Raw genomic sequence first — 115343 nt, forward strand, 5'->3', positions numbered from 1 at the left:
TGGGCGATGCCCGCCGTCACCGGCACCTACGTGTGGGTGTGGATCTTCGACGCCGACCGCGGCATCGTGAACCAGCTGCTGATGCAGCAGGTGTCAGCGCGTGACGCCGCGGCGGCGCGTGACGGCCACGTAGATGCCGAGGACGATGATCGCGCCGATGATCGAGCCGATGATGCCCGACGGCTGCAGGAAGCCGCCGTTGGGGTCGGCGCCGAAGATCAGGAAGCCGAGGAAGCCGCCGACGAACGAGCCGACGATGCCGAGCACGATCGTCATGAGGATCCCGATGCTCTGCTTGCCGGGGATGACGGCGCGAGCGATGAGACCGGCGATGAGGCCGATGAGGATGAGTCCGAGGATTGTCCAGAGCATTTGATCTCTCTCCTTTTCTCGTGGACGCTGCGGGGGGTTGCGGCGTCTCGTGTGAGATGACGAAGACGCTACAGCGACTGTCGACCCTCCTGTGAGAATGCGGATGCCCCTACCCATCCGCGTCCGCGAACGCTACAATCGTCGGCCGCCGAATCCGGGGGAAGCGTTTTCCGTCATCCTGCGCCACAATGGAGGACGTGCCCGATTTCCTCCTCCGCCGCGATGAAACCTCCCTGACCGTCACTGCCGCAGGCGTGGACATCGCCCGCTATGCGTTCGACCCGGGCGGACCCGTGGCCGAAGGCCCGAAGCCCTTCTTCCACCCCGTGCGCGCGCTGGACGGCGCACCGCTGACCGCGTACCGGCCGTGGGACCACCGCTGGCACAAGGGGCTGCAGTTCACGTGGACGCACGTTTCGGGGCAGAACTTCTGGGGCGGCAACACGTACCGACCGGAGCACGGCGACTACGTCCTTCTCGACAACGTCGGCCGCATCCGCCACGACGGCTTCACGTCGGTACGCGATGCCGGATCCGAGGCGTCCTTCAGCGAGGACCTGACCTGGATCACGCAGGCCGGCGACGAGTGGCTCAGCGAGGTGCGCACGCATCGCTTCCACAGCCTCGACGAGGGTCGGGGCATCTGGGCGCTCGACTTCGCCACGACGCTGCGCAACGTCGCCGACCAGGACCTCGAGTTCGGCAGCCCGACGACGCAGGGCCGGCCGAACGCCGGCTACACCGGCTATGCGATCCGGATGCCGCGCGCCTGGACGGGCGCCCGGGTGCTGGCGGCGGGCCTCGCCGACGACGCCGGAGCCGACGCCGTGATGGGCCGCGTGGCCGAATGGGTCGCCTTCTCGGGCGAGCACGACGAGGTCGACGGCGGCGGCACGGTGCTCGCGTTCGCCGGCACGTCCACGGGCGGCCCCGCCATCCGCTGGTTCGTGCGCAGCGAGCCGTTCCCGATCGTCGCACCGTCGCCCTCGTTCGACGAGCACGTCGTGCTCGCGCCGGGCGAGGAGCTGGCCCTGCGCCATCGGCACGTGTTCGGCGCCCGGATCTGGACCCCCGAGCAGACGCGTGCCCTCGCGGAGGAGTTCGCGCTCTGACGATCGCCGGGCGACCTCGCACGCGCCCGGCGAGCGGCCCACCGCTCGGGTGGCTCAGAGGGCGATGGGGACGCGGCTGGTGAGCAGTCCGGCGTCGGCGAGGAATCGCTCGAGCGCGGTGGTGGCGACGCCCGTCGCGACCGAGTTGCGGCTGATGGTCGAGACCTCCAGCTCGAGCTCGCGCGCCGACCACCCCGGGGACTGCTCGCGCAGGTGCATCCCCGTCGCGGGGAGGAGCTTGTCGGCCAGCGCCCAGACCGTCCAGCCGGTGAGCACGACGGCTTCGGGGTTGACGATCGCGACGAGATCGGCGATCGCCGAGCCGAGGTAGTACGCGGTGCGCTCGATCGTCTCGGTCACGGCGGGATCCGGATCGGCACTGTCGGCCGCGCGCGCGAGGGCGGCGATGAAGTCGCTCTGGTCGAGCCCCACCAGGGCGTGGTCGGGCGCGAGCTCCCGGAGCGTCTGCTGGATGCCGGGCACACCGAGGTAGGCCTCCACGCAGCCGTGACGCCCGCAGCGGCACCGGCGGCCGTCGAGCACCAGCAGCGAATGCCCCCACTCCCCCGCAGAGTTCGTCGCGCCGCGCAGGATGCGCCGCTCGAGCACGATGCCCGCGCCGACGCCGGTGCCGAGGTTGATCGTCACGAGGCTCGAGCTGTAGCGGCCGCGACCGAGCCACAGCTCGGCCGTCGTCATCGCCTTCAGCGGGTTGTCGATCACCAGCGGCAGTCCCACGCGCTCGCGGAGCCGGTCGAACTCCAGCTGATGCCACGACCATTTCGGCACCACGACCGACACCGACGTGGGACCCTGCACGAGGCCGGGCAGCGACACGCCGACGCCCAGCACGTCGGAGCGCGCGATGCCGGCCTCGGCGATGACGCGCTCCAGCGCCGTGCCGATCCCCTCGACCACCGAATCCGGGTCGAGCACGTGCTCGTCGCGCACCACCTGCGCGTGGGCGATCTCGACGAGCGCGGCGTCGAACAGGACAGCGCGGATGTACGTCTCGGCCACGTCGATGCCGATGACGCGACCGCGCGCGCCGTTCATCGCGAGGGTCGCGGTGGGGCGGCCGATGCGGCCGGCGGTTGTCTTCGTCTCGACGACGAACCCCCCGGCCATCAGCTCGCCCACGACCGTGGCGATCGTGGCGGCGCTGAGCCCCGTCAGCTGGGCGAGCTCGTTGCGCGTCGTCTCACCGGCCGACAGCACCGCGTGGAGGACGTCGAGGCGCGAATCGCTCCGGATGTCGCGCGACGTCCGTCGAAGCACCCCCATGCTCACCTCTGCACCCTGGCGGCCGCCGACGCCGGAACGCCCGGATCGGATGGGCTGCGACTCGGATCTGGCCAGTATGTCACGCCCCCTGCACCACCAGGGCGCCGTCGAGGCCCGGGCTGCTGAGCCGGACCGAAGCACCCTCGGAGGCACGCACGAACACCACCAGCCGGCCGTCCAGCGTGCGCCGCGCGGCGCTGTCGTAGGGGGTGTCGTCAGCGAGGTCGCCGTTCTCGATGCCCAGGAGCTCCCCACCTTCGACCGCCACCTCGATGACCCTGTCATCGCAGGCGACGCCGTCGTTGGCGTCGCGGAGCACGCATTCGATCTGGACGATGCCCTCCAGCGCGATTCCGGCGCGCCGGCACGCGTCGGCGACGTCGGCGGGAGGCTCCCAGACCGCGGCGGCGATCGCCACGGCCTCGCCGCGCGCGCGCAGCTCGTCCCGCGCGACGACGCGACCGTCGCGCCACGACTCCAGCACGAGCGGCTCGTCCCGGGGATCGGTCACCGCCGCCCACCAGCCGTGCTCGTCGTCGCGCTCGAGCGGTATCCGCTCGCCGCCGCTCGAGAGCGAGAGCTCGTCGCCGTTCGCGAACGCGAGCACCTCGAGCTCGCCTGGGACCGCGGCATCCCACGTCCGGGAGACCGGGTGGGTCCAGAACGAGCGCTCCTCGTCGCCGGTGTGAGGGCGGGTGACGAGGTAGGCAACCGGGTCGTCCGCCCACCAGCTGCGCCGCAGGTGCCACGTGTGCTTCTCGTGGCCGGCCAGCGTCAGCAGCCCCGCACCGGAGCCGCGCACGGGCCAGCCGCGGGCCTCGCCGAGGTAGTCGATCCCGGTCCAGAGGAACTGGCCCGCGACGAAGTCGTGACGCGTCACCGGCACCCACTGCGCATAGCCGTGCCCGTTCTCGCTGCCCAGCAGCGGCTTGTCAGGGAACCGCGCGTGATCGGCCTCGTAGAGGTGCTCCTTGTAGTTGTAGCCGACGACGTCCAGGTCGTCGAGGAGGCCCGTGCGGCTCGACAGCTCGGGGAACGCGGCGGCGAGCGTCACCGGACGCGACGGGTCCGCGCGCCGCACGATGCCGGCCAGCCGCCGCGCGATCGTGGTGAGCCGCCGCACATCGGGCCGGCTGGCGTCGTACAGGCGCTCGGCGGCGGGCTTGTTCGCGTCGTTGTTGCCGGTCATCTCGGCGAACAGCGGGCTCGCGTAGGGGTCGTTCGGGTAGTCGACCTCGTTGCCGATGCTCCACGCGATGACCGACGGGTGGTGGCGGTGCGCCTCGATCATCGCGACGAGGTCGCGCTCATGCCACTCGAGGAAGTCCTTCGCGTAGCCCTCGTGGCGCGGCGGATAGACGTTGTGGCCCTGCCACCACTTGTTCTTCGAGTTCTCCCACTCGTCGAACGCCTCGTCGACGACGTAGAAGCCCAGCAGGTCGCACAGCGCGTACAGCTCGGGCGCGTGCGGGTTGTGGGCCATGCGCACCGCGTTGCAGCCCATCCGCTTGAGCGACAGCAGCCGGCGCACCCAGACCGCGGCGGGCACGGCGGTGCCGAGGCATCCGGCGTCCTCGTGGAGGCAGACCCCTCGCAGCACCCGCGGCTGCCCGTTGACGGAGAACCCGCGGTCGGCGTCGAAGGCGAAGGTGCGGATGCCGGTGACGAGGTCGTACGACGCACGGCGCTCCGCGCCGTCCGACCGCCACTCCAGCGTCGTCGTCAGCCGGTGCAGCGCAGGGTCGTCGTCGGACCACAGCTCGGGGTCGGGGACGACGGCCTCGAGGGCGATCTCGGCGGAGTCGCCGGCGGGCACCTGCGCCTCGGCTCCGAAGCGGTGGACGCGATCCGTCGTCAGTGAGCGCAGCTCGTGGAGCACGCGCACGGCCACGGCCTCGTCGCCGTCGTTGCACACCGTCTGGCCGATTCGCAGCGTCGCGGTCGCGGCATCCGCCGACACCGTCGTCACCGACGTGCCGTGCTCGCGCAGCCGCACCCGCTCGTGCACCTGCAGCTCGACGCCTCGGGTGATGCCCGAGCCGTTGTACCAGCGGGAGTCCGAGATGTCGGTGTGGTCGACGCGCACGCTCACCACGAGGTCGTCGTCGGGCGCGTAGGAGAGGATCTCGGTCAGGTCGAAGGAGAACGGCGCGTAGCCCGAGGGTCGACCGCCCACGTGGTAGCCGTTGACCCAGACGTCGGCGTTCTTGTACACGCCGTGGAACGCCAGCCGCACATGCTGGTCGGCCTGGGCGGCGAGCTCGCGCAGCGAGACATGGGCGCGGTACCAGCCGACACCGCCGGGCAGGTAGCCGGTGCCGCTGGAGTGCGCTGCCGAGAACGGCTGCTCGACGCTCCAGTCGTGGGGGACGCGCACGGCACGCCACCCCGAGTCGTCGTAGCGCTTGGCACGGGCGCCGGGGTCGTCGGCGAGCGCGAACGACCAGCGTTCGAGCGGGAGGGTGCGCATGGTGGGTCAGTCCTGTTCCGGGGAGAGGGCGGCGGGCATCGGGGCGTAGCGCGCGAAGACGCGCGCGAAGAGCAGGGCCCCCAGGTAGGCGAGGCCGGCGAAGCCGATGAGCAGCCACAGCAGCCCGTAGCCGGTCGCCTGGGGCGAGAAGATCGTGACGACAGCGGCGAGGAAGGTCAGCACGAGGACCGCGAGCGGGGCGAGCGGATGCCGCAGCGACAGCAGCCGCGCATTGCGCAGGACCTCGCCCAGCGTGCCCTCGAAGCTCGCCAGGTAGGGGAAGACGTACAGCGCGGCCATGGCGGCGAGGAAGGCGAGCGCGTACCAGACCGCCAGCAGCGCGAACTGCGCGACGGGCGCGGTGACCAGCTCGGTCGCCACGAGATACCAGGCGGCGAGCGCGGCGGCGAACGCCGCGACGACGAGTCCGGCGAGCGTCGCCTGCCGGAAGTTCTGCCGGAACGACCGAAGGTAGTCCCCCACGATCGTCCGGTCGGTGTCGGAGGCGATGCGCAGCGTGACGAAGTTGAGCGCCGTCAGCGACGCCCCGAGGGTCACGATCGGCAGCGACGTCACGATGAAGAGGACGTTGAGGATCATCAGATCGGCGATCCGCGTGAGGAACCGCATCAGCGCCGAGTCGGGCGCGAAGTTGCTGCTCATGTGTTCTGCCTTCCTCGCAGAGCGATCGTGTGGGAGGCCGGGCGGGCCCGCGTGCGCGCGGGCCCGCCCGGACGGGGGACGAGGACGATCAGTCGAGGCCGCCCGCGTCGGCCCATTCCTGGACCTGGCGCTCCAGTTCGGCGCGCGCGTCCTCGAACCCGACGTCGGCGAGCTTCTGCCGCATCTCGGCGACCGCGGCGGCCGGGTCCTCGAACTTGCCGTACTGCAGCTGCGGGATGTACTCCGACAGCACTCCGCTGACGGCTGCGAGCGTCGAGTCCAGCGGCGTCTTGTCGACCACGAAGGTCGAGTACGGGTAGTCCTTGGCCACCGCCGAGAGCTCGTCGTAGATCTCCTGCTTGTTCGGCGCGTCGGTCACCTTGTCCGGCTCGAACTCGTCCATGCGTCCGGCCCAGAAGTTGGAGCCGAGCGAATCGGTCGACGGGTCGTAGCCCTCCGGGTACCCGAGCTTGCCGTCCTCGGTCATGACGTAGTCGGTGCCCTCGATGCCGAAGTTGAGCAGGCCGTAGTTCTCCTCGTCGTTGCGGAGCAGGTCGTAGACCTCGAGAGCCTTCTCGGGGTTCTTCGAGTTCGCGCTGACCGCCATCGCCCCGTGCGTCTTGATGTCCTTGAAGAAGTTGCCGTTCTCCTGGCCCCACGAGAACATCCGCGGGTCGGAGCCGGGCTGCTTCTCGTTCATGTTGTAGACGATCTGCGTCACGAACGTCTGCGTGTGGTGCTGGTCGGCGCCCGTCAACCCGGCGTAGAGCGACTCGCGCGTGTCCCCGTCGTAGTTGAGCGCGTCCTCCCGCCACACGCCGATGTCGTTCCACTCCTTCGCGAGCTCCGCGGCCTCGATCAGATCGTCGCCCTCGGTGTACCAGGAGGTCACGCTCGTGGGGTCGGACTCCGACGTCTGGAACGGGAAGTAGTTGCCCGCGGTCACCTGCTGGATGGTCTGCAGGTCGGTGTGGCCCTGGAGGTAGCCGGTCAGCGCCGACTCGTTCGCGCCGACCACGTCCCAGGGGTAGACATCGGGCTTGTTGTCCTTGATCCACTGGAAGTAGGTGGTGAAGTCCTCGAACTGCGTGATCTCGCCGTCCGCGAAGCCGGCCTCGGTGGCCCAGTCGCCCCGGTAGAAGAAGCCGTGGTTCGTGTACTGGGTGTAGTTGTCCTCGGGGATGAAGTAGATGCTGCCGTCGAGCTTGGTCAGCTCCCAGTCGCCGTCGGCGTCGACCTGCTCCCATGTCTTGGGCGCGTGCTCCTTGAGCATCTCCTCGGTGAGCGGCAGGAAGGCGCCCTTCTCGGCGTTCTCCCACGCGAAGAGCCAGTCGGTCGCAGTGGTGATGAGGTCGACGTTGTCGTCGCCCGAGAGCAGCTGCAGGTTGTACTGCGTCTGCCAGTCGGCCCATTCGACGTAGAAGAGGTCGAGCGTGGCGTTCGCCTGCTCGACGAGGTTCTCGTTGAGCTTCTCGAGCATCGCCTCGAGCCGCCCGTTGGTGGGCTTGTTGCCCAGCACGAGCATGGTGATCTCCGTGGGCTTGTCGGGGTCGTCCTGGCTGTCGGCTGTGCAGCCGGCGAGCGCGGCCGTGGCGAGGCCGAGGGCGGCGAGTCCCGCCGCGCCCTTGATCAGGCGGTGTGTCATGTGAGGCTCCTTCGACTCATTTCTTGGAGGGGGTGCGGGATGCCGCGCCGGTGGGCGGCATCCCTCGTCGCGGTCCGCACGGGGGCGAACCGCTGATCGTCAGCGGGGAGTTCAGCCCTTCACGGCGCCGACGGTGATGCCGCTGACGAAGTACCGCTGGACGTAGGGGTAGGCGAGCAGGATCGGGCCCGTCGCGATGACCGCGCTCGCCATCTTGAGGGTGTTGCTGGGCAGTTCGGCGATGCTGACGTTCGCGCCCGCGACGGAGGTGCGCAGAGCGTTGGCCGTGTTGATCACGTTGTAGAGGTAGTACTGCAGCGGTTTGAACTCGACGGTGCTGCCGAGATAGAGCGAGGAGAGATACCACTCGTTCCAGTAGCCGAGGGCGAGGAACAGTCCGACCGTCGCGAGCGCGGGCTTCATCATCGGCAGCGACAGCTGCCAGAAGATCCGGAAGTCGCCCGCCCCGTCGACCTTGCCCGACTCGACGATCTCGTACGGGACGGTGCGCATGAAGTTCTTCATCAGGATGATGAGCCACGGCGTCATCAGCAGCGGCAGCCAGACGGCGAGGTAGCTGCCGCGCAGGCCGAGCGTGCGGCTGATCCAGAGGAACGTGGGTGCGAGTCCTGCCGAGAACAGGGTCGTGAAGTAGATGAAGAACGTGATCTGGTTGCGGAAGCGGAAATCCTGCCGGTAGAGCGCGTACCCCGTCATCGCGATGATGAGGAGGCCGACCGCGGTACCGGTCACCGTCATCGTGACGGTGACGGTGTACGAGCCGATCACCTGTTGCGGGGCGGCGAAGATGTACTCGTACGCCGTGAAGGTGAACCCCTTCGGCAGCAGCCCGAACCCGGTCTTCATGATCTCGTCCTCGCTCGAGAGCGACGCCGACAGGATCAGCACGAAGGGCAGCAGGCAGAACAGCGAGAACAGCGAGATGAAGACGTACGAGATGCCGCGAAGCACGTAGTCGCTGCGCGAGAGGCGGACCGGCCGGGCGCGGTTGGATGCCGTCCACCAGCGCCGTTTGCCGGGGGCCGTCGTGAGCGTCTCGGTCACCGAGGGCAGCAGCAGATCAGAAGAGGGCATAGTCCTTGTTCATCTTTCGGACGATCCAGTTCGCCAGCAGGACGATGGCGAAGCCGAACAGGGATTGATACAGGCCGACGGCGGTGGACGTGGTGAAGTTGTTCTGCGACATGACCATCCGGTAGACGGAGGTCTCGATGATGTCGGTGGTCTGGAAGAGGGCGGCGTTGTTGCCCACGAGGTTCCAGAACAGCCCGAAGTTGCCGTGCATGATCCCGCCGAGCGAGAACAGCAGGAGGATGATGAAGGTCGGCTTCAGGCTCGGCAGAATCACGTAGCGGATGCGCTGCCACGCCGACGCGCCGTCGATCGCCGCCGCCTCGAAGAGCCCCTTGTCGATGCCCATGATCGCCGCGAAGTAGACGATCGATCCGTAGCCGGTGCTCTGCCACAGGAAGACGATGATGATGATGAGCGGCCAGGCGCCGGCCATGCTGTAGATCTTGATCGGGTCGCCGCCGGTCTGCTCGATGAGCGTGTTGAGCGCACCGGTGTCGTAGTTGAGCAGGTTGAAGGCGATGACGCCGACCAGGACCACCGAGATGAAGTACGGCAGGAACATCACGCCCTGCGTGATCTTCTTGAAGAACTTCAGGCGCACCTCGTTGAACATGATCGCGATGGCGATCTGGAGCACGTTGCCCACCACGATGAACGCGAGGTTGTACAGGATCGTGTTGCGGGTGAGCACCCACAGCTGGCCGGACTTGATGAGGAACTCGAAGTTCTGGAACCCCACGAACGGGCTGCCGAAGACGCCGTCGGTGTAGTTGAAGTTCGTGAACGCGATCCACACGCCGGGCAGCGGGCCGTAGCTGAACACGAGGAAGAACAGCACCGCCGGCACGCACATGAGCAGGAGCATCCTGCTGTCCTTGACGTGCCGCCAGAACGATCGGCGACGGCGCGGCGGCGTGTCGTCGGGCCACGCCGGGGCGGGCGGCGCGCTCTCTTGCCGTGCTTCCAGTACAGACATCCTCCGCCTCTCTGCGGTGGGCCGGGCATCGACGCCGACACCAGGAACGAGGATAAAACTAACCCTCGAAGAAACTTCGGCCAGCGTATGGTGAGGGGCATTCCGAGCGCAAGCCCCAATTTGTCCGGACATGGAAAAGCCCCGGACCGGCGGTGTTTCCGCGGTCCGGGGCGAGGACTGCCCGAGCTCTAGCCGCCGTCGGCGATCTCGAGTGAGGCATCTGTCCGGAGATCCCACGCCGAGGGTCCGGCGGCGATCGTGTACGAGCCCGGCTGCACCCGAAGGGCACCCTGATGGAGCCAGTCGTCGACGGCGCCGGGCAGGCGCACGGCGTCGTCCCATACGGCCAGGCGCCCGGGCGAGAACGAGAGCTCGACCTCCCGCACCTCACCCGCGGAGAGGACGACGCGCCGGTAGGCGACGAGGAGCCGGCGCGGCGCCGCCAGGGCGAGGTCATCGGCCGGGAGCGCGTAGAGCTGCACGAGTTCCTCCGCAGCCCGCTCACCCGCGTTGCGCACCCGCACGACGGCGCGGACGGCGGCCTCGCCGGGCCGCGGCTCGAAGGACGGATGCCGGTGGGTCGGCGGCGGCGCCGCGGTCGCGGCATCCGACAGCTCGACGCGCTCGTAGACCACCTCGGTGTAGGTGAGGCCGTGACCGAAGGCGAACGTCGGCTCCTCGGCCTGATGCCGGTACGTGGCCCCCTGCCGGAGCGTGTCGTAGTCGAACAGGTCACCGGCCTGCGCCTCGGTCGCGGGCCAGGTCTGCGACAGCCGGCCCGACGGCTCGCGGTCGCCCGAGAGCACGTCGATCACCCCGTGCCCGAGCTCCTGCCCGCCGTGGCTCGACCACACGACGGTCTCGGCATCGACGCCGGCAAGGACGTACGGGTAGCTCGAGACGATCGTGAGCACCGCGCGGGGGTTCGCCTCGCGGGCGACGCGCCACAGCTCTGCCCACGCCTCCGGCAGTCGCAGGTGGGGGCGGTCCTCGGTCTCGCGCCCGTTGAGGTGCGGGTCGTTGCCGACGGCGACGATGACGGCGTCCGCCGCCGCAGCCGCCTCGGCCACCGCCTCCGCGCCGGACCGGATGACGCGCACGCCGAACCGCTCCGCCTGCGCGAGCGTGACCGCCTCGGCGGCGAGCAGGCCCGAGTCGCGGAACACCCGCACCCAGCGACCCGATCCGAGGTGCAGCAGCGACCACGTCCCGTCGGCGTGGACGTGCCGGCGGAAGCTCTCCTGCACGACCCACTCGCCCACCCGTGCCCCGTCGGCCCGCATCGGCCACTTCCCGCCGGTGAGGAGCAGACCGCTCGCGTGGGAGCGGAGGGTCAGGATGCCGTCGCCCCAGTCGGTCACGTCGAACAGCGCGTCCGCGCCGGCGGCGGCGCCTGCCGCCTCGACGACCGATCCCTCTGCGTCCGTCACGACGTAGCGGCCGGTCGAGACCGCGCGGAGCGCGACCGTGTCGGCTCCCGTGACGACCTCGGCCTCGCTGAAGCGCTCGGTCGCCGCCGCACCGATCCCGACCGCGTACGGCGGCGTGCCGGCGTACCAGTCGGTGAGCACCAGGTCGGCGAGGTTGCCGACCACCGCGACCCGTGAGGCCCGGGAGAGCGGCAGGACGCCGGCGTCGTTCCGCAGCACGACGACCGAGCGCACCACCGCCTCCCGGGCCAGCTCGCGCGCACCCGGCGCGTCGATCGCGTCGGCGCCGATGCCCCCATAGGGGTCGGCGTCGCCGTCGAACTCGCCGGTGCGGATCCTCAGCTCCAGCAGGCGCAGCGCCGCCTGGTCGATGTCGTCCGTCGAGAGCAGGCCCTGGGCGAGGGCGTCGCGCAGGTAACCGATCGTCGGCGCCGCGTCCGCGTCGTTGTCGGTGAACGAGTCCAGCCCGGAGCGCACGAGGGCGGCCGCGGCATGGACGTGGTCGGGCTGCGCGCGCTGCGTGGTGACGAGGAAGGTCGGGGCCCCGGCATCCGACACCACCGCGATCGACTCGTCCGCCCAGGACCGCGCCTCGGCGACCAGCTCGGGCTGCGTGTGCGCGGGGACGCCGTTCACCCGGTTGTAGGCGAGCATCATGCCGCCCGCAGCGCCCGCCTCGATCGCGCCGCGGAAGGCGGGCAGCTCCTCCTCGTGGAGGGTGCGCAGCGACATCTCGGACGACGTCGTCGAGCGGTCCGTCTCGTTGCTGTAGCCGAGGAAGTGCTTGAGCGCCGGGACGGTGCGCCACACGCGCGGATGGTTCCCGCGCAGGCCCCGGGAGTACGCCGTGCCGAAGACAGCGGTCACGTGCGGGTCCTCGGAGTAGCCCTCCTCGTTGCGCCCCCACCCCGGGTGGCGCAGCGTGTTGACGACGGGCGCCCACACGTTGAGGCTCACCAGCGGGTTCTCGGCGCGCTTCGCGCGCACCTCGACCGCCGCCACCTCCCCCACCCGCTCGACCAGGTCGGTGTCCCATGTCGCGGCGAGTCCGACCGACTGGGGGAACACCGTCGCCCGGCCGAGCCACGCGGCGCCGTGGAGCGCTTCGCAGCCCGTGCGCCACTCGGCCACGCCGAGCCGCTCGATCGCGGGGGCCGCCTGATGCAGCATCGCGAGGCGCTCGTCCGGCGTCAGCCGATCCAGGAGGTCGCGCGCCCGCGCCGCCAGGGGCTGGTCGACCTGCCGGAACAGCGGCTGTCCGCCGGCCGCGTTCGCCGCAGGCCGCGGGGCCGCGGCCGCCGGATCGAGTGGGCGCTCTGCGCCCGTATCGAGATCATCCGTCATCGTCTCGGTCATCGCTGGTCCTCCTCGATCTCGATCCGGAGCTCGCCGGATGCCTCGGTCCGGGCGACCCGGTCGCCCGTCTGCAGCGCCCACGGCGCGCGCGCGTCGTCCGACGACGCGATGATCGCCGCGCCCTCGCGACGGACCCGGAAGGTCGTCGCCGGTGCTCCATCGTGCCCGGGCACGGTCGTGACGGCGTCGTAGCCGTCGGGGAGCCGGAAGCAGCGCAGCGTCACGCCGTCCGCCCAGTCGTAGTCGGGGCGGTCCTCGACGGCGCCGATCGGCAGCACCGTCCCCGGCCGCACCCGCAGCGGCACCGAGTCGTAGCCGTGCGACTCGGTCACCCACCGGCGTCCGTCGGCGACCGAGCCGTCGAGCAGCGACGTCCACTCCCCGTCGGGCAGGTAGTACTCCACTGATCCGTCGGCGGTGAGCACCGGCGCCACCAGCAGCGCGTCGCCCAGCATGTACTGGCAGTCGGCGTCGAAGCCGGTGCGGTCGCCGGGGAACTCCAGCACCATCGGGCGCATCATCGGCGTGCCGTCGGTGTGCGCCTCGTCCGCGACGCGGGCGAGATAGGGCATGAGACTCATCTTCAGGCGGGTGAACTCCCGCGCGACGTCGACGGCCTCGTCGTCGAAGGCCCACGGCACCCGGACCGACGACGAGCCGTGCAGGCGGGAGTGCGACGACAGCAGGCCGAACGCGAGCCACCGCTTGAACAGCCCGGGGTCGGGCGTCCCCTCGAAGCCGCCGATGTCGTGGCTCCAGTATCCGAAGCCCGACATCGCCAGCGACAGCCCGCCGCGCAGCGACTCGGCCATCGAGAGGAAGGTGGAGTCGTTGTCGCCGCCCCAGTGCACCGGGAACTGCTGCGAGCCCGCGGTCGCCGAGCGGGCGAACACGACCGCGTCGCCGACGCCGCGGTGCTGCTCGAGGGCGCGGAACACCACCTCGTTGTACAGCTTCGCGTAGTAGTTGTGCATGCGGTGCGGGTCCGACCCGTCGTGCCACGCGACGCCCTCGACGGGGATCCGCTCGCCGAAGTCGGTCTTGAACGCGTCGACGCCCTGGTCGAGCAGGCCCTGGAGCTTGCCGACGTACCACTGGGCGGCATCGGGGTTCGTGAAGTCGACGAGCGCCATGCCCGCCTGCCACATGTCCCACTGCCAGACGCTGCCGTCGGTGCGCTTGAGGAGGTAGCCCCGGTCGGCCGCCTCGCGGAACAGCGCCGAGCGCTGCGCGATGTACGGGTTGATCCACACCGACACGTGGACGCCCCGCTCGTGCATGCGGGCGATCTGGCCGACGGGATCGTGGAAGGCGCGGGAGTCCCACTCGAAGTCGGTCCACTGGTACTCGCGCATCCAGAAGCAGTCGTAGTGGAACACCGACAGCGGGATGTCGCGCTCGGCCATGCCGTCGACGAAGGCGCTGACGGTGTCCTCGTCGTAGCTGGCGGTGAACGACGTCGTCAGCCACAGCCCGAACGACCACGCGGGCACGCGGGCGGGACGCCCGGTGAGGGCGGTGTAGCGGCGCAGCACGTCCTTCGGCTCGGGGCCGGCGATCACGTAGTACTCCAGCGACTCGCCCTCGACCGAGAACTGCACGCGCGAGTTGACCTCGCTGGCGACCTCGAAGGAGACATTGGCGGGGTTGTCGACGAACACGCCGTAGCCGCGGCTCGTGAGGTAGAGCGGCACGTTCTTGTACGACTGCTCGCTGGAGGTGCCGCCGTCGGCGTTCCAGGTGTCGACGACCTGGCCGTTCTTGACGAAGGCGCCGAACCGCTCGCCGAGCCCGTAGACGCGCTCGCCGGGCTCGATGGTCAGCTGCTGGTGCACCCACGTGGGCTGGGTTCCCCCGGCGGCCGTGCCCGCCGTCCCCGCGGTGCCGGCCGTGCCCGGGGTGCAGTACGTGCCCGTCGTGTCGGTGAAGTGGCCGATGGAACGCGGCAGCGAGCTGGTGAGCACGCGGCCGTCGCTCTCGAAGTCGACCCGCCACTGCCCCGCCGACTTCACCACGCGCACCCGCAGCGGGCCGGAGTCGAGGATGCCGCCCTCGCCGTCGATCGAGACCTCGGGGCGGAAGCCGTCTTGCCCTGTCACCTCGAAGTCCGGACCCCGGCGCACCGCGCCGGCGTGCCGCTCGAGCCGCACCTTGACCACGCCCGGGGCCGGGGCCGAGAACGTGACCGTGAGCATCGGCCGGTTCAGCGTGTCGCCGCGGTCGCGGATGACGGCCGTCGGCGCGTAGACGGTCATGGTCCCCGCCGCCTCGTCGTGGCGGATGTCGTCGACCTCGACCGCGTAGAGCGGGGCGAGCCCGGGCCTGGTGAGCCAATAGCCATCGGTGAACTTCACTCTGCGTGCCTTTCGATGAGCACCATGGCGGCGCCGGGGGCCAGTGCGACCCGCCCCTCGACGTCCGCGTCGGTCAGGAGATCCCGGCGCCGGCCGGGCACGGTGACGTGCTGCGCCTGGTCGCCGTGGTTGAGGAGGAAGAGAGCCGCCCCGCGGCGGACGGCTTCGACGCCGTCCGGCAGCACACGCTCGGGAAGCACGCCGGTCACGTCGGCGGCGTCGAGCGCGTCGTCGAGCACGGCGGAGAGCGTGTCGTCCGCGACGAGGGCGCCGAGATACCATGCGATGCCGGCGCCGACGCGATGCCGCGTGACGGCGGGCGCCCCCGTGAGGTGGCCGGAGGCGAAGCGCGCCAGGACGTCGGCACCCTCGGCGCGGAGCCGCTCGCCCAGCACGCCGGCCTCCGGCGTCGCGGGTGCGGAGTCCCAGTGGGGCTCCGCGGTGAGCGGGGTGGGGTCGTCCGGCAGGCCGACCCACTCCTCGCCGCTCACGCCGACGAGGTCGCGCAGGAGCACGGGCGACCGCCCGGTGAGCACCCCCGCGTTCGCATCGGCGACGCCGGAGAAGGGGCCGACGACGAGGCCCGCGCCCGCCTCGACCGCCCGGCGCAGGGCGGTGGCGGCATCCGTCTCGACGATGTAGGAGTGCGGCACCAGCACGACGCGGTAGGCCGACAGGTCCGCACCCGGGCGCACCAGGTCGACCGCGATCCCGCGGCGCCACAGCGCCCGGTGCCAGCGCTGCACCTGCTCAAGCGTGCGCAGGCGCTCGGTGGGACGTGCCGGCTCCTCCGCCGCCCACCACGAAGGCCAGTCGAACAGGACGGCGACGGATGCCTCCACCCGCTCGCCCACGACGGGCCGGAGCCTGCGCAGGTCGGCGCCGAGCGCGATCGCGCCCCGGAAGACGTCGGTGTCGGCGCCGGCGTGCGGCACGAGGGCGGAGTGGAAGCGCTCGGCGCCGGTGCGCGCCTGCCGCCACTGGAAGAAGCAGATCGCGTCGGCCCCGCGCGCGACGGCCTGCAGCGAGTCCAGGCGGGCGCGCTGCGCCGTCTTGGGGAGGTTGTGCGCACGCCAGGACGTCGCGCTCACCGACTGCTCCATCAGCACCCAGGGGCTTCCGGCGCCGAGGGAGCGCATGAGGTCCTGCACGAGGGCGATGTCGGAGGAGGCTGTGGCCGAACCGTGGTCGGGGTACTGGTCGTCGGCGACGACGTCGACCTCGTCCGCCCACTCCCACAGGTCGGTGAGCGGCTCGAAGCCCATGAAGTTCGTGGTGATGGGCTGCTCGGCACCGGTGGCCCGGATGGCGTCGCGCTGCTCGGCGTACACGCGCTGCAGCGCCCACGACGTGTAGCGCCGGAAGTCGAGCGACTGCGCGGGGTTGACGAGGTACGGCATGCGCCGCGGCGGCAGGATCTCGTCGAAGTCGCGATAGCGCTGCGCCCACACCAGCGTGCCCCACGCGTCGTTGAGCGCGTCGATGGTGCCGTACCGCTCGCGCAGCCAGAGCCGGAACTCGCGGGCCGCCTCATCTCCGAAGTCGATCTGGCCGAACTCGTTCCCGACGTGCCACATGCGCACCGCCGGGTGCGCGACGTAGCGCTCGGCCAGCGCGGTCGCGATGGACCGGGCGTGCTCGCGGTAGACGCGCGAGGCGGGGGTGAACTGGTTGCGGGAGCCCGCGACGAGCCGCACCCCGTCGGGGTTCACCGGCAGCGTTTCGGGGTGGAGCACGCCCAGCCATGGCGGCGGCGACGCCGTCGGGGTCGCCAGGTCCACCGCGATGCCGTGCGCGTGGAGGATGTCGAGCACCTCGTCGAGCCAGGCGAAGTCCCGCTCCCCCGGCGACGGCTCCAGGCGGGCCCAGCTGAAGACGCCCACGGTGACGAGATTCACCCCGGCGCGCACCATCAGCTCGGCGTCCTCGCGCCACACCTCGCGCGGCCACTGCTCCGGGTTGTAGTCGCCGCCGAAGCAGATGCCGAGATCGCCGGTGAGCTGCGACAGGGCGTCGGCGCGGCGCGGGAGCGGGGTGCGGGCCATGGCGGGGAGAACCTCTTCGCTGAGTTTCGGTCGGAGCGGCGGTCTGATGTCTGAGCGCCACGACTCTGCCATCGGCTTTCGAAGCGCTTCAACACCGAGACCATATACTAGGGACTGTGACGATGTCCACGCGCCGCGATGATGCGACCGACCAGCCCGCCGCCGAAGCGCTCCACGTGCTGCGCGCCTCTGCCCCCGCCTCCCGCTGGCTCGAGGCCTACCCCGTCGGCAACGGCGTGCGCGGCGCGATGTGCGCAGGGCTCGCGGGCGGCGATCGCCTCTGGCTGAACGACATCACGGCGTGGTCCGGCCACGCCGACCGCGACCCGCTCGAGGGTACGACCGCCCGCGGCGCCGACGCGCTGGGCGCCGTCCGCGCGGCGATCGACCACGGTGACCTCGACGCCGCCGAAGGCCTGCTGCAGCGGATGCAGACCCCGTGGGTGCAGGCGTACCTTCCGCTCGGCTGGATCGACATCCAGGTGCTGGATGTGGATGCCGCACCCCCGGCGGGCGCGTTAACGCGCCGGCTCGACCTCCCGACCGGCATCGCGGCGCACGAGTACCGGATCGGCGACGCCGCCGTGCGCCACCGCACGTGGGCCGATCTCGTGACCGGCGCCCTCATGCACGAGATCACCGCCGACGCCCCCGTGCGCGCACGACTCACGGTGGGATCGCTGCTGCGGAGCCGCTCCGCCGCAGCGGACCGCGACGGCGACCTCGCCACCGACTGGTGGTTCCCGGTCGACGTCGCACCCGGCCACGAGGATCCCGCCGAGCCGATCCGGTACGACGATGCGGCAGGGCGCCACGGCGCCGTCGTCGTGCGCGCCCTGGGTCCGTCCGCGGTCGCCGAGGGCGCGCTGGTCACCGAGCCGGGGACCACGCTGCTGTTCGCGGTGGCCACGGCGACGGCCCCGTCGCTGCCCGGCGATCCGGACGTCGCCGGCGACGCGCTCGAGAGGGCCGCCGCGCTGCTGCACGGCATCCCGGCCCTGTCCGATGTCGCCGCCACCGCAGCGGACCGCGCGCAGACGCACGCCGCCGCCCACCGCGCGCTCTACGAGCGCTGCCTGCTCGAACTCCCCGACCCCGCGGACGGCGAGGCGATCGACACGGTGGAGCGCGTCCGCCGCGCCCAGGAGCGCGACGATCCGGCCCTCGCGGCGCTGACCTTCCACTACGGGCGCTACCTGCTGATCGCGTCGTCGCAGCCCGGCGGCCTCCCCGTGACGCTGCAGGGGCTCTGGAACGCCGAGCTGCCCGGCCCGTGGTCGAGCGCCTACACCCTCAACATCAACACGCAGATGGCGTACTGGCCGGCCGAGACGACGGGGCTCGCGCAGTGCCACGAGCCGCTGCTGCGCTTCGTCCGGCGGCTCTCCGAGACGACGGGCCCGGTCGTCGCCCGCGAGCTCTACGGCGCCGACGGCTGGGTGGCGCACCACAATTCGGATGCCTGGGCGCACGCCGCGCCGGTCGGCGCCGGGCACGGCGACCCGGCGTGGGCGAACTGGTCGCTCGGGGGCGTGTGGCTCGCGCTGCACCTGTGGGAGCACTACGCGTTCGGGGGCGACCGCGCGTACCTGCGCGACGAGGCGTGGCCCGTGCTGGCCTCCGCCGCGGCCTTCGCGCTGTCGTGGATCCAGGGCGACGACGAGCGCGCGTGGACGAGCCCCTCGACCTCGCCCGAGAACCATTACGTCGACGACGACGGCCGCGAGCGCGGCGTCGCGACGACCGCGACGATGGACGTCGCGCTGCTGCGGGAGCTGGCCGCGGTGTGCCGGGCCGCCGCGAACGCCCTCGGCCTCTCCGAGCCCTGGGTGGAGGAGCTCACGGCCCGCACCGGCGCGCTGCCGGACCCGCAGGTGTCGGCGCGCGGCGAGCTGCTCGAATGGGACCGCGACCGCGTCGAGGCCGAGCCGCTGCACCGGCACCTCTCCCACCTCGTCGGGCTGTTCCCGTATGCGCAGATCACGCCGGAGGCGACGCCTGAGCTCGCGCGCGCGGCGGCCGAGTCGATCCGCCTGCGCGGCCCCGAGTCGACCGGCTGGGCGCTCGCCTGGCGGGCCGGCATGCAGGCCAGGCTCGGCGACGGCGAGGCCGTCCACGCGCAGCTGCGCCTGGCGCTGCGACCGGCCGACGAAGACTCGCACGAGCACCGCGGCGGCGTGTACCCGAACCTCCTCAGCGCCCACCCGCCGTATCAGATCGACGGCAACCTGGGGGTGACCGCGGCCATCGCGGAGGCGCTGGTGCAGTCCTTCCACGAGCCGGTCGCCGCGGGCGATCCCGGCCCCGGGGTGGCGCAGGACGCGCCGGCGCCCGCTCATGTGCGGGTGAAGCTGCTCCCCGCGCTCCCGTCGGCGTGGCCGGACGGGGCGGTGCGCGGCATCCGCTCGCGTGGCGATGTGGCGGTCGACCTGGAGTGGGCGGGCGGACGCCTCGTGCGCGCCCGGTTCGAGGCGGGGTCGCGAACGACGACAATGAGTGTGAGCGGACCCGACGGTCCGATCGACACGTTCGAACTCGCCCCCGGAACCTCGAGGGTGATCGACGCGAGAGAGCTGGGTACCTCATGGTGACGATCGCGGACGTCGCACAGGCGGCGGGTGTGTCGATCTCGACCGTCTCCTACGTGATGAGCGGCAAGCGCGCCATCTCGCAGGAGACGCGCGTGCGCGTCGAGAAGGCGATCGACAGCCTCGGCTTCAGCCCGCACGCGGGTGCCCGGTCGCTCGCGTCGCGGTCGACCAACGTCATCGGCCTGCAGGCCCCGCTGCGCACCGGCGTCGACGTGCACGTGGTGATGCAGATCGTGACCGGCGTCGTGACGCAGGCGCGCAAGCACGGGTACGACATCCTGCTGCTGGCCAGCGACGACGCGAAGGCGCTGCAGCGGGCGGCGAAGGGATCGATGGTCGACGCCCTGCTGGTGATGGATGTCGAGTCCGACGACCCGCGCATCGAGACGCTGTCGGGGCTGGGGCATCCGAGCGTCCTCATCGGCCTTCCCGAGGGCCGCCGCGCGATCCCCTGCGTCGACTTCGACTTCGAGGCCGCCGGATGGCTCGCCGTCGACCGGCTCGTCGATCTGGGGCACCGGCGCATCGCGCTGATCGGCTCGCCGCCCGAGGTCATGTCGCGGCACACCTCCTATGCCGACCGGCTCGTGCGCGGCTTCCTGGCCGCGTGCGAGGCGAACGGCGTGACCGGGACCGTCCATGCCTGCCCGAGCACGGCCGAGGCGGCGGCCACGGTCGACGCGGTGATGGACGAGAACCCCGATATCACCGGCTTCTTCGTGCACAACGAGGGCGCGCTCCCCCACGTCGCCGCCACGATCGCGCAGCACGGCCGCAGGCGCAGCGACGAGCTCTCGGTGGTGGCCCTCTGCCCCGAGGACGTCGCCCGTTCCGTGGCGGGACTCGCCGACAGCATCGCCGTGCCGGCCGAGGACATCGGGGCCGCCGCGACCGACATGATCTGCGAGATCCTCGCGAACGGCGCGAAGCCGGCCGTGCGCCTGCTGCCGCCGGCGCTGACCGGAAGCACGCCGGCCCTGTGAGGGCGAGACGAGCCGCCCGCCCGCGCGGCGGCAGGTGACCACGGATGCGCATCGACCCCGACAGCCGCGCCCTGAACGGCTTCTCGACCTTCCTCACGTTCGTCGCGCTGAACCTGCTCTACATCGTGCTGTGCCTGCCGGTCGTGACGATCGGGGCCGCCACGAGCGCCCTGTTCGAGGTCACGATCCGGTACTCCGACGACGAGAGCGGCCGGCCGCTCAAGGACTACCTCCCGGCATTCCGGGCGAACTTCGGGCGGGCGAGCGTCCTCATGCTGTGCCTGCTCGCGCCGGCCGCACTGCTGGGATTCTCGAGCGTGTTCTGGTTCGCCCATCCCGCGCTGTTCGCAGGGGTGGCGGGCGTGCTCGCGATCATCGGCGCGGTGTACCTGTTCGCGGCGTTCCTGTACGCCATGGCCCAGGTCGCGTACTTCCGCAACACCGTGCGCCAGACCCTCCGCAACGCGCTGCTCCTCCCCGCCGCCGAGCCGGTGCGCACCCTGGGGCTGCTCATCATCCCGGTGACCGCCGTCGCCCTCACGATCCTCTTCCCGCCGGTGGGCTTCCTCGTGCTCACGATCGGCTTCTCCGTCGGCGCGTACGCGACGGCGTTCCTCTTCCGCAGCGTCTTCGCCCGCCACGAGGCCTGATCGCCGCGGCGTCCGCGTCGACGGATGCCTCGGCCCCACGGCATCCGTCCCCCCTCCTCTCGCCTGCCCGGCTCGGCGACGCACGCCTCGTCGTCCCCGCGGTCGGACGCCGGGTCCCGAGTATGTGGGCAAACACCGCAGATGCGACGACACACCAGCGCGCGGCGTCGTGTCTCGTCGCGAACGCGGCGTATCGGCCGCCTCAGGGCGACGGAACGCGGGGGGACGACGGGACGCGGTCGACGCCCCGGCGCGGGGTGGGACGGCAGAAGGGCCCGGGATGCCGCAGCATCCCGAGCCCCTCGCCTGCCGGCCTGTGTCAGCCGGCGAACTCCTCCGTCACGGCGACGCGGGCGTCGTCCTGCGCCTTGGCGTTCTCCATGTCGAACTCGAGCACCTTCTCGTAGCCGAGACCGTTCGCGGTCTCGATCAGCTCGTCGCGCAGCGACTCGAACTTCGCCTCGCTGTCGGCGAAGACCATCTGCCACGAGAACTGCTTGACGATCTCCTTGACCTGATTGCGCAGCGTCTCGATCTCGGAGCTGTCCGCCGGCGGCGCGTAGCTGGCGCCGGGGGCCACGAGCACCTGGTCGTTGGTCTGCAGGTACTCCATCGTCGAGGTCGCGCCGCCCATCTTGGCCGACCAGTCCTCGGTCAGCGGGTTCGCGATCGCCGCCTGATAGGTGGGCCAGAAGGTGTAGCTGTACGGGAAGCCCGTCTCGGTGTCGACCTCGATCGGCAGCACGGCGCTGATGTTGAGGGCCGAGACGCCGTCGGCGTAGTCGCCGCCGCCCCACTCCTCGGGGACGGTCCCGCCGCCCTCGAGGAAGACCTGCTTGCCGAAGTCGGTGAGCTCCGGCTCGCCGGCGTCGTTGACGTCCCACGTGAGACCCTGCGGCCCCGCCGAGGCGCCCGTCTGCGCGTTGTTGGCGTAGGCGCCCTCGGCCGAGTACAGCCAGTCGATGAACGCGGCGATCCGCTCCGGGTCCTCGGCCTTGGAGCCGATCGCGAAGATCGGCTTGCCGCCGTACGCCTCGGCGCCGTAGGAGAAGATCTCCTGGTCCTCCATGGGCACCATCTGGAAGCCCTTGCCCGCGGCCATGTTCTCCTCGGTGTTGAACGCCGACTGGCCGAGCCACGGCCACCACGAGAAGAGCACCTGGCCGTTCTGGAACTTCGAGAACAGGGTGTCGTAGTTCTGCGTCGTCGACTCCGGGTCGACGAGTCCGAGCTGGTTGGCGTCGAAGTAGAGCTTCAGGCTGCGCATGTACTCGCCGTCCGGATCCAGGATGCCCTGGTAGTCCGAGCCGTCGGCCTTGGCCAGCACGAAGCCGATCTCGTCGTAGCCGTAGAAGCAGGCGGGCTGCTTCGCGGTGACCATCATGTTGCCGTCCCAGTCCTTGAACAGCGAGAAGCCGTAGACGGGCTGGCCGTTGTCGGTGGTCGGGTGCGCGGCCTGCATGTCGGCGAGCACCGGCAGCAGGTCCTCGAGCGTGCCGACGTCGGGGTAGCCGAGCTCCTTGTAGTAGTCCCACCGCACGAAGGGGCCGAACGTCGGGTTGAGACCCTCCGACGGCTCGGTCGGCTTCAGCGACGACACCGACGACGGGAAGGCGAAGACGCCGTCCTTGCCGTCGTTGAGGTGCTCGACGGCCTTGTCGAACTTCGACACGCTCTCCATCGCCGGGTAGTAGTCGGCGGCGTCGAGCACCAGGCCGCCCTGCACGAGCTCGTCGAGCTGCTCGCCCTTGTTGACGATGATGAGGTCGCCCAGCTCGCCCGCGGCGACGCGGGTGTTGTAGAGCGTGTCACCGCCGCCGGCCACGTTGGGGGCGATGACGTTCAGCTTCATGTTGAACTTGTCTTCGACGATCTTGGCGAACCAGCCCTGCTGCACGCCCATGTAGTTGGCGAGGCCGTCGAAGACGTCGATCGTGATCTGCTCGTCCCACTTCTCGGGGAACTCGTCGATCGCGCCCTGTTCGTCACCTCCCCCCGCGCTGCACGATGCCAGCGATCCCGCGGCGAGCAGCGCCACGAGTGCGAGGGACACCTTCTTCCTCAGCTTCATTGCTTTCCTTTCTCGGTGGTGCGTGGCCGCCGTCAACCCTTGACGGCGCCCAGCATGATGCCCTTCACGAAGAAGCGCTGGAACAGGGGGTAGATGAAGATGATGGGCAGCACGACGAGCACGGAGACCGTCATGCGGATCGACGTCGGCGTCTGCGTCGTCGCCGCGCCCGCGATCTGCCCGAGATTGCCGCCGGCGTCCTGCGCCGCCTGCGCCAGGCTCGACGCCTGGTTGATGAACATGTAGAGCAGGTACTGCAGCGTGTACAGGCTCTGGTCGGTGATGTAGATGAGGGTGTCCTGGAAGCTGTTCCACTGCATCACGGCGCTGAAGATCGCGATCGTCGCGAGGATCGGCGTCATGTTGGGCAGGTACACGCGGAAGAACACCTGGAGGATGTTGGCGCCGTCGACCTCCGCCGCCTCCTGGAGCTCCTTCGGCATCGACTCGACGTACGTCTTGGCGAGGATCACGTTGAACGGCTGGACGACGAACGGCAGGACGTAGACCCAGAAGTTGTTCGTGAGCCCGAGCGACTTCATGATGATGAACACCGGGATCAGGCCCGCGCTGAAGTACATCGTGATGATGAGGAAGCGGTACCAGAACTTGCGGCCCCACATGCGCGTCTGCGTGAACATGAAGCCCAGGAACGCCGATGCGAGGACGGTCAGGACCGTCCCGATCACCGTGCGGCCGATGGAGACGACCGTCGCCATCGGCAGGCCGGGCAGCTGGAACACCTGCCCGTAGTTCGACAGGTGGAAGTCGACCGGCCACAGTCGCACATCGCCGAGCGCCGAGACGTCGTTGGCGCTGACGGAGTTGATGATCAGGTAGTAGAACGGGTACGCGCAGATCAGGGCGAACACCGCGAACAGCACGTAGTTCAGGAACCGGAACAGGATGTCTCCGGCCGACGGCCGGTACCGGGCCGAGCTGTCGCCCCGGTGGGCGGTCGTGAGCGTCTTGGTCATCGTCGTGGTCATGGCCCGGCCCTCAGACGATCGATTCGCCGCGGACGCGCTTGGAGACCGTGTTGACGGTGAGCAGCAGCGCGACCGAGATGAGGCTCTTCAGCATGCCGATCGCGGTGGCCAGCGACAGGCTGTTGCCCGTCATGCCGATGTTGTAGACGTACAGGTCGAGCACCTGGATCCACTCCTTGTTGAACGCGTTCTGGAACACGTAGTACTGCTCCATGCCGTTGTTGAGGATGTTCGCGATCGACAGCAGCAGCAGCACCAGGTACGTCGGCATCAGCTGCGGGATGGTGATGTGGCGCATCAGCTGGAAGCGCCCGGCACCGTCGATGCGCGCCGACTCGTACAGCGACTGGTCGATGCCGGCGATCGCGGCGAGGTAGATGATCGCGCCCCAGCCCAGCCCCTTCCAGATGCTCCAGAGCGTCATGGTGAGCCAGACGTTCTCGTCGGTGTCGAGGAACTTGACCGGGGCCGTGACGAGCCCCGCGTCGATCAGCACGTCGTTGACGAGACCCGAGCTCGAGAACAGCGAGAACGCGATCATGTACACGAGCACCCACGAGATGAAGTTGGGGAGCGCCGTGAGCGTCTGCACCGAGTTGCGGAACCACGGCGCCTTCACCTCGTTGAGGAGGATCGCGAAGAAGAGCGGGAGGACGGATGTCGCGATCCCCAGGAAGCTGATCGCGAGGGTGTTCATCAGCACCTGCCCGATCTGCGCCATCTGGGTCGGCGAGCTGACGAGCATCTGGAACCATTGCAGGCCGACGAACTCGCTGCCCTCGAGGCCGAGCGCGGGCTTGTAGTCGTAGAGCGAGTAGATCCAGCCGTACAGCGGGAGGTAGGAGAACAGGAACGCCAGCACCAGGAACGGCACGATGCAGAGGAAGAGCTTGAACGACGTCCTGCTGCCGGCCGGGCGGATCCGCGGGCCGCGGCGCTTGCGGGTGTTCTTCTCGAGGTTGTGGACGGCCGCCTCCTGGAAGACCGTCTGCGCCTGAGCCTGCGTGGTCATCGGACCGTGACTCGGAGACGGGCGTCCGGGTCGGATGCCGTCGGGTGAGCATGCCGCGCTTCCATGTCACTCCTTCGTGTACGTGGGTGCCCCGGGCGGGGGGCGGGATCCGTGGTGGACAGTCGAACCGCTTCGATTTCGAACCGCTTCGATTGAAGAGTAGGCGGGACGTGTTCGGTTCGTCAAATGTCTTCTCGTAACGCGGGGGTAACGATCGTCGCCGTGGGCGCAGCGGCGGCGTGCGTCGGAAAGCGCCTACCATAGTCGGACCGAGCGCGCGGGCGGCATCCACGCCCGCGACAGGGAGCAGAACGGGACGACCGAGATGAAGCGAGTGGGCATCCGCGATGTCGCGGAGCGCGCCGGCGTCTCGATCAGCACGGTCTCCAACGCGCTCAACCGGCCGCACATGGTGAGCGAGCGGCTCGTCGCCCGCGTCCGGTCCGCGGCCGATCAGCTGGGTTACGTTCCGCTGCAGGCGGCGCAGGCGCTGCGCGCCGGACGCTCCGGCCTGCTCGGCATGACGGTGATCAACATCGCCAATCCCTTCTTCGCCGACATGGTCGCCGGCGCCGAGGACGCGGCATCCGCCGCAGGCCTCCGCGTCCTCGTCGGCAACAGCTCCGACGACATCGCGAAGGAGCGGGACCACCTCGAGCTGTTCGAGCGCGTCCAGGTCGAGGGTGCGCTGGTGAGCCCGTTCGGCCCGCTCGCACCGTGGCTCGACCGGCTGCGCGGGCGCGGCATCCCCGTCGTCCTCGTCGACGCCGTCGACGACGCCGGCGAGCTCCCGTCGGTCTCTTTCGACGATGTCGCCGGCGGTCGGCTCGCCGCAGAGCACCTCCTCGCGACGGGACGACGCCGGCTCGCCTTCGTCGGCGCCCGTCAGGCCGTGCGGCAGGTGCGCGAGCGGCTCGATGGCGCGCGGCAGGCCGTGGCGGCCTGCCCGGGGGCGACCATCGAGCCGATCTGGACCGAGCGCACGACGTCCGCGCGAGGGCTCGCCTTCGGCGAGCAGCTGGCCGCCCGCCCCCCGGCCGAACGGCCCGACGGCCTGGTCGCCTCCAACGACCACCTCGCGATCGGACTGGTCCACGGTCTCATCGCGGGAGGCGTGCGCGTGCCCGAGGACGTCGCCGTCGTCGGCTACGACGACATCGAGTTCGCGGCCATCGCGGCGGTGCCGCTCACGTCGGTGCGCCAGCCGGCGCGCGAGATGGGCCGGACCGCCGCCGAGATGCTGCTCGCGCGGATCTCGGGAACCGCCGGTCTCGACCTCACCGATGTCGTGTACCAGCCGGAGCTGATCGTGCGGGCGTCCACCGCGCGGTAGCGGCACCGCTCAGCTGACGAGCTGCGAACCCCGGGCGGGCACGTCGCCGTCGCGCCTCTCGATCGCGCGGAGCGAGCGTGCGGCGAAGGCCGCGATGCGCCGTGCGCCCCGCTCTTCGTCCTCTCCGGACCCGCGGGGACGGCATCCGTCTACCATGTCATCATGGCGCAGAAAGCGTTTACCGGGCCCATCCGCGTCATCGCGATCGCCCAGCATCCCAAGCCCGGCCGCTCCGTCCTGCGCCTGCTCGCCCGTCGGCCCGGGCGGATGACGCTCGCCATCCTCGCCTTCGCGTGCAAAGAGATCCCGCTGTGGTTCCTCCCGGTGGTGACGGCGCGGATCATCGACCTCGTGGCGACCGGCGGCGACGTGTCGACGGTGCTCATCTGGTTCGTGGTGGCGGCGGTGCTGCTGATCCAGAACTACCCGATGCACATCGCGTACACGCGCAACTTCATGACCGTCGTGCGCGACACCGGGGCCGACCTGCGCAACGCCCTCGCCGCGCGACTGCAGAGCCTCTCGATCGGCTACCACACGCGCGTGAGCTCCTCGATCGTGCAGACCAAGGTCGTGCGCGACGTCGAGAACGTCGAGCTCATGCTGCAGCAGGTCACCCACCCGCTGCTGTCGGCGACCATGGTGCTGATCGGCGCGGTCGCCATGACCGCGATCGCTGTGCCGCAGTTCCTGCCCGTCTACGCGCTCGCGGTCCCCATCGCGCTCGGCCTGCGGTGGGCGCTCAGCCGCCGTTCCCGCGCCCGCAACGAGGTGTTCCGGCGCGAGGTCGAGGGCTTCGCCGCCCGCGTCGGAGAGATGGCATCCCTCATCCCGGTGACGCGGGCGCACGGGCTCGAGCGCACCGCCGTCTCGCGCGTCCAGGCGGGCGCGGACGGGGTGCGCCGCGCGGGGCTGCACCTCGACATGCTCAACGGCCACGTGGCCTCGATCTCGTGGGTCGCGATGCAGCTGCTCGGACTCGGATGCCTCGTCGCCGCCGCCATCTTCGCCCTCACCGGGATCCTCCCCATCACGCCCGGCGAGGTCGTGCTGCTGTCGACCTACTTCACGCTGCTGACCCAGGGCCTCACGTCGCTGCTGATGCTGATCCCCGTCGGCGCGCGCGGCATGGAGTCCATGCGCTCGATCTCGGAGGTGCTCCAGGAGCCGGACCTCGAGCAGAACGAGGGCAAGCGCCCGGTCGCGACGGTGGACGGGCACCTCGAGCTGCAGCACGTCTCGCACCGCTACGACGGCGCCGACCGGGATGCCGTCCACGACGTGTCGCTCGACATCCGGCCCGGTGAGACGGTGGCCTTCGTCGGCTCGTCCGGCTCGGGCAAGTCCACGATGCTCAACCTCGTCCTCGGTTTCGTGCGCCCGACCTCCGGGCGCCTCCTGCTGGACGGCGACGACATGCAGGACCTCGACCTGCGCACCGTCCGGCGCGCGGTGTCGGTGGTGCCGCAGGAGTCGGTGCTCTTCGAGGGCAGCATCCGCGAGAACATCGCCTACGGCCTCGACGACGTTTCGGACGAGCGGCTGCGCGCGGCGCTGCGCGACGCCAACGCCGCCGAGTTCGTCGACGCCCTGCCCGACGGCTGGGACACCGTCGTGGGCGAGCGCGGCGCCCGCCTCTCAGGAGGACAGCGGCAGCGGCTCGCCATCGCCAGGGCGCTCGTGCGCGATCCGCGGATCCTGCTCCTCGACGAGGCGACGTCGGCGCTCGACCCCGAGTCCGAGGAGCTCGTCAAGGAGGCGCTCAACCGTCTCATGCGGGGGCGCACGACGCTCGTCGTCGCGCACCGCCTGTCGACGATCCGCCAGGCCGACCGCATCGTCGTGCTCGAGCACGGCGAGGTGGTCGAGATCGGCAGCCACGACGACCTCGTCGCCGCCGGGGGCCGCTACGCTCACCTGCACGCGACCCAGGCCGGCCTCCAGCGCTGAGCTGGCGCGGCGTGTCCCCTCCGGCGGGCGCGATCCGGAATTCGGAGATCGGGCGCCTTTCCGGAGCGACGCGCCGGCGGCGGTCCGGAAAACGTGCGGAAGTCCGGATTCCGGATCGGCGCCAGGGCGGCGGCGCAGAGGGCGGCGGCGCGGGAATGGGATAGCGCTTTCCGCTGCGAACGCCTACCCTGGAGGGGACGGGATGCCGGCGGCTGCGGCATCCGCTCGATCCCGAGGAGCCACCGTGACCGACACCCTTCGCTGCGCCATCGTGGGCACCGGAGCCATCGCGCACTCGCACATCCGAGCGATCGCGGCCTACCCGAACGCCGAGCTCGTCGCCGTCACCGACCTCTCGCGGGCGTCGGCCGAGGCGTTCGCGCAGCAGTACGGCGGGCCCGCGGTCTACGACGACCTCGACGAGCTCCTCGCGGACGCGAAGCCCGACGTCGTCCACATCTGCACGCCCCCGGTCGCGCACACGTCGCAGGCGATCGCCGCCTTCGCCGCCGGCGCGCACGTCGTCGTGGAGAAGCCCCCGGCGCCGTCGCTGGACGAGCTGGAACAGATGACGGATGCCGCCTCCGCCGCCGGTCGCGAGCTCGCGGTCGTCTTCCAGCAGCGCACCGGCACAGCCGCCGCTCACGTGAAGCGGCTCCTCGACTCCGGCGCGCTCGGGCGTCCGCTGCTCGCCCAGTGCCAGACCCTCTGGTACCGGGACGCCGCCTACTTCGCGGTGCCGTGGCGCGGGAAGTGGGAGACCGAGGGCGGCGGCACGACCCTGGGGCACGGTATCCACCAGCTCGATCTGCTGTCGTACCTGCTCGGGGACTGGGAGCGGGTCGAGGGCCGCATGTGGCGGCTGGACCGCGAGACGCAGACCGAGGACGTCTCGACGGCGACCGTCGTCTTCCAGGGCGGCGTCGTCGCGCAGGTCGTCTCGAGCACGCTCTCGCCCCGCGAGGTCAGCTCGATCCGCATCGATACCGAGAAGGCCACGATCACCGTCGATCACCTGTACGGCCACGGCCACGAGAACTGGCGGATCACGCCGGCGGCGCACATCGACCCCGCCGAGGCTGCGGCGTGGGAGCTCACCGGACCCGAGGAGCGCAGCGACCACGAGTTCCTGCTGCGCGACGTGTTCGACGCGCTGCGGTCCGGCGCACCGCTGCCCTCGACGGCCGACGCGCCCGCGCGGACGTTCGAGCTGGTGGCGGCGATGTACGCGTCGGCGGACGCCGACGGCGCGGTCATCACTCCGGCGGACCTCGCGGCCCACCCGACGCACCGCCGCAGCTTCGCGAGCACCGTGATCGACCTGCGCCCGGAGCGATGACGACCACGGCCCCGTCGATCGACCCCGGAGCGCCCGCGCCCCGCGAGCTGTACCGGGATCCGGTGTACGACGGCGCCACCGACCCGACCGTCGTCCGCGACGGCGACGGCCAGTGGTGACTGTTCTACACGCAGCGGCGCGCGACGCATCATGACCCCGGACCCGGGGTGGCGTGGGTGCACGGCAGCCGGATCGGCGTCGCCCACAGCGACGACGGCCTTCGCTGGCGCTACGCCGGCACGCTCGAGCCGAGCGAGGACGCGCTTGCCCTCCGGGCCGGCACGCCTCCGCTCGTGGTCTCCGAGACGCACTGGGCACCCGAGGTTGTGCACGACGGCACGCGGTGGCGCATGTACCTGACCCGGATCGACGGCATCCCGACGCGGTGGGAGGGCCACGAGCGCCACATCGTCGAATACGTCTCGGACGACCTGCGCACGTGGACCGGGCGCAACGTCGTGCCCCTCGCGAGCGACCGGGTCATCGACGCCGCCGTCGCCCGCTGCCCGGACGGACGGTGGCGGCTCTGGTGCAAGGACGAGGCCGCCGACTCGACGACGGCCGTCGCGGTCTCGGACGACCTCGAGACGTGGCATCCCGCCGGCACCGCGATCGGCGGGCGCCCGCACGAAGGCCCGTACGTCTTCGAGCTCGGCGACTGGTGGTGGATGCTCACCGACGAGTGGCGCGGCATGGCGGTCTACCGCAGCGACGACGCCGTGTCGTGGACGCGACAGGGTGGGGCGGATGCCGTCATCCTCGGCGAGAGCGGCGCTCCGGCCGACGGCGTGCAGATCGGGCGCCACGGGTCTGTCGTGGTCACGGACGGTGAGGCGCGACTGTACTTCTTCACCCACCCGCGGTGGGACGGCAGCGAGCTCGCCGACGCCGACGAGCGCACGCATCGCCGCAGCGCGATCCACGTCGCCCGCCTCCGCGTGGTGGACGGCGAGCTGATCGCCGAGCGCTGACGGGAGCCGGGCCGGCATACCCGCCGCCGTCCGCAACCCGGACTGTGACCGGGCACAGTTCCGGTGCGCGGAGAACGGCACGCCGTTACTGAATCGTTTAAATTTCTCGCGTTCATGTCTTGCGAAACGTTTTTGGCTCGGGTACCGTAGCGGGCAAGCGCTTTCCAGCACCGCATTTTCCGCACCGAGGGACGCGCCACACCGCACACCAGACGACGAACGTCTCGCGGCGAACACGAACGCAGACGTTCAAGAGAGGACAAGGATGTTCAGCAAGAAGCGGGCATTCGCCGTCACCGCGATCGCGGCCGGCGCAGCCCTGGTGCTCGCCGGCTGCGCCGGCGGCAGCGAGGACAGCCCCGAAGCCGACCCCACCTTCGACCCGAACGAAGAGGTCACGCTCGACCTCGCCTTCTGGGGCAACGACGTTCGCGCCGGGCTCTACAACGAGGCGATCGAGGCGTTCAACGAGGAGTACCCGAACATCACGGTGAACTCGACGTTCCTGGGCTTCCCGGAGTTCTGGGAGAAGCGTCAGACCGAGGCTGCGGGCGGCAACCTGCCCGACGTCATGCAGTTCGACTACTCGTACCTGCGCCAGTACTCCGAGAACGGGCTGCTGCTCGACCTCGAGCCGTACCTCGGCAACATCATCGAGACCGATCCGATCCCCCAGAACATCCTCGACATCGGCGTCGTGAACGACACGACCTACGGCATCGCCACCTCCACCAACGCGTGGGGCCTGTTCACCAACCCGGTCCTGCTCGAGCAGGCCGGCGTCGACCAGTTCGAGGGCGGCACGTGGGAGGACTACACCGAGTGGATGGGTGAGGTCACCGACGCTTCGGGCGGTGCGTTCTGGGGTGGCAGCGACTTCACCGGCCGCATCCAGAACTTCGAGGTGCAGCTGCGCGCAGAGGGCGAGAACCTCTTCAACGAGGACGGCACGCCCGGCTTCGACGAGGAGCGCCTCGCCGAGTTCTGGGAGTCCGGACAGGACATCCGCGACGGCATCGGCATCCCGCAGCAGCGCGTGGCGGAGGTCGCCCCGAAGGGCGCCTTCGACAGCGCGCTGACGGCGAGCGAGCTCACGTGGGACAACTTCGGCGCCGGCTACCTCGCGGGCCTCGGCGAGTCCTACACCGAGCTCGGCCTCATCGCTCCCCCGGTCACGGAGGAGGGCGCCAAGGACCTGTACCTCAAGCCCTCGATGCTCCACACGATCTCGGCCAACACCGAGCACCCGGAGGCTGCGGCGACGCTCGTGAACTTCCTGGTCAACTCGCCGCAGTCGGGTGAGATCTTCGGCACCAACCGCGGCCTGCCGGCCTCGGAGACCGCGCTGGAGGCTGCCGAGCTCGACCCGCTGAGCCAGCAGGTCAAGGACTACGAGGCCTCGATCGCCGACCGCCTCGGCGACGCCCCGCCGGTGCCGATCGTCGGCTACGGCACCCTCGAGGAGAAGTTCCGCCAGCTCGGGGAGGAGCTGAACTACGGCACGATCACGGTCGATGACGCGGTCTCGCAGTTCTTCGCCGAGATGGACGTCGTCCTCAACCAGTGACAGCTTCCGGGTCCGGGCGTACGATGCGCCCGGGCCCGGAACACCACCCGAATCCGTATCGGAGAGTCCACGTGAGCACCACAGCGACCAGAGTCATCGTGACCGGTGAGAAGCCTTCGCGCCGGTCCCTGTTCCGCCGGAGCAGGCCCGAGCATGTCAACCGTCCGGGCATGCGACAGCGTGCCGTGAAGGAGACGGTCGCCGGCTACGGCTTCCTGGTCCCGTGGCTGGTGGGCTTCTTCGGCCTCACGCTCATCCCGATGGCGTACTCGCTGTACCTGTCGTTCACGGCGTACAACATCTTCTCCCCGCCGCGCTGGATCGGCTTGGACAACTACGTCCGGATGTTCACGTCCGACCCGGCGTTCGTGCAGTCCGCGCAGATCACCCTCATCTACGTGCTCGTGGGCACCCCGATCACCCTGGCCGCGGCGCTGGGCGTGGCGATGCTCCTCAACTACCGCGACAGGGGCGCCGGCTTCTTCCGCTCGGCGTTCTACGCCCCCTCGCTGATCGGCGGATCGGTCTCGGTCGCCATCGTGTGGCGGGCGATGTTCGCCTCCGACGGCCCGGTCGACAACGGCCTGTCGGCCATCGGCATCGACCTGGGCGGCTGGATCGGCAATCCCGCGCTCGTGCTGCCCGCGATGATCCTCCTCGCGGTGTGGCAGTTCGGCGCGACCATGGTGATCTTCCTCGCCGGTCTCAAGCAGATCCCCAAGGAGCTGTACGAGGCGGCCGAGATGGACGGCGCCGGCGCCTGGCACCGGTTCCGCGCGGTCACCCTGCCGATGCTGTCGCCGGTCATCTTCTTCAACCTGCTGCTCGGGCTGATCGGCGCGTTCCAGGTCTTCGCGTCGGCCTACATCATCTCCAACGGCACCGGCGGCCCCGCCGGCATGACGAACTTCATCACGCTGTACCTGTACAAGCGCGGCTTCTCCGACGGCCAGATGGGCTACGCCGCCGCCATCGCGTGGGTGCTGCTGATCGTCGTCGCCATCATCGCCTTCATCCTCTTCCGCACTCAGCGCAGCTGGGTCCACTACGCCGGAGACAACCGATGACCACCACATCCTCGTTCGGCGAGAACGCGCTCCTGCTCACCGAGAACCAGGTCGACCCCGACCAGAAGTCCAGCCCCGCCCCGCGTCGCAAGATCAAGACCAAGACCTGGCAGACGGTGATCTGGTTCGTCGTGCTCCTCGTCGTCACCGCGGTCGTGCTCTACCCGCTGGTGTGGCTGCTGTTCTCCACCTTCAAGCCCAACAGCGAGTTCGGCTCGAACATGGGCCTCATCCCGAACAACCCGACCATCGACAACTACGTCAAGGTGCTCGAGGGCATCGCGGGCGTTCCGATGTGGCGGTTCTACCTGAACTCCCTCATCATCGCCGTCGGCTCGGTCATCGGCGTGCTGCTCTCGTCGTCGCTGGCCGCCTACGCGTTCGCCCGCATCCAGTTCAAGGGCCTCGGCATCCTGTTCGCGGCGATGATCGGCACGCTCCTGCTGCCGTTCCACGTCGTGATCATCCCGCAGTACATCATCTTCAACCGGCTCGACATGATCGACACCTTCTGGCCGCTGCTGCTGCCGAAGTTCCTCGCCACCGAGGCGTTCTTCGTGTTCCTGCTGGTGCAGTTCATCCGCCAGATGCCGCGCGACATGGACGAAGCGGCCCGCATCGACGGCGCCGGCCACGTCCGCATCTTCTGGTCGATCATCCTGCCGCTGATCAAGCCCGCCCTGATCACCTGCTCGATCTTCGCGTTCATCTGGTCGTGGAACGACTTCCTCGGACCGCTGCTGTACCTGACCAGCCCCGAGAACTACCCGCTGCCGATCGCACTGCGCCTCTACAACGACCAGACGTCCGTCAGCGACTACGGTGCCACCGTCACCGCGTCGTTCATCGCGCTGATCCCCGTGCTCCTCTTCTTCCTGGTGTTCCAGCGCTTCCTCGTGGACGGCGTCGCCACCCAGGGCCTCAAGGGATAGGGCACCCCTCATGGACCGCCGAGAACTCCGCGCCGCGCGTCGCGCCGATGCGACGGGAAGCGGGCCGACGCTCGAAGAGCGCGAGCCCGCCCGCTTCCCCGGCGCGAAGGGGGCGTTCGCCCTCTTCGGCGAGGTGCTGCTGACGGGCCTGCTCGTCACCGCCGGCGGGCTGCTCGTGATCACGCTGCCGGCCGCCCTGGCCGCCGGCATCCGTCACCTCCGCCGGTACGTGAACGCCGAGCAGTCGCACGTGCGGACGTTCTGGCAGGACTGGCGCGCCGCTCTCCCGGGCGGGGTCGTGGTCGGCGTGATCGGAGCGCTCCTCGCCGTCGTGCTGACGCTCGACATCGATCTCGCGAACTCCGGTGCGCTGCCCGGCGGCCCGGCTGTCGCGGTCGTCGGCTGGGCGGGTCTCGTCGTCGGCGCGACTGCCCTCCTCGTCGCGGCCGGTGCGTGGACGCCCGAGCGGGGCTGGCGCGGCGCCGTCCGCGGCATCCCCTCGGCCGTCACCGGTGACCCCGTCGCCACCGTCTACCTCGCGGCCGCGGCCGTCCTCGTCGCGGTCGTCACGTGGATGCTCGCTCCCCTCATCATCGCCGGGCTCGGCTGCGCCGCGTTCGCCGTGGTCGCCGTCCCCGCGCGCCGCGGCCGCCGCGGCTGATCCCGACCCCTCCCCCACCGCAACCTTCGAACAAGGAGCTGCTCGACGTGCTCTACGGCGCCGACTACAACCCCGACCAGTGGCCCGAGGAGGTGTGGGACGAGGACGTCCGCCTCATGCAGGAGGCCGGCGTCAACATCGTCAGCCTCGGCATCTTCGCGTGGTCGCGCATCCAGCCCGCCGAGGACGTCTGGGACTTCGAGTGGCTCGACACCGTCATCGACAAGCTCCACGCCGGCGGCATCCAGGTCAACCTCGCCACCGCGACCGCGTCCCCGCCGCCGTGGGTGAGCGCGACCTACCCCGAGACGCTCCCCGCCGACGAGTCGGGCGCCTCGTACTGGCCGGGCAGCCGCCAGCACTTCGCGCCGTCCTCGCCGACGTACCGCCGTCTCGCCGGCGAGCTGGTGCGCCGCCTGGCGGAGCGCTACGTCGATCACCCGGCGGTCGTCATGTGGCACGTCGGCAACGAGTTCGGCTGCCACCTCTGGATGGACTTCTCGGATGCCGCGCGCGACGCGTACCGCGCCTGGCTCGCGAAGCGGTACTCCACGATCGAGGCGCTCAACGAGGCATGGGGCACGAGCTTCTGGTCGCAGCGCTACGGCTCGTTCGACGAGGTGTTCCCGCCCCGGCTGGCGCCGTACAGCCACAACCCGTCGTCGATGCTCGACTGGCGCCGCTTCACGAGCGACATGCTGCTGGAGTGCTACCTCATGGAGCGCGAGATCCTGCTCGCCGCGGGCGCGACGCAGCCGATCACGACGAACTTCATGGGGCCGTTCAAGCCCGCCGACTACCGCAAGTGGGCGCCGCACATGGACGTCATCGCCGACGACTGCTACCCCGATCCGGCGAACCCGCATCGCGTGCGCGACGCCGCATTCCAGCGCGACCTCATCCGTTCGCTGAAGCCGGGCGTGCCGTGGCTGCTGTGGGAGCAGGCGACGGATGCCGTGAACTGGCGTCCCGCCAATCCCGGCAAGCGTCGCGGCGCCCTGGTCGCCGAGTCGGCCCAGTCCATCGCGCGCGGCGCGGACGGCATCATGTTCTTCCAGTGGCGGCAGTCCCGCGCGGGCAGCGAGAAGTTCCACTCGGCGATGCTCCCGCACGCCGGCACCGGGACCCGCACGTGGGACGCGGTCACGGCGCTGGGTGCGCGCCTGGCCGCACTGCCTGAGCTTCCCGCCCCCGTCCGCGACGCCCAGGTGGCGCTCGTCTTCGACTGGGAGAACTGGTGGGCGGTCGAGGAGCGCGACCACCCGACCGAGATCGACTACCTCGCGCTGACCCTCGAGTGGTACGGCGCCTTCCACTCCCGCGGCATCCAGGTCGACATCGTCGGGCCCGAAGAGGTGGACCGCTCCTACGACCTCGTCGTCGCACCGGCGCTCTACCTCCTGCGCGACGAGGGCGCCGAGGCGATCACCCGCTTCGTCGAGGACGGCGGCACCCTGCTCACGGGACCGTTCAGCGACATCGTCGACGCGCACGATCAGTTCCGCGACGGCGGCTTCCTCACCCAGCTCGGCCCGGTGCTCGGCCTGCGCTTCGAGGATTTCGGCGCGCTCGCCGGTGCCGCCGCGAGCGCCAACGGCGTCGGCGCCCTGAACGTCGAGGCGCTCCACGCCGCACGCTCGGCTGCCGCCGGCGGAGCCGTGTCGTTCACGCTCGGCGGCTCGTCGCAGACGGGGCGCCTGGTGGCGGAGGCCGTGCACGCCACGGGCGCCTCCGTGGTCGGCACCTTCGCATCCGGCCTGCAGGCCGGCTCCCCCGCGCTGACCCGTCACCGCCTCGGCGCGGGCGAGGCGTGGTACGTCGCGACGCAGCCCGACCCCGACGGCATCGACGCCGTCGTCGCGGCCGTGGTCGAGGCATCCGGTGTCCGCCCCGTCGTCGACGGGCTCCCCGCGGACGTCGAGGCGGCCCGCCGTGGCGACCTCGTCACGCTCATCAACCACGGGGAGACCGCCGTGACGGTCGACGTGGCGGGAACGGATGCCGAGACCGGAGCGGCCGTCCACCGCGTCGTCCTCGATGCGCAGGGTGTCGCCTTCCTCCTCGTGCCCGCCTCGCCCGGCGCGCCGGCGTCCGCCCCCGCCGCAGAACTGTCCGCCGCCCGCTGAGCGGCGGCCCCCCGACCCTCGCCCAACCGCACCGACTGGAGACATACCCATGCCCGCACCTCGCCTCCTCGCAGCAGCCGCCCTCACGGCGACCGCGGCGCTCGTCCTCGCCGGATGCTCCGGCGACACCTCCGATGACGCGGCGGCGTTCGACCCCGACGAGAAGGTCACCATCGACTTCGCGTTCTGGGGCAACGACGACCGCGCGACCCGCTACAACGACCTGATCGCGGCGTTCAACGAGGAGTACCCGAACATCACGATCAACACCTCGTTCACCGACTTCCCCAGCTTCTGGGAGAAGCGGCAGACCGAGGCCGCCGGCGGCGGACTGCCCGACGTGTTCCAGTTCTCCGACAGCTACCTGCGCCAGTACGCCGAGTCGGGCAACCTGCTCGACCTCGGCGAGGTGGCGGACTACGTCGACACGACCACGTTCGACGAGTCGCTGCTCGGCACCGGCGCCCTCGACGGAACGCAGTACTCGCTGCCGACGGGCTACAGCCTGTGGGCGAACTTCGTCAACGACGACCTCGTCGCGCAGGCGGGCGTCGAGGCGCCCGAGGCCGGCGGCAGCTTCGCCGACTTCGACGAGTGGATGGCCTCGGTCACCGACGCGACCGGCGGCGCCGTGTACGGCGGCACCGACTACACGCAGCGCATCCAGGTCTTCGAACTCGTGCTCCGCGCCGACGGCGGCAACCTCTACACCGAGGACGGCGAGCTCGGCTTCACCGAGGACGAGCTGCGCGACTTCTGGGAGTCGGGCGACGACATCCGCGACGGCGTCACCGTGCCGCAGCAGACGCTCGAGGAGCTGTCCCCCAAGTCCGGATTCGGCGCGGCCGTCACCGCGAGCGAGATGAGCTGGAGCAACTTCCTCGGCGGGTACCTCGCCGACTCGGGCGCCTCGTCGATCTCGATCGTCGCCCCGCCGACCGCGGAGGAGGGCTCGAAGGACCTGTACCGTCAGGCGGGCCTCCAGGTCGCGATCGCGCAGAACACCGAGCACCCCGAAGCCGCCGCGCTGTTCCTCGACTTCGTCGTGAACAGCCCCGAGGCCGGCGAGATCTTCGGCACGACGCTCGGCTTCCCCGCCTCGTCGTCGAAGCTCGAGGGCACGACCCTCGAGGGCGCCGACAAGCAGGTCGCCGACTACATCGAGTCCGCCGCCGACCGCATCGGCGACGCCCCGCCGGTCCCGGTCGTCGGCTACGGCTCGCTGGAGCAGACCTTCTGGGACCTCGGCAAGTCCATCGGCCTGGGCGCCCTCTCGGTCGACGACGCGGTGACCCAGTTCTTCGCAGAGGCCGACGCGATCCTCGGCTGACCGACAGCACGACGACGGATGCCGCGGCTCATCGAGCCGCGGCATCCGTCTGTTCGTCTGTGGGAGGGCCTGATCAGGCCAGGCTGACCTCGACGGCGACCCGCTCGGTCGCCGAGCGCTGCGCGGCGTCGGCGAGGATCAGCGCAGCGCGTCCGTCCTCGAAGGTCGGGCTCGACGCGGTCTCGCCGCGGGCGAGGCGGACGAACTCCCCCAGCTCGGCGGCGTAGGCCTCGGCGTAGCGCTGGAGGAAGAAGTCCTCGTACGGTGCCCGGGTCTCCACGCCGACGCCGGTGGAGAGGCTCACGAGGCTCGTCGAGCGGTTCGCGACCTGCAGGGTCCCGTTCCCGCCGAACGCCTCGAGGCGCTGGTCGTAGCCGACGGCGCTGTGCCGCGAGTTGACGATCGTGACGAGCGCCCCCGACGCCGCGCGCAGCGTCACCACCGCCGTGTCGAAGTCGCCGTGCTCGCTCGCGCCGTCGTCGAACGTGCGCGAGCCGACCGCGCTGACCTCGACGATGTCGGGCAGGAAGCTGCGCGCCATGTCGAAGTCGTGGATCGTCATGTCGCGGAAGATGCCACCCGAGACGGCGATGTAGTCCGCCGGCGGCGCGGACGGGTCGCGACTGATGATGGTGAGCTGCTCCAGGCCGCCGATCTCGCCGGCGGCGACTCGCGCGCGGACCTCCGCGAACGCGGGGTCGAAGCGCCGGTTGAAGCCGAGAGCCACGGGGATGCCGGCCGCCGCGACCTTCGGGCGCAGCCTGTCGACGCGCGCGATGTCGAGATCGATCGGCTTCTCGCACAGCACCGGGATGCCGGCATCCACCGCCCTCTCGATGAGGTCGACGTGCGTCGGAGTGGGCGAGGCGATGAGGACGGCGTCCACGTCGCCCGCGGTGAAGACCTCGTCCGTGTCGGCCGTCGCCCGTCCCCCGAAACGGTCGGCGACGCGACGCGCCCCGTCGACGAACGGGTCGGCGACCCAGGCGAGGGCGGTGTCCGGGTTCGCGGCGATGTTCTCGGCGTGCACCTGGCCGATGCGGCCGGTGCCGATGAGACCGAAGCGGAGAGGGGCGTGGGGCACGGCGGATTCCTTGTCTGTGTCGGAGAAGAGGCGATGGCGTGGGTCAGACCCAGCGCGTGAGCGCAGCGCGGTTCACCCGCTGGTCGTCGCCGCGCGCCACACGGAAGGTGTCGATTGCGACATCGGGGGCGTTCAGCACGTCCTGTTCGACGACCACCCAGCCGTCGAAGCCGCGTTCGTCCATGGCATCCATCACGCGCGCGAGATCGAGATCGCCGCGGCCGAACGCGGTGAACGCCCCCGACGACCAGACCTCGGCCATGCCGCCGCCGGCCGCCAGCACCCGCCGCAGCTCGGCGCGGTCGACGTCCTTCAGATGCAGGTGGTTGATGCGATCGCCCCAGCGCGAGACGGCCTCCGCCGGGTCGCCGTCGGCGATGAGCAGATGACCGGTGTCAAGGGTGAGGTCGACGTCGACGTTCGCGAGGAACCGGTCGATCTCATCGGGCGACTCCACGAAGGTGCCGGCGTGGTGATGGAAGGTCGGCTCGAAGCCGGCGGCGCGCACGAGCGCCGCCGCGCGCTCGGTGTTCGCGAAGAGGCGATCCCAGGCCTCGGGAGCGAGCGGGTCCGCGGCCGCTCCGCGGCCGGGGTGGGCGCGGCGCGCCACGGAGCCGTCGTCAGCGAGCGTCGGCAGCGGCAGCCTCCCGGGGCCCGCCTGCGCCGCGTCGGAGAAGACGCGAAGCGCGTCGGTCAGAACGGGGAGGGATGCCTCGAAGGCCTCGTCATCCGAGAACGGCAGCTGCACCCATCCGCCCGCCAGCTCCAGCTCGAAGCGGGCGAGCCGTGCGCGAAGCTCCGCGCCGCGGCCGAGGTACCCCACGGGGCCCAGGTCGACGCCGCGGTACCCGGCGTCGGCCAGCACCTCGAGCAGGTCGTCGGCGGACACGGTGGCCGCGCCGTCCGGCGTCATCTCGAAGACGCCGAAGCTCACCGGGGCGCCGGCGACCTCCGCCTTCATCGGGTCTCCTCGAACGTGCGCATGGGTTCTCCTCGGTCAGAGATCGGTGTGGACCAGGCGGGCGGCCGCGTCGACGGCGGCGGCCACATCGCCGTCCGGCGGGTAGAGCAGGGCCCGGCCGGCGGTGAGCCCGCGGACGCCGGGAAGCGCGAGAGCATCCTCCCATGATGAGAAGGTCTCGTCCGGATCGCTGCCCGAGTCGCCCCCGAGCAGCAGCGTCGGCAGGGTCGTCGCCTCCATCACCCGTTCCATGTCGGGCACGACGGGCAGCTTCATCCATGTGTAGGCGCTGCTGACCCCGAGGCCGGCGGCGATCGCGAGGGACAGCACGACGGCGTCCGCGGTGAGGTCGTTGCCGATGCGACCGTCGACCCAGCGGCTCATGAAGGGCTCGAGCATGATCGGCATCCGGGCCTCCGCCGCGGCGCTCACCGCGTGCGCGGCGGACTCGAGCGTCGACGCGGTGGCCGGGTCGGCGAGGTTCACGCGCAACAGCACCTTGGCGAAGTCGACGCCCGAGCGCACCATCGCGGGCACGTCGTACCCCGTGAAGCGGTCGTCCATCTCGAAGGCCGACCCGCGCAGCCCGCCGCGGTTCATCGAGCCGACCACGACCTTGTCGTCGAGCAGGCCCAGGACGGCGAGATCGTCGATGATGTCGGGCGTGCCCAGCACACCGTCCACACCCGGGTGGCTGAGGGCCACAGCGAGCCGCTGGAGCAGCAGATACCGGCTCGCCATCGCGTGGTCGCGGTCGCCCACCGACAGCGCCCCGCGTGCGGGGTGGTCGGCCGCGACGATGAAGAGACGCCCGTCCCCGCGCACGATGTCGCGGCGGCGGCGCGTCGCGAGCGCCTCCTGGACGGCGTGCGGCCGTTCGGCGCGCAGCGCGCGGAGGGTGTCGAACTCGAGCGCGTCCACGGTCACCGCACTCATCGGACGGCTCGCTCGGCGCGGAGGCTGAACACGAGGCGTGCGGGTGATCGTCCGGTGAGATACAGGCGCGAGCCGGCAGCGGCGTCGGTCGCGCCGAGGAACGCGTAGTCCTCGCCCGGGTGGTACGTGCCTGGGCCGGCCGAGCGGTACGCGTCCCCCGCCTCGACGGCGATCGCCTCCTCGCCGACCCGGTAGACGCAGGCGCCGTGCGTGAGCAGGTGGCTCCCGTTCTCCTGCGGCGTCGCGCCCTCGCCCTCGAACCGCCCGCCCTCACGGAAGGCGAGCTCGAGCGCCCAGGGACTGTCGGGTCCGTCGACGGAGAGGGTGAGGATCGCGCCGTCATCCGTCGGCTGCACGTCGACCGAGGTCCGCAGCGCCACCTCGTCACGGCCGCGCTGCGCGAACGCCATCGAGCCGTAGAACCTGCCGTCGTCGGTCAGCTCGTACTCGCCGGACGGCGAGCGGAGGTCGGCGGGCATGGGCTGGTAGTAGTGCGCCGCGACGGTCTCCGTCAGCCGGTGGCTCAGTCCGCCGTCGTCGCGATCGGTCGCGAGACCGTCGGCGCGGAACGGACCGAGTCCGAAGAAGTCGCGCGAGAGTCGCACGGAGTCCAGGACCGCTTCGCCGGCGAACAGGCGGAGGAACGTGGGGTTCGTCGACAGGCCCGAGCGGACGCGCCGGAAGCGCGGGTAGTCCGACCCGCCGAACACCACGAGGCGGCGCTGCGCGTTGTCGTCGACCACGAGGCGGGATTGCGCCCAGGAGGCCTGCGTGGATGGCGCGGTCGCCTCGGGCAGCTCGTCGCCGAGGGCGGGCTCGAGCAGGAGGTCGGCCAGCGTGGACGGCGCGTGGACGACGCCGTCGCGCAGGGCGCGCTCCGCGGCCCACGCGAAGTCACCGCGTCCCAGCTGGACGGCGTACCGCCGGTAGGCGACCAGATAAGGTCCGAGCGGGAACCGGGTGAGCTGGTCCTGACGACGCGAGTGCACGGTCTCGACCGTGTCGTCCGGATGGATGAGCCCGAGCGTGCTCTCGAGGTTGTGCACGACGGCAGCGTGCGCATCCTTCCGGCCGAACACCTCGGCGATGGCCGTGAGCGACGGGTTGGACACCCACGCGGCATAGTTCGCGCTCCGCTCGGAGTAGACGCCGTCGGCCGTGATGTCGACGCCCTCAGCGAGCCATTCCTCTGCACGGCGGCGCAGCGCCTCCGAGGGACGGCGGCGGTGCAGCCGCGCCAGGGCCGCCGAGATCTCCCACCGGTGGTTGGGCGTGTGGACGCCGCCGGCGATGAGCGCCGGTTCGACGGCGTCGGCGACGGCGTCCAGCTCGGCGGCGAGCGCGGCCAGGCGGCCGTCTCCCGCTGCGGCGTCGACGGTGCGGATGACCTGCAGGGTGTCGCAGAGGTCGTTGACCGTGAAGGACGAGTCCGGAGGGGAGTCGACGTTGTCGCCGCCGATGAACAGGCCGCCGGGTCCCTGGAGCCCCCGCAGTGCGCGGACGTTCGCCTCGGCGCCGGCGAGCAGCGCCGGGTCGCCCCGATCGTCCGACTCGGGCCACAGATAGGCGCAGACCAGGAGCTTGGCGCGCTCCATCAGCCGGCGGTGCCTGTCCGCGGGGCTCGCGCCCTCGGCGAGCGCCCGCCGCACGTCTTCGGCGACGGCGTTCCGGAGCGCGCCGAGGAACGGGGATCTGTCGGGCATCTCAGTCCTTCAGACCGGAGTTCACATCGGCGTTCATGATCTGCCGCTGGAAGATGGCGAAGAGGACCACCATCGGGACCAGCGAGATCACCGAGGCCGACAGGAGCACCGACCAGTCGATGTTGTCGGCGCCGACGATGGATCGCAGCGCGACCTGGAGCGTGTAGCGGTCCGGGTCCCTCAGCACGATCAGCGGCCAGATGTAGTCGTTCCACCGCCACTGGAACGAGAAGATCGCGAGCACCACGGCGATCGGCTTCGCGAGGGGGAGCATGATGCGCCAGAACGCGCCGAACTCCGACACACCGTCGATGCGGGCGGCCTCGAGCAGCTCGTCGGGGATCGTCTTGAAGTACTGACGGAACATGAAGATGCCCGTCGCGGTGATGATCGACGGCACGATGATGCCGGCGAGCGTGTTGTACAGGCCCAGGTCGCGCACCACGGCGAACGAGCTCGGCATGATGACCTCGGTCGGCAGCATGGTGGTCGCGAGGACGCAGATGAAGAAGAACTTCAGCCACCAGGCCTTGTACTTCGCGAACGCGTAGCCGGTCATGGCGCTCACCAGCACGGTCAGCACCGTGGTGACGACCGCCACGATCGAGGTGTTGAGGAAGTACTGGGCGAAGTTGAACCGGTTCCACGCGGTGGTGTAGCCGCTGATCGTCCAGTCTTCGGGGAACAGCCGGAGCGGGAGGCTGAAGAGCTCCGAGCCGGGCTTGAACGAGCTGAGGATGAACCAGGCGACGGGGATGATGAAGCCCAGCGCGAGCAGCCACAGCAGCAGCGTGCTCGGCAGCGAGCGGAGCCCGCGGCGGCGCGGTCGCGCCTCTTGTCGGAGAGTCATGCGAGGTCGTTCCTCTTGTCGAAGCGCATCTGGATGACCGCGATGACGATGAGGATCACCATGAGGACCATCGATGCGGCACTGGCGTAGCCCACATCGGCACGCTCGAAGCCGGTGCGGTAGATGTACTGGACCATGAACATGTTCGAGGTGCCCGGTCCACCGCCGTTGAGCGCCTGGACCATCGCGAACTCCTTCATCGACCCGATGGTCGTCAGGAGGATCACCATGAACGAGGTCGGGCGCAGCAGCGGCAGGGTGATGCGGTAGAAGCGCTGCCAGCTGTTGGCGCCGTCCAGCTGCGCGGCCTCCAGGTACGACTGCGGGACGTTGCGGATCGCGGCGATGAACAGCAGCATGTTGAACGCCGTGCCGCCCCACGTGCTCACGATGAGGATGAGCACGAGCGCGAGCGTCGGGTCGGTCTCCCATCGCAGGCCCTGGCCGCCGAGCGTCTCGATCAGATAGTTCACGAGACCGAAGTTCTCGCCGAAGAGCCACTTCCAGATGACACCGGCGACGATCGGCGAGATGAGCCACGGCAGGAAGAAGATGATGCGGGCCGTCGACTTGCCCTTGGCCATGCTGTTGGTGAGGAGGACCGCGATCCCGAGCGCCGCGACGTAGTGCAGCGGGACCGACAGCAGGGTGTACAGGAAGGTGCGGCCGAGCACGCTGTAGAACACCGGGTCCTGGGCGAGGTCGACGTAGTTCTCGACGCCGATGAACTCGGGGGTTCCGACACCGGTGTAGTCGGTGAGCGAGTACCAGAGCCCGAGCGCTCCCGGCCACAGGAAGAACAGGGCGAACAGCACCACCGAGACGGCGATGAAGGTGAGCGGCGCCAGGACGAATGTCGTCGAGCTGCGCCGCCGCGGGCGGCGGACGCGCTGCGTCCGCCGCCCCACGGTGATGAGCGCAGAGGTTTCGGCGCTGCGCCCATCGACGGTCTTGGTGGTGGACACGGTCACTCCAGAGCGCCCAGCTGGTCGGTGAACAGGGCGTTGATGTTCTCGATCGTGGTGTCGACGTCCTGCTCGCCGTTGAGGTACTTGACGGTCTCGTCGCGCACCGGGTCGCCGTCGGTCGTCACGCCCTGCGCGCCGTACTGCAGCTCCATCGCCTTGATCTCGCCCACGATGTCGGGAGAGGCCGCGATGTCCTGGTTGTAGATGTCGAAGGCGTCCGCGTGCGCCGCGTACTCGATGTCCAGGCCGCCGATGGCGGGGATGAACGACGACGTCTCCGACAGCTCGGTGTAGTTCTCGGGCTCGTACAGCCACTCGATGAAGTCGTGCGCGGCCTCCTGCTGAGGGCCCTCGAAGACGACGATCGATGCGGCGTTGCCGAAGTTGGTCGCGCGCTCCTCCTCCTGCGGCATGTAGACCGACGCCCACTCGAAGTCGGCGATGTTCACGGCGAAGTCCGCGATCTGCCACGAGCCGGAGAGGTACGACACGACGTCGCCGCTCTTGAACAGCGCGTTCGGGTCGGCATCCGACAGCCACACCGAGCGCGGCATGAAGGAGTCGTCGTTCAGCGAGCCGAAGAACTCCAGCGCGTCCTTCGTGTTGTCGTTCGTGCTGAAGACACCCTCGTCATCGGCCTGGAAGTAGTCTGAGCCGAATTCGTAGAAGAGGGCCTTGAGGCGGTGCGAGGACTTGTCCATCACCATGCCGTACGTGGTGCCGGTCGCGGCCTGGACCTCCTTGACCGCAGCGACGTACTCGTCCCACGTCCAGATGTCGTCCTCGCTGGTGGGGTAGGCGACGCCGGCCTCGTCGAACAGCGTCTTGTTGATGAACATGCCGACCGCGGTGATGTCGGAGGGGAGCGAGATGACGTTGCCGTCGTCGTCCTTGTCGGAGAGGTCCGTGCGGATCTCGCTGCCTTCGGTGATGTCCGACAGATCGGTCGTCGCGTTGCGCCAGACCGGGTCGACGGCGCCGACGCGGGCGATCGCCGGGAGGTCGTTGGCCTGCGCGGCGTTGCGGAGCTTGGTGGCGAGGTCGTCGTTCGCGATGTCGACGATCTCGACCTCGACGCCGGTCTCCTCCTCGTACTTCTCGGCCATGTGGGCGTAGCCGCCGCCCTGGTTGGCGTCGCCCGAGAGGAAGAACTGGATCGGCTCGTCGGTCTGGGCGGCTTCGCCGTTCGAGCCGCAGCCGGTGAGCGCGACAGCGGTGACCGCGGCGGCGGCGAGGGCGAGAGTCACCCGCAGGCGGGGCTTTGCTGAATGCTTCATTGGATTTCCCTTTCGCCCTGGATGTCCAGGGGCCAACGTCCTTGTCGATGCGGCGCGGGATTTCGCGCCTCTGGTGCGGAGCCGGAGCCGGAGCCCGGTGCGGATCGCTGATACGATGTTAGGACATTAGAGCAAAGTTGGTCTACCGGCAAGCGCCTTCCCTCAAATTTCCCAGCGAATGGGTAAGCGCCTTCCGTGTAGGGTCGGTGCTTTGACGCTCTTCACTCACCGACGAGGAACCCATGGAGATCGCCACCACCAGCCCCGGCTCCGGCACCACCGCCCCGCGCGCTCGTCTGTGCTCCGATGCGCCCAGCCAGTCGCTCGACGGGCGCTGGAGATTCCGCGTCTCGCCCTCCCTCCGGGCCGCGCCCGAGGACTGGCGCGTCGCAGACGCCGACGGCTGGGGAGTCGTCGAGGTCCCCGGCCACTGGAACCTGCAGGGCTACGGGTCGCCGGCCTACTCCAACGTGCAGATGCCCTTCCCGGTGGACCCGCCGCACCCGCCCGACGTCAATCCGATCGGCGACTACCGGCTCGACTTCGCGGCGTCGGACGAGGTCATCGCGCATCGCCGCCGCATCCTCCGGTTCGACGGCATCGAGTCGGCCGCCGAGGTGTGGTTGAACGACGTGCTCCTCGGGACGACCCGTGGAAGCAGGCTCACGCACGAGTTCGACGTGTCGGACGTCCTCGTCCCCGGGACGAACCGGCTCGCGGTCCGCGTCGCGCAGTTCAGCGACGCCACCTACCTCGAGAACCAGGACATGTGGTGGCTGCCGGGGATCTTCCGGAGCGTGACGATCCTCGCCCGGCCCGACGGCGGGGTCGACGACGTGTTCGTGCGTGCGGACTACGACGCCGACACCGGAGCGGGCACCCTCGACGTCTCGGTCCGCGTCGACGGCGAGGCCGCGGCGCGCATCGTGATCCCCGAGCTCGGCATCGACGCGCCGGCAGCGGACACACTGCGGATCGCCGGGGTCGAGCCGTGGACCGCCGAGCAGCCGCGGCTCTACGACGCCGAGGTCCGCACCCAGGCGGAGGTCGTCGCCCTTCGCATCGGGTTCCGACGGGTGGAGGTGCGGGACACGCAGCTCCTCGTCAACGGTGCGCCGATCATGCTGCGCGGCGTGAACCGTCACGAGCACCGCCCGCGGCACGGTCGCGTCTACGACGCCGACGTGGCCCGTGACGAGCTGCTCCTGATGAAGCGCCACAACATCAACGCGGTCCGTACCTCCCACTACCCCCCGCATCCGGACGTCCTCGACCTCTTCGACGAGCTCGGGTTCTGGGTGATCGACGAGTGCGACCTCGAGACCCACGGCTTCGAGCACGTCGACTGGCGCCGCAACCCGAGCGCCGACCCCGCGTGGCGCGACGCGTTCCTGGACCGCATCCGCCGGACGGTGCATCGCGACAAGAACCATCCGAGCGTCATCATGTGGTCGCTGGGCAACGAGTCGCACGTCGGTGCGAATCTCGAGGAGATGGCGCGATGGGCGAAGACCGCCGATCCCACCCGGCTCATCCACTATGAGGGCGATCGCGCGAGCCGCTACGTCGACGTCTACTCGCGCATGTACGCCACGCACGACGAGGTGCGCGCGATCGGCGAGGAGGCGCTGGTGCCGGCACCCTTCGACGCCACGCCGGCCGAGGTGCGCCGCCGCACCCTGCCGTTCCTCCAGTGCGAGTTCGCGCACGCGATGGGGACCGGCCCCGGCGGCCTCCAGGAGTACTGGGACCTCTTCGAGACCTTCCCGCGCCACGCGGGCGGCTTCGTGTGGGAGTGGCTCGAGCACGGCATCGCGGTCGACGGCCCGGACGGCACGAGCCGGACCCTCTACGGCGGCGACTTCGGAGAGGACGTGCACGACGGCAACTTCGTCATCGACGGACTCGTCGACGCGGACCGCAATCCCCGGCCCGGGCTGCTGCACTATGCGGCCGTCATCGCCCCCATCGTCGTGGGGATCGACGGCGCGCGCACGCGCGTGCGCCTCGAGAACCGGTACGACTTCCGCGACCTCGCCGACGTCGCGCTGCGCTGGACGCGCACCGTCGACGGCGAGGTCGTGGCATCCGGAACCCTTCCCACACCCGCCTGCGGACCGCGTTCCGCCGCGATGGTGGACCTGCCCGACGAGTGCCGGACGGATGCCGCGGCCCGCGTGGCCGACGCGCTCACGGTCGAGGCGGTCTCGGCCGCACCATCGGCCTGGGCGGAGGCCGGCCACGTGATCGCGAGCGGCCAGGACGTCCGCGACGGACGACCCGTCGCACCCGCCCCCGCCGCGGTCGCCGCGACCGCCGACGTCGTCGGCGCCGCGCGGTTCGACCGCACGGGCGGAGGCCTGCAGAGCCTGGGCGGTCTGGCGATCGCGGGACCGACGGTGGGCGTCTGGCGTGCTCCGACGGACAACGACCGAGACATCGGCGACGACGAGCTCGACCTGCCCTCCTACGCCGAGCGCTGGCGCGCGGCCGGCATGGACCGCACCGTGACCCGGCTGGTGGACGCCCTGACCGAGGGTGGCGCCGTCACGGTGCGCACCCGCACCGGGACGCCCATCCTCGACAGCGCCGTCGACGCCCGACTGCGGTGGACCGCCCTCGAGGGCGGCGCCGTGCGGCTCGACGCCGAGCTTGAGCCCCACGGCACCTGGATCACGGAGTGGGCGAGGATCGGGCTGGACTTCGTCCTCGCCTCGGCGCCCGTCGGGGTGGACCTGGCGGGATACGGCCCGATGCCCAGCTACCCCGACCTGCGCGCGGCCGCGCGGTTCGGCTGGTGGCACCTCGACGCCGACGAGCTCACCGTGGACCACGTCCGTCCGCAGGAGAGCGGCTCGAGGATCGGCGTGCGCGAGGCCGCGATCGCGACCCAGGCCGGCACCCTGCACGTGTCCTCGCTCGACGCCCCCTTCGCGCTCACCGTGTCGCGTCACAGCCGGCGGTCCCTCGCCGGCGCCGCCCACAACTGGGAGCTGACTCCGGACGGGCAGACGCACGTGACGATCGACCTCGCCCAGTCGGGCGTCGGCACCGCCACGTGCGGGCCGGGGGTGCTCCCCCGGTACCGCCTCCCCGCGAGGCCGGCCGCCATCTCACTGATCCTCCGGCACGAGCCGGCATCCCACTGAACCGTCGCCGGCGACGCACGTCCGCATCGCCGGCGCTTCGACCTCCAAGGAGCACCCCGTGACCGACGCGCAGGACGCGACCGCCCGCCTCGACCCGCACCACGAGGTCGCCGACATCGACCGGCGGCTGTTCGGCGGATTCGTCGAGCACCTCGGGCGCCACATCTACGACGGCATCTTCGAGCCGGGGCATCCGTCCGCCGACGAGGAGGGCTTCCGCACCGACGTCGTCGAGCTGGTGAAGGAGCTCGGCGTCTCGACCATCCGCTACCCCGGCGGCAACTTCGTCTCGGCGTACCGCTGGGAGGACGGCATCGGGCCGAAGGCCGAGCGCCCGCGACGGCTCGACCTCGCGTGGCACTCGACGGAGACGAACGAGGTCGGCCTCCACGAGTTCCAGGCGTGGCTCGACCGCGTCGGGAGCGACCTCATGCTCGCGGTCAACCTCGGCACGCGCGGCACGCAGGAGGCGCTCGACCTGCTCGAGTACGCCAACGCCGACGCGCAGACGGCGTGGACCGACCGGCGCGCGGCGAACGGACGCGCGACGCCCTTCGGCGTGAGCATGTGGTGCCTGGGCAACGAGATGGACGGCCCGTGGCAGGTCGGCCACAAGAACGCCGACGACTACGGCACGCTCGCCTCGCAGACCGCGAAGGCGATGCGCATGCTCGACCCCGACATCGAGCTCGTCGTGTGCGGCTCGTCGGGCCGGGGCATGCCGACGTTCGGGTCGTGGGAGCGCACCGTCCTCGAGCACACCTTCGACGACGTCGAGTACATCTCGTGCCACTCGTACTACCAGGAGCAGGACGGAAACGCGCAGGAGTTCCTGGCCTCCGGCGTCGACATGGCGCGCTTCATCGAGGCCGTCGCCGCCATCGCCGACTCCGTGGCCGCGGAGAAGAAGAGCGACAAGCGCATCATGATCTCGTTCGACGAGTGGAACGTCTGGTACCTGCACAAGGAGGACGGCACCGAGTCGGGCCACGAGTTCAAGGGCGGGGCGTGGCCCGTGGCTCCGCGTCTGCTCGAGGACCAGTACCACGCGCTGGACGCCGTCGTCTTCGGCGACCTGCTGATCACGCTGCTGCAGCACGCCGACCGGGTGCGCTCGGCTTCGCTCGCGCAGCTGGTCAACGTGATCGCGCCGATCATGACCGAGCCCGGCGGACCCGCGTGGCGGCAGACCACGTTCTTCCCGTTCTCGATCACCTCGCGCCTGGCACGCGGCAACGCGGTGCGCGTGCCGGTCGCGTCGAGCACCTTCGCCAGCGAGAGATTCGGCGACGTCCCGGCGCTGAACGCGGTGGCGACCATCGACGACGAGGGCGTGTCGCTGTTCGCGGTGAACCGTTCGACGACGGATGCCGCGACCCTCCGCGTCGACCTCGCCGCCCTGGTGCGCGAGCTCGGCCGCGAGGTCTCGGTCGTGGAGTCGCACCTCCTGCACGAGGACGACCTGTACGCCGCCAACACGCTGGAGGCGCCCGAGCGGGTGGGCGTACGCGAGGCGGAGGCATCCGTCGACGGCGAACAGCTGTCGGTGACGCTCCCCGCCGTCTCGTGGACGGCGATCCGGCTCGCATGACGCTGCGGAAGACGCCCACCCCGCCGATGGGGTGGAACAGCTGGGACAGCTACGGCACCACCGTCACCGAGGAGGAGGTGCTCGCCAACGCCGCCTTCATGGCCGAGCACCTCCTCCCCCACGGATGGGACACGGTGGTGGTCGACATCGACTGGGCCGATCCGACCGCGCGGTCGCACGGGTACAACGACGCCGCTCCGCTGGTGATCGACGAGTTCGGCCGCGTGCAGCCCGACCCGGTGCGGTTCCCGTCGTCGGCCGGAGGCCGCGGGTTCGCCCCGCTGGCCGCGCGCGTGCACGAACTCGGCCTGAAGTTCGGCATCCACATCATGCGCGGCATCCCGCGCCTGGCCGTCGAGCGCGACCTGCCCGTGCAGGGCGCCGAGGCCACGGCGGCGGCCGTCGCCGACTCGGCCAACGTCTGCGAGTGGAACCCGCACTACCTCGGCCTGGACCACTCGAAGCCCGGCGCCGCGGCGTACTACCACTCGATAGCGGACCAGTACGCGCTGTGGGGCGTCGACTTCATCAAGGCCGACGACCTTCTGTGGCCCTACCAGGCCGCCGAGATCGAAGCCCTCTCGACGGCGATCGAGACCGCGCCGCGCGCCATCGCGCTGTCGCTCTCGCCCGGACGGGACCTGTCGGCGGCCCACCTCGAGCACCTGCGGCAGCACGCCACGATGTGGCGGATCTGCGACGATCTGTGGGACCGGTGGGACGACGTCGAGGCGAACTTCGCGCGGCTGGCACGCTGGGCGCCGCTGGCAGGGCCGGAGGGCTGGCCCGACGCCGACATGCTGCCCCTCGGCCGCATCGGCATCCGCGCCGAGCGCGGCGAACCCCGCGAAGGCGCGCTCACCCTGGCCGAGCGCAGGTCGCTGGTCACCCTGTGGGTCATGGCGCGATCCCCGCTCATGATCGGCGGAGACCTCCCCACCAGTGCCCCCGAGACCATCGCCCTCTTCACGAACGACGACGTGCTCGAGGTGCTGCGCGAGTCCACCGGCAACCGCGAGCTGCTGCGCGAGCGAGACCTCGTGGTGTGGGCGGCCGAGCGCGGCGAGACACGCTGGGTCGCCGTCTTCAACACAGCCGACCAACCCCGCGAGGTGCCGTTCGACACGCGGTCGCTCGGCCTCGGCCCCGCCCCCGCAGGCGTCGTGGACGTGTGGGACGCGGCATCCGTCGCCGTGGAGGCCGTCCACGAGCAGTCGGATGCGGCGCGCGGTGTGGCTCCGGGCAGCTCCGTCGTCCGGCTGACGCTCGAGCCGCACGGGTGCGTGCTGCTGCGGGCCTGACCGGCCCGCGCGGGGCGGCGTGGAGCGGCACAGCGTCGGACTTCTTGGGCGACACGCCGGGAGGAGGCATCCGTTCTCCGGAGTGTCGCTCGAAACCTCCGATTCTGTGCGCTTCGGATAGCGCTTGCGAACCGACAAATCCCGTGTCACACTATTGGAAAGCGTTTACCCGCGTCACTGCCCGGTGAGCGGGTACCCACAGCCTTCAGAGAAGAAAGCAGGACCCCATGACCGACACGACACTCGCTCCGGCTTCGGCGGAGACCTCGGGCCGTCCGCAGGTGCGCGAGATCGGCATCATCATGAACGGCGTCTCGGGCCGCATGGGCTACCGCCAGCACCTGGTGCGCTCGATCCTCGCGATCCGCGACCAGGGCGGCATCGAGCTCGCCGACGGCACCAAGGTCACCGTCAAGCCGCTGCTCGTCGGCCGCAGCGAGGCGAAGCTCGCCGACCTCGCCGCCAAGCACGGCATCGAGGACTACACGACCGACCTCGACGCCGCCCTGGCCGACCCGCGCTGGGAGATCTACGCCGACTTCCTGGTGACCAAGGCCCGCGCCTCGGCCCTGCGCAAGGCGATCGCCGCCGGCAAGACGATCTACACCGAGAAGCCGACGGCCGAGACGGTCGAAGAGGCGCTCGAGCTCGCGAAGCTCGCGAAGGAGGCCGGCGTCAAGACCGGCGTCGTCCACGACAAGCTCTACCTCCCCGGCCTGCAGAAGCTCAAGCGCCTCATCGACTCCGGCTTCTTCGGCCGCATCCTGTCGGTGCGCGGCGAGTTCGGCTACTGGGTCTTCGAGGGCGACTGGCAGCCCGCCCAGCGTCCCTCGTGGAACTACCGCGCCGAGGACGGCGGCGGCATCATCGTCGACATGTTCCCGCACTGGAACTACGTGATGGAGAACCTCTTCGGCGAGGTCAAGACGGTCTACGCACAGGCCGCCGTGCACATCAAGGACCGCTGGGACGAGAAGGGCGAGCACTACACCGCGACCGCCGAGGACGCCGCCTACGGCGTCTTCGAGCTCGAGGGCGACATCGTCGCGCAGATCAACTCGTCGTGGACCGTCCGCGTGAACCGCGACGAGCTCGTCGAGTTCCACGTCGACGGCACGCACGGCTCGGCCGTCGTGGGCCTCTTCGGCGCGAAGATCCAGCACCGCAACGCCACCCCCAAGCCGGTCTGGAACCCCGACCTCGCCGACGACCACGACTACGACGCCGACTGGGCCGAGGTGCCCACGAACGACGTGTTCCAGAACGGCTTCCGTCAGCAGTGGGAGGAGTTCCTCGAGTCGTACGTGCTGGGCACCGACTACGAGTTCGACCTGCTCTCCGGCGCGCGCGGCGTGCTGCTGGCCGAGGCCGGCCTGCAGTCCAGCCGCGAGGGCCGCAAGGTCGAGCTGCCCGCGCTGTCGCTGGACTGATCGGGAGAACGGATGCCGAAGCTCACACTTCTCTCGGCCGACGGCGCGACGTCGGCGGTCTCGCTGAACGAGTCCCCGGGCTACACGAAGCCCGGGGGCCCGCTCCGCAGCCGCGTGGCGTACGCCGCCGCGCACGTCGTGCCCCACACCTGGGCCGACAACACCCCGGGCCGTCCCGCCGAGGTCGACTGGGACGCCACGCTGGACTTCCGGCGCTCGGTGTACTCGTGGGGTCTCGGCGTCGCCGACGCCATGGACACCGCACAGCGGAACATGGGTCTGGACGCCGCCGCGACGCGCGACCTCATCGCCCGCTCGGCGCAGGTCGCCCGCGAGGAGGGCGGCTCGGTCGTCGTCGGCGTCAACACCGACCATGTCGACGAGGAGCGCATCTCGATCGACCAGGTCATCGACGCCTACAAGGAGCAGCTGCACTTCACCGAGGAGCAGGGTGCCGGCCCGGTGCTGATGGCGTCCCGCCACCTCGCGCGGGTCGCGCAGTCGGCCGACGACTACCGGCGCGTCTACCGCGAGGTGCTGCAGTCCGCGACCACCCCGGTCGTGCTGCACTGGCTCGGCACCGCGTTCGACCCGGTGCTGGAGGGCTACTTCGGGTCGCCCGACTGGCGCGACGCGTCGGCGGTGCTGCTGGAGATCATCGAGGAGAACGCCGACAAGGTCGCGGGCGTCAAGATGAGCCTGCTCGACGCGGCCTCCGAGGTGTCGGTGCGCGAGCGCCTGCCCCAGGGCGTGCGCATGTTCACCGGCGACGACTTCAACTACGTCGGCCTCATCGGCGGGCAGGACGTGCCCGACGCGACGCAGCCGGCCCGCAACCCCGACAGCACCCGTCAGCACTCGGACGCGCTGCTCGGCGCCTTCGCCGCGATCACGCCGGTCGCGTCGGCGGCCATCCAGGCGCTGGACGCGGGCGATCCGGCACGCTACCTCGAGATCCTCGGCCCCACCGAGGAGCTCAGCCGCCAGGTGTTCGCCGCGCCCACGTTCTACTACAAGACCGGCGTCGCGTTCCTTTCGTGGCTCAACGGCCACCAGCCGGCGTTCCAGATGGTCGGCGGCCTGCACTCCGCGCGCAGCCTCCCCCACCTGTCGCGCATCGTCGAGCTCGCGAACGCGTCGCTCGCCCTGGAGAAGCCCGAGCTCGCCGCCATCCGCTGGCACGGCATGCTGCGTCACAACGGCATCGACGTCCCGGGGGTGATCGCGTGACCGTGGACCCGCGTCTGTCGATCAACCAGGCCACCATCAAGCACGCCGACCTGGCGACCGCGCTGCGCGTGACCGCCGAAGCGGGCGTGCAGGCGATCGGCCTGTGGCGCGAGCCCGTGCAGCAGGTGGGCCTGGCCACGGCCGCCTCGATGCTGACCGACTCGGGCCTGCGCTTCACGACGCACTGCCGCGCCGGCTTCTTCACGATGCCCGAGGGGCCCGCCCGCCGGGCGTCGATCGACGACAACCGCGTCGCCATCGAAGAGGCGGCGACGCTCGCGGCGGCCGGGGCCGAGGGGTCGACCGCCATCCTCGTGCTCGTCGCCGGCGGTCTGCCCGAAGGGTCGCGCGACCTGATCGGCGCGCGCGAGCGCGTGCGCGACGCGATCGGCGAGCTGGTTCCGGATGCCGCGGCCGCCGGTGTGACGCTCGCGATCGAGCCGCTGCATCCGATGTACGCCTCCGACCGCTGCGTCGTCTCGACGCTCGGCCAGGCGCTCGACATCGCGGCGGACTTCGACCCGGCCGTCGTGGGAGCGACGGTCGACACGTTCCACATCTGGTGGGACCCGGACGTGCTCCCGTCGATCGAGCGCGCGGGCCGCGAGGGCCGCATCGCCACGTACCAGGTCTGCGACTGGAAGACGCCGCTCCCCGCGGACGTGCTCCTCGGCCGCCATTACCCGGGCGACGGCGTCATCGACTTCGCATCGCTCACGCGCGCGGTCGAGGCCACCGGCTACGACCGCGACATCGAGGTCGAGATCTTCAACGAGGACATCTGGGCCACCGACCCGCTCGTCGCCGTGCAGCGCACGGCCGCCGGGTTCGCGGCATCCGTCACTCCTCACCTGCGCGCTCGCGTCGCGCACTGACGCGCCGCATGGGCACCGGAGCGCTCGCGGGGTACGCCGATTGGCCGGCCTACCTCGCGGGCGCTTCCGTGCTCTCGCCGGCCGATCCGCGCCGTCGGGCGCTGGCCGAGGTGCTCGGAGTGCGGGTCGCGCACGCCCGCGACGTCCGTGTCGAGCGGACCTGGACCGCCGCGGGTGTGGAGGGACGCGAGCTCACGTGGTGGCTCGGGTTCGGCCCGCGCACGCGTGCGTTCCTGCTGACTCCCGTCGGGGCGCATGGGCCGCTCCCCGGGGTGCTGACTCTTCACGCGCACGGCGGGGTCCGCTCCACCGGAGCCGAGCAGCTCGTCGACACGGGGCACGCTCCGAGCCCGTCGGCCGCGCGCATGCGTGCGCGCTGCTACGCCGGCCGCACCCTCGCGAACGATCTCGCTCGTGACGGCTTCGCGGTGCTCGCGCCCGACGCCTTCTCGTGGGCGAGCCGGGCGTTCGACCTGTCGTCGCCTCCCGCCGTGCTCGCGCGTCTCGGTGAGGCACTGGACGCGCTGCACCGCGAGCGGGGCGAGACCCTCTCCCCCGACGAGCGCTTCGACGAGCTGTCGTCGCTGCACGAGTACGGCCTGGCCAAGGCCGCGGGTGCGCTCGGCACGAGCTTCGCGGGAGCCGTCGCCACCGACGACCTGGCGGCGGCCGGGGTGCTCGCCGGGCTCCCCGAGGTCGACGCGTCGCGGCTGGGCGTCGTCGGGTTCTCAGGAGGCGGCGGTCGTGCGCTGTTCACCGCCGCGCTGGACGACAGGTTCGCGGTGACGGCGATCGCCGGCATGATGTCGACGTCGGCGTCGCTCGTGCCCGACTACCTGGAGACCCACTCGTGGCTGCTGCACAGTCCGGGCCTGGCCGCACGCTTCGACCTGCCCGACATCGCCGCGCTCGGGCAGCGTGTGCTCGTGCAGTACGGCGCACGTGACGAGCTGTTCCCCCGTGAGGGGATGACGGATGCCGACACCCGCCTGCGCGCTCTGCTCGGGTCGCGCTGCACCGGCGCGTGGCATGACGCACCGCACGAGTTCACGGCCGCGATGCAGGACGAGGCGCGGGGGTTCCTGCGGTCCGCTCTCGCGGTCTGACGCCTACCCGGCGACGGCCCGCGCGGTGATCCGCTCACCGGGCACACCGTGATCGGCGGGTCGCGTCTTCGGTGATCGCGGGCGGCCGCGTGGCTGTGCGGCCGCTGCGGTCAGCGGTCCGACGCCGCGGCGAGCGCGCGGAGCTCGGTCAGACGCGGGGTGGCCGAGCCCGCCGCCTCGATGCGCACCGGCAGATCCAACGCGCCGGTCGCGTCGCCGAGCGGCACCTCGCGCGTCCCGTCGCTCGACGACGCCGGCACGACCTCGTCGAGCACCACCGCGCCGCCCACGACGACACGCACGCGGGAGTCCTCGTCGCCGCCGAGCCACGACAGTCGCAGCGTGTCGGCCGTGCCGCTCCAGTCGCGCAGCGTCACCGCGATCGTGCCGCGGGTCCGACGCCAGCGGGTGTCGCCGCGCACGCCGATCTCCTCGTCGGTGGCCGTGAGGGCGTGGTCGGACTCCGGCTGCTGCTCACCGAATGCGACGACGTCCCGGGTGCGGGCTTCGAGACCGAGCGAGGCGGTGTCGATCCGCTCGAGCGCCGCCCGCCGGGCCGGCACGTCCCGGGGGTCGGCGGCGAGCGGCCACGCCACGATGTAGCGGGCGTCGTGGACCCCGGCGAACGGCTCGAGATCGACGCTGCCGCCGTCCGCGGTGGGCACGCGCACCGAGCCCGGGCCGAGCCGGACGGCATGCTCGAGGGCGTCGGCTGTCAGCACCGGTGCGCCGGCGAGCGGGCGGAGCGGGCCGACCGCGATGTGCCCCATGCGTGCGCCGGTGCCGCGGTAGGCGACGGCGTCGTCGGGCACGCGATGCGCGAGCACATCGGGGCCGTCGACGATCCACGCCCAGTCCGACCCGTCCGCCGCGCGCTCCCAGCGCAGGCTGCGCGCGAGCGACAGCTGCACGGCCGTCTCGCCCTCCGCCGCGTCGAACCGCAGCCGCGAGCCGGCGGGCGCGCGCCGTGGGGCGGCATCCGTCATCCCCTCGGCGATGGTCGCGAACGCGTCGCCGTCGACCCAGCCGGGGACCAGCACGGCCACGCGGGTGGGGCGGGCGGCCCGCACGCGGAGCGTGACGTCCACGGCCGCGGCGTCGGAGCGGTCGTCGACGGCGATCACGACCTCGGCCCCGTCGGACTCGAACCGCGACGGCACGAGCGCGTTAACGCGCACCTCGTCCGGTGCGGCGGAGTAGATCAGCGCGGCGTGGCGCGACTGCGCCTCGAAGCCCGAGCCCATGCAGCACCAGAATCCCTCGGCCTCGGGCGAGTAGACGCGGTAGTGCGCGGGCCGTTGCGGCGTGAAGTACACGAGTCCGCCGTGGACCGGATGCTGCGCTGAGCGCAGGTGGTTCGCGCGGGCCCGCTCCGCCCACAGCACGTATGCGTCGTCGCCGGTGAGCTGATGCAGCTCGGCGGCGAGCTTGACCATGTTGTGCGTGTTGCACGTCTCCGGCCCCTCGCGCGCCGTGAGCATGCTGGAGAGGTCCTGCGGGAAGTGCTCGCGCACGCTGTTGCCGCCGATTGCGGCGCTGCGACGGCGGGCGACGCGCTCGAAGAAGAAGCGGGCCGCGGCACCCTCGCGCGCCTCGATTACGGTCAGGAGCTCCGGCGCGAGCTCGCGGGCCGCACGCTCGATGGTGGCGAATCCGACGACCACCGGGATCTGCGTGTTGGCATGCAGCCCGTCGAGCTCGTCGCGTCCCGCAGCCAGCGGCTCGACCAGCCCGCGACGCACGAAGCGGCGGGCGAGATGCAGATGGGCGGGCTCGCGCGTGAGCAGCGCCAGCCGCGCGAGGGCCTCGGTCATGCCCCCGAACTCGCAGTCGAGGATGCGCTCGAACGTGTCGTCCCCGAGCTCGCCGGCCACGCGGAGCCACCACGCACCGAGGTCGTCGAGCGTCGCCCGCGCATCGGGGTCGCCGGTCAGCTCGCCGGCGTCGATGAGCCCGGCGAGGGTCTTGTGCAGGTTGTACAGCGGCACCCACCGCCCGTTGAGGTGGAAGGCGCCCGCCTCCACCCGACCGGCGCGCAGCTCGTCCCACAGCGCCTCCCCGTCCGGCACGCCGCCGACGTAGCCGCTGCCGCGCGCGAGCTGACAGTGACGGATGCCGCGCACCAGCGTTCGTGCGAGCTGTGCGGCGGCCTCGTCCCCCGCGGCGGCCAGCGTGCTCGCGGCCGACAGGACGTGGCCGGCGGTGTGACCGTCGAGCCCATCGGACTCCCACCCTCCGTACGGCTCGGCGTGCTGGGCGAGGCCGGCCTCCCGACGGAACGGGGCGAGGAGCCGCTCGGGATCCAGCCGCTGCAGCGTCGCGCTCACGGTGCGCTGCGCGTCGAGGTCGAGGCCGGGCGCGAGGCGCACGCGCGCGGGTGGTGCGAAGGGAACGGTGGCGGGCGGCGCGACGCTCGGTGCGGCGGGTCGTGTCATGGTGCTCCTCGGGGACGACGCTGTTGCCGAGAGGATCTCGAGCCGGATTGGGAAACCGCTTCCCAATCTAGTGCTCGAACCGGACACAGGGCCTAGACTCTGGCTCGTGAGCGACATCATCGCGCCGACCCGAGGCGCCGCCACCCTTCACGACGTCGCGCGCGAGGCCGGGGTCTCGCTCGCGACCGCGTCGCGTGTGCTCAACGGCTCGACCCGCAAGGTCGCCGAGAGCTACCGCGAGCGCGTCCAGGCCGCCGCCGACAAGCTCGGCTACACGGCGAACCTGTCGGCGCAGGCGACCGCGCGCGGCACGGCCGCGATCGTCGCCCTTCTCGTGGCCGACATCGCCGACCCCTACTTCGGCCAGCTCGCGTCCGGCGTGGCGCGGGGTGCCGACGAGGCCGGCCTCGTGGTGACCATCGCCATCACCGAGCGCGACCCGCAGCGCGAGGTCAAGCTCGTCCGCGCGCTGCGCGGCCAGCGCCCGCGCGGCCTCATCCTCGCGGCCTCCCGCGTGGAGGGCCCCGACGCGGTGGGACTCCAGGGCGAGCTCGACGCCTTCTCGCAGATGGGCGGGCGGGTCGTCGTGGTCGGGCCCGGCGGCGGGTCCGCCCGGTCGGTCGCCGTCGACAACCGCGGCGGCTCGGCCGCGCTCGGCGCCCAGCTGGCGGGCGTCGGCTATCGCGACGCGATCGTGGTCGCAGCATCCGAGGGCATCCGCACCTCGGACGACCGCATCGCCGGCTTCACCGAGGGCTTCACGTCCGCCGGCGGCACCGTGCGCGAGGTGCGCCGCGCGGGCTTCACGCGCGACGCGGGCTATGCCGCCGCCACCGAGCTGCTGCAGGGCGACGTGCCCGCCGGCACCCTGATCTTCGGCATCAGCGACGTCGTGGCCATCGGCGTCATGTCCGCCGTGCGCGACGCCGGGCGCAGAGTCGGCGACGACATCGCCGTCGCCGGCTTCGACGACATCGCGACCGGCCGCGACATCCGCCCCGGGCTCACCACGGTCCGCGTCCCGCTCGAGGACCTCGGCTACCGCGCTCTGCACGCCGCGACCGACGCGGAGTGGGAGGACGACGAGCCGTCCCTGCCCCTCGAGGTGATCCTCCGCGGCAGCACGCCGCCGCGGGCCTGACCCCGCCGGGCGACGCGCCGTTGGGCGCCGCGTCGCCGGGTCGCCGGGTGGCCGGGCGCCGGTTCGCGGGGCCGCCGGGCGCGGGGTCGCGGGGTCGCGGGGTCGCCGGGTCGAGGCATCCGTCGCCCGTCTTGCGCCGCTGTGGCGCCTGCGCGCACGATCCGAGATTCGGAGAATCCGCTGGTTTTCGGATCTAGATGCCGCGCGCGATCCGGAAACAGGCGCAAAGTCCGAATTCCGGATCCGCAAAAGGGCACGCGCACGAGACCCGAGCCCCCGAATCCGCCAAGGGGCACGCGCACGACCCCCCGAGCACCCGAACGGCAGGGCCCACAACCCCCAGAGTGCGCGACCCCTCCCCACCGCGGGCGGGGAAACGTTTCCGGGTAGGCTGAGCGCGCCCCGGACCGAAGGAGCACCCGATGCCTCGCCCGCCACGCGCCGACGGATCGCGCGTCACCATCGCCGACGTCGCCGCTCGCGCCGGCGTGTCGCTGTCGACGGTGTCGCGCGCGCTGAACGGCAACCCGACCGTCGATCCGGCTCTCGCGGAGCGGGTGAAGGATGCCGCGGCCGCCCTCGACTACACCGCGAGCCCCGTCGCGCGCAGCCTGGTGCTCGGGCGCACGCAGACGGTGGCGGTGATCGTTCCCGACCTCGGCAACCCCACGTTCCAGGCGATCCTCCGCGGGCTCAGCCGTGCCGCCGCCGCTGACGACTACCACGTGCTCGTCGCCGACTCGGCGGAGTCCGTCGACGAGGAGCGCGTCCTCGCCGGCGCGACGCGGCGCCGCACCGACGGCGTCATCCTGTGCTCGCCGCGCCTGCCGCAGGACGAGCTCGACCGCCTCGTGGGGGGCCTGCGCCCCGTCGTGCTGATCAACCGCGCGTCGGGCGACGTGCCGAGCGTGCGCGCGGACTACCGCAGCGCGCTGGCCGCCGAGCTCGCGCACCTCCACGCACTCGGTCACCGCCGCATCGTGTTCCTGGCGGGAGCCCCGCGCAGCGTGGCGAACGCGGCCCGGCTCGAGGCGATCGCCGGCTTCGTGGCCGCGCACCCCGACACCGACGTCACCGAGATCCCCTGCGGCGTCGACTTCGAGTCGGGTGCCGCCGCCGGCGACGACGTGCTCGCCTCGGGTGCGACGGCCGCGCTCGCCTTCAACGATCTCGTCGCGATGGGTCTCTTGAGCGCCGTGCAGGCCCGCGGATGCCGCGTCCCGGCCGACCTGTCGATCGTGGGCTTCGACGACATCCCGTTCGCCCGGTACACGACTCCGCCGCTGACGACGGCGGCCGTGCCCGCTTCCGAGCTGGGCGCACAGGCATGGGCGCGGATGCGGCAGCTGCTGGAAGGCGCGGAGCCGGGGCATCCGCTCACCCTCCTCCCCGAGGTCACCGTCCGGGGAACGACGGGACCCGCCGCCGCGTGACGCCGGCACCGCGGCACTGATCCGGGTTCCGAGGACGGCCCCACGGGCCCCGTGCTATCCTGAGAAAACGTTTCCTGAAGGAGAGAGATGAGCCACCGCCGATATGCCCTCGTCGGTGCGGGACACCGCGCTCAGATGTACGTCGACGCGATCATCGGGCGCTACGCGGACGACGCGGCGCTCGTTGCGATCTGCGAGCCCAACCCGGTGCGCGCGCAGTATTACGTCGACCGCGTCACCGAGGCGGGCCTGCCCGCTCCCGCGGTGTACGGCCCGGACGACCTCGAGGCGATGGTCCGCGAGCAGCGGGTGGACCGCGTGGTGATCTGCGCGCGCGACGACCTGCACGCGCCGTTGATCGTCAGGTCGCTGGATGCCGGCGCCGACGTCGTCGTCGAGAAGCCGCTGACCATCGACGGGCCGTCTGCTGCGGCGATCGAGGACGCCATCGACCGCACCGGCCGCGAGGTCGTCATCACCTTCAACTACCGCTACTCCCCGCGCAACTCCGCGCTACGCCAGGTCATCCAGGACGGCGTCATCGGCGAGGTCACGAGCGTGGACTTCTCGTGGGTGCTGGACACCAAGCACGGGGCGGACTACTTCCGCCGGTGGCACCGCGAGAAGGAGCACTCCGGCGGCCTGCTCGTCCACAAGGCCAGCCACCACTTCGACCTGGTGAACTGGTGGATCCGCTCCGCGCCCCGGCGCGTCTACGCGTCGGGCGGCCTCCGCTTCTACGGGGCCGACAACGCCGCGGCCCGCGGCATCGGGAACCGTCCCGCCCGCGGCACCCACGACGGTGCCGACGCGTTCGAGCTGGACCTGCGCGACGACGAGCGCCTCAAGGCGCTCTACCTGGACGCGGAGCAGCACGACGGCTACCTGCGCGACCGGGACGTGTTCGGCGAGGGCATCACCATCGAGGACAACCTCGCCCTGGTCGTGGACTACGCCTCCGGCGCGACCCTGTCGTACTCGCTGAACGCCCACGCGCCGTGGGAGGGCTACCGGGTCGCGGTCAACGGCACGCTCGGCCGCGCCGAGCTGGAGGTCGTCGAGCGCGGTGCCGTGCTCGCCGACGAGGGGCTGCACCCCGTGCTCGACCCGTCTGCCGTCCACGCCGGCGCATCCGGATCGCTCCGCCCCGAAGGCGAGCGGCTCATCGTGCAGCGGCACTGGGAGGCGGCCTACGAGGTGCCGCTCGAGGGCAACAGCGACGGCCACGGCGGCGGCGACGCCCTGCTCCTGGCCGACGTGTTCGAAGGTCCCGGCGACGACCCGCTGGCCCGCCCCGCCGACTGGCGCGACGGCGTCCGCTCCATCGCCGTCGGCATCGCCGGCAACCGCTCGCTCGAGACCGGGCTCCCCGTCCAGGTCGCCGAGCTCGGCATCCGCCTCCTCACCACGCCTGCCGCCGAAGCGGCCGCGGTCCGCGCATGAGCCGGATCGCCGTCACCGGCGGCGCGGGACGCCTCGGCCGCAGCCTCGTCGCGGGACTCGCGGCGGCGGGTCATGAGCTGGTGTCGCTCGACCGCGCCGTGTCGGATGCCCGCGAGCTGGGCGACGTCGAGCAGGTCGCCGTGGACCTCACCGAGACGGATGCCGCCGCCCGCGCGATCGCCGGCACGCGGGCGGACGCGCTCATCCACCTCGCCGCCATCGCGGTGCCGTTCAGCGCACCAGAGGATGTGATCCTCCGCACGAACGCGACGATGGCGCTCAACGTGCTGTCGGCCGGCGCGCACGCGGGCATCCGCAGGATCGTGACCGCGTCGAGCCCCACGGTGCTGGGCTACGGCGCGCCCACCGGGTGGCTGCCCGAGCGGCTCCCTCTCGACGAGGGGTCGACGCCGAAGCCCTGGAATGCCTACGCGCTGTCCAAGCACCTCGCCGAGCAGACCATCGCGATGCTCGCCCGCCAGACCGACGACGCCGTCCGCTTCGCGGCCTTCCGCCCCTGCTACGTCATCGCGCCCGAGGAGTGGCAGGGCGCCCCCACTCAGCAGGGCCACACGGTGCACGAGCGGCTGGCGGATCCGGCGCTGTCGGCGCCCGCCCTCTTCAACTACGTCGATGCCCGCGACGTCGCCACGTTCGTCGACACGCTGCTGCTGGCCCTGCCCGAGATCCCGAACGCCGAGGTGTTCTTCGTCGGCGCCGACGACGCGCTGGCGCGCAGGCCGCTCGCCGAGCTGCTGCCCCGGTTCGTCCCCGGCACCGAGGACCTCGCCGCCGAGCTGACGGGCACGGCCCCCGCGTTCTCCAACGCCAAAGCGCGTCGCGTGCTCGGCTGGCGTCCCGCGCACACGTGGCGCGGCGAGCTCGGCGAGCCCGCGTACGACCCTGCCCCCTCTTCCGACCTCGCCCGAAAGGACGTGCTGGCGTGAACTTCGACGGCATCCTCTTCTTCCCCGTCACGCCGTTCGACGCCCAGGGACGCGTCGACGAGGACCTGCTGCGCACGCACATCGCCACGACGCTCGAGCACTCCCCCGGCGGCGTGTTCCCGGCGTGCGGCACCGGCGAGTTCCACGCGCTTTCCACCGACGAGGCGACACGCGTCGTGCAGGTCGCGACCGAGACCGTCGCCGGCCGCGTGCCCGTCGTCGCCGGCACCGGCGGCCCGCTCGGCCACGCGACGACGCTCGCCCGCGCGGCCGCCGATGGCGGAGCAGATGCGCTGCTCGTGCTGCCGCCCTACCTCGTCGGCGGCCCGCAGGCGGGACTGGTGGCGTATGTCGAGGCGGTGGCCGCGGCATCCGATCTCCCCGTCGTGATCTACCACCGCGGCAGCGCCCAGTACTCCGTCGACTCGGTGCGCCGCCTGGCGCGCAACCCGAAGGTCGTCGGCTGCAAGGACGGGGTCGGCGATGTCGGCCTCGCGCAGCAGATCGTGCGCGCCGTCGCCGCGGAGGGTCGCGACGACTTCGCCTTCTTCAACGGCCTGCTGACCGCCGAGCTGACGCAGGGCGCGTACCGGGGCATCGGCATCCCGCTGTACTCGTCGGCGGCGTTCGCGATGATCCCCGAGGTCGCGGGGGCGTACTACCGCGCGTACGTCGACGGCGACGAGGTGCGCCGCGCAGAGCTGCTCGACGGCTTCTACTCGCCCCTCGTTCAGCTGCGTGATGAGACCCCGGGCTTCGGCGTCTCGCTCATCAAGACGGGCCTGCGGCTCGGCGGGCTCCCGGTCGGCTCCGTGCGTGCGCCGCTCGTCGACCCGACCCCGGCGCAGGAGGAGCGCCTGGCCGAGATCCTCGAGGCGGGACGGGCGCTGCTGCCATGACCAGCGCTCGCGAGGCCGTGTCGGATGCCGCGGGCGCGGCGTTCGAGGCCGCACCCACGATCGCCGCCTTCGACGCGCGGCTGGTCCGGGTCGCCCTGACGCGCCCGTGGGCCGCGGACGTCACGTCGGTGGGCGTCATCGCCACGCACGTGGTGCGGTCGGACGGCGCCGAGGGCTGGGGCTTCGCGTGGACGCCGCAGATCGGCGCCGAGGCGGTCCACGCCCTGCTCGCGAACGACATCGCGGCCTTCGCCATCGGGCGCACCGCCGACCCCGGCGCCGAGTGGCGCGCGCTGTGGCAGCACCTCCACGAGGCGGGAGGGGGCGGGATCACGACGATCGCGCAGGCGGGCCTCGACCTCGCACTGTGGGATGCCGCGACCCGCGCCGCCGGGACGTCGCTGACCGGCTTCCTCGGCGCCCAGCGCGAACGGGTGACGGCCTACGGCTCGGGCGTGAACCTGCACTACACGCAGGATGAGCTCGTCGCCCAGGCGCGACGCTGGGTCGACGCCGGCTTCGGCGCCGTGAAGGTCAAGGTCGGCAAGCCCGATGTCGCGGAGGACCTCGAGCGCCTGCGGGCCGTCCGCGAGGTGCTCGGCCCGGACCGCGCGCTCATGATCGACGCGAACCAGCGATGGGAGCTCGACCGCGCCACGCGCTCGCTGGAGGTGCTCGCCGAGGTGTCGCCGGCGTGGATCGAGGAGCCGCTGCGCGCCGACGACCTGTACGGGCACGTCGAACTGTCCCGGCGCCTCGCCGCCTCGAGCGGGATCCCGATCGCCGTGGGCGAGAACCTGCACAACGTCTATCGCTTCGACGACTTCCTGCGGCTGGGCGCCGCGCAGATCGTGCAGCCCAACGTGGTGCGCGTCGGCGGGATCACGCCGTTCCTCGGCATCGCGGCGATCACCGCCGAGTACGGCGCGGCCCTGCACCCCCATCTGCTGCCGGAGCTCTCGGGCCAGCTCGCGCTGTGCCTGCGCGCCGTGCCCGGCGTCGCCGAGCCCATGGTCGAGGACGTCGAGGACGCCGGTTTCGCCTCCCTCGGCGCCCTCCGCGACGCATCCCCGGTGCGCATCGCCGACGGCACCCTCACCGACGTCCCCCACGCCGGCCTCGGCATCCGATTCTCATGACTCCCGTCTCCCGCCCCCTGGTTCGTTCGCCGCACCTGTCCGCCGTCACCCGTGATCCGCGTACGCCTGCGACGGACGAGCACGACGGACCGGGCGAGCGATGCACCGCACGAAAGGAACCCCGATGACCACCGCCGTCACGACCACCTCCACGACCGAGCTCGACAGCCTGGCCGCCGCGGCGGCCGCAGCCGCTCCGGTGTGGCGCGCGGCGGATGCCGCGACCCGCGCGTCCTGGCTCCGCGCCGCCGCTGACGCGCTCGATGCGCACGTCGACGAGCTGGTCGCGATCGCCGACGAGGAGACCCGGCTCGGCGCGACGCGCCTGCGCGGCGAGGTCGGCCGCACCACCGGGCAGCTGCGCCTGTTCGCGAGCGTCGTCGAGGAGGGCTCGTACCTCGAGCTGACGGTCGACGACGCCGACCCGTCCGCCGTGCCGCCGCGCCCGGAACTGCGGCGCATGCTGGTCGGGGTGGGACCGGTGGCGGTGTTCTCGGCGTCGAACTTCCCGTTCGCCTTCTCGGTCGCCGGTGGCGACACCGCGTCCGCGCTGGCCTCCGGCAACCCCGTCATCGTCAAGGCGCACTCCGGACACCCGCGGCTCTCGCGGCGCACCGCCGAGATCGTCGCGGCCGCCCTCCTCGCCGCGGGTGCGCCCGAAGGCTCGCTCGCTCTCGTCGAAGGCCGCGAGGCCGGCAACGCACTGGTGCAGCATCCGGTCATCCAAGCCGCAGGGTTCACCGGATCGCTCGGCGGCGGACGCGCGCTCTTCGACCTCGCCGCCGGACGCCCCGACCCCATCCCGTTCTACGGCGAGCTGGGATCGGTGAACCCGGTGGTCATCACCGAAGCGGCGATCGCAGAGCGCGGCGAGACGCTCGCGCAGGGCCTGGTGGGCTCGTTCACGCTCGGCGTCGGCCAGTTCTGCACCAAGCCGGGCGTCGTGTTCGTCCCAGAGGGCGCCGGCTTCGAGGACCTGGTGGCGGGCTTCGCCACCGGCGCCTCCGGCGGACCCCTGCTCACCGATCGCATCACCGAGGCCTTCCCGTCGGGCATCGAGCACCTCGAGTCCGACCCGTCCGTGGCGGTCGTCGCCCAGGGCCGGCCCGCAGAGCCGGGGTCTGCGCGCCCGATCGTGCTGTCGACGGATGCCGCGGCCGTCGCCGCTCGCCCCGAGACGCTGCTCGAGGAGTGCTTCGGACCGGTCACGCTCCTCGTGCGCTACTCCTCAGCCGCCGACCTGCGCGCCGCGCTGGAGGCGGTTCCCGGATCGCTGACGGCGACGCTGCACTCGCAGGCGTCCGACGAGGTGGCCGAGGTGCTCGAGGTGCTCACCCGCAAGGCCGGACGCGTGCTGTTCGCCGGCTGGCCCACCGGTGTCGCCGTGACCTGGTCGCAGCAGCACGGCGGCCCGTGGCCGGCGACGACGTCGCTGCACACGTCGGTCGGCGCGACGGCGATCCGCCGGTTCCTGCGGCCTGTGGTGTTCCAGGACGCCCCGGCCGCGCTCCTCCCCGAGGTGCTGCGGGATGAGGCCCTCGCCACGCTGCCGCACCGCCGCAACGGCGCTCTGCTCGTGCCCTGAACCTCGCTGCAACCGGCGCCCCTCCAGGGCATACACCGCGTTCGCGACGAGACACCGCGCCAGGCCGGGGCATTCCAGGGCATACACCGTATTCGCGACGAGACACCGCGCCAGGCCCGGGTGTCTCGTCGCGGATGCGGTGTTCACGCGCGACGTCGGCCGGGAGCGTCAGGTGAGGGAACCTGCCAGCGCCGCGCCGGCTCGCTCGAGCCAGTGCGCGGCGTCGGCCATCGCCGCCTCCCCCGACCCAGCGAGGTCGGTCAGCGAGGCGGTGGCGGCGAACCCCGAGACGTCTGCGTCCGCGGCGATGCGCCCCGCGACCAGCGCGACCGGCGCACCGACGGCGCGGGCGACCGCGGCCACGTGGGCGGGCACCTTTCCGGCGGCGGACTGCCCGTCGTAGGACCCCTCGCCGGTGACGACGACGGATGCCGCGGCCACCGCCGCATCGAGTCCCACGAGCTCCGCGACGGCGGCCGAGCCGGGCACGAGCTCCGCGCCCCAGGCCAACAGGCCGAACCCGGTGCCGCCGGCGGCACCGGCACCCGGCGTCTCGGGATCGGTGGTCGCGAAGGCGTCCAGCCCGGCGAGCCGCGAGAGTGCGGCGTCGAGCCCGGCGACGTCGTCGGGGCTCGCGCCCTTCTGCGGGCCGAACACCGCCGCCGCGCCGCGGGCACCCAGCAGCGGGTTCGTCACGTCACTGAGCACGGTCACACCGTGCGGCGGAAGCGGTGCGAGCCCCGACAGGTCGGCCGACGACGCCGTGGCGAGCCCGCGCGCGCCGTCGGCGATCGGCGCGCCCGAGGCATCCGTGATCCGCGCGCCGAGCACTGCGAGCAGGCCGGCACCGCCGTCGGTCGACGAGCTCGACCCGATGCCGAGCACGAGCCGCGACACGCCGTGAGCCAGCGCGGCGGCGATCCCCTCGCCGAAGCCTCGTGTGTGCGCGTCGAACGGTCGCAGCCGTGGCGGCGTCCCGAGCAGCTCGATGCCGCTGGTGTTCGCGAGCTCGACCACGCCGGTTCCGTTCGGAGCGTCCGCGCTCGGCGGGAGCAGGACCCAGGATGCCTCGACCGGCGTCCCCTCGGGCCCCGTCACCGTCACCGGCATCCGGCGCGCGCCCGGCACGGCGGCGGCGAACGCGTCGACCGTGCCCTCGCCGCCGTCGGCCATCGGCATGAGCCGCACCCGATCGTGGGGTCGCTCGCGTCGCCAGCCCGCCCCGAGGGCGTCGGCGGCTGCCGCTGCGCCGATGGTCCCCTTGAACGAATCGGGGGCGATCACGACGGTGTGGGTCATGCGGCCATTCTCCTCGCGCGGCGATGCGTTGCACCGGCGGGTACCGGTTCGGAAAGCGTTATCCTGCTGATCATGGTATCCATGGACCCGTCGCAGGCCCAGCCCGCGTCCCCGCGCGCCGTCATCGCCACCGGCACCGGCCGCTACGGCGATCCGTGGCATCCGTTCTCCGAGACCTCGGCACGCATCGCCGCGCTGCTGCGTGACGACGGGTGGGACGTCACCGTGGACGACGACGTCGATCACGCGCTCGCGCACCTGGACGGCTTCGATCTGCTGGTCGTCAACGCCGGCGACCCGTGGCGGAACGGCGACACCGAGCTCGGGCACCACGCCGACCCGGCCGCCGACTCCGGTCTCACCACTGCGATCGCGCGTGGCATCGGGATCATCGCGGTGCATGCCGCGCTCTCGACGCTTCGCGACCACCCGGCGTGGCGCCGCGCGATCGGCGGGGAGTGGGAGCCGGGACGCTCGTGGCATCCGCCGATCGCCGACGCGCACGTGCGGATCGTCGACGCCGGTCACCCGATCACCGATCGGATGCCGGGCATCGACGTCTTCGACGAGCGCTACAGCGACCTCGCGGTCGACGACGGCGCCCGCGTGCTGGCCGAGCACGACGTGGACGGCACCGCCCACCCGGCGGTGTGGATCCGCGAAGACCCGACGCGGGCGGTCGTGTCGTCGCTCGGCCACGACGCGCGGGCGTACGACTCCCCCGAGCACGTGCGGCTGCTGCAGCGCGCCGCGCGCTGGGCCGCTCGCGCCTGAGCCGCGGCGCACGGCGCCCAGCGTGGCGCACGGCGCACCGCGCGGCGCGCACAGAATCGGAGGATGTGGCCGACACGCCGGGAGACGGATGCCGCAGCCCGGCGTGCCGCCCTGGTTCTCCGATTCTGTGCCCGGGCGCGAGCCCCCTGGCCGTGGGCATCCGGCCGGAGCGGGCACAATGGAGGACGGCGCCGCTCGGCGACCCCGACCCCCGGAGTGACATGACCTGGCTCGTGACCGGAGGCGCCGGCTATATCGGCGCCCACATCGTCCGCGCTCTCGGCGACGCGGGCCTCGCGCCCGTCGTCGTCGACGACCTCTCGAGCGGCCACGCCGAGTTCGTGCCTGACGGCGTGCCCTTCGTGCAGGGTTCGATCCTCGACCGGGAACTCGTCGATCGCGCGCTGCGCGACCACGGCGTCGAGGGCGTGATCCATCTGGCGGGGTTCAAGTACGCGGGCGTCTCCGTCCAGCGGCCGCTCCACACCTATGCCCAGAACGTGGAGGGCACCCGAGTGCTCCTCGAGGCGATGCAGGCCGCCGACGTCGCGAACCTGGTGTTCTCGTCCTCCGCGGCGGTGTACGGCACCCCCGACGCGCCGCTGGTCACCGAGGATCTGCCCAAGCGGCCCGCGTCGCCGTACGGCGAGTCCAAGCTGATCGGCGAGTGGCTCATCCGCGACCAGGCCGTCGCGACCGCCGAGTCGAAGCATCCGCTCCGCCACACCGCGCTCCGCTACTTCAACGTTGTCGGCTCCGGCGATCCCGCCGTGTACGACACCAGCCCGCACAATCTGTTCCCGCTGGTGTTCGAGGCGCTCCTCGAGGGACGCACGCCCCGCATCTACGGCGACGACTACGACACCCCCGACGGCACCAACGTGCGCGACTACGTGCACGTCGCCGACATCGCCGCCGCCCACGTCGCCGCCGCGCAACGGCTGCTCACGGGCGCGCCGATCGAGCCCGCGTACAACCTCGGGTCGCAGAACGGCCTGAGCGTCCGCGAGATCATGGACGCCATGGCGCGCGTCACGGGCATCGACTTCACGCCCGAGGTCGCGCCGCGCCGTCCGGGCGACCCCGATCGGATCGTGGCGACGGGCGAGCTCGCCGCGCGCGACCTCGACTGGAGGAACCGCTACACCGTCGACGAGATGGTGCGCAGCGCCTGGGAGGCCCGCCGGGCCGCCCACGGCTGACGCCCGCCCCCGCTTCGCGGATCCGGAAATCGGAGTTCCGCACGCTTTCCGGACCCGCGGGCACCGAAGCCTCCGGAAACCCTCGCGAAGTCCGAAATCCAGAGCCGCGCCACCCGCGACCCGGAGCGCCCGCCACCCGCAACCCGAAAGCGGCGCCACCCGCAACCCGAAAGCGGCGCCACCCGCCACCCGAAAGCGGCGCCTCTCACGACCCGGACCCGCCCCTCAGCGGGCGGGCGGCGCGGTGCTGGCGCGCACGACGAGGCGCGTCGACACGGTCAGGAAGGCCGCGGCCGCGCCGGCCTCGATGCCGTCGACGAGCGCGGCCACCGCGAGCGAGCCGAGCGCGTCGAAGTCCTGGTGCACCGTGGTGAGCGGCGGGCGGTAGTCGGCGGCATCCGCCACGTCGTCGAACCCGACCACGCTGACGTCCCCCGGCACGGCACGCCCCGCGTCGGCGAAGGCCCGCAGCAGCCCGAGCGACATCTGGTCGTTCGCGGCGAAGACGGCGGTCGCGCCGGCATCGACGAGAGCGGATGCCGCAGCCGACCCCGACGCGGACGTCCAGTCGCCGCGCACGACCGGGGGCACCGCCGCGCCCGCCTGCAGGAGCGCCTCGCGCCAGCCGCGCTCCCGCTCGGCCGCGGCGAACGAGCCCGTCGGTCCGGCGAGATGGTGCACCGTCCGGTGCCCGAGGTCCAGGAGGTGCCGGCCGGCCTGGCCCGCACCGCCGGCGTGATCTGTCTCGACGACACCGAAGCGGTCGTCGCGCGGCGAGTCGACCACCACGAGCTGCAGCCCCGCCGCGCGCAGGTCCGCCTCCCGCACGCGCTCGGTGGCCTCGTTCAGCACGATCGCGCCGTCCACGGCCTGGTCGACGAGCCGCCCGAACGCGGCGGCGACGTCGCCCTCGGCGCCGAGCGTGACGACCGTGAGGGCGTAGCCGCGGGCGGCCGCGGCATCCGCCACCGCCTGAAGCATGCGGGAGTTGCCCACCGACGCGAGCGTCGACACGACCAGCCCGATCGTCTGCGTGCGGCCGGTCCGCAGCGCCCGGGCGGCGCGGTGCGGGCGGTAGCCCAGCTCGGCCATCGCCGCCTCGATGCGCGCGCGCGTCTCGGGGTCGACGCGAGGGCTGGCGTTGACGACGCGCGACACGGTCTGCCCCGACACGCCGGCGCGGGCGGCGACGTCTGCCATCGAGACGCGTCTCGTCGTCATCCTCGAACTCCTCGCTCCCCGGCCCATGCGCTCGCCACCGCAGCGCGAATCCCGAAACCGTGTTGACGCTAACATAGCGCTCTGGCTACCATGTTGACGTGAACACACCGGACTTCGACCCCATGGTCGCCGCCTCGACGGCAGAGCTGGCCGTGCAGGCGCTGAGCGCCGGCGTCGTCAAGCGCGCAACGCGACTGGCCGACGGCCGGGAGCTCATCTACTACGACGACCCGGGCACGACCCTCGGGCCCGAGCGCGCCGTCGACGCACGTGAGCTCGCACCGCGGCCCGAGACCGCGACGATGCGGCGCGACGTGCTGACCGGCGACTGGGTCTCGATCGCCGCGGCGCGCCAGAACCGTGCGTTCCTGCCTCCCGCTCACCTGGACCCGCTCGCTCCGCAGACGCCGACGAACCCGTCCGAGATCCCGTCCAGCTACGACGTCGCCGTCTTCGAGAACAAGTCGCCGTCGTTCGGGCCCGCCCTGGCGGTCGCGCACGGCGACGCGCCGGCAGGCGTCGACGCGCCCCGCGACCTCGACGACCTCGACGCCCCCGGGCTCGGCCGCACGCGCACGAGCGTGGGACGCTGCGAGGTCGTGTGCTTCAGCCCCGAGCACGCCGGATCGTTCGGCTCGCTCACGGCGACACGGGCGCGCACCGTCATCGAGGCGTGGGCCGACCGGACCGCTGCCCTGTCGGCGCTTCCCGGCATCGAGCAGGTCTTCCCGTTCGAGAACCGCGGCGAGGCGATCGGCGTCACGCTCCCCCACCCGCACGGGCAGATCTACGCGTACCCCTACATCACGCCCCGCACGACGAGCCTGCTCGCGTCGATCGATCGCGAGGGCCCCGACCTGTTCGAGCGCATCCTCGCCTTCGAGCGTGCGGGCGAGCGCGTGATCCTCGAGGGCGAGCACTGGACGGCGTTCGTGCCGTTCGCCGCGCGCTGGCCGATCGAGATCCATCTGCTGCCGCACCGTCACGTCGCGGACTTCGCCGAGACGACGGATGCCGAGCGCGACGAGCTCGCGCCCCTCTATCTGCGGCTGCTCCGCGGCGTCGACGCCCTGTACGACTCGGCGACGCCGTACATCGCCGCCTGGCACCAGGCGCCCGTGCACCGTGGCCGCGACACCGCCCGACTGCACCTGCAGCTGACGTCGCCGCGTCGCGCCGCGGACAAGCTCAAGTTCCTCGCCGGTTCCGAGGCCGCCATGGGCGCCTGGATCGGCGACATCCCGCCCGAGACGGCCGCCGCAAGGCTGCGCGAAGCCGTCGCCGCCGTCCCCGAGGAGACCCCGTGACCGCCACCGACACCCGCACCGCCGACGCCGCGATCGCCCTGTTCGCCGAGCGCTTCGCCGCCGATCCGACGGGGACCTGGTCGGCTCCGGGCCGCGTGAACCTGATCGGCGAGCACACCGACTACAACGACGGGTTCGTGCTGCCCTTCGCGATCCAGCATCGGACGCACGTCGCGCTGGGCCTCCGCGACGACCATCGCATCCGTGTCGTCTCGACCTTCGACGGCAGCGCCGTCGAAGCGGGCCTCGCCGAGCTGCACACGCTGTTCCCCGAACGGCGCGACGAGGTCCCCGAGTGGGCGCGCTACCCGCTGGGCGTCGCGTGGGCGCTGCTCGCGGCATCCGGAATCGATCCGTCCCGCGTGCCGGGCGTCGACCTCGCCTTCGCGTCCGACGTGCCGGTCGGCGCCGGCCTCTCGTCGTCGGCCGCGATCGAGGGGGCGACCGCCGTCGCCCTGGCCGAGACCTGGGCCGTCGACCTCGACCGCGTCGCCCTCGCCAAGGTCGGCCGCCGCGCCGAGAACGAGGCCGTGGGGGCGCCCACCGGGATCATGGACCAGATGGCGTCGCTGCTCGGCCGTGCCGATGCCGCGATCTTCCTGGACTGCCGCTCGCTCGAGGCGCAGATCATCGACCTCGGCTTCGCGGACGCGGGGCTCGAGCTGGTCGTGATCGACACCGGCGTGAAGCACTCCCACGCCACGGGGGGTTACGGCGAGCGCCGCGCCGCCTGCGAGCGGGGCGCGGCCGCGCTGGGCGTTCCGGCGCTGCGCGACATCACCCCCGCCGACCTGCCGCGCCTCGCCGGTCTCGTCGACGACGTGACCCTCCGCCGCGTGCGCCACGTCGTGACCGAGAACCAGCGCGTGCTCGACACCGTCCGCACGCTCCGCGAGCAGGGGCCGACCGCGATCGGCGACCTGCTGGTGGCGTCGCACGCGTCGATGCGCGACGACTTCGAGATCTCGGTTCCCGAGCTCGACACCGCAGTCGAGGCGGCGCTGTCGGCCGGCGCGGTCGGCGCGCGCATGACCGGCGGCGGCTTCGGCGGTGCGGCGATCGCCCTGGTCGCCCGCGATCGGGTGCAGGCCGTGACGGATGCCGCAACCGCCGCCTTCGCGTCCGCCGGCTTCGCCGCCCCCACGATCTTCACCGTGGCCCCGTCCGCCGGCGCCGCCCGCGACTGACTCGCCCCCCACAGCCTCATGCTTCACTTGCGCTGAACGTACGCCGATGTCGCGTGGACGCCTGCATTCAGCGCAGGTGAAGACCGGGGGAAGGGGCGCCGGCGAGCCGGCGCAAGACCTGGCGGGAATGGATCGGGGACGCTTAGCGTCGAACCTGGTGCGCGGGCATCCGGTCCGCGCGTGTAAGGGAGCGATCGTGGCGTACATCACCGTCGGAACCGAGAACTCGGTCGACATCGACATCTACTACACCGATCAGGGACCGGCCGATGCGCAGCCGGTCGTGCTGATCCACGGGTTCCCGCTCAACGGCGAGTCGTGGGGCAAGCAGCAGGCGGCGCTCCTGGACGCCGGCTACCGCGTCATCGCCTACGACCGACGCGGCTTCGGCGCGTCGACCAAGGCCGGGTCGGGCTACGACTACGACACGTTCGCGTCCGACCTGCACGCCCTCGTCGAGGACCTCGACCTCCGCGACGCGGTCCTGGTGGGCTTCTCGATGGGCACCGGCGAGATCGCACGCTACCTGTCGCGGTACGGCAGCGGCCGCGTGGCGAAGGCGGCCTTCGTCGGGTCGCTCGAGCCGTACCTGCTGAAGACCGACGACAACCCGGGCGGCGCCGGCCCCCAGGAGTTCTTCGACGGCATCGCGCAGTCGGTGCGCGAGGACCGCTACGCGTTCATCGCCGGGTTCTACAAGGACTTCTACAACCTCGACGACAACCTCGGCACCCGCATCTCGCAGGAGGCTCTCGACGCGAGCGTCCAGGTCGCGAGCTACGCGGGGAACGCCGCGATCGCCGCGGCGCCGCTGACGTGGCCGACCGACTTCCGCGGCGACATCGGATCGATCGACGTGCCGGCGCTCATCCTCCACGGCACGGCCGACAACATCCTGCCGATCGACGTGACCGCCCGGCGCTTCAAGGAGCTCCTCCCCGACGCGACCTACGTCGAGATCGAAGGCGCGCCGCACGGCCTGCTGTGGACGCACGGCGCCGAGGTGAACGAGGCGCTGCTCGCCTTCCTGAAGAGCTGACGACGACGGATGCCTCGGCCCTCGGTCCCCGCGACCGCCCGGGCCGAGGCATCCGACCCGGCAGCCGGTCCTTGACGAGCCCCGCCGGAGAAATCGAGCACCGTTCGGGTTTACTGTGAGCTATGGCAGAGAACGGCACGGGGCGGCGGGGCTCCTACGCCAAGGGGGTCGCCAAGCGCGAGGAGATCCTCACGCGCGCGCTGGAGGTCATCGCCCGTGAGGGTTACCGAGGCGCGTCGGTGAAAGAGCTGGCGGATGCCGTCGGCCTCAGCCAGGCGGGACTCCTCCACTACTTCGAGGGCAAGGAGGAGCTGTTCACCGAGATCCTCCGCAAGCGCGACGAACGGGACTCGGCCGACATGGGGCTCGACGCCGCGACGGCCTCACCGGAGGCCGCGCCGGCCGACCTCCGCGAGCTCCGGGACGGGTACGTCGGGATCGTCCGTCACAACGCCGAGGTCCCGGGGCTCGTGCAGCTCTTCGCGCGGCTGTCGGTCGACGCCGCCGATCCGGAGCATCCCGCCCACCGGTTCTTCGTGGAGCGCGGCGAGACCCTGCGCGGCTACTTCGCCGCAGCGATCGCCGCCGGGCAGGAGTCGGGCGAGATCACGGACCGGATCGACCCCGCGACGCTCGCGAGGATCTTCCAGGCCGTCGCCGACGGACTGCAGCTGCAGTGGATGCAGCAGCCCGACGTCGACATGGCCGCAACGATCGACGCCCTGTTCGAACTGCTCACCACGGAGAAGCGATGACCGACACCACCACGACCATCCGGTACGCCGAGGCACGCACGACGACCGGACGGGTCCGCGGCGCCTGGCGCGGCGAGCCCGGCGCCGGCGGGTCGGCGGCGTTCCTCGGCATCCCGTTCGCCAAGGCTCCCGTCGGCGACCTCCGGTTCGCCGCTCCCGTGCCGGTCGACCCGTGGGAGGGGGTTCGCGACGCCCTCGAGTTCGGCGCGACCGCGCAGCGCGGCGACACCGGGATCACGCTGATCCCCGAGCCGTCGGTGCCGGGCGAGTCGACGCTCAACGTCAACGTCTTCACGCCGGCACCCGGCGCGACCGGGACGCCGCTGCCGGTGCTCGTGTGGATCCACGGGGGCGGCTACGTCTCCGGCTCACCCGCGAGTCCCTGGTACGACGGCCGCGCCTTCAACCGCGACGGCGTCGTCACCGTGACGATCTCGTACCGCCTCGGCTTCGACGGATTCGGCCGCATCGACGGCGCCCCGTCCAATCGAGGCGTGCGCGACTGGCTCGCGGCGCTGCAGTGGGTGCAGGACGACATCGCGAACTTCGGGGGCGACCCCTCGCGTGTGACGATCGCCGGCCAGTCCGCCGGCGGAGGCGCGGTGCTGCGGCTGCTCGCGCTGCCGGCCGCCCAGCATCTGTTCCACTCGGCGTGGGCGCTGTCCGCCGCCCTGGCGGACGTGCCGCCCGAGCGCGCCGAGGCCGCCTCGGCCCGGCTCGCCGCGCTCGCGGGCGTCGCCCCGACGCGCGACGGCTTCGCCTCGGTGCCGGAGGCGACGCTGCACGGGCTGCAGTCGAAGGCGAGCCAGGCCCCCTCGCGCGACCGCCTCGCCGGCGTCCGCGCCATGCTGGACGACGGGCTCTCGTGGGGCCCCGCCGTCGACGGAGACCTCGTGCCGCAGCCGACGGTCGCCGCGCTGCGGGACGGCGTCGGCGCCGACAAGCCGCTCGTGCTGGGTTCGACGGACGACGAGTTCACGATGGTCCTGGACGGGGCGGCGCGCGCGCTGCGCCTGGTCCCGGCCGGTCTCGCGCTCTCGAGGCTGGGCGTGCCGCGCGATCGCCGCCGCGATTACCTCGCCGACAACGCGGCGCAGCGGCGCAAGGGCACGGCCGCCGTGCTCGGCCGCTATGTCACCGACGCGATCTTCCGCTCCACGGTGGCGAGGGTCGCCGAGGCGCGGGGCGCAGCGCCCACCTGGGTGTATCGCTTCTCGTGGCCCTCGCCGACGAGGCGGTGGGCCCTGCACTGCCTCGACGTGCCGTTCTGGTTCGACTGTCTCGACGAGCCCGGCGTCGCCGCGATCGCGGGAGACGCGCCCCCGCGGCGGATCGCCGCCGCGCTCCACGGCGCCGCGGTGGCGCTGGTGCGCGGCGACGACCCCGGCTGGCCGGCCTGGTCGAGCACGCCGGGGACGACGCGCGTCTTCGGCGGCGAGGCATCCGCCTCCGACGTCATCGGCGACGGCTACCGCAGCGTCCGCGCGCTCGTCTGAACGAAGCGTCGATCAGCGCAGCGCCGGAACGACCTCGCGCTCGAACAGCTCCATGCCCGACACGTCGTAGGCCGCCTCGGGGAAGTAGTGGATCGCATAGGCGATGCCGTGCCGCTCGCGCTCGGCGAGCTGCTCGACGACCTGCTCCACCGAGCCGAACCCGGGCGACGCGAGGTACTCGTGCTCGATGTGGTCGGCCCGCTCCTGCCCGACGTGCGGGAGCAGCCGCTCCTTGACGACGGCGAGCCGCTCGCGGGCCTCGCCCTCGGTCGCCCCGACGATCGTGTTGAAGTTCGAGCTGCGCGTGATCTCGGAGAAGTCGCGTCCCAGCGCGTCGCAGTGTTCACGCAGCACGGCGCTCTTGCGGTCGATGTCCTCGAGCGATCCCGAGAAGTTCGTGTACGACGCGTACTTCGCGGCGATCTTGAGCGTGACCTTCTCGCCGCCGCCGGCGATCCAGAACGGGATGCCGCCGTCCTGCAGCGGCAGCGGCTGCACGATCGCGCCGTCGACCTGGTAGTGCCGGCCGTCGAGCGTCGCCCGGCCGGTGGTCCACGCCTGCTGCATGATGTCGACGCCTTCGCGGAGCATCCGCAGCCGCTCGGGGACCGGCGGGAACCCGTAGCCGTACGCGTTCCACTCGTGCTCGTACCAGCCGCCGCCGATGCCCATCTCGGTGCGGCCGCCCGACACGATGTCGACCGTCGCGGCGACCTTCGCGAGGTACGCGGGGTTGCGGTAGCCCATGCACGTGCACATCTGGCCGAGACGGATGCGGCTGGTCGAGGCCGCGAAGGCGGCCATCAGCGTCCACGCCTCGTGCGTCGCCTCGTCCGAGTGCACCGGGGTCGTGTGGAAGTGGTCGTACACCCACAGCGACTCCCACGGGCCTGCATCCGCGCGCTGCGCGAGGCCGTTCATCACCTCCCAGTGGGCGGAGGGGTCGATGCCCACGAGATCGAATCGCCAGCCTTGGGGGATGAAGGTTCCGAAGCGCATGGCTCCCACCCTAGAGCGGGTGACGGATGCCGCGCCCCGGCGCCGCGGAGGCTCGACGACCGCCTCGCGGAGGGGTATATTCCGCCGGTCGCCCGGCCCGCCGGCCGCCCGGTCAGTCCGCGACCACGCGGGCGCGCGGCATCCGCTGTCGCATGACCGCGATCGCCTCGGGGTTGTGGTCCACGAGCACCGCGTCGCGGCCGAGTGACGACGCGACGGCGCCGGTGGTGCCGCTCCCCGCGAAGAAGTCGAGCACACGGTCGCCGGGGCGCGAGGACGCCTGCACGATGCGGCGCAGGATGCCCTCGGGCTTCTGGGTGGGATACCCGGTCTTCTCACGCCCGGTCGTCGGCACGATCGTGTGCCACCAGACGTCGGTGGGCAGCTTGCCCCGCTCGGCCTTCTCCGCCGTGACGAGCCCCGGCGCCATGTAGGGCTCGCGGTCGACGGCGTCGGAGTCGAACCAGTACGCCCGCGGATCCTTCACGTACACCAGGATCGTGTCGTGCTTGGTCGGCCAGCGCTTGCGCGTCTTGGCGCCGAAGTCGTACGCCCAGATGAGCTCGTTGAGGAACCGCTCCCGCCCCACGAGGGCGTCCATGAGCACCTTGGCGTAGTGCGCCTCGCGGTAGTCGAGGTGGAGGTAGAGGGTGCCGTCGTCGGTGAGAAGCCGCCACGCCTCGAGCAGTCGCGGCTCGAGGAAGCCCCAGTAGTCGTCGAACCGGTCGTCGTAGGCGCGAAGGTCGCCGCGGATCCGCTCGTACTCGCGCCCGTGGAACCCGCGTCGCACGATCCCGGCGGGTTCCGCCGCCTGCTCGACGGGGGACGGATGCCGCGTCCGCGCCGTCTCGACGGCCCGCTCCTGCGTGCGGCCGGTGTTGAACGGCGGGTCGAGGTAGATGAGCGTGAAGGAGGCGTCGGCGAAGCCGCGGACGACATCGAGGTTGTCGCCCTCGTGGATCTCGACGGCCCCCTCGGCGGGCGCGGGGGCCGGGCCGTCGTCGGTCACGGCACCCGGCGCAGCCACGCGTCGGTGGCGAACTTGGACTCCACGAGCGCCTCCGCCTCGGCGTACTCGTCCTCGGCGATGCGCCCGGGCACGGCGCCGTAGAGCTTCGTGAACGTCTGCTCGAGCTTGGCGATGATCGCCTCGCGCGGCAGCCCGGTCTGGCGACGCAGCGGATCGACGCGCTTCGCGGCCGAGGTCGTGCCCTTGTCGCTCAGCTTCTCGCGCCCGATGCGGAGCACCTCGGTCATCATCTGGCCGTCCATGTCGTAGCTGAGCGTCGCGTGGTGCAGCACTCCCCCGTTCGCCAGTCGCTTCTGCGCGGCGCCGCCGATCTTGCCCTGCGGCGAGGCGATGTCGTTGAGCGGCTGGTAGGTGGCGTCGACGCCCAGGGCGCGCAGCCCCTGCAGCACCCAGTCGTCGAGGAACGCGTACGAGTCCGCGAAGGTGAGACCGGCGACGAGCGATGCCGGGACGTAGAGCGAGTACGTGATGATCGAGTTCGCGCCCATGAGCATGGCGCCCCCGCCCGAGATGCGGCGCACGACGTCGAAGCCGTGGCGCGCGGCACCCTCCGGATCCACCTCGTTGCGCAGCGACTGGAACGACCCGATGACCACGGCGTTCTCGTTCCACTCCCAGATGCGCAGCGTCGGGCGCCGCCGGCCGTCGCCGACCCGGGCGGTGAGCACTTCGTCGAGCGCCAGGTTCATGCGCGGCGAGACCGGGCGCTCGTGCACGATCTCCCAGTCGAAGTCCCGCCAGCCGGGCGCGGTGACCAAGGCCCGGCGCACCGCCGTGCCCACCGCCTCGGGCGTGAAGCCGAGCAGCTGGGCCCCCTCGGGGAGCGCGGAGCGCACGGCCGCGGCGATCGCGGCGACGTCCGCCTCGACCGGGAGGCCGTTGACCGCGGCGTCGATGTCGTCGAGCGCGTCGTCCGGCTCGAGGAAGAAGTCGCCCGCGAGGTGGAAGTCCGCGATGCGGCCATCGCGCTCCGCGAGGTCGACGACGACGAGCTTCCCGCCGGGCACCTTGTATTCGCCGTGCATCCGCTCAGCCTATTGCCGAGCCGGGGCGATCAGCCCTTCGCCGGGAACCGCCGGTCGAGCCACGCGAGGAGATCGGCGCGCACATCCTTCTGCATGACCTCGTTGAAGATCTCGTGGCGCGCGCCCGGGTAGACGAGGGTCGTGACGTCGGTGAACCCCGAGCGCGTCCGGTACGCGTCGGCGAGCCGGTGGACGCTGCGCGGGCCGCCGACCCGGTCGTCTCGCCCCACCATGAGCAGGGTGGGCAGGTCGCGCGGCGAGTCGCGCAGCGGAAGACCGTACATCCGGAGGGAGTCCGAAATCCCGATGAGCTTGAGCGGGTCCTCGCTGGTGGTCAAGGGGTCGTCCAGGAACGCGCGCCCCACGGCGAGATCGCTCGAGAGCCACTCCGTGCCCATCGCACCGGGCCCGTCCCACGGTTTGTTGAGCGCGGTCGTGCGGATCCAGCGCGGCATCCGCAGGGCCGAGCCGGTGAGGACGAGACCGTCATACGCGTCGGGGTGGGCGTTGACCAGCATCTGCGCGAGGATCGATCCGCCCGAATGCCCCAGCAGCACGAGCGGCAGCTCCTGATTCTCGGCGCGGATGTGCTCGGTGAACTGCCACATGGCGGCCAGTGCGGCGCGCAGGCCCCCGGGACCCAGGTGGCCGAGCCGAGAGGCATCGCCGCCGTGCTGCGCCATGCCGGTGCGGCCGTGGCCGCGGTGGTCGGCCGCGTAGACGGTGCAGCCCTGTCCGGTGAGTGCCTCGATGAGGGCCGCGTACCTCCCGGCGTGCTCACCGATGCCGTGCAGGAGCTGCACGACAGCCCGCGGCTCGGTCTTCGCCGGGTGGACATCGAAGAAGATCGTGATGCCGTGGGCATCGATGAACTCGGGCATGCGCAGGAGTCTATGCGGACGGATGCCGCCGCCCGCCGCATGCGGTGCGCGCCGGGGCGCGGCATCCGCTTTCCGACTTTGTTTAGCAAGACTAATGAGCTAAGCTAACTAACCGTATGAGCAGCGACGAGACCACCACGACAGCGACCGGCCCGAGCGCCGTCGACCAGCCGGACCTCTCCCCTGCCGCCTCCCGCCTCCGGATCGCGATCTTCCGTCTCGCGCGGCGCATGCGCACGCAGCGCGCCGTCGACTCGATGAGCGACGGCCAGTTCGCCGTCCTCGCCGCCCTCAAGGTGCACGGTCCCCACACGCTCGGCGAGCTCGCCGAGCGGGAGCGGGTCTCGGCTCCCTCGATGAACCGCACCGTCAACTGCCTCCAGGAGTCCGGCTACATCGTGCGCGGCGCCGACGAGCGGGACGGCCGCAAGGTCGTCATCTCACTCACACCCGAGGGCGAGGCGGTCGTCGAAGAGACCGCGCGCCGCCGCGACGCGTGGGTCGAGGCATCCCTCGCCCAGCTCACCGCGCGCGAGCGCGAGACGCTCGAGGCCGCCGCCGAGATCATGCAGCGGATGGTCGATCGATGAGCGCGATGTTCCGGTCCTTCTCCGCCTTCAACTACCGCGTCTGGTTCATCGGCGCGCTGGTGTCGAACATCGGCGCGTGGATGCAGGCGACGGCCATCAGCTGGGTCGTGCTCACCGAGCTCACCGACAACGACGCCGCCGCGATGGGCGTCACGATGGCGCTGCAGTTCGCGCCGCCGCTGCTGCTGGTCGGCGTGACGGGCCTCGTCGCGGACCGGTTCGACCGCCGCCGGCTCCTGCTGGTGACGCAGAGCCTGCTGCTGATCCTCGGACTCGGCATCGGCGCGCTGATCTTCGCCGGCGTCATGAACCTGCTGATCATGTACGCATTCGCCCTCGCCCTCGGCGTCGTGGCCGCGTTCGACAACCCGGCGCGCCAGGCGTTCGTGTCGGACCTCGTGGCACGCGAGAACGCCTCCAACGCCGTCGCGCTGAACGCCGCGTCGTTCAACGGCGCCCGCATGATCGGCCCGGCCGTCGCCGGCATCGTCATCGTGGCGGTCGGAACCGGGTGGGTGTTCGTCGCCAACGCCGTTACCTTCCTCGCGATGCTCGCCGCGCTCGTGCTCATCCGCACCCACGAGCTCATCCCGCGCGTGAAGGCGCCCCAGTCGTCGCGGCTCGCCGACGGCTTCCGCTACGTGGCCGGGCGACCCGACCTGATCGTCACCTTCGCGATGGTGTTCCTCATCGGCGCGTTCGGCATGAACTTCCCGATCCTGGCCTCGACGATGGCGGTCGAGTTCGGCAAGGAGGCCGACGGCTTCGGACTGCTGAGCTCGATCCTCGCCATCGGCTCGGTCGCCGGAGCCCTCATGGCGGCACGGCGCGATCGCGCGCGGCTGCGGGTGCTCATCGCCGGCACGGCGATGTTCGGGTTCGCCGCCCTCGTGTCAGCCTTCATGCCCTCGTACTGGCTGTATGCCGTCACGCTCATGTTCACCGGCTTCGCCGTGGTGACGATGATGACGACCGCCAACGGCTACGTGCAGACCACGACCGATCCCGTGCTGCGCGGCCGGGTGCTGGCCCTGTACATGGCGATCCTCATGGGCGGCACGCCGATCGGCGCACCCATCGTCGGATGGGTGGCGGCGGAGTGGGGTCCGCGCGTGGCGATCCTCCTCGGCGCGGCAGCGGCCTTCGTGGCTTTCGCGATCGGTGCGACCTGGCTCTTCGTCTCGGGCCGGCTCCACCGCCACGAGCACAGGCGGTTCCGCCTGACGCTCGACGAGACGCGCCCCCTCTCGGTCATCGCTCCCGAGGAGTTCAGCGACGAGGTCGCCGGCACCACCCCGATCCGCGTCGTGCCCGAGGACAAGGGCGACGTGCGCGTCCGCCGCGCGAGCTGACGTCGCCGCGCGGCACCGCGGTCCGCGTCAGGAGACGGTGAGGGTGACGGATGCCGCGGCCAGGCCGTCGGCCGCCACCGTCACCGTCGCCCGTCCCGGCCCCGTCGCCCGCACGATCGCGAGCGCCCGCCCGTCGTGCGTCGTGACGGCGGGGCCCGCGAAGGACTCCTCGGTGCGGATGCGCCCGGTGCCGAGGCCGACGAGCTCGGCATCGCCCTCGACCGTCACGGTGACCGCGCGATCGGCGTCGCACGCGACGACCCCGTTCGCATCGGCGAGGAGGATCCGGACGAAGCCGAGGCCGTCCGTCGTGATCTCGTCGCGCTCGGCCATCGCCACGAGGGCGGTGTCCGCCGCGGTGCGCAGCGTCGTGCGGCCGACCTCGCGACCGCCGGAGCGCGCGACGGCGACCAGCTCGCCCGGCCGGTACTCCGTCTCGAAGCGCGCACGGAACGACTTCTCGGCGCCGACCGGCGCCACGCCCAGCGAGACGCCGTCGAGCTGCAGCTCGACCTCCTCCGCGGGCGCGTAGACGTCGACGGTGACCGGGGCGCCGGGCGCGGCATCCCACGTCCATGACGACACCGAGTCGTCCCACGACCACGGCGTGGTCGCCGTGGGCCGGCCGTGGTGCCGGGGCGGATGCACCGCCAGGTACGGCTCGGTGCGCAGCCCGAAGACGATCTCGCGGTAGTACGAGGCGGGGCGGCGGTGGCCGGTGATGTCGAGGTCGCCGCAGCCGGCGAGCAGATGCGGGAACGGTCCGGCGGTCCCGGTCGGCTGATAGCCGTGCTCATCGGTGTAGTCGACGCGGCCGATGCCGGCCTCACCGAGGTAGTCCCACCCCGTCCAGGTGAAGTCGCCGATGACGTGCGGCAGGCGCTGGACCAGCTCCCACATCTTCTCGATCCGGGAGGGGAAGGTCTCGGAGCCCACGATGACCCGGTTCGGGAACAGCTCGGCATCCAGCTCGTAGCGGGACTCCGCGTAGTTGAACCCCACGACGTCGAGCACCGACGCCGACTCCTCGGTCGACGCCGTCACGAGCTCCGACGCGTTGGCGCGGGCCATCACGTCGCCCATCGTCGCCATCATGGTGTTCGGATCGGTGGGCTCGCCCTCGCCCTCCGGCCCGCCATCGGCCTCCCGCATGCGGTCGAGGTTGGCGATGATGCCGTTGATGCCGTTGGTGACCAGACGGGTGTCGTCGCGCTCGCGGATCCGCTCGGCCAGGCGCCTGCTCCACGCCGACCCGGCGGGCGACGCGAGCTCGAGGATCTCGTTGCCGATCGAGTACATGATGACGCTCGGGTGGTTGAGGTCCTTCGCGACGAGGGCGTCGACGTCGTGCCGCCATCGCTCGGCGAACCCCGGCGCGGCGTCGAAGGCCACCTTCGACCGTGTCCAGGTGTCGGTGAGCTCGTCCATGACGAACACGCCGTGCCGGTCGCACGCGTCCAGCATCGCGCGGCTCATCGGGTTGTGCGCGCTGCGCACGGCGTTGAAACCCGCCTCCTTGAGGAGCCGCACGCGCCGGTCCTCCGCGTCGGCGAAGGTGGCGGCGCCGAGCGGCCCGCCGTCGTGGTGGACGCAGGCGCCCCGGAGCATCACGGGCTCGCCGTTGATCCGCAGGCCGCGCCGCGCGTCCACTTGGAGGCGACGGATGCCGAAGCTCGCGGCATCCGTGTCCAGCTCGGTTCCGTCCTCGGCCGTGAGGGCGGTGCGCACCCGGTGCAGCGCGGGCGACGCCTCGCTCCACAGCGCCGGCGCCTCGACCGCGAGGCGGAGCCGTGCGACGGCCTCGCTCCCGGGGAGCACGGTCACGGGCGCTGACCCGGTCGCGACCTGCGCGCCGTCGGGTCCCGCGACCGTCCACGTGAGCCGCAGCGTGCGCGTGTGGCGCGAGCCGTTCCGCACGGTCGTCGCCACGTTCACGATCGCACGGTCGGCGTCGATGTCGGGGGTCGTGACGACGGTGCCGTCGAGCGGGATGTGCACCGGATCGGCGACGACGAGGTGCACGGGACGATAGATGCCCGCGCCGGAGTACCATCGGCTGTCGCGGTGCGCGCGGGCTTCGACGGTGATGCGGTTCGCCTCCCCGTGGCGCAGATACGGGTCCAGCACCGCCTCGAAGGCGTTGTAGCCGTTCGGCTCGTGCACGACCGCGTCGCCGTTGACGAAGACGACCGCGTCACGGTAGACACCCTCGAACTCGAGCCGCACCGTCTTGTCGCGCCACGAAGCGGGTACGTCGATCGTCTTCGCGTACTCGAACACCCCGCCCTGCACGTAGCCGGTGTGCACGCCCTGGTCGCTGCCGGAGGACCGCGGCAGGTCGCGCACGGCGTCGTGCGGCAGCCGGACGGGCCGCGGGACCGACTCGGGCGTGGGCGCCTCGAAGGCACCGAGCTTGGGACCGACGGTCCAGCCCTCGAGGAACGGCTGCCGGATCACGCGCCGACCTCGCGGGAGCCGTCGGCCTCCGCGGGTCCCGGGTCCGCCCCGGCGCCGTCCGCGGGTTCAGCGCCGCCCGATCTCGCATCGAGCACCGCTTCGATCCCCGCGAGGTCGTAGCCGCTGATCATGCCGCGGAAGAACTCCGCCAGCGCCTCGGCCATGTCCGTCGACGACGGGTCGAGGAGCCATTGCACCTGGAGGCCGTCCATGAGCGCGATCGTCGCGACCGCCGCACGTCGCGGGTCGACCCCCGGCAGCAGCCGATCGGCGGAGGCGATGCGCGCGAAGGCGCGGGTGGTGCTCTCCCGCACGTATTCGTATCGCTGCACGAAGTACCCGTGGGCGGGATGATCGGACGACGTCGCCTCTGCCGAAAGCGTGCAGTAGAGCTCGACGACCCCCGGGATGGACGCATTGTGCCGGGCGAGCGCGACGAGGCCGCGCAGGGCCTCGACGCCGTCGGGCACGTCGAAGTCGACGAGTTCGCGCGCCAGGTCGTCTCGGTGGTCGAGCACCGCCTGAAGCAGTGCGCTCTTGCTTCGGAAGTGGTGAAGCAGCCCGGCCTCGCTCATGCCCACGCGCTCGGCGACCTCCCGCAGGGATCCGGCTCGATATCCGGATTCGGCGAACACCTCGAGGGCTGCATCCAGGATCGCCGTCCGCGTCGCCGCCGACTTCGCATACTCGCCGCGCGGCTTGCGCGTCCGCGTGGGAGCGGTCCCCTTCCGCGCTGCGGCGGAGGTGGTCTCGGTCATCGTCTCACCGTATCCCCGGGTCGTCTCGCGCACCTGCATCGGTGGCCGCCGGGTTCCTTCCCCTCCGTTCTATAACGAAATTCGAGCGCACGCTAGATTTTTGCGTCAAAAACCTAGCGTTGACTAGGAATTGGTGTTAGCGTCTCCCGCCAGAAGGCGATCCGCAGGGGCATCGCCACCTATGAAGGGACCAAGGATGTTCCGTTGGAAGGCCACAGCAGCCACCATCGCGATCGCCGCTCTCGCCCTCACCGGCTGCGCCGGTGCCGGGGACGACGGGTCGGGCGCAGGCGAATCCGGCCGGGCAGACCGGCTCACGCTCACCGCGATCATCGGGCCCACGAGCTACGACATCGGCCAGGGCGCCGAATACGGCAACCGCAGCCCGTTCTTCCAGGCGGTGTTCGACACGCTGCTGCAGAAGAACGCCGCCGGTGAGATCGAGCCGTGGCTCGCCACCGAGTGGGAGTACAACGACGACAACACCGTGCTGACCCTGACCCTGCGCGACGACGTCGAGTTCACCGACGGCACGCCGCTGGACGCCGACGCCGTCGTCGCCAGCCTCGAGCGCTTCCGCGACGGCACCGCCCCGCAGGCCGCCACCCTCGCCGGCAAGGAGTTCGCCGCGGTCGACCCGACGACCGTCACCATCACGCAGCCCACGCCCGACCCCTCGCTCGTGAACCTGCTGTCGATCGCCCCGGGCCTCATCCAGGCGCCGTCGACGTTCGACGACCCGGACTCCGCCACCGAGCCGGTCGGCTCCGGCCCCTACATCCTCGACACCGCGGCGACGGTCACCGGCACCACGTACGAGTACACCGCCAACCCGGACTACTGGAACCCCGACGCCGTCAAGTACGACAACCTCACGATCAACGTCATCGAGGACCCGACGGCGACGCTGAACGCGCTCAAGGCGGGCGAGGCGAACGGCGCGAAGATCGTCAACAACGACACGATCCCCGAGATCGAGGCATCCGGCTGGACGATCGAGTCCAACGAGCTCGACTTCCAGGGCCTCCTGCTCTTCGACCGCGCCGGAACCATGGCCCCCGAGCTGGCCGACGTGCGGGTGCGCCAGGCCATCAACATGGCGTTCGACCGCGAGGCGCTGCTCGACGCTCTGCAGGCCGGCTACGGCACGGTGACCGAGCAGGTCTTCCCCGAGACGTCCGTCGGCTACGACGAGGCGCTCGACAGCACCTACGGATACGACCCCGAGGCCGCCAAGGAGCTGCTCGCCGAGGCCGGCTACCCCGACGGCTTCACGCTCGACATGATGTCCACGCCGGCTTTCCAGACGACGTTCGACCTCGTGGCGCAGCAGCTCGCCGACATCGGGATCACGGTGAACTACACCGACCCCGGCACCGGCAACTTCATCACCGACATGCTCGCGCCGAAGTACCCGGCGACATGGATGGCGCTGGAGCAGAACCCCGACTGGCAGCTGATCAACTTCATGATCGCCCCCCAGGCGACCTTCAACCCGTTCCGCTCGCAGGACCCGCAGGTCGACGAGTACATCGCCACCATCCAGATGGGCGGCGACGACGCCGAGCAGGCCACGAAGGACCTCAACGCGTACATCGTCGAGCAGGCCTGGTTCGCGCCGTTCTTCCGGGTCCAGGGGACCTACGCGGTGGACGCGAACACGAACCTCGAGTTCTGGCCCACCAATGCCTACCCGTCGATCTTCGGGTTCTCGCCGAAGAGCTGAAGCCTCGCCCCGCCCGCGCGGTCACGCGCGGGCGGGGCGACACCACCCACGGGAAGACCTCATGCTTGCATTCATCCTCCGGCGCCTGCTGTCGGGCGTCATCCTGATCGCGGTGATCTCGTTCCTCGCGTTCGTCCTCCTCTTCGCGGGAGGCGGCGACATCGCCCGCCGCATCCTCGGCGAGAACGCCACCGCCGAGACCGTCGCCAAGAAGACCGAGGAGCTGGGCCTGAACCAGCCGCTGCTCGCCCAGTACGGGGAGTGGGTCACGGGCGCCCTCACCGGCAGCCTCGGCCGCAGCTGGTTCACCGGCGAGCTGGTCTCGACCAGCGTCGGCAACCGCCTCGCCGTCACCCTGTCGATCGTGATCGGCGCGACGCTCCTCTCGGCCGTCGTCGCGGTGGTCCTCGGCGTCCTCGCCGCCCGTCGCGGCGGGTGGATCGACGGAAGCGTCCAGGTCGTCTCGCTCGTGGGCTTCGCGATCCCGGGCTTCCTCATCGCGCTCGGCCTGGTGCTCGTCTTCGCGATCAACCTCGGCTGGTTCAAGGCCACCGGCTACATCCCGGTGACCACCTCGTTCGTCGGATGGCTGTCGTCGGTGACGCTGCCGATCATCGCCCTGTCGATCGGCGCCATCGCCGTCGTCGCCCAGCAGGTGCGCGGGTCGGTCATCGACGCCATGTCGCGCGACTACGTCCGCACGCTGCGCGCCCGCGGCCTCGCCACCAATGCCGTCGTCTACCGTCACGTCCTCCGCAACGCCGGAGGCCCGGCGCTCGCCGTCCTCGCGGTGCAGTTCATCGGGCTCCTCGGCGGGGCCGTGATCGTGGAGCAGGTCTTCGCCATCCCCGGCATGGGCCAGCTCACCGTCCGCGCGACGACGCTCGGCGACATCCCCGTCGTCATGGGCGTGGTGATCGCATTCGCGGTCATCGTCGTCATCGTGAACCTCCTCATCGACCTCGCCCAGGCGGCGCTGAACCCGAAGGTGCGACTCTCATGACCGCCATCGACGTCCCCCTCGACGTACCGGTCGCGCCGGTACGCGTCTCGCTCCGGCGGCGCCTGCTGCGCCGTCCGCTCGGCCTCGCCTCGCTGATCTTCCTGGTGCTGCTGGGCGTCATCGCGATCATCGGCCCGGCCATCGCCCCGCAGGACCCCAACTACGCCGACATCCGCAACGTGCTCGCACCGCCCAGCGCCGAGCACATCCTGGGCACCGACGGCAGTGGACGCGACGTGCTGTCGCGCCTGCTCGCAGCCACCCAGACGACCGTCGCCGCCGCGCTCCTCGCCCTCGCCGTCGCGCTGATCCTCGGTGTCATCAGCGGCCTCATCGCCGGCTACTACCAGGGGTGGTTCAACAGCACGGCCACCTGGGTGACCGAGCTGAACATGGCCCTGCCCGGCATCGTCGTGCTGCTCGCGGCGCGGGCGGTGCTCGGACCCTCGGTGTGGATCTCGATGTTCATCTTCGGCATCCTGCTCGCACCGGCGTTCTACCGCCTCGTGTACGCGTCGGTCACCGCGGTGCGCTCGGAGCTGTACGTCGACGCGGCCCGCGTCTCGGGCCTCAGCGACTCGCGCATCATCGCGCGCCACGTGCTGTCGGTCGTGCGGGCGCCCATCATCATCCAGGCGGCGATCATCGCCGGCATCGCGATCGCGATCCAGTCGGGGCTGGAGTTCCTCGGACTCGGCGACGTGGCGGTCCCCACGTGGGGTCAGATGCTCAACGACGGCTTCAAGAACATCTACAAGGAGCCGCTGCTCATGCTGTGGCCGTCTCTCGCGATCGCGCTCACGTGCATCGCGCTGACGCTGCTGGCCAACGTCATGCGCGACGAGCTGGAGCGCACGGTCTCGGTGCGCCGCAAGCGCCGCCGCGCGGTGGCGACCGCGACCGGATCGGTGGCCGCGGTGACGACGTCCGTCGGGCTGAGCGGCGGCGACGTCGTCGACCTCGACGAGCCGCCGATCTTCGAGAGCGCGGGCGTCATCACGCACGAGGACGACGTGCGCAGCAAGGCCTCGGAGAAGGTGCTGGAGGTCCGCGACCTCCGCGTCGGATACGACCAGCCCGACGGCTCGCACATCGAGGTCGTCCACGGCGTCTCGCTCGACATCCGCCGGGGCGAAGTCCACGGCCTCATCGGCGAATCCGGCTCGGGCAAGACGCAGACCGCATTCGCCGTGCTGGGGCTCCTCCCCCGCGGCGGGCACGTCACGGCCGGCTCGATCCTGTACGAGGGCACCGAGCTCGCGGGCGGCGACGACCGCTCCTACGCGGGGCTGCGGGGCAAGCGCATCGGCTACATCCCGCAGGAGCCGATGTCGAACCTCGACCCCTCGTTCACGATCGGCGGCCAGCTGGTCGAGCCGTTGCGCAAGAACCTCGGGCTGTCGAAGAAGGCGGCGACCGAGCGGTCGCTCGAGCTGCTCGCCCGGGTCGGCATCCCCAACCCGAAGCGCACGTTCGACGCGTATCCGTTCGAGGTGTCGGGCGGCATGGCGCAGCGCGTGCTCATCGCAGGGGCCGTCTCGACCGATCCCGACCTCATCATCGCCGACGAGCCGACGACGGCTCTCGACGTGACGGTGCAGGCCGAGGTGCTGGATCTGCTGCGGGACCTCCAGGCCGAGCGGAACATGGCCATGCTCCTCGTGACCCACAACTTCGGCGTCGTGGCCGACCTCTGCGACCGGGTCTCGGTGATGCAGAGCGGTCGGTTCGTCGAACAGGGCCCCGTGCGCGCGATCTTCAACGACGCGCAGCATCCGTACACGAAGGCGCTGCTGGACGCGATCCTCGACGAAGGTCCCGCCCGCCCGCCGCTCGTCCTGAAGGGAGCGCGAGCATGACCACTCCGCTGACCGCCCCGCCGCGGGAGACGCCGCTGCTGGATGTCAAGGACCTCGTCGTCGAGTACCCCGGCAAGGGGTTCCGTGCGCAGCCGTTCCGGGCCCTCAAGGGCGTGTCGCTCGACATCCTTCCCGGTGAGACGGTGGGCCTCGTCGGCGAGTCGGGGTCCGGGAAGACCACGCTCGGACGCGCCGCGCTGGGGCTCGCACCGGTGACCGAGGGGTCGATCACGTACGACGGCAAGGACATCTCGCATCTCGGGCGCCAGGCGCGCCGGGCGCTGAGCTCCGAGATCCAGGTCGTCTTCCAGGACCCCTACTCGTCGCTGAACCCGTCGATGACGATCGAGCAGATCCTGATCGAGCCGCTGACCGCGGCCGGGGTCGCGACGGCCGAGGCCAAGAGCCGCGTGCGGGATCTGCTCGACCAGGTGGGCCTCCCGTCCGACGCGCGAGGGCGCCTGCCCCGCGAGTTCTCGGGCGGTCAGCGGCAGCGCGTCGCGATCGCGCGGGCGCTCGCGCTGCAGCCCCGGCTCATTGTGTGCGACGAGCCGGTCTCGGCACTCGACCTGTCGACGCAGGCGCGCGTGCTCGACCTCTTCATCGAGATCCAGGACCGCACGGGCGTCGCCTACCTGTTCGTGACGCACGACCTGGCGGTGGTGCGGCACATCTCGCACCGCGTCGCCGTGATGTATCGCGGCGAGATCGTCGAGACCGGCGACGGAGACCGCGTCACCTCGCACCCCGAGCACCCCTACACGCAGCGCCTGTTCATGGCCGCGCCGGTGCCCGATCCCGACAGGCAGCAGGAGCGCCGCATCGCGAGACGGGCTCTCCTGGACGCGGAGGCGGCCGCCGGCGCCGCCTGAAGACCCGGATGCCGCGGCCCGGCCCGTCCCGTGGGTGGCGGGCCGCGGCATCCGATCCCTGATCCTCCCTTCGAGAAAGCACCCTCCCCATGACTGACACCGCCCTCCGCCCTGCCTCCGTGGCGCACCTCCAGCCGCTTCTGGAGAGGCTCACGCTCGAGCAGAAGGCCGCGCTCGTGCAGGGCGCGGACTTCTGGACCACCGTCCCCGTCCCCGAGATCGGGTTGCGCGCGATGACCCTGTCGGACGGCCCGGCCGGCGTCCGCGGTCCCCGCTGGGACGAGCGCGAGCCGTCGCTCAACCTCCCGTCGGGGTCAGCACTGGCCGCCGCGTGGGACGTCGATCTGGCGTACCGGTACGGCGCGGCCGCGGCATCCGAAGCCCGCCGCAAGGGCGTCGACGTCGTGCTGGGCCCGACGATCAACCTGCACCGCTCGCCGCTGGGCGGCCGGCACTTCGAGTGCTTCAGCGAGGACCCGGAGCTGTCGGCCGAGCTCGCGGCCGCGTACGTGCGGGGCCTGCAGGACAACGGGGTGGCCGCCACCCCCAAGCACTACGTGGCGAACGACTCCGAGACCGACCGCTTCACGGTCGACGTCCGCGTCGGCGAGCGCGCACTGCGCGAGCTCTACCTCGCCCCGTTCGAGCGCGCCGTCGAAGCGGGCGCGTGGGCGATCATGAGCTCCTACAACGCCGTCGACGGCGTCACGATGACCGAGAACGACCTGCTCGAGACGCCGCTGAACTCGGAGTGGGACTTCGACGGGGTCGTCATCAGCGACTGGACCGCGGTGCGATCGCTCGACGCGGTGCCGGCGGCGCAGGACCTGGCCATGCCCGGCCCGGCCCCCGCCTGGGCCGATCTCGTCGAGGCGGTCCGCGACGGGCGCGTGGCGGAGGCCGACCTCGACCGCAAGGTGCTGCGCCTGCTGCTGCTCGCCGAGCGGGTCGGGGCGCTGGGCGACGCGACGCCGGTCGAGCCCGCACCCGTGGACGGGCCGGCGTTCGCCCGGCAGGCCGCGATCTCCGGCACCGTGCTGCTGCGCAACGAGGGCGTGCTGCCGTGGGATGCCGCCACCCTCGGCCGCATCGCGGTCATCGGGCAGAACGCGCGGGACGCCCGCACGCAGGGCGGCGGCAGCGCGACCGTGATCCCGGAGCGGGTCGTGTCGCCGCTCGACGCCATCCGCGCCGCAGCGCCCGGGGCCGAGGTGCGGTACGAGATCGGCGCCGTCGTCCAGGAGGGCGTCGCCGAGATCCCGCTCGCGCAGCTGCGGAACCCCGCCACGAGCGAGCCCGGGCTGCGCGTCGCCTTCTTCGACGCCGACGGCACGGAGCTGTTCGCCGAGAACCGCCGCTCCACGTCGCTGGTGTGGTTCGGCGGCGATGCGCCGATCGCGGCGAGCGCAACCGTGGTGCTGGAGACGCTGTACACCCCCGAGCACAGCGGCGACATCGAGCTGGGCTTCGCCGGCGCGAATCCCGGCAGGCTCTTCGTGGACGGCCACCTGGTGCTCGACGACGCCCCCGTCATCGAAGGCACCGATCTCGGCGCCGCATTCCTCAACCCGCCCTCGCTCACGTCCACCGTCGCCGTGACGGCCGGGCGCGAGACGGCGATCCGCGTCGAGTTCAGCCGCGCGCCCGGGGGCCCGCTCTCAGGCGCCATGAGCGCGACGCTCGGCATCGCGCCGGAGCGGACCGACGCCGATGACCTCATCGCCCGCGCCGTCGCCGAGGCCGAGGCATCCGATGTCGCCGTCGTCGTCGTCGGCACCAACTCGAAGGTCGAGTCGGAGGGCTACGACCGCACCAGCCTCGAGCTGCCCGGCCGCCAGGACGACCTCGTCCGCGCGGTGGCGGCGACCGGCACGCCCACCGTCGTCGTCGTGAACGCCGGCTCCCCCGTCGTGATGCCGTGGGCAGGTGAGGTCGGGGCCATCGTGCAGGGGTACTTCGGCGGACAGGAGTTCGGCCACGCGGTCGCCGACGTGCTCACCGGCGCCGCCGAGCCCGGCGGTCGCCTCCCCACCACCTGGCCCGCGGCCCTCGCCGACGTGCCGGTGACCGAGGTCGTCCCGACGGACGGGCGACTCGAGTACCGCGAGGGCATCCACATCGGCTATCGCGCCTGGCTGCGGGCGGATGCCGCGCCGGCATTCCCGTTCGGGCACGGCCTGGGCTACACGACCTGGTCGTGGGGTGCCGCTCAGCGCGTCGGCGACGCCCTCGAGATCACGCTCGCCAACACGGGCGACCGCGCCGGGAAGCAGGTCGTGCAGGTCTACGCCGAGCGGGCGGACTCGTCGGTCGAGCGTCCCGAGCGCTGGCTCGTGGGCTTCGCGACGGTGCACGCCGCTCCCGGCGAGACCGTGACCGCGACGATCGCTGTGCCGCCGCGACGCCTCGCCCACTGGGCGGGCGAGTGGGTCGTCGAGCCCGGCGCGTTCACGTTGCGCGCAGGCGCATCCGTCGCCGACCTCCCGCTCGCGCTGGAGTGGCCGACCGAGGGAGGGCTGGCATGAGCCTGGCGCCGCTGACCGCGGACTCCCTCGAGGGCGCGGCGGACCCGCGGCTCGCCGAGATCGTCGAGCGCCTCGACGGCTTCCTGGCGGCCGATCCCGATCTGTCGTTCCAGGTCGCGGCGTTCCATGACGGCGCACCGGTGCTCGATGCGTGGGGCGGACCGCATCTCGCCGAGGACTCCGTCATCGTGCCGTACTCGGTGACGAAGAACACCATCGGGCTGGCGGTCGGCCTCCTGGTCGAGCGCGGCGAGCTCGACCTCGACGAGCGCGTCGCGCACTACTGGCCGGAGTTCGCCGCGAAGGGCAAGGCCGGTGTCACCGTGCGCCAGCTGCTCTCGCACCAGGCCGGTCTTCCGCAGGCCACGCCGGCGCTCTCGTGGGAAGAGCTGCTCGACCACCACGCGGCGGCCGAGCGCCTCGCCGCGAGCCGGCCCTTCTGGCATCCCGGCGGCGCCTTCGGCTATCACGCCATCACGATCGGCAACCTCGGAGACGAGCTGGTGTTCCGGGTGACGGGGCTCACCCTCCACGACTTCTACGAGCGGGAGATCCGCCGCCCGCACGGCATCGACTTCTTCCTCGGGCTTCCGGCCGACCAGGAGCACCGCCGCGCACCCGTGCTGCCGATGATCCAGCCGGTCTCCGACAGGACCGCCCGCGAGTACTCGGCGCTCGGTCCGGTCGTGTTCGGCGCGATGGGGGGCGACGTCGACCTCGGCAACTCGCCGCGCAGCTGGCGCTACGGGCACCCGGCGGGCTCGGGCGCCGGCACCGCCCGGGGCCTCGCCCGACTCATGGCCGCCGCCGTCACGGGCGTCGACGGCTTGCCGCCGTTCCTCGGCGCCGACACCGTCGAGCAGATCGGGCAGCAGCAGATCCGCGGCTACGACGAGGTGCTGCATCAGCATGACCGCGCTCACGCGATCGTGTTCCAGAAGCCGTCGCAGCAGCTCGCCTTCGGCGGCCCGCGCTCGTTCGGCCACGACGGCGCCGCGGGCGCCCTGGCGTGCGTCGACCCCGACACCGGCCTCGCCTTCGCGTGGACGATCGCCCGCGGGCCGTGGCCCGGCGGCGCGGACCCCCGCGCCGTCGCGCTGGCCCGCGAGCTCGGCATCCTGCTCTCGTCCTGAACCCCGCACCCGAAAGACCTTCGTGACCACGCTGTACAACCCCCTGATCAACGGCTTCCACCCCGACCCGTCGGTCGTCGAGGTCGACGGCGTCTACTACCTGGCGACCTCGACGTTCGAGTATCTGCCGGGCATCCCCATCCACCGCTCCACCGACTTCGAGACGTGGGAGCTCATCGGTCATGTCGCCACTCGTCGGGGGCAGCTCGACGTCGAGGAGGTGCCGACCGCCGGCGGTGCGTGGGCACCCACGATCCGGCACCGCGACGGCGTGTTCCACCTCGTGATCACCGACGCGATGGGACGCGGGATGCTGCACTTCACCGCAGCCGACGCCGCAGGTCCGTGGAGCGACGGGGACCTGCTGCGGAAGGCCGACGGCTCGGCCAGCCTCGACGGCATCGACCCCGACATCGCGTGGGATGCCGACGGCAGCGCGTACATCACGTACTCAGGGCTCCTCCTGAGCGGCGCGGAGATCGGGACGCACCTCGGCATCCAGCAGGTGAGAGTCGACCTCACCACCCACCGCGCACTCGAGGAGCCGCGGTCGCTCTGGTCGGGTACCGGTGGCGGATTCCCGGAGGCACCCCATCTCTACGAGGTCGGCGGGCGCTGGTACCTCATGATCGCCGAGGGCGGCACCGAGCGCGGTCACGGCATCTCGATCGCGCGGGGCGACTCGCCGGCAGGCCCGTTCGAGGCGGCACCGCAGAACCCGCTCGTGTCGGCGCGCTCCACCACTAGGCCGATCCAGAACACCGGCCACGGCGACCTGGTCGCGGGCCCCGGCGGGCAGTGGCTGTGCGTGCTGCTCGGCGTGCGCCCCCGGAGCATGACGCGGGCGTTCTCGGCCCTGGGCCGCGAGACGTTCGTCACGCCCGTGCGGTGGGAGTCCGACGGCTGGCCGGCGATCGACCCGGTGCTGCTGAACCCCCGTCCCGGCTCGCGCACGGAGGTGAGGTTCTCGCCGGGCGCCGAGCTCGACGGCGAGTGGATCGCGGTAAGGGCACTGCCCTCCGACCACGGTGATCTCCGGTCCCGCCCCGGCTGGCTCACTCTTCGCGGCGTCGGCTCGACGCTCGACGACCCTCGCCCGGTGTTCATCGGACGCCGCCAGGAGCACCTCACCAGCACGATCACGGTCCGGATGGACGCCGCATCCGGCGTGGGCGGACTCGCGGTGCGCTACGACGAACGGTTCCATGTCGAGCTCGAGGCGGCATCCGACACCATCACGGCACGCGCGGTCGTCGGCGGGCTGGTCCAGACGTGGGTGCACCCCTACTCCGGCGGTGTCGTCGAGCTGCATCTGGACTCGCTTCCGCCCACCCACGCACCCGGGCAGACGGAGCAGCTGCTCGGCGACGAGGCGGGCGGCGGTCTGCCCCGCACGAGCGATGTCATCCATCTCGGGGCGACCATCGACGGCGAGCGCGTGCAGCTGGCCGAGGTCGACGGGCGCTTCCTGTCGTCGGAGACGACGGAGTCGTTCACGGGCAGGGTCGTCGGCGTCTATGCCGTCGACGGCGTCGTGGCCGTGTCGAGCTGGACCGCCGAGGGACACGACGACTGATCGCACGCACCTGCGCGGAGTGATCAGCGGACGGTGAGGATCACCCGCTGGAAGGCCTTCAGCGGCGCCGGGGCGTCGTCGACCGCTTCGGCGATGACGTGGATGGTGTCGCCGGGTCGCGCGTCGGCCGGGATCGACACCTCTGCGGTCGCCCCCCGCGGGGCGACCGCCGCCTCGTGGTCGCAGGTCCCGGCCTCGTCGTAGACCCACCACCGCACGGTCACGCCGTCCCCGTCGGGGTCCGCGACGGATGCCGTGAGCGTCAGCTGCTCGCCGGGCGCGACGTCACGGTCGATCCCGCCGTCGACCGACAGTCGAGGGTGATGGTTCGCCTCGTCGTAGGTCGAGACGGTCCACCGCAGCCGGGCGGCGAAGTCGGCCTGCGCGTCGGCGAACCAGCGCACCACCGACCCCTCGTCTCCCGAGGGGCCGCTCGACGCCCAGTCTCCGGATCCCGGCGTGAACGCGGCATCCACCAGGCCCCAGGTGTCGGTTCCCTCGCCGGTGCGGACATATCGACCGCCCCACCCGCCGTACGACGGATGCTCGTGCGCCCGCAGGCCCGGGACGAGGAGGTTCAGCATGTTCGTGGTGTCGCCCTCGGAGATCCACTCCCCGGCCGCCTGCGGCTCCATCCACACCTGGTATCCCTGAGCGCGCAGCTCGTCGGCCGACAGCCCCGAGAGGTGGAAATAGTCGGTCATGTCGCCGGGCACCATCTGCCGACCGTCGCCCCACACGCGGTAGAGCCCGCCGAGCGGGCCGACGCCGGCGACGTTCTCGCGCATCCACTCGGCGCTCAGCAGGCGCTGGTCGTCGGGGCGGATGGTCTTGCGGGCCATGTAGCCCCACGCCAGCGTCGCCACCTCGATCACCCGGATGCCTGGCCACACGGGCGCGATGTACTCGTCGTAGGTTCCGTCCTGCGACGCGAACTTCGTGATGACGGCCTTGGCCGAGACGGCCGCATGCACGGCCTCCCACTCATCGGTGCCGCGGAACCGCTCCTCGATCGACATGAGGGCCCGCGCGACGGTGCTCGGCCCCGCCCACAGCTGCAGATACACCGGGCCCGGCCGGTCGTCCAGCAGAACGTCGGCGATCAACTGCGACCCCGGCGTTTCGGCCGACGTGTCCCCCTCGAAGTCGATGTTCCCGTCGCGGATCACCGCGCGCAGCGCCTCGGGTGCGGGGTAGCGCGGATCGTGCTGTCGCAGGTTCTCGTACACCTCGGCGTAGGCGTCGACGGTATCGTCGATGAAGCGCTCGCCGGGCGCCCAGCGCCAGGAGGTCTGCGGCTGGTCGTACTCCCGATCGGGGAGGAAGAACTCGGTCCCCCGCCCGTCTCCTCGCCAGTGGAAGCGGCTGGAGGCGTAGACGAGTCCCTCGACCTCCACCTCGTTGCTGTACAGCAGGAAGCGGATCATCGAGTTGAGATCGTCGAGTTCGGGATCGGCCGTGACGATGGTGCGCGGGCGCGGGATGGTCGAGACGACCGGCTCGAGGGCGGTCATGCGGTCACCTCCGCGGCATCCGACCCCGCCTGCCACCGGCTGAACTCCGCGAGCTTGAGGAAGAAGTCCTCGAACATCAGTCGCGTGTCCACCCACGTGTACACGCGCATGGGACGCGCGCCGGGCACGTCGATATACGCGCCGTCGTCGCCGATCCGCGGCGTGGGCCGTGCGACGTACCGGCTCGACGCGGGGTCGGGTTCGAAGACGGACTGCAGCGCGCTCAGCAGCACGAGCGGCGAGTCCCCCAGGGCGTACGTCTCGGCGGCGCCGCCCGCGAACGAGCCCACCATGCGCATCACGTGGGCGACCTCGTCGTAGAGGTGGCGGCCGAGCGGTCCGGTCGCCGCGACGCGCAGCCGCAGCTCGGCGTCGGACACCAGGCACTGGCGATACACGTCGCGCGGCACCTGCCAGACCGGGATCCCGGAGTCGCCGAACACGACCTGCGCCGCGGTCACGTCGATGAGCAGGTTGTACTCGATCGGCATCGCGCCCGGGGGCGGCACGGCGAGGCCGTCGTGCTCGGCGCCGCCGATCCACACGAGGGTCAGCCGATCGGCGATCCGCGGTTCGCGCAGCCACGCCGAGGCGAGGTCGGTGAGGCCGCCGCCGGCGAGATAGAACAGCGGCGAGTCGACGTCCTCGCGCAGCGCCTCGGCGATGATCGCATCGACCGCGGGAGCGGGCTGCGGCGTGCCGCCGTCGGTCAGCGGCACGTTCGAACCCTGGACGATGACGTCGACGGATTCCAGTCCCATGCGCGCGAAGACGTCGCGTGCCACGGCCACGGCGCTGCGGGCCTGCTCGGCGCTGGGGTCGAACGGATCGTCCGGCCGCAGGTGCGACGCCACGACGAGGCGGACCTCGGCGCTCGGCGACAGCAGGTGGTGCACGAGCTGGTAGAGGTCGTCGGGGTCCCCCGAGAAATCGTTGTCGAGGATCACCCTCGCGCGCGGCGCGCCGAGCGGAGGGATCGCCTGCCACGGCGTCTCGCCGAGTCGCCAGGAGAGGCCCGCACGGGCGGCCTCGGTGTCGGCCGTTGTCGGCACCTTCGTCATCGTCGACTCCTCATCGCGGGCGCGGGAACGGCGAAATCGTACCACCGGTTGACCAATTTCCTTGTTCGGCGTCCGTCATCATGGCTGCACGGGATATCGGCCCTGCGGCGGCGGCGAACGAGGTCAACCCAGCCCGCCGGTGGCGGCGGCGGTCACCACGACGGCGAGCGCGACGCACCCGCTGAGGCCGACGAAGACAGCCAGGAACGCCAGCAGTCCGCCCCCCGGCAGCGGGGCGCGGTCGCCTCGGGTGAGGAGCAGCTGGACCGTTCGCCGGCCCCGCCGCCGCGACACGACCCAAAGGGCCCCCGCGAAGACGAGGCCGGCTGCGCCCACCAGGATCCACCACGGGTCGGAGAACGCCACGGGAAGCAGCCGCATCGCCACGAGCGACCCCACGCCGACCGCGAGGGCCGTCCGCCGCCAGGCGAGCTCGGTGCGCTCCGGCTGCAGACCGGGGTCGAAGAGTCCCGTCATCGCAGCAGGATGGCCAGCAGCACGAGGAGACCGGCGGCGGTCACCGCGATGGCCAGCACGACGCCCAGCAGCGAGCTGGGAAGCGGACGACCCGTCCGCAGCGCCCGCTCGGCGCGAGACCATCCCACCCACGCCAGCGCGGGCGTGAGCACTCCCGCGACCACCAGCACGAGCGACGCCGCCAGGCGCAGCCCGGGGTGCAGCTCCAGCCCGAGCAGCTCGAGGGCGACGCCGCCCGCGATCAGCGCGAGAGCTGTGCGGATCCACGCCAGAAAGGTGCGCTCGTTGGCGAGGGTGAACCGGGCGTCCGGCTCGAATCCCTGCCCGAAGACGGATGCCGGGAACCGGCGCTCCCCGCTCATGCGGCGACCGTCCGGAAGCCGGCATTGCCCATCGAGGAGTCGGGGGTGTTCTGCGAGCGTGCCGAGTTGCGGTAGCGGTTGCAGTACGAGATGTGGCACAGGTAGCTGCCGCCGCGGAGCACCCGCGCGCCGCCGCGGTCGGGGCCGCGCGGATCGACTGCCGCGGCCTCGGTGTACGTGCGCGGCGAGAACCAGTCGGCGCACCACTCCCACACGTTGCCCACCGGCTGCCACAGCCCGTATCCGTTGCGATCGAAGGTCTTCGCGGGCGCCGTCGCGAGGTAGCCGTCGTCCAGGGTGTTGACCCTGGGGAACTCGCCCTGCCAGATGTTCGCGCGCCAGCCGCCCGCGTCGACCTCCTCGTCCCCCCACGGATACTTCGCGCCGTCGAGGCCGCCGCGGGCCGCGTACTCCCACTCCGCCTCGGTCGGCAGCCTGCGTCCCGCCCAGGCGCAGTACGCCTGCGCGTCGTTCCAGCTGACGTGCACGACGGGGTGATCGCCGAGGCCGTCGAGCGTCGAGCCGCTGCCGCCCGGATGCGCCCAGTCGGCCCCGCGCACGCCGAGCCACCACGGCGTGCCTGCCGCCGACCCCATCACGTCCGACGCCGGCGCCTGCACGGCGAGGTGGAACACCGCACTGAACCCGAACGTCTCCGCCTCGGTGCGGTACCCGGTGTCGTCGACGAACCGCGCGAAGTCGTCGTTGGTGACGGTCGTGGCGTCGATCGCGAACGCGCGCAGCGCGACGCGATGGAGCGGCACCTCGCCGTCGCCGGGGTTGCGATCCCCCGACGAGTCGCCCATCGTGAACTCTCCCGCCGGGACGGCGACCTGTTCGACGGCGTGACGTGCCGGGTTCACGGCCGCCGCGGGCGCGGCATCCGTCCGCCCGATCCGCACGAACTGGGCACGCGCCGGAGCCCCGCACGCGCACGACGGTCCGCAGTCGCCCTGATCGCCTTCCATGTCCCCATTCTCCGTCAGCGGGCGAAGACCCGCCTCACCCGCTCGCGTCGGGGCGGCTCATCGCCGAACCGGAACGTCAGGGCGAGGCTTCGGCGGCGAGCCGCTGGGAGGCGGTCGCCATATGGGTCGCCATGGCCGAGGCCGCGGCATCCTCGTCGCCCGCTTCGATGGCGCGGAACACGGCGCCGTGCTCGTCGATGGCCGCGCGGGCCTCGGCCTCGTCGTGCACCGCCCGGTCGGCGTAGACCTGGAGCAGCGACCGCACGACGTGCAGCAGGTCCACGAGCGTGTCGTTGCCCGCCGCGGTGGCCAGCGCGTTGTGGAACTCCAGGTCGGCGCGGGCGAAGGCCTTGAGATCGCCGGTGCCGCGCTGCATGCGCTCCAGTGAGCCCGACAGCGCGCGCAGATCGGATGCCGCGGCTCTGCCGGCCGCGAGCCGGGCGACGTAGATCTCCAGCCCGGAGCGCAGCTCCAGCAGCTCGGCGGTGTTCTTGCGGCCGATGAGGAGCCCCCAGCGCAGCGTCTGCGGCAGGAGTTCGCTCGCGGTGCCGCGCAGGTAGGTCCCGGAGCCCGGGCGGACGTCGACGATGCCGAGGATCTCCAGAGCGGCCAGCGCCTCGCGCACCGCCGACCTCCCCACCCCCAGGGTCGCAGCGAGCTGGCGCTCCGGAGGAAGGCGGGTGCCGGCCTCGAGGTCGCCGGTGGTGAAGAGGTCCATCAGACGCCGCGCCACCTCCGACACCGGCGTGCCGCTCGGAAGCGCGCCGAGCGCGGCGGTGATCTCCGCGGAGCGGTCGTCGGGGTACGCGGGCATGCGAACAACTTACGGCAGTCCGCGCAGGTCCGACATTGCATTCGGTCAACCGGTTTGCCAGACTAGCCCCGGGCGACGCAGGTCGCCCTTCTCGCGACCACGTGAGAAAACGTTTCCTGAATGCTCGACGACGAGAGGCTATGACGATGGAGTTCCGGAACAGGAAGCTGGCGGCGGCAACGGCGGGAGTGGGGCTGGCCGCCCTGATCGGACTGACGGGGTGTGCGTCCTCGGCGGCGCCCTCCAGCGCCGACCCCACCCTCGACCCCGACGAGGAGGTGTCGATCTCGTTCACCTTCTGGGGCAACGACGTCCGCGCCGAGCTCTACAACGAGGCGATCGAGGTGTTCGAGGACCAGCACCCCAACATCGACGTCCAGATCCTTTTCCTCTCGCCGAACGACTACTGGGAGAAGCGCCAGATCGAGGCCAGCGGCAACGGGCTCCCCGACGTGGTGACGATGGATCTCGCCTACATCCGCCAGTACTCGCAGGGCGGCTCGCTGCTCGACCTCGAGCCGTACCTCGGCACCATCATCCAGACCGACCCGATCGAGCCGTCCGTGCTCGGCGCCGGGGTGGTCGACGGGGTCACCACCGCCGTGCCGATCTCGACGAACGCCTGGTCGATGTTCATGAACACGACGGTCCTCGACGAGATCGGCGTCGACCCGTTCGCCGGCGGCACGTGGGGCGAGTACTACGAATGGGTCGCCGAGGTGAGCGACGCGGCGAAGGCGGCCGGCGTGGAGGACGTGTGGGGCGGCGTGGACCCGAGCTCGCGCTTCGTGAACTTCGAGATGCAGCTGCGCGCCGAGGGCGAGGACCTCTTCGACGACGAGGGCAACCCGGGCTTCGACGAGGAGCGGCTCACGGAGTACTGGGAAGAGGGGGCCGAGGTGCGCGACAACGGCCAGTTCGTCCCGCAGCAGCGGATCGCCGAGGTGCAGCCGATGACCGCGTTCGACAGCGGTCTGAGCGCGAGCGACACGCAGACCGACAACTTCCTCGCCGGCTACCTCGCAAACCTCGGTGAGGGCAACGAGGTGACCTTGCAGGCTCCGCCGCTGTCGGTCGAGGGCGCGAAGGACCTCTACCTCAAGGCATCGCAGATGTACTCGATCGCCGCGAACTCCGAGCACCCCGCCGCAGCCGCCACGCTCATCGACTTCCTCATCAACTCGCCGGAGTCGGGCGAGATCTTCGGCACCAACCGAGGCCTGCCGGCCTCGGCGACGGCACGCGAAGCCGCCGAGCTCGACCCGGTCAGCCAGGACATCGTGGACTACGAGGCGTCGATCGCCGACCGCCTCGGCGACGCCCCGCCGGCGCCGATCGTCGGCTACGGCTCGCTGCACGAGAAGTTCCGCGAGCTGACCGAGGAGCTGAACTTCGGCACGCTGACGGTCGACCAGGCCGTCGACCAGTTCTTCGCCGAGATGGACGTCGTGCTGGGCCAGTAGCACGCGTGCGGGCCGGCGACCTCGGTCGCCGGCCCGCCGTCCTGTCCGCACCGTCCACCGGAGGAGCTCCCGCCCATGTCCTCAACCTCACCGCAGAGCGGAACGGCCGATCCCGGCCGCTCCGACGCCCGCCCGAGCCTCGGCATCCAGGGTCCGGTCGTCGCCTTCCACGACCCGTGGGCGGGGCCGGCCTCCGACGAGATCATGCGCACCGGGACCGGCATCCCGATCCCGTCGCAGGATCCCCCTCCGACACCGCAGGAGTTCGTGTCGGCGCTCGAGGACCTCGGCGCGGAGTTCTACGTGCATCACGTCATCCCGACGAAGCACGACCACGACGCGCTGTTCGGCGATCTCGCGGCGGCCGGGATCGATATCGTGCTCGGCAACGAGTACGGCAACATCAACGGTCCGTACGCCGAGGGCACGAACCGCTACGACGTGCCGGCGGCGGTGATCCGCGCGGCGGCCGAGACCGGTCGGCTGGCCGGCGTGCTGTACGACGAGCCGGAGCACCTCCAGATCCACGCGGACCAGTACCGCCGGGACGACCACCTCCCCCACTTCGGCCGGACCGACGGGCTCACCGCGGAGGAGTCGGTCGCGGTGATCGACCGCACCGTGCGCGGGCTGGTGCGCGACGTCCGGGAGGCCTCGGAGTCCGGCGGCCGTGCGGTGCCGGTCCTCGCCGAGCAGGTCTTCCCGGTGATGTTCCACACGCTCGCCCGGGCCGGGATGACGCCGGCCCCGAAGGTGATGAAGGAATCGTTCCAGCCGCTCCAGCTCGGAACCGCCCTCGGAGCGGCCCTGCAGTACGGCCGCGACCTGTGGGTGTGCGCCGACCTGTGGGGGCCGGACGTCGGCCCCTGGCCCACGCGCGCCCCCGGCTTCCCCGGCCATTCACCCGCGGAGTTCGCGTCCGCGCTGCGACTGGCCTACTTCTTCGCCCCGACGAGGCTGTTCGTGGAGAACATCGACGTGCTCGTGCGGCACCGGGGCGGCGGCCGCTTCGAGCGGACCGCGCACGGCGAGGTGTGGCGCGAGTTCGTGCGCGACTTCGTGCCGCGGCATCCGCTGCGCTGGAGCCACCGCGACGCCCGCGCCAACATCGCCCTCGTGCACGCCGACGACAGCGACTTCGGGCGCGGCGAGCGACCCTTCGGCAATCGCGCGGCCACCGCGCCAGCGACCTCGCGCAGCGTCTTCGCCGCATGGCATGCGCTCAGTCATGGGCAGATCCCCGACCACGGCAGCTGCCTCCACATCCCCGGCTACGACTTTCCCCGCCACCGGCTGAACGGCATCCCGCGATCGGAGTTCCCCCTCCCCAGCGGCGCGCCCGAGCAGACGCACATGCACGGCCTCTTCCAGGCGGCGCGCGGCGTCCTCGTGTTCGACGAGAACGTCCGCGCGGACCAGCTCGCCGACGCGCGGCTCGTGGTGGTCGCGGGGAGCCGCCTGCCCGGCGCCACGCTCGACGCGCTTTCGGTCCGGGCGCGGGCCGGCGCGACGGTGCTCATCGCCGCATGGCTGTGCGATCCCGCGCGGTCCGGCTCGATGCGGATGGGCGACGGGCAGTGGCTCGTCTACGACGCCCTGGACGACCCCGCCGCCCAGGCGGCCATCGCGGCGCATGCCGGGCCGCCGGACCTGTGGACGCAGCGCTTCGCCGACATCGAGCTGCGGATCCGTCCCGGGAGCCCCGACGGCGAGACGCTCGAGTTCGAGATCGCGGACGCCGGAGCCGGCCGGTCCTGACGTCGTGGCATCCGCCGTTTGCAATTGGTCAACCGGTTTGCCACAATGGACGCCGAGTAACCTCGATCATCGTCGATAGCAGGAGTCACTGTGGACCAGAACCAGACCACCACCGACGCGCCACCGGTGGCGCGGTCAGCCATCCGCAAGGTGTCGATGCGCCTCGTGCCGTTCGTGGCGCTGATGTTCTTCATCAACTACCTCGACCGCACCGCCATCGGCTTCGCCGCCCCCAACGGCATGAACGAGGACCTCGCGCTCAGCGCCGCGCAGTTCGGCTTCGCGTCGGGCGTCTTCTTCATCGGCTACATCCTGCTCGAGGTGCCCTCGAACCTGGCGCTGCACAGGTTCGGCGCCCGCCGCTGGCTCTCGCGCATCATGGTGAGCTGGGGCATCGTCGCGCTGCTGTTCACGTGGGTGCAGAACTTCGAGCAGCTCGTGGTGCTGCGGTTCCTGCTGGGTGTCGCCGAGGCGGGATTCTTCCCGGGCGCGATCCTCTTCCTCAGCCTGTGGGTGCCCGCGCAGTACCGCGGCCGCGTCCTCATGCTCTTCTACCTGGCCCAGCCGCTGACCACGGTGATCGGCGCCCCGCTCGCCGGCTGGCTCATCCAGCAGCACGAGGTCTTCTTCGGGCTCGAGGGCTGGCGCTTCATGTTCTTCGGCGTTGCGATCCCGGCGATCGTGGTCGGCGTCATCGCGTGGTTCTACCTCAAGGACAAGCCGGCCGACGCGAAGTGGCTGACCCGTGAGGAGCAGGTCTGGCTCACCGACGCACTCGACCGCGAGAAGGCCGCGACCCAGAAGAAGGAGCACGGCCACGTGTCGGCGCGCTTCGCCTTCAAGAGCGGTCGCGTGTGGGTGCTGTCGTTCATCTACTTCGGGTTCATCTACGGCCTGTACGCGCTGGCCTTCTTCCTGCCCACGATCATCGAGGGCTTCCAGGCGCAGACCGGCCAGACCTTCGACACGCTCCAGAAGGGCCTCATCACCGCGATCCCGTACCTGCCGGCGGCGATCGTCATGTACTTCTGGTCGCGGGACGCCTCGCGGCGCGGCCTGAAGACCTGGCACATCGCAGGTCCCGCGATCGCCGGTGCGGTCAGCATCCCGCTCGCCCTGTTCGCCGGCTCGCCCGCTGCCACGATCGCGGTCATCACCGTCACCGCGTGCGCGACCTTCGCCGCCCTCCCCAACTTCTGGACCCTGCCGACGCGCTTCCTCACCGGCGCTGCGGCCGCTGCCGGCGTCGCCCTCATCAACACGATCGGCAACCTGGCCGGCTTCTCGGCGCCGTTCGTCACCGGTGCCGTGCGCGACTGGACCGGCGGCTACGAGGTCCCGATGTTCATCGTGGGCTTCGTCATGCTCGTGTCGGCCGTGCTCATGGTGCTGCTCTCCCGCAGCAACCGCATCACCCCGGTCACGGTGGACGACGAGGACGACACCGTCTCCGGCGCCGACACCGTCGGCGTCGCCGGGACCGCGAAGGGCGACGTGCGATGACGCGTCTGTGGAACGAGCCGGCGGACTTCGCCGACGAGATGATCGACGGCTTCGTCGCGGCCAACGGCCGCCACGTGCGCCGCGTGCCCGGCGGAGTCGTGCGCAGCACGACGTCGCCGGCCGGCCAGGTCGCGGTCGTCGTCGGCGGCGGCTCGGGCCACTACCCCGCGTTCGGGGGGCTCGTCGGTCCGGGGCTCGCGCATGGCGCGGCGATGGGCAACCTGTTCGCCTCGCCCTCGACGCAGCAGGTGTACGCGGTGGCCAAGGCCGCCGAGGCCGGCGGTGGCGTGCTCTTCAGCTACGGCAACTACGCCGGAGACGTGCTGAACTTCGACGCGGCTCAGGAGCGGCTGCGCTCGGAGGGCATCGCGTGCGAGACGGTCACCGTCACCGACGACATCTTCAGCGCGACCCCGGACGAGAAGCACAAGCGGCGCGGCATCGCGGGCGACCTGACCGTGTTCCGCATCGCGGCGGCGGCGGCCGAGGCGGGCGCGGACCTCGCCGAGGTGACGCGGCTGGCCCGGCTGGCCAATGAGCGCACGCGCTCGTTCGGCGTCGCGTTCACCGGCTGCACGCTGCCCGGCGCCGAGCAGCCGCTGTTCACCGTCCCGGAGGGGCGGATGGCGGTCGGCCTGGGCATCCACGGCGAGCCGGGCATCGACGAGACCGACATCCCCACCGCCGACGGCCTGGCAGAGCTCCTGGTCGAGAAGCTGCTGGCCGAGGTGCCCGACGGCGTCGAGGTCGACGGCGCCCGCGTGGTGCCGATCCTCAACGGCCTGGGGTCGCTGAAGTACGAGGAGATGTTCGTCGTCTACCGGCGCGTCGCCCAGCTGCTCGAGGGTGCCGGCCTGGAGCTGGTCGACCCGCACGTCGGCGAGTACTGCACGAGCTTCGACATGGCGGGCACGTCGCTGACCCTGTTCTGGCTGGACGACGAGCTGGCGCAGCTGTGGGAGACCGCGGTGGACACGCCCTCGTACCGTCGCGGCTCCGTCGCCCCGCAGGAGCGGGCAGCGGTGACGGATGCCGCGGCCGACGCCGCCGAGATCCCCGACGCCGACGAGCCGTCGCGCGCCGTCGCCCGGACGGTGCTGGCCGCGGTGCGCACCATCGCCCAGACCGTCGACGCGCACGTCGACGAGCTCGGCCGCCTCGACGCGATCGCCGGCGACGGCGACCACGGCATCGGCATGCAGCGCGGCTCGCACGCCGCGCTTGCTGCGGCGACCGCCGCGGTCGAGGCCGGCGCCGGCGCGCAGACGACCCTCGCCCACGCCGCCGACGCATGGTCCGATCGGGCCGGAGGCACCTCCGGCGCGCTGTGGGGCCTCATCCTCGACGCGGTCGCCCGGGCGCTCGGCGACCAGGGCCGGCCTGACCCCGCCGCGATCGCCGCTGGTGTGGCCGCCGGCTCGCGCGGGGTCACCGACTACGGCAAGGCCGAGGTCGGCGACAAGACGCTCGTCGACGCGCTCGTGCCCTTCAGCTCGACGCTGAGCCAGGCCGTCGACGCCGGCGCCTCCCTGACCGACGCGTGGCGGACGGCAGCGGATGCCGCGACCCGCGCCGCGCAGGCGACGGCGGACCTCCTCCCCCGCATGGGCCGCGCTCGCACGCACGGCCAGAACAGCGTGGGAACCCCCGACCCGGGCGCGATCTCGCTCGCGCTCATCGTGACCGCCGTGGGCGAAATGCTCGCGGACCAGAACTCAGTGAAGGAGAACGCCAATGGCTGAGCCCCTGCGCATCGTGATCGGCTGCGACGACGCCGGTTACGACTACAAGGAGATCCTCAAGAAGGACCTCGAGGACAACCCCGGCGTCGCCCTGGTGACCGATGTGGGCGTGGACGCCGACGGGCACACGCCCTACCCGACGGTCGCCATCGAGGCCGCCCAGCAGGTCGCGAACGGCGACGCCGACCGCGCGCTGCTGATCTGCGGCACGGGCCTGGGCGTCGCGATCGCCGCGAACAAGGTGCCGGGCATCCGGGCCGTCACCGCCCACGACTCGTACTCGGTCGAGCGGGGCGTGCTGTCCAACAACGCGCAGGTGCTCACCATGGGCCAGCGGGTCGTCGGCATCGAGCTCGCCCGCCGCCTGGTGCGCGAATGGCTGACCTACCGCTTCGACACCACGTCGGCCTCGGCCGACAAGGTGGCCGTCATCGACCGGTTCGAGACCACGGGCTCCTGCTGATGCCGCAGGTCACGGTCGGGGTGAGCCTGAAGACGTACTTCGGGCACGAGCGGGCGCGCGCGTGGTTCGCCGACGTGGCGCAGCGCGCGGCCGCCCACCCCGCCGTGGCCGCGGGCGACGTGCGGTTCTTCGTCATCCCGACCTACGTGCAGATCCCCGCCGCCCTCGCCGCGTTCTCCGACACCCCGGTGCTGGTGGGCGCACAGGACGTCTCGGAGTTCCCGTCCGGCCCCTACACCGGCGAGGTGACCGCCGCCGAGCTCGCCGAGGTCGGCGTGGCCGTCGCCGAGATCGGTCACGCCGAACGGCGCCGGCTGTTCGACGAGACCGACACCGTCACGGCCGCCAAGGCCGCCGCCGCGCTCAGCCACGGCATCACCCCGGTGCTGTGCATCGGCGAGGCCGAGCGCCTCGGCAGCCCCGCCGCCGCGCTCGCGAACGTCGAACAGCTCGCCGCGAACCTCGAGGACGTGCCCGCCGGACCCGTCATCGTGGCCTACGAGCCGGTGTGGGCGATCGGGGCTGCCGAGCCCGGCGCCGACGAGCACATCACCACCGTGACCCGTGCCCTCCGCGCCGCGCTCGACGCCGACCCGGCGCGTGCCGGCAGCGTCGTCATCTACGGCGGCTCCGCCGGTCCCGGCCTGCTCACCCGCCTCGCGGGCAGTGTCGACGGCCTCTTCCTCGGCCGCTTCGCGCATGACCCGGATGCGCTCGTCGCGGTGCTCGACGAGGCATCCGCCCTCGCCGCCTCGCGGTCGCGGTCGGAGGTCGCCCCTTCCCCTTCTCTGGGACCCCGGTCGGCGGACGAGACCGAGGGAGAACCCCAGGGTCTCGTCCGCACGGTGAGGTCTCACGGGACGACGCCGGAGGGCGACGCATGATCGGGCTGGGCACGTACGCGTTCTTCTGGCAGCACTCCGACCGGGTGCCCCGCCCGCTGTCGCTCGTCGGCGCGTTCGAGGCGACCAGACAGCTCGGCGTCGGCCTGTTCCAGATCTGCGACTACGCGCCGCTGGAGCAGATGGACGACGCGGAGCTGACGGATGCCGCAGCCGCCGCCCGCGACCTCGGCATCGCGATCGAGCTCGGCACGAAGGGCATCGAGCCCGACCGGCTCGCCCGCTTCCTCGACCTCGCCGGCGTCTTCGACGCCCGCCTCGTACGCAGCATGCTCTACTCGCCCGACACCCGCCCGACCCTGCCCCAGGCCGAGGAGTGGCTGCGTGCGGCACTGCCGGCGTACGAGGCATCCGCCGTCGATCTCGCCCTCGAGACGTACGAGCAGGTCTCGACCGCCGACCTGGTGGGTCTCGTCGCCGGCATCGGCAGCGAACGGCTCGGGATCTGCCTCGACCCGGCCAACGTCGTCGCGCGCCTCGAGCTGCCGCGCGACTGCGTCGAGCGGACGGCGGCGCACGTCAAGAACGTGCACGTGAAGGACTTCGCGTTCGCCCGCCAGCCCGGCTGGGTCGGCTTCACCTACAGCGGCGCGCCCATGGGCGAGGGGCTGCACGACTACCCCCACCTGCTCGAGACCGTCCGCCCGCGAGAGCGCGGCGTCAACGAGATCGTCGAGCACTGGCTGTCCTGGCAGACGGACGCCGAGACCACCATCCGGATCGAGCGGGAATGGACCCGCCGAACCATCGAACACCTGAGGAGCACGTCATGAGCACGACCGCTGCGAACACCAGCACCGCCACCTACAAGATCGCCGTCGTCGGAGCCGGCGGGAAGATGGGCATGCGCGTGTCCAACAACCTCGTCAAGACCGACCACACCGTCTGGTACGTCGAGAACTCGCCCGCCGGTCGCCAGCGCACGCTGGACGCCGGACGGGAGTTGACGGATGCCGCCACCGCCGTCGCCGACGCCGACATCGTCGTGCTGGCCGTGCCGGACCTCGCCCTGGGCCCGGTCACCGCCGACCTCGTGCCGCAGCTGAAGTCCGGCGCGATCGTGCTGACGCTCGACCCCGCCGCCGCGTACGCGGGCCTGCTCACCACCCGCGACGACGTCGTCCAGGCCGTCGCGCACCCCTGCCACCCCTCGGTGTTCCTCGAGCGCACCACCAAGGAGGAATGGGCCGACACGTTCGGCGGCATCGCCGCCCCGCAGGATGCGATCGCCGCCGTCGAGAGCGACGACCCCGCGCACAAGGAGATCGTCGAGGCCACCGTGCGCGCGATCTACGCCCCCGTCATCGACGTCCACTTCGTGACCGTCAAGCAACTCGCGCAGCTCGAGCCCACCCTCGTCGAGACCGTCGCCTGCATGATCGGCTCGCTCCTCAACGAGGCCCTCGACGAGGCGATCAACACCATGGGGGTTCCCGAGGCCGCCGCCCGCAGCATCCTGTACGGCCACACCCAGGTGGCCCTCGCCAACGGCCTGCGCGGCGACAACCCGTTCTCGGACGCCTGCCTCATCGCCATGGACTACGGCCGCGAGTCGATCATCAAGGAGGACTGGAAGAAGATCTTCCGCGACGACGAGCTCGACAAGAACCTCGCGCGCATGCTCCACCTCGACCACATCGAGCGCTGACGTGGGGCAGCTCGAAGGCAAGACCGCACTGATCACCGGCGCGGCGCTCGGCATCGGCCTCGCCGTCGCGACCCGGTTCGCCCGTGAGGGCGCGCGGGTCGTCCTCGCCGATCGCAACGGCGACGGGGCCGCGGCCGCGGCCGCCGAGATCGGCGAGCACGCCCGGGCGGTCACGATGGACATCTCGGACGAGGATGCCGTCGCCGCGGCGTTCGCCGAGGTCGAGGCGGCCGGCTGGGCGCCCGACGTCGTCGTGGCCAACGCCGGCGTGCAGCTGTTCGGGCAGGACGCGCAGGCGGCCGAGCTCGACCTGGACGTGTGGCGCCGCACGATCGACATCAACCTGACCGGGACGTTCCTGACGGTCAAGCACGCGGTGCGCTCGATGCTGCCGCGCGGCGGCGGGTCGATCATCCTGACCGGGAGCCCCACCGGCGTGAACGGCGAGGGCAAGGACTTCACCGCCTACAGCGCGTCTAAGGCGGGCATCCACGGTCTCGGCCGCACGGTCGCCGCCGCGTACGCCGACCGCGGCATCCGCGTGAACACGGTGCAGCCGGCGTACACCGAGACGCCGCTGGTCGCCGCCATCAGCGAGGACCCCGCGTCGCGGGCGGCGATCATCGGCCGCATCCCGCTCGGCCGGGCCGGCACGCCCGACGACGTCGCGGGCATCATGGTGTACCTCGCGAGCGACGACGGCGCGTTCGCCACGGGTGCGCTCTTCTCCGTCGACGGCGGGATGACCACGATCTGACCCGCGGAAGCGGGATCGCGACGAAGATGGGGCGCATGGCAGACGTGTGGAAGGGTGAGCCGGCACGGTCGTGGCGGAGCGGCCGGTGGTCGCTGGAGCTGCGCGACGACGAGTTCGCCGACATCGCCTGCGACGGCGTCGTGGTGCTGCGGTCGGTGCGCGCGGTCGTCCGGGACCGCAACTGGGACACCGCGGGGCTCGTCGTCGACCGCGTCGACGAGTCCGGCATCGCCCTCACGCTGCACGTGCACTCGGAGGGGCTCGGGTCCGACCTGCGCGGCATCGTGCGGGCCGAGATCCGCGGACCGGGCAGGCTGCGGCTGCTGACGGACCTGGAGTCGGCTACCGCCTTCGCCACGAACCGCACCGGACTGGTGGTGCTGCACCCACCGGGGCTGGCCGGCGCCGCGCTCGAGGTGCGCCACTCCGGGGGGACGGTGGAGCACTCCCGCTACCCCGTCGCCATCAGCCCGCACCAGCCGGCGTTCGACATCGCGGGGCTGGCGTGGTCGCACGAGGGCCTCGACGTCGACCTGCGATTCGCCGGCGACGTGTTCGAGATGGAGGATCAGCGCAACTGGACGGATGCCTCGTACAAGACGTACAGCCGTCCGCTCGCGCTCCCCTTCCCCTACGAACTGGCCGCCGGCGAGCGGATCGTCCAGACCGTCGACGTCTCGGTGTCGGGGACGCCCATCGCCGGAGCCGGTGACGAGGTCGCCCGCATCCGCCTGGAGGACGGCCCGGCGATGCCCGCCATCGCGGTGTCCGCCGCCACGGCGCCCGACCCGGCGCCGTCCGGGCTTGCGGTGTCGCCCGACGCCGCGCCGTCCGGGCCGGACGGCTCGCCGGGGGCCGGCGCGTGGCCCGCCGCGGTGCTGGTGGAGCTCGACCTCGCCACCCGAACCTGGCAGGCCGCGCTCGGCCGGGCCGCGGCATCCGCTCTCCCCCTCGATGTGCGGTTCGTGCTCGCCGAGGACGACCCGACCAGCATCGACGAGGCCGTCTTCGCGCTGCACGACCTGCCGGTGGCACGTGTCACGGCGTTCTGGCCCACCGGGCCCGCCCGGCACGTCTCGGACCTCGAGGCGATCGGGCTGCTGCGCCACGCGCTCACCGAGGCCGGCGTGGATGCGCCGATCGTCGGCGGCGTCCGCTCGCACTTCACCGAGCTCAATCGCGAGCACCACCGCCTGCCGCGGCGGCTGGACGGCGTCGTGTTCAGCAGCACCCCGCTCTTCCACAGTCTGAGCACGGCCCAGCTGGTGGAGTCCGTGCCGATGCAGCGGCTCGTGGCGACCCAGGCCGTCGAGCTGGCGGGCGGACCGCCGGTGCACATCGGGCCGATCTCGCTGCGCCCGCACTTCAACGACGTCGCCACGACGCCCCCGCCGATGCCCGACCACGACGACCTGCGCGACGGCTACGGCTCGGCGCTGATCGACGCGGCGGACCCGCGGCAGTCCGCCCCGGAGCTCGCCGCGTGGACGGTGGCGAGCGCCGCCGCGCTCGCCGTCCCCGGGGTGGCGACGCTCGCGTACTTCGAGGAGTGGGGGCCGCGCGGCGTCCGCACGGCCGACGGCACCGCGCTCCCCGCGTTCGCCGCGGTCTCGGCGCTCGCCGCACTGGCGGGGACGCCCGGGCTGCGCGGCGACTCCCCCGACGGCCTCGTCTGGGCCCTCGGCGCCCGCACCGGCGCCGACGGCGCGGAGGCGGGCGGCGCGGCGGGCCGCGACGGCGTCACCGTCCTCGTCGCCAACCTCGACGATCGTCCGCGACGGGTCGAGGTGACCCTCCCCGACGGCGCGACCCGCACCGCCGACGTCCCTCCCACGTCGTTCCTCACGCTCTGACCCCGCCGGCCCCACCGCCCGCCCCCGGCCCCCGATCCCTGCTGTTCACGACGAGGGTCAGCGCCAGGCCACCTCGACGGCGCCGGCCTCGTACGTCGCGACGGGGTGCGCGAACGGCAGCGGTGAGAGCTGCTC

General features: G+C 71.6%; 91 protein-coding genes (1 of these 91 running past the window's edge). 55 read left to right on the forward strand and 36 right to left on the reverse strand.

The window, feature by feature from the left end; genetic code table 11:
- Positions 1-93: 93 nt before the first annotated feature.
- Complete coding sequence (locus ACWGUG_RS00005) at positions 94-372, reverse strand: GlsB/YeaQ/YmgE family stress response membrane protein (protein WP_336394579.1); 279 nt, start codon at positions 370-372, stop codon at positions 94-96.
- Positions 373-569: 197 nt separating this feature from the next.
- On the opposite strand from ACWGUG_RS00005, the gene ACWGUG_RS00010 reads away from it, so the two are divergent.
- A complete protein-coding gene (locus ACWGUG_RS00010) occupies positions 570-1484 on the forward strand; it encodes a DUF6807 domain-containing protein (protein ID WP_452323428.1) in 915 nt (304 codons plus the stop codon).
- Positions 1485-1538: 54 nt separating this feature from the next.
- Here the strand turns inward: ACWGUG_RS00010 and ACWGUG_RS00015 are convergent, their stop codons facing one another.
- The 9 genes from ACWGUG_RS00015 to ACWGUG_RS00055 form a co-directional block, all read right to left on the reverse strand.
- Complete coding sequence (locus ACWGUG_RS00015) at positions 1539-2768, reverse strand: ROK family transcriptional regulator (protein WP_378885084.1); 1230 nt, start codon at positions 2766-2768, stop codon at positions 1539-1541.
- Positions 2769-2847: 79 nt separating this feature from the next.
- A complete protein-coding gene (locus ACWGUG_RS00020) occupies positions 2848-5238 on the reverse strand; it encodes a glycoside hydrolase family 2 TIM barrel-domain containing protein (protein ID WP_452323429.1) in 2391 nt (796 codons plus the stop codon).
- Positions 5239-5244: 6 nt separating this feature from the next.
- On the reverse strand, positions 5245-5901 hold the full coding sequence (locus ACWGUG_RS00025; RefSeq protein ID WP_452323430.1) for a YesL family protein: 657 nt from the start codon (positions 5899-5901) through the stop codon (positions 5245-5247).
- A gap of 88 nt (positions 5902-5989) precedes the next feature.
- The gene (locus ACWGUG_RS00030; RefSeq protein WP_452323431.1) at positions 5990-7546 is read right to left on the reverse strand and encodes an ABC transporter substrate-binding protein; all 1557 of its coding nucleotides are present in this window, start codon (positions 7544-7546) and stop codon (positions 5990-5992) included.
- Positions 7547-7657: 111 nt separating this feature from the next.
- The gene (locus ACWGUG_RS00035; RefSeq protein WP_452323432.1) at positions 7658-8641 is read right to left on the reverse strand and encodes a carbohydrate ABC transporter permease; all 984 of its coding nucleotides are present in this window, start codon (positions 8639-8641) and stop codon (positions 7658-7660) included.
- The gene (locus tag ACWGUG_RS00040) at positions 8628-9617 is read right to left on the reverse strand and encodes an ABC transporter permease (protein WP_452323433.1); all 990 of its coding nucleotides are present in this window, start codon (positions 9615-9617) and stop codon (positions 8628-8630) included. Before ACWGUG_RS00040 ends, ACWGUG_RS00035 begins: the two co-directional genes overlap by 14 nt.
- A 188-nt stretch (positions 9618-9805) precedes the next feature.
- Complete coding sequence (locus ACWGUG_RS00045; protein ID WP_452323434.1) at positions 9806-12403, reverse strand: glycoside hydrolase family 3 C-terminal domain-containing protein; 2598 nt, start codon at positions 12401-12403, stop codon at positions 9806-9808.
- The gene (gene yicI / locus ACWGUG_RS00050; protein ID WP_452323435.1) at positions 12400-14757 is read right to left on the reverse strand and encodes an alpha-xylosidase; all 2358 of its coding nucleotides are present in this window, start codon (positions 14755-14757) and stop codon (positions 12400-12402) included. Before yicI ends, ACWGUG_RS00045 begins: the two co-directional genes overlap by 4 nt.
- Positions 14754-16802 (reverse strand): beta-galactosidase, encoded by a 2049-nt coding sequence (locus ACWGUG_RS00055; RefSeq protein ID WP_452323436.1) that lies wholly within the window; start codon positions 16800-16802, stop codon positions 14754-14756. Before ACWGUG_RS00055 ends, yicI begins: the two co-directional genes overlap by 4 nt.
- Before the next feature lie 122 nt (positions 16803-16924).
- On the opposite strand from ACWGUG_RS00055, the gene ACWGUG_RS00060 reads away from it, so the two are divergent.
- From ACWGUG_RS00060 to ACWGUG_RS00070, 3 genes are read left to right on the forward strand one after another with little or no spacing between them, the layout of a single operon-like run.
- The gene (locus tag ACWGUG_RS00060; RefSeq protein ID WP_452324174.1) at positions 16925-19393 is read left to right on the forward strand and encodes a glycosyl hydrolase family 95 catalytic domain-containing protein; all 2469 of its coding nucleotides are present in this window, start codon (positions 16925-16927) and stop codon (positions 19391-19393) included.
- Positions 19387-20376: a LacI family DNA-binding transcriptional regulator gene (locus ACWGUG_RS00065; protein ID WP_336394569.1), complete on the forward strand. Its 990-nt coding sequence runs from the start codon at positions 19387-19389 to the stop codon at positions 20374-20376. Before ACWGUG_RS00060 ends, ACWGUG_RS00065 begins: the two co-directional genes overlap by 7 nt.
- 44 nt (positions 20377-20420) lie before the next feature.
- Positions 20421-21026, forward strand: a complete 606-nt coding sequence (locus tag ACWGUG_RS00070) for a YesL family protein (protein WP_336394568.1) — start codon at positions 20421-20423, stop codon at positions 21024-21026.
- Between the two features lie 319 nt (positions 21027-21345).
- On the opposite strand, the gene ACWGUG_RS00075 is transcribed toward ACWGUG_RS00070, so the two are convergent.
- From ACWGUG_RS00075 to ACWGUG_RS00085, 3 genes are read right to left on the reverse strand one after another with little or no spacing between them, the layout of a single operon-like run.
- Positions 21346-23097 (reverse strand): ABC transporter substrate-binding protein, encoded by a 1752-nt coding sequence (locus ACWGUG_RS00075; protein ID WP_452323437.1) that lies wholly within the window; start codon positions 23095-23097, stop codon positions 21346-21348.
- 32 nt (positions 23098-23129) lie between these two features.
- Positions 23130-24086, reverse strand: coding sequence for a carbohydrate ABC transporter permease (locus tag ACWGUG_RS00080; protein ID WP_378885049.1), 957 nt, complete (start codon positions 24084-24086; stop codon positions 23130-23132).
- A 10-nt stretch (positions 24087-24096) separates the two neighbouring features.
- Positions 24097-25098: an ABC transporter permease gene (locus ACWGUG_RS00085; RefSeq protein ID WP_452323438.1), complete on the reverse strand. Its 1002-nt coding sequence runs from the start codon at positions 25096-25098 to the stop codon at positions 24097-24099.
- Positions 25099-25423: 325 nt separating this feature from the next.
- Here ACWGUG_RS00085 and ACWGUG_RS00090 point away from each other — a divergent pair, with 325 nt between their 5' ends.
- From ACWGUG_RS00090 to ACWGUG_RS00140, 11 genes are all read left to right on the forward strand, one after another.
- Positions 25424-26431, forward strand: coding sequence for a LacI family DNA-binding transcriptional regulator (locus ACWGUG_RS00090; RefSeq protein WP_452323439.1), 1008 nt, complete (start codon positions 25424-25426; stop codon positions 26429-26431).
- A 162-nt stretch (positions 26432-26593) separates the two neighbouring features.
- A complete protein-coding gene (locus tag ACWGUG_RS00095) occupies positions 26594-28381 on the forward strand; it encodes an ABC transporter ATP-binding protein (RefSeq protein WP_452323440.1) in 1788 nt (595 codons plus the stop codon).
- Between the two features lie 244 nt (positions 28382-28625).
- Positions 28626-29720 carry a Gfo/Idh/MocA family protein gene (locus ACWGUG_RS00100; RefSeq protein ID WP_452323441.1) on the forward strand — a complete coding sequence of 365 codons (1095 nt, stop codon included), beginning with the start codon at positions 28626-28628 and terminating at the stop codon, positions 29718-29720.
- On the forward strand, positions 29717-29839 hold the full coding sequence (locus ACWGUG_RS00105) for a hypothetical protein (RefSeq protein WP_452323442.1): 123 nt from the start codon (positions 29717-29719) through the stop codon (positions 29837-29839). The genes ACWGUG_RS00100 and ACWGUG_RS00105 overlap by 4 nt, the downstream gene beginning before the upstream one ends.
- A gap of 57 nt (positions 29840-29896) precedes the next feature.
- Positions 29897-30691, forward strand: coding sequence for a family 43 glycosylhydrolase (locus ACWGUG_RS00110; RefSeq protein ID WP_452323443.1), 795 nt, complete (start codon positions 29897-29899; stop codon positions 30689-30691).
- Positions 30692-30956: 265 nt separating this feature from the next.
- Positions 30957-32258, forward strand: a complete 1302-nt coding sequence (locus ACWGUG_RS00115) for an ABC transporter substrate-binding protein (protein ID WP_378885032.1) — start codon at positions 30957-30959, stop codon at positions 32256-32258.
- Between the two features lie 170 nt (positions 32259-32428).
- The gene (locus tag ACWGUG_RS00120) at positions 32429-33325 is read left to right on the forward strand and encodes a carbohydrate ABC transporter permease (RefSeq protein ID WP_336394559.1); all 897 of its coding nucleotides are present in this window, start codon (positions 32429-32431) and stop codon (positions 33323-33325) included.
- Entirely contained in the window at positions 33322-34257 is a 936-nt protein-coding gene (locus ACWGUG_RS00125) for a carbohydrate ABC transporter permease (protein WP_336394558.1), read from the forward strand. The genes ACWGUG_RS00120 and ACWGUG_RS00125 overlap by 4 nt, the downstream gene beginning before the upstream one ends.
- 10 nt (positions 34258-34267) lie before the next feature.
- Positions 34268-34918: a DUF624 domain-containing protein gene (locus ACWGUG_RS00130; protein ID WP_336394557.1), complete on the forward strand. Its 651-nt coding sequence runs from the start codon at positions 34268-34270 to the stop codon at positions 34916-34918.
- Between the two features lie 47 nt (positions 34919-34965).
- A complete protein-coding gene (locus ACWGUG_RS00135; protein ID WP_452323444.1) occupies positions 34966-37044 on the forward strand; it encodes a beta-galactosidase in 2079 nt (692 codons plus the stop codon).
- A gap of 49 nt (positions 37045-37093) precedes the next feature.
- Positions 37094-38374 (forward strand): ABC transporter substrate-binding protein, encoded by a 1281-nt coding sequence (locus tag ACWGUG_RS00140; protein WP_452323445.1) that lies wholly within the window; start codon positions 37094-37096, stop codon positions 38372-38374.
- A 73-nt stretch (positions 38375-38447) separates the two neighbouring features.
- Here ACWGUG_RS00140 and iolG read toward each other — a convergent pair whose 3' ends face one another.
- The 7 genes from iolG to ACWGUG_RS00175 are packed head-to-tail and all read right to left on the reverse strand — an operon-like array spanning position 38448 to position 46153.
- A complete protein-coding gene (gene iolG, locus ACWGUG_RS00145; RefSeq protein ID WP_452323446.1) occupies positions 38448-39458 on the reverse strand; it encodes an inositol 2-dehydrogenase in 1011 nt (336 codons plus the stop codon).
- Between the two features lie 43 nt (positions 39459-39501).
- Positions 39502-40419, reverse strand: a complete 918-nt coding sequence (locus tag ACWGUG_RS00150; protein ID WP_452323447.1) for a sugar phosphate isomerase/epimerase family protein — start codon at positions 40417-40419, stop codon at positions 39502-39504.
- Positions 40420-40455: 36 nt separating this feature from the next.
- Positions 40456-41355 (reverse strand): Cgl0159 family (beta/alpha)8-fold protein, encoded by a 900-nt coding sequence (locus ACWGUG_RS00155; protein ID WP_336394552.1) that lies wholly within the window; start codon positions 41353-41355, stop codon positions 40456-40458.
- The gene (locus ACWGUG_RS00160) at positions 41352-43058 is read right to left on the reverse strand and encodes a hypothetical protein (protein WP_452323448.1); all 1707 of its coding nucleotides are present in this window, start codon (positions 43056-43058) and stop codon (positions 41352-41354) included. Before ACWGUG_RS00160 ends, ACWGUG_RS00155 begins: the two co-directional genes overlap by 4 nt.
- A 1-nt stretch (position 43059) precedes the next feature.
- Positions 43060-43908 carry a carbohydrate ABC transporter permease gene (locus ACWGUG_RS00165; protein ID WP_336394550.1) on the reverse strand — a complete coding sequence of 283 codons (849 nt, stop codon included), beginning with the start codon at positions 43906-43908 and terminating at the stop codon, positions 43060-43062.
- Positions 43905-44879 (reverse strand): carbohydrate ABC transporter permease, encoded by a 975-nt coding sequence (locus tag ACWGUG_RS00170; protein ID WP_452323449.1) that lies wholly within the window; start codon positions 44877-44879, stop codon positions 43905-43907. The genes ACWGUG_RS00165 and ACWGUG_RS00170 overlap by 4 nt, the downstream gene beginning before the upstream one ends.
- Entirely contained in the window at positions 44876-46153 is a 1278-nt protein-coding gene (locus ACWGUG_RS00175; RefSeq protein WP_336394548.1) for an ABC transporter substrate-binding protein, read from the reverse strand. The genes ACWGUG_RS00170 and ACWGUG_RS00175 overlap by 4 nt, the downstream gene beginning before the upstream one ends.
- 242 nt (positions 46154-46395) lie before the next feature.
- Between ACWGUG_RS00175 and ACWGUG_RS00180 the strand changes: the two genes are divergently transcribed.
- The 7 genes from ACWGUG_RS00180 to ACWGUG_RS00210 all read left to right on the forward strand — a co-directional run bounded on the left by ACWGUG_RS00180 (position 46396) and on the right by ACWGUG_RS00210 (position 56835).
- On the forward strand, positions 46396-49302 hold the full coding sequence (locus ACWGUG_RS00180; RefSeq protein ID WP_452323450.1) for a glycoside hydrolase family 2 TIM barrel-domain containing protein: 2907 nt from the start codon (positions 46396-46398) through the stop codon (positions 49300-49302).
- Between the two features lie 58 nt (positions 49303-49360).
- On the forward strand, positions 49361-50893 hold the full coding sequence (gene arfA, locus ACWGUG_RS00185; RefSeq protein WP_452323451.1) for an arabinosylfuranosidase ArfA: 1533 nt from the start codon (positions 49361-49363) through the stop codon (positions 50891-50893).
- Positions 50890-52194 carry an alpha-galactosidase gene (locus ACWGUG_RS00190; protein WP_452323452.1) on the forward strand — a complete coding sequence of 435 codons (1305 nt, stop codon included), beginning with the start codon at positions 50890-50892 and terminating at the stop codon, positions 52192-52194. Before arfA ends, ACWGUG_RS00190 begins: the two co-directional genes overlap by 4 nt.
- Before the next feature lie 227 nt (positions 52195-52421).
- The gene (locus ACWGUG_RS00195; protein WP_336394544.1) at positions 52422-53624 is read left to right on the forward strand and encodes a Gfo/Idh/MocA family protein; all 1203 of its coding nucleotides are present in this window, start codon (positions 52422-52424) and stop codon (positions 53622-53624) included.
- Between the two features lie 12 nt (positions 53625-53636).
- A complete protein-coding gene (locus tag ACWGUG_RS00200; protein WP_378884994.1) occupies positions 53637-54854 on the forward strand; it encodes a dihydrodipicolinate synthase family protein in 1218 nt (405 codons plus the stop codon).
- Positions 54851-55729, forward strand: coding sequence for a sugar phosphate isomerase/epimerase family protein (locus tag ACWGUG_RS00205; RefSeq protein ID WP_378884991.1), 879 nt, complete (start codon positions 54851-54853; stop codon positions 55727-55729). The genes ACWGUG_RS00200 and ACWGUG_RS00205 overlap by 4 nt, the downstream gene beginning before the upstream one ends.
- Positions 55730-55737: 8 nt before the next feature.
- Entirely contained in the window at positions 55738-56835 is a 1098-nt protein-coding gene (locus ACWGUG_RS00210) for a dienelactone hydrolase family protein (protein ID WP_452323453.1), read from the forward strand.
- Between the two features lie 110 nt (positions 56836-56945).
- On the opposite strand, the gene ACWGUG_RS00215 is transcribed toward ACWGUG_RS00210, so the two are convergent.
- Positions 56946-59270 (reverse strand): beta-L-arabinofuranosidase domain-containing protein, encoded by a 2325-nt coding sequence (locus ACWGUG_RS00215; protein ID WP_452323454.1) that lies wholly within the window; start codon positions 59268-59270, stop codon positions 56946-56948.
- A 106-nt stretch (positions 59271-59376) separates the two neighbouring features.
- Between ACWGUG_RS00215 and ACWGUG_RS00220 the strand changes: the two genes are divergently transcribed.
- The 7 genes from ACWGUG_RS00220 (at position 59377) to ACWGUG_RS00250 (ending at position 67857) form a co-directional block, all read left to right on the forward strand.
- Positions 59377-60411, forward strand: coding sequence for a LacI family DNA-binding transcriptional regulator (locus ACWGUG_RS00220; RefSeq protein ID WP_378884982.1), 1035 nt, complete (start codon positions 59377-59379; stop codon positions 60409-60411).
- 422 nt (positions 60412-60833) lie between these two features.
- Positions 60834-61844 carry a LacI family DNA-binding transcriptional regulator gene (locus ACWGUG_RS00225; protein WP_452323455.1) on the forward strand — a complete coding sequence of 337 codons (1011 nt, stop codon included), beginning with the start codon at positions 60834-60836 and terminating at the stop codon, positions 61842-61844.
- Positions 61845-61931: 87 nt separating this feature from the next.
- Positions 61932-63287, forward strand: a complete 1356-nt coding sequence (locus ACWGUG_RS00230; RefSeq protein WP_336394537.1) for a Gfo/Idh/MocA family protein — start codon at positions 61932-61934, stop codon at positions 63285-63287.
- Positions 63284-64234, forward strand: a complete 951-nt coding sequence (locus tag ACWGUG_RS00235; RefSeq protein ID WP_452323456.1) for an NAD-dependent epimerase/dehydratase family protein — start codon at positions 63284-63286, stop codon at positions 64232-64234. Before ACWGUG_RS00230 ends, ACWGUG_RS00235 begins: the two co-directional genes overlap by 4 nt.
- A complete protein-coding gene (locus ACWGUG_RS00240; protein WP_452323457.1) occupies positions 64231-65133 on the forward strand; it encodes a 5-dehydro-4-deoxyglucarate dehydratase in 903 nt (300 codons plus the stop codon). The genes ACWGUG_RS00235 and ACWGUG_RS00240 overlap by 4 nt, the downstream gene beginning before the upstream one ends.
- On the forward strand, positions 65130-66272 hold the full coding sequence (locus tag ACWGUG_RS00245) for a mandelate racemase/muconate lactonizing enzyme family protein (RefSeq protein ID WP_452323458.1): 1143 nt from the start codon (positions 65130-65132) through the stop codon (positions 66270-66272). Before ACWGUG_RS00240 ends, ACWGUG_RS00245 begins: the two co-directional genes overlap by 4 nt.
- 124 nt (positions 66273-66396) lie before the next feature.
- On the forward strand, positions 66397-67857 hold the full coding sequence (locus ACWGUG_RS00250; RefSeq protein ID WP_452323459.1) for an aldehyde dehydrogenase (NADP(+)): 1461 nt from the start codon (positions 66397-66399) through the stop codon (positions 67855-67857).
- A 168-nt stretch (positions 67858-68025) separates the two neighbouring features.
- On the opposite strand, the gene ACWGUG_RS00255 is transcribed toward ACWGUG_RS00250, so the two are convergent.
- A complete protein-coding gene (locus ACWGUG_RS00255) occupies positions 68026-69156 on the reverse strand; it encodes a glycerate kinase (protein WP_452323460.1) in 1131 nt (376 codons plus the stop codon).
- 72 nt (positions 69157-69228) lie between these two features.
- Here ACWGUG_RS00255 and ACWGUG_RS00260 point away from each other — a divergent pair, with 72 nt between their 5' ends.
- Positions 69229-69930, forward strand: coding sequence for a ThuA domain-containing protein (locus ACWGUG_RS00260; RefSeq protein WP_452323461.1), 702 nt, complete (start codon positions 69229-69231; stop codon positions 69928-69930).
- A gap of 221 nt (positions 69931-70151) precedes the next feature.
- The gene (gene galE, locus ACWGUG_RS00265) at positions 70152-71132 is read left to right on the forward strand and encodes a UDP-glucose 4-epimerase GalE (RefSeq protein WP_452323462.1); all 981 of its coding nucleotides are present in this window, start codon (positions 70152-70154) and stop codon (positions 71130-71132) included.
- Between the two features lie 225 nt (positions 71133-71357).
- Here the strand turns inward: galE and ACWGUG_RS00270 are convergent, their stop codons facing one another.
- Complete coding sequence (locus ACWGUG_RS00270; protein WP_452323463.1) at positions 71358-72353, reverse strand: LacI family DNA-binding transcriptional regulator; 996 nt, start codon at positions 72351-72353, stop codon at positions 71358-71360.
- A gap of 122 nt (positions 72354-72475) precedes the next feature.
- On the opposite strand from ACWGUG_RS00270, the gene galT reads away from it, so the two are divergent.
- From galT to ACWGUG_RS00295, 5 genes are all read left to right on the forward strand, one after another.
- Positions 72476-73660 (forward strand): galactose-1-phosphate uridylyltransferase, encoded by a 1185-nt coding sequence (galT, locus tag ACWGUG_RS00275; RefSeq protein ID WP_452324175.1) that lies wholly within the window; start codon positions 72476-72478, stop codon positions 73658-73660.
- On the forward strand, positions 73657-74847 hold the full coding sequence (galK, locus tag ACWGUG_RS00280; RefSeq protein ID WP_452323464.1) for a galactokinase: 1191 nt from the start codon (positions 73657-73659) through the stop codon (positions 74845-74847). The genes galT and galK overlap by 4 nt, the downstream gene beginning before the upstream one ends.
- Before the next feature lie 196 nt (positions 74848-75043).
- Positions 75044-75886 carry an alpha/beta fold hydrolase gene (locus ACWGUG_RS00285; protein WP_452323465.1) on the forward strand — a complete coding sequence of 281 codons (843 nt, stop codon included), beginning with the start codon at positions 75044-75046 and terminating at the stop codon, positions 75884-75886.
- Between the two features lie 122 nt (positions 75887-76008).
- On the forward strand, positions 76009-76641 hold the full coding sequence (locus ACWGUG_RS00290) for a TetR/AcrR family transcriptional regulator (protein ID WP_336394527.1): 633 nt from the start codon (positions 76009-76011) through the stop codon (positions 76639-76641).
- A complete protein-coding gene (locus ACWGUG_RS00295) occupies positions 76638-78137 on the forward strand; it encodes a carboxylesterase/lipase family protein (protein WP_452323466.1) in 1500 nt (499 codons plus the stop codon). The genes ACWGUG_RS00290 and ACWGUG_RS00295 overlap by 4 nt, the downstream gene beginning before the upstream one ends.
- Before the next feature lie 12 nt (positions 78138-78149).
- Here ACWGUG_RS00295 and ACWGUG_RS00300 read toward each other — a convergent pair whose 3' ends face one another.
- The 4 genes from ACWGUG_RS00300 to ACWGUG_RS00315 form a co-directional block, all read right to left on the reverse strand.
- The gene (locus ACWGUG_RS00300) at positions 78150-79136 is read right to left on the reverse strand and encodes an LLM class F420-dependent oxidoreductase (RefSeq protein ID WP_378884945.1); all 987 of its coding nucleotides are present in this window, start codon (positions 79134-79136) and stop codon (positions 78150-78152) included.
- 112 nt (positions 79137-79248) lie between these two features.
- Positions 79249-80163: a DNA-methyltransferase gene (locus ACWGUG_RS00305; protein WP_452323467.1), complete on the reverse strand. Its 915-nt coding sequence runs from the start codon at positions 80161-80163 to the stop codon at positions 79249-79251.
- The gene (locus tag ACWGUG_RS00310) at positions 80142-81191 is read right to left on the reverse strand and encodes a lipoate--protein ligase family protein (protein ID WP_452323468.1); all 1050 of its coding nucleotides are present in this window, start codon (positions 81189-81191) and stop codon (positions 80142-80144) included. The genes ACWGUG_RS00305 and ACWGUG_RS00310 overlap by 22 nt, the downstream gene beginning before the upstream one ends.
- Before the next feature lie 29 nt (positions 81192-81220).
- Positions 81221-82072, reverse strand: a complete 852-nt coding sequence (locus ACWGUG_RS00315; RefSeq protein WP_452323469.1) for an alpha/beta fold hydrolase — start codon at positions 82070-82072, stop codon at positions 81221-81223.
- A gap of 116 nt (positions 82073-82188) precedes the next feature.
- Between ACWGUG_RS00315 and ACWGUG_RS00320 the strand changes: the two genes are divergently transcribed.
- Both ACWGUG_RS00320 and ACWGUG_RS00325 read left to right on the forward strand, forming a co-directional pair.
- Positions 82189-82662, forward strand: coding sequence for a MarR family winged helix-turn-helix transcriptional regulator (locus ACWGUG_RS00320; protein WP_336394522.1), 474 nt, complete (start codon positions 82189-82191; stop codon positions 82660-82662).
- Positions 82659-84014 (forward strand): MFS transporter, encoded by a 1356-nt coding sequence (locus tag ACWGUG_RS00325; RefSeq protein ID WP_336394521.1) that lies wholly within the window; start codon positions 82659-82661, stop codon positions 84012-84014. Before ACWGUG_RS00320 ends, ACWGUG_RS00325 begins: the two co-directional genes overlap by 4 nt.
- 27 nt (positions 84015-84041) lie before the next feature.
- Here ACWGUG_RS00325 and ACWGUG_RS00330 read toward each other — a convergent pair whose 3' ends face one another.
- Together ACWGUG_RS00330 and ACWGUG_RS00335 are read right to left on the reverse strand one after the other, a co-directional pair.
- The gene (locus ACWGUG_RS00330) at positions 84042-86471 is read right to left on the reverse strand and encodes a glycoside hydrolase family 2 TIM barrel-domain containing protein (protein WP_452323470.1); all 2430 of its coding nucleotides are present in this window, start codon (positions 86469-86471) and stop codon (positions 84042-84044) included.
- Positions 86468-87229: a TetR/AcrR family transcriptional regulator gene (locus ACWGUG_RS00335; protein ID WP_378884931.1), complete on the reverse strand. Its 762-nt coding sequence runs from the start codon at positions 87227-87229 to the stop codon at positions 86468-86470. The genes ACWGUG_RS00330 and ACWGUG_RS00335 overlap by 4 nt, the downstream gene beginning before the upstream one ends.
- Positions 87230-87425: 196 nt before the next feature.
- Between ACWGUG_RS00335 and ACWGUG_RS00340 the strand changes: the two genes are divergently transcribed.
- The 7 genes from ACWGUG_RS00340 (at position 87426) to ACWGUG_RS00370 (ending at position 97923) form a co-directional block, all read left to right on the forward strand.
- The gene (locus ACWGUG_RS00340; RefSeq protein WP_452323471.1) at positions 87426-88955 is read left to right on the forward strand and encodes an ABC transporter substrate-binding protein; all 1530 of its coding nucleotides are present in this window, start codon (positions 87426-87428) and stop codon (positions 88953-88955) included.
- Positions 88956-89016: 61 nt separating this feature from the next.
- Positions 89017-89958, forward strand: a complete 942-nt coding sequence (locus tag ACWGUG_RS00345) for an ABC transporter permease (RefSeq protein WP_336394517.1) — start codon at positions 89017-89019, stop codon at positions 89956-89958.
- Entirely contained in the window at positions 89955-91817 is a 1863-nt protein-coding gene (locus tag ACWGUG_RS00350) for a dipeptide/oligopeptide/nickel ABC transporter permease/ATP-binding protein (RefSeq protein ID WP_452323472.1), read from the forward strand. Before ACWGUG_RS00345 ends, ACWGUG_RS00350 begins: the two co-directional genes overlap by 4 nt.
- The gene (locus tag ACWGUG_RS00355) at positions 91814-92689 is read left to right on the forward strand and encodes an ATP-binding cassette domain-containing protein (protein WP_378882842.1); all 876 of its coding nucleotides are present in this window, start codon (positions 91814-91816) and stop codon (positions 92687-92689) included. Before ACWGUG_RS00350 ends, ACWGUG_RS00355 begins: the two co-directional genes overlap by 4 nt.
- Positions 92690-92778: 89 nt before the next feature.
- Positions 92779-95214: a beta-glucosidase gene (locus tag ACWGUG_RS00360; protein WP_452323473.1), complete on the forward strand. Its 2436-nt coding sequence runs from the start codon at positions 92779-92781 to the stop codon at positions 95212-95214.
- Positions 95211-96347 (forward strand): serine hydrolase domain-containing protein, encoded by a 1137-nt coding sequence (locus ACWGUG_RS00365; RefSeq protein ID WP_452323474.1) that lies wholly within the window; start codon positions 95211-95213, stop codon positions 96345-96347. Before ACWGUG_RS00360 ends, ACWGUG_RS00365 begins: the two co-directional genes overlap by 4 nt.
- 22 nt (positions 96348-96369) lie before the next feature.
- Positions 96370-97923 carry a family 43 glycosylhydrolase gene (locus tag ACWGUG_RS00370; protein WP_452323475.1) on the forward strand — a complete coding sequence of 518 codons (1554 nt, stop codon included), beginning with the start codon at positions 96370-96372 and terminating at the stop codon, positions 97921-97923.
- A gap of 23 nt (positions 97924-97946) precedes the next feature.
- Here ACWGUG_RS00370 and ACWGUG_RS00375 read toward each other — a convergent pair whose 3' ends face one another.
- The 6 genes from ACWGUG_RS00375 to ACWGUG_RS00400 form a co-directional block, all read right to left on the reverse strand.
- Positions 97947-99437, reverse strand: a complete 1491-nt coding sequence (locus ACWGUG_RS00375) for a nucleoside hydrolase-like domain-containing protein (protein ID WP_452323476.1) — start codon at positions 99435-99437, stop codon at positions 97947-97949.
- Complete coding sequence (locus ACWGUG_RS00380; RefSeq protein ID WP_452323477.1) at positions 99434-100498, reverse strand: nucleoside hydrolase; 1065 nt, start codon at positions 100496-100498, stop codon at positions 99434-99436. The genes ACWGUG_RS00375 and ACWGUG_RS00380 overlap by 4 nt, the downstream gene beginning before the upstream one ends.
- A gap of 123 nt (positions 100499-100621) precedes the next feature.
- Entirely contained in the window at positions 100622-100975 is a 354-nt protein-coding gene (locus ACWGUG_RS00385; RefSeq protein ID WP_452323478.1) for a DUF202 domain-containing protein, read from the reverse strand.
- Positions 100972-101337, reverse strand: a complete 366-nt coding sequence (locus ACWGUG_RS00390; RefSeq protein ID WP_452323479.1) for a YidH family protein — start codon at positions 101335-101337, stop codon at positions 100972-100974. The genes ACWGUG_RS00385 and ACWGUG_RS00390 overlap by 4 nt, the downstream gene beginning before the upstream one ends.
- On the reverse strand, positions 101334-102305 hold the full coding sequence (locus tag ACWGUG_RS00395) for a formylglycine-generating enzyme family protein (RefSeq protein WP_452323480.1): 972 nt from the start codon (positions 102303-102305) through the stop codon (positions 101334-101336). Before ACWGUG_RS00395 ends, ACWGUG_RS00390 begins: the two co-directional genes overlap by 4 nt.
- Positions 102306-102381: 76 nt before the next feature.
- Positions 102382-103119 carry a FadR/GntR family transcriptional regulator gene (locus tag ACWGUG_RS00400; protein ID WP_336394506.1) on the reverse strand — a complete coding sequence of 246 codons (738 nt, stop codon included), beginning with the start codon at positions 103117-103119 and terminating at the stop codon, positions 102382-102384.
- 146 nt (positions 103120-103265) lie between these two features.
- Here ACWGUG_RS00400 and ACWGUG_RS00405 point away from each other — a divergent pair, with 146 nt between their 5' ends.
- The 10 genes from ACWGUG_RS00405 to ACWGUG_RS00450 all read left to right on the forward strand — a co-directional run bounded on the left by ACWGUG_RS00405 (position 103266) and on the right by ACWGUG_RS00450 (position 115208).
- The gene (locus tag ACWGUG_RS00405) at positions 103266-104582 is read left to right on the forward strand and encodes an ABC transporter substrate-binding protein (protein WP_336394505.1); all 1317 of its coding nucleotides are present in this window, start codon (positions 103266-103268) and stop codon (positions 104580-104582) included.
- 75 nt (positions 104583-104657) lie between these two features.
- Positions 104658-106340: a hypothetical protein gene (locus tag ACWGUG_RS00410; RefSeq protein WP_452323481.1), complete on the forward strand. Its 1683-nt coding sequence runs from the start codon at positions 104658-104660 to the stop codon at positions 106338-106340.
- A gap of 90 nt (positions 106341-106430) precedes the next feature.
- Positions 106431-107843, forward strand: coding sequence for an MFS transporter (locus tag ACWGUG_RS00415; protein ID WP_452323482.1), 1413 nt, complete (start codon positions 106431-106433; stop codon positions 107841-107843).
- Positions 107840-109585 carry a dihydroxyacetone kinase family protein gene (locus ACWGUG_RS00420; protein ID WP_378882875.1) on the forward strand — a complete coding sequence of 582 codons (1746 nt, stop codon included), beginning with the start codon at positions 107840-107842 and terminating at the stop codon, positions 109583-109585. The genes ACWGUG_RS00415 and ACWGUG_RS00420 overlap by 4 nt, the downstream gene beginning before the upstream one ends.
- The gene (locus tag ACWGUG_RS00425) at positions 109578-110048 is read left to right on the forward strand and encodes a ribose-5-phosphate isomerase (protein ID WP_336394501.1); all 471 of its coding nucleotides are present in this window, start codon (positions 109578-109580) and stop codon (positions 110046-110048) included. The genes ACWGUG_RS00420 and ACWGUG_RS00425 overlap by 8 nt, the downstream gene beginning before the upstream one ends.
- Complete coding sequence (locus ACWGUG_RS00430; RefSeq protein ID WP_452323483.1) at positions 110048-110932, forward strand: triose-phosphate isomerase family protein; 885 nt, start codon at positions 110048-110050, stop codon at positions 110930-110932. The genes ACWGUG_RS00425 and ACWGUG_RS00430 overlap by 1 nt, the downstream gene beginning before the upstream one ends.
- Positions 110929-111723 carry a sugar phosphate isomerase/epimerase family protein gene (locus tag ACWGUG_RS00435; RefSeq protein WP_452323484.1) on the forward strand — a complete coding sequence of 265 codons (795 nt, stop codon included), beginning with the start codon at positions 110929-110931 and terminating at the stop codon, positions 111721-111723. The genes ACWGUG_RS00430 and ACWGUG_RS00435 overlap by 4 nt, the downstream gene beginning before the upstream one ends.
- On the forward strand, positions 111720-112598 hold the full coding sequence (locus ACWGUG_RS00440; protein WP_336394498.1) for a phosphogluconate dehydrogenase C-terminal domain-containing protein: 879 nt from the start codon (positions 111720-111722) through the stop codon (positions 112596-112598). Before ACWGUG_RS00435 ends, ACWGUG_RS00440 begins: the two co-directional genes overlap by 4 nt.
- Before the next feature lies 1 nt (position 112599).
- Entirely contained in the window at positions 112600-113355 is a 756-nt protein-coding gene (locus ACWGUG_RS00445) for an SDR family NAD(P)-dependent oxidoreductase (protein WP_336394497.1), read from the forward strand.
- A gap of 35 nt (positions 113356-113390) precedes the next feature.
- Positions 113391-115208, forward strand: coding sequence for a hypothetical protein (locus tag ACWGUG_RS00450; RefSeq protein WP_452323485.1), 1818 nt, complete (start codon positions 113391-113393; stop codon positions 115206-115208).
- Between the two features lie 57 nt (positions 115209-115265).
- Here ACWGUG_RS00450 and ACWGUG_RS00455 read toward each other — a convergent pair whose 3' ends face one another.
- Positions 115266-115343 carry the 3' end of a cytochrome P450 gene (locus ACWGUG_RS00455; RefSeq protein ID WP_452323486.1) on the reverse strand. It continues 1107 nt past the right edge of the window, so only the last 78 of its 1185 coding nucleotides appear in the window; its start codon lies beyond the right edge, outside the window — the gene reads right to left on this strand; its stop codon occupies positions 115266-115268.

This window comes from Microbacterium sp. NPDC055455, assembly GCF_053619935.1.

Bases quoted from the DNA above. Each gene is read 5' to 3' on its own strand.
- ACWGUG_RS00005 (WP_336394579.1), bottom strand. From the start codon at position 372: ATGCTCTGGACAATCCTCGGACTCATCCTCATCGGCCTCATCGCCGGT.
- ACWGUG_RS00015 (WP_378885084.1), bottom strand. From the start codon at position 2,768: ATGGGGGTGCTTCGACGGACGTCGCGCGACATCCGGAGCGATTCGCGC.
- ACWGUG_RS00020 (WP_452323429.1), bottom strand. From the start codon at position 5,238: ATGCGCACCCTCCCGCTCGAACGCTGGTCGTTCGCGCTCGCCGACGAC.
- ACWGUG_RS00025 (WP_452323430.1), bottom strand. From the start codon at position 5,901: ATGAGCAGCAACTTCGCGCCCGACTCGGCGCTGATGCGGTTCCTCACG.
- ACWGUG_RS00030 (WP_452323431.1), bottom strand. From the start codon at position 7,546: ATGACACACCGCCTGATCAAGGGCGCGGCGGGACTCGCCGCCCTCGGC.
- ACWGUG_RS00035 (WP_452323432.1), bottom strand. From the start codon at position 8,641: ATGCCCTCTTCTGATCTGCTGCTGCCCTCGGTGACCGAGACGCTCACG.
- ACWGUG_RS00040 (WP_452323433.1), bottom strand. From the start codon at position 9,617: ATGTCTGTACTGGAAGCACGGCAAGAGAGCGCGCCGCCCGCCCCGGCG.
- ACWGUG_RS00045 (WP_452323434.1), bottom strand. From the start codon at position 12,403: ATGACCGAGACGATGACGGATGATCTCGATACGGGCGCAGAGCGCCCA.
- ACWGUG_RS00055 (WP_452323436.1), bottom strand. From the start codon at position 16,802: ATGGCCCGCACCCCGCTCCCGCGCCGCGCCGACGCCCTGTCGCAGCTC.
- ACWGUG_RS00060 (WP_452324174.1), top strand. From the start codon at position 16,925: ATGTCCACGCGCCGCGATGATGCGACCGACCAGCCCGCCGCCGAAGCG.
- ACWGUG_RS00065 (WP_336394569.1), top strand. From the start codon at position 19,387: ATGGTGACGATCGCGGACGTCGCACAGGCGGCGGGTGTGTCGATCTCG.
- ACWGUG_RS00070 (WP_336394568.1), top strand. From the start codon at position 20,421: ATGCGCATCGACCCCGACAGCCGCGCCCTGAACGGCTTCTCGACCTTC.
- ACWGUG_RS00075 (WP_452323437.1), bottom strand. From the start codon at position 23,097: ATGAAGCTGAGGAAGAAGGTGTCCCTCGCACTCGTGGCGCTGCTCGCC.
- ACWGUG_RS00080 (WP_378885049.1), bottom strand. From the start codon at position 24,086: ATGACCACGACGATGACCAAGACGCTCACGACCGCCCACCGGGGCGAC.
- ACWGUG_RS00085 (WP_452323438.1), bottom strand. From the start codon at position 25,098: ATGACCACGCAGGCTCAGGCGCAGACGGTCTTCCAGGAGGCGGCCGTC.
- ACWGUG_RS00090 (WP_452323439.1), top strand. From the start codon at position 25,424: ATGAAGCGAGTGGGCATCCGCGATGTCGCGGAGCGCGCCGGCGTCTCG.
- ACWGUG_RS00095 (WP_452323440.1), top strand. From the start codon at position 26,594: ATGGCGCAGAAAGCGTTTACCGGGCCCATCCGCGTCATCGCGATCGCC.
- ACWGUG_RS00105 (WP_452323442.1), top strand. From the start codon at position 29,717: ATGACGACCACGGCCCCGTCGATCGACCCCGGAGCGCCCGCGCCCCGC.
- ACWGUG_RS00115 (WP_378885032.1), top strand. From the start codon at position 30,957: ATGTTCAGCAAGAAGCGGGCATTCGCCGTCACCGCGATCGCGGCCGGC.
- ACWGUG_RS00120 (WP_336394559.1), top strand. From the start codon at position 32,429: ATGCGACAGCGTGCCGTGAAGGAGACGGTCGCCGGCTACGGCTTCCTG.
- ACWGUG_RS00125 (WP_336394558.1), top strand. From the start codon at position 33,322: ATGACCACCACATCCTCGTTCGGCGAGAACGCGCTCCTGCTCACCGAG.
- ACWGUG_RS00130 (WP_336394557.1), top strand. From the start codon at position 34,268: ATGGACCGCCGAGAACTCCGCGCCGCGCGTCGCGCCGATGCGACGGGA.
- ACWGUG_RS00140 (WP_452323445.1), top strand. From the start codon at position 37,094: ATGCCCGCACCTCGCCTCCTCGCAGCAGCCGCCCTCACGGCGACCGCG.
- ACWGUG_RS00150 (WP_452323447.1), bottom strand. From the start codon at position 40,419: ATGAAGGCGGAGGTCGCCGGCGCCCCGGTGAGCTTCGGCGTCTTCGAG.
- ACWGUG_RS00155 (WP_336394552.1), bottom strand. From the start codon at position 41,355: ATGAGTGCGGTGACCGTGGACGCGCTCGAGTTCGACACCCTCCGCGCG.
- ACWGUG_RS00160 (WP_452323448.1), bottom strand. From the start codon at position 43,058: ATGCCCGACAGATCCCCGTTCCTCGGCGCGCTCCGGAACGCCGTCGCC.
- ACWGUG_RS00165 (WP_336394550.1), bottom strand. From the start codon at position 43,908: ATGACTCTCCGACAAGAGGCGCGACCGCGCCGCCGCGGGCTCCGCTCG.
- ACWGUG_RS00175 (WP_336394548.1), bottom strand. From the start codon at position 46,153: ATGAAGCATTCAGCAAAGCCCCGCCTGCGGGTGACTCTCGCCCTCGCC.
- ACWGUG_RS00180 (WP_452323450.1), top strand. From the start codon at position 46,396: ATGGAGATCGCCACCACCAGCCCCGGCTCCGGCACCACCGCCCCGCGC.
- ACWGUG_RS00190 (WP_452323452.1), top strand. From the start codon at position 50,890: ATGACGCTGCGGAAGACGCCCACCCCGCCGATGGGGTGGAACAGCTGG.
- ACWGUG_RS00195 (WP_336394544.1), top strand. From the start codon at position 52,422: ATGACCGACACGACACTCGCTCCGGCTTCGGCGGAGACCTCGGGCCGT.
- ACWGUG_RS00200 (WP_378884994.1), top strand. From the start codon at position 53,637: ATGCCGAAGCTCACACTTCTCTCGGCCGACGGCGCGACGTCGGCGGTC.
- ACWGUG_RS00210 (WP_452323453.1), top strand. From the start codon at position 55,738: ATGGGCACCGGAGCGCTCGCGGGGTACGCCGATTGGCCGGCCTACCTC.
- ACWGUG_RS00215 (WP_452323454.1), bottom strand. From the start codon at position 59,270: ATGACACGACCCGCCGCACCGAGCGTCGCGCCGCCCGCCACCGTTCCC.
- ACWGUG_RS00225 (WP_452323455.1), top strand. From the start codon at position 60,834: ATGCCTCGCCCGCCACGCGCCGACGGATCGCGCGTCACCATCGCCGAC.
- ACWGUG_RS00230 (WP_336394537.1), top strand. From the start codon at position 61,932: ATGAGCCACCGCCGATATGCCCTCGTCGGTGCGGGACACCGCGCTCAG.
- ACWGUG_RS00235 (WP_452323456.1), top strand. From the start codon at position 63,284: ATGAGCCGGATCGCCGTCACCGGCGGCGCGGGACGCCTCGGCCGCAGC.
- ACWGUG_RS00245 (WP_452323458.1), top strand. From the start codon at position 65,130: ATGACCAGCGCTCGCGAGGCCGTGTCGGATGCCGCGGGCGCGGCGTTC.
- ACWGUG_RS00250 (WP_452323459.1), top strand. From the start codon at position 66,397: ATGACCACCGCCGTCACGACCACCTCCACGACCGAGCTCGACAGCCTG.
- ACWGUG_RS00255 (WP_452323460.1), bottom strand. From the start codon at position 69,156: ATGACCCACACCGTCGTGATCGCCCCCGATTCGTTCAAGGGGACCATC.
- ACWGUG_RS00260 (WP_452323461.1), top strand. From the start codon at position 69,229: ATGGTATCCATGGACCCGTCGCAGGCCCAGCCCGCGTCCCCGCGCGCC.
- galE (WP_452323462.1), top strand. From the start codon at position 70,152: ATGACCTGGCTCGTGACCGGAGGCGCCGGCTATATCGGCGCCCACATC.
- ACWGUG_RS00270 (WP_452323463.1), bottom strand. From the start codon at position 72,353: ATGACGACGAGACGCGTCTCGATGGCAGACGTCGCCGCCCGCGCCGGC.
- galT (WP_452324175.1), top strand. From the start codon at position 72,476: ATGGTCGCCGCCTCGACGGCAGAGCTGGCCGTGCAGGCGCTGAGCGCC.
- ACWGUG_RS00290 (WP_336394527.1), top strand. From the start codon at position 76,009: ATGGCAGAGAACGGCACGGGGCGGCGGGGCTCCTACGCCAAGGGGGTC.
- ACWGUG_RS00295 (WP_452323466.1), top strand. From the start codon at position 76,638: ATGACCGACACCACCACGACCATCCGGTACGCCGAGGCACGCACGACG.
- ACWGUG_RS00300 (WP_378884945.1), bottom strand. From the start codon at position 79,136: ATGCGCTTCGGAACCTTCATCCCCCAAGGCTGGCGATTCGATCTCGTG.
- ACWGUG_RS00310 (WP_452323468.1), bottom strand. From the start codon at position 81,191: ATGCACGGCGAATACAAGGTGCCCGGCGGGAAGCTCGTCGTCGTCGAC.
- ACWGUG_RS00315 (WP_452323469.1), bottom strand. From the start codon at position 82,072: ATGCCCGAGTTCATCGATGCCCACGGCATCACGATCTTCTTCGATGTC.
- ACWGUG_RS00320 (WP_336394522.1), top strand. From the start codon at position 82,189: ATGAGCAGCGACGAGACCACCACGACAGCGACCGGCCCGAGCGCCGTC.
- ACWGUG_RS00325 (WP_336394521.1), top strand. From the start codon at position 82,659: ATGAGCGCGATGTTCCGGTCCTTCTCCGCCTTCAACTACCGCGTCTGG.
- ACWGUG_RS00335 (WP_378884931.1), bottom strand. From the start codon at position 87,229: ATGACCGAGACCACCTCCGCCGCAGCGCGGAAGGGGACCGCTCCCACG.
- ACWGUG_RS00340 (WP_452323471.1), top strand. From the start codon at position 87,426: ATGTTCCGTTGGAAGGCCACAGCAGCCACCATCGCGATCGCCGCTCTC.
- ACWGUG_RS00345 (WP_336394517.1), top strand. From the start codon at position 89,017: ATGCTTGCATTCATCCTCCGGCGCCTGCTGTCGGGCGTCATCCTGATC.
- ACWGUG_RS00350 (WP_452323472.1), top strand. From the start codon at position 89,955: ATGACCGCCATCGACGTCCCCCTCGACGTACCGGTCGCGCCGGTACGC.
- ACWGUG_RS00355 (WP_378882842.1), top strand. From the start codon at position 91,814: ATGACCACTCCGCTGACCGCCCCGCCGCGGGAGACGCCGCTGCTGGAT.
- ACWGUG_RS00360 (WP_452323473.1), top strand. From the start codon at position 92,779: ATGACTGACACCGCCCTCCGCCCTGCCTCCGTGGCGCACCTCCAGCCG.
- ACWGUG_RS00365 (WP_452323474.1), top strand. From the start codon at position 95,211: ATGAGCCTGGCGCCGCTGACCGCGGACTCCCTCGAGGGCGCGGCGGAC.
- ACWGUG_RS00375 (WP_452323476.1), bottom strand. From the start codon at position 99,437: ATGACCGCCCTCGAGCCGGTCGTCTCGACCATCCCGCGCCCGCGCACC.
- ACWGUG_RS00380 (WP_452323477.1), bottom strand. From the start codon at position 100,498: ATGACGAAGGTGCCGACAACGGCCGACACCGAGGCCGCCCGTGCGGGC.
- ACWGUG_RS00385 (WP_452323478.1), bottom strand. From the start codon at position 100,975: ATGACGGGACTCTTCGACCCCGGTCTGCAGCCGGAGCGCACCGAGCTC.
- ACWGUG_RS00390 (WP_452323479.1), bottom strand. From the start codon at position 101,337: ATGAGCGGGGAGCGCCGGTTCCCGGCATCCGTCTTCGGGCAGGGATTC.
- ACWGUG_RS00395 (WP_452323480.1), bottom strand. From the start codon at position 102,305: ATGGAAGGCGATCAGGGCGACTGCGGACCGTCGTGCGCGTGCGGGGCT.
- ACWGUG_RS00400 (WP_336394506.1), bottom strand. From the start codon at position 103,119: ATGCCCGCGTACCCCGACGACCGCTCCGCGGAGATCACCGCCGCGCTC.
- ACWGUG_RS00405 (WP_336394505.1), top strand. From the start codon at position 103,266: ATGGAGTTCCGGAACAGGAAGCTGGCGGCGGCAACGGCGGGAGTGGGG.
- ACWGUG_RS00410 (WP_452323481.1), top strand. From the start codon at position 104,658: ATGTCCTCAACCTCACCGCAGAGCGGAACGGCCGATCCCGGCCGCTCC.
- ACWGUG_RS00420 (WP_378882875.1), top strand. From the start codon at position 107,840: ATGACGCGTCTGTGGAACGAGCCGGCGGACTTCGCCGACGAGATGATC.
- ACWGUG_RS00425 (WP_336394501.1), top strand. From the start codon at position 109,578: ATGGCTGAGCCCCTGCGCATCGTGATCGGCTGCGACGACGCCGGTTAC.
- ACWGUG_RS00430 (WP_452323483.1), top strand. From the start codon at position 110,048: ATGCCGCAGGTCACGGTCGGGGTGAGCCTGAAGACGTACTTCGGGCAC.
- ACWGUG_RS00435 (WP_452323484.1), top strand. From the start codon at position 110,929: ATGATCGGGCTGGGCACGTACGCGTTCTTCTGGCAGCACTCCGACCGG.
- ACWGUG_RS00440 (WP_336394498.1), top strand. From the start codon at position 111,720: ATGAGCACGACCGCTGCGAACACCAGCACCGCCACCTACAAGATCGCC.
- ACWGUG_RS00450 (WP_452323485.1), top strand. From the start codon at position 113,391: ATGGCAGACGTGTGGAAGGGTGAGCCGGCACGGTCGTGGCGGAGCGGC.